We start from the raw sequence: 115,343 nt of genomic DNA on the forward strand, positions 1-115,343 counted from the left end.
ATTTTAATTATTATCCATTTTTTAAAAATTATTCATGGATAATTTAGTGGTTATTCTTTTTTTCTTTTTTTAGGGTCAATTGACCCTAAAAATTGGTTTTCAGAATAGCCTTTTATTAAAATATGACATAAAAAAACTCTTGAAAATTTTTTCAAGAGTTTTGGTGGCTCACCGGGGAATCGAACCCCGGACAACATGATTAAAAGTCATGTGCTCTACCAACTGAGCTAGTGAACCTTATATATTTTAGGAATAAAAAAAACGGAATAACCGTTCTTTTTTGGAGCGGAAGACGAGATTCGAACTCGCGACGTTCACCTTGGCAAGGTGACGCTCTACCACTGAGCCACTCCCGCATTTTTAATGGTGCAGATGACAGGAGTTGAACCTGCACGCCGAAGGCGCTAGATCCTAAGTCTAGTGCGTCTGCCAATTCCGCCACATCTGCATCTTGGTGGCTCACCGGGGAATCGAACCCCGGACAACATGATTAAAAGTCATGTGCTCTACCAACTGAGCTAGTGAACCATATGTTGTACCATTAAAAATATTTAATTGATGCGTCATCAGGGGATCGAACCCAGGACACCCTGATTAAGAGTCAGGTGCTCTACCAACTGAGCTAATGACGCATACTCAAGTGCGTCTTAAGGGAGTCGAACCCCTGGCACACGGCTTAGAAGGCCGTTGCTCTATCCATCTGAGCTAAAGACGCATATATTGGAGCGGGTGAAGGGAATCGAACCCTCGTAACTAGCTTGGAAGGCTAGGGCTCTACCATTGAGCTACACCCGCATATATGGTCGGGGTGACAGGGATTGAACCTGCGACCTCATGGTCCCAAACCACGCGCGCTCCCATCTGCGCTACACCCCGATATCATATGCTTACTTTTCAATATGTAATTTTTTAAAATGATGCGTCATCAGGGATTCGAACCCTGGGCACCCTGATTAAGAGTCAGGTGCTCTACCAACTGAGCTAATAACGCATATTTCAGTGCGTCTTAAGGGAGTCGAACCCCTGGCACACGGCTTAGAAGGCCGTTGCTCTATCCATCTGAGCTAAAGACGCATAATTGGAGCGGGTGAAGGGAATCGAACCCTCGTAACTAGCTTGGAAGGCTAGGGCTCTACCATTGAGCTACACCCGCATTTGGAGCGGAAGACGAGATTCGAACTCGCGACGTTCACCTTGGCAAGGTGACGCTCTACCACTGAGCCACTCCCGCAATTTATGGTGCAGATGACAGGAGTTGAACCTGCACGCCGAGGGCGCTAGATCCTAAGTCTAGTGCGTCTGCCAATTCCGCCACATCTGCATAATAAATAATATGTTAATTAAATTTTGGTGGCTCACCGGGGAATCGAACCCCGGACAACATGATTAAAAGTCATGTGCTCTACCAACTGAGCTAGTGAACCCTTTGGCTGGGATGGCAGGATTCGAACCTACGAATACAGGAGTCAAAGTCCTGTGCCTTACCGCTTGGCGACATCCCAATATGGGGTGAACGATGGGGCTCGAACCCACGACAACCAGAGCCACAATCTGGTGCTCTACCAACTGAACTACGTCCACCATGTTTGATGCGTCATCAGGGATTCGAACCCTGGGCACCCTGATTAAGAGTCAGGTGCTCTACCAACTGAGCTAATAACGCATACTCAAGTGCGTCTTAAGGGAGTCGAACCCCTGGCACACGGCTTAGAAGGCCGTTGCTCTATCCATCTGAGCTAAAGACGCATATATTGGAGCGGGTGAAGGGAATCGAACCCTCGTAACTAGCTTGGAAGGCTAGGGCTCTACCATTGAGCTACACCCGCATATATGGTCGGGGTGACAGGGATTGAACCTGCGACCTCATGGTCCCAAACCACGCGCGCTCCCATCTGCGCTACACCCCGATATATACTGTTCAAGTTACCAGCGCTTGTTTTGTTTTTGCACTCTCGCCTGACGACATAGATTATTCTACACGATATAATTAACTTCGTCAATACTTAATTTTAATTTTTTTTTTGATAAAAATAAAGAAGTAAAATTCTCTATTTTCATACAATTATCAATTCTGGCGTTATGCGAGTATTTTCAAGGCTTAACAGCACATAGCTTTCTGCCCCGTCCCTTCCGCAAGACAAGCTTCCAGGGTTAATAAACCATATTCCGTCATCAAATTTTAAGCTAGATATATGTGTATGGCCATATAAAACTACCTGAATTCCCTCTTTTAAAGCCTTACTTTTTAAGTTTTCTAATCCACCTTTTACTCCATATTTATGTCCATGAGCAATAAGAAACTTAATTCCTCCTAATTCTTCTATTACTTCGGATTTGGCTTTTATTCCATAATCGCAGTTTCCGGCAACATATATCGTTCTTCCTCTAAAATATTGCGACATATATACTGCGTCTTCTACATTATCTCCAAGATGAATTAAGACATCTGCTTTTTCTATATCTTTCAATACTTTTTTTACATTATATAAATTCATATGCGTATCACTTACTATAGCTAAAATCAATTTTTCCACTCCTCAACAATATAAAAACTATAAATTACGGCATTCAACTACCAAAATATAAAATAAACATTTAAAGCAACTTTTATTGATATTACTTTTTTGCATATCCTATTTTTATAAGCTCTACTCTAGCTTTTTCGAGTGCTCTCCCTCTATGGCTGATAGAATTTTTTTCATCAGAATTAAGCTCACCAAAAGTTTTATTAAACTGAGGCACAAAAAATATTGGATCATATCCAAATCCACCTATCCCACATTCTTTTTCTGTTACTATTCCCTCTACCTCTCCATCTACGTAAATAATATCTCCTTCATCTTCAACTAATACTATTGAACATATAAATTTAGCTGTACGCTTTTCATAAGGCACAGATTTCATTAGTGTAAGAAGTTTTTCGTTGTTCTTTTTTGAATTACCATGCTCTCCATCGAACCTTGCTGAAAAAACTCCTGGAGCTCCATTAAGAGCATCTACGGCTATACCTGAATCATCTGACATTACTATATATTGATTTTTTTTATCTTTAAGAAAATCAAATATTCCCTTAGCTTTTAAATAAGCATTTTCTCTAAAAGTAGTTCCTGTCTCATCTATTTCTATATCTATTCCTGCCTCGTTAAGACCAACTATTTCAATATCTATATCCTTTAATATTTCTTTAATTTCTATTAATTTATGTTCATTATTTGTTGCTACTAATAATTTTTTCATTTTATTCATCCGCTCCTTTTTATAAAAGGTTTCTTTCCTAGACGACCAAAGCCTTTATCAACATTCTTTTAAAACCTAGCCTTATAAAATTACTCCACTTATATATTTCAGATAATTGAATTAAATCTAAATTTGAAAAATTAGAACTATTTTGGATAAACCCACATATTATTTATATAAGGATTATTTTATGGTGGTGAAACAATTGAAATATATGGGTCCCTTTTTAAAAATCAGTACATTAACTAAAGAAAGCATACAAAATCAACTTATTCATTTTTCTAAAGAATCCTTGAAACATATAATTTTAAATTCAAAATGCGGAATAACTACACCAATAAATTCTTATAAGCTAAAAAACATACCTAATTTTGATATTAACATATTTAAAAGAAATTCTCCACTTTTATGTGTTTATAAGAAAGCTAATCCAAAACTTATTAAAGAAAAGGATAGCTTCTCTTGGGATGAAAGCACATTTAAGCGAGAAATCCCTATCACAGCTAATGCTTACATGACATTATCAATAATTAAACTTGCTAATTACTACTTATCTTTCAAGGATACCGACACAAATTTATATGCTTTAGGTGAATTATATTCTCAGCTGGCTATAAAGCAATTAGACTTTTATTCTTCAAGTCTTAGAAGCGTAGATGGCCTCTTCGTTGATAAAGCTGATACCTCTGAAAGCAGCTCAAATATAAAAGTTCAGGAAATAACAAAAAAATTCAAATTTTCTGATCAAGCTCTTCTTATGTGTGCTTATTACAATGCTTCAAAGCTTAAAAATAATGAGGATAGCTCTGCCTACGAAGATTTCTCCATAGATATTTTAAAGGTAATTAAGCAATATAAAGATGAAATCTATGAGCTATCTCTTGAGGAAATTAACAGACTTTGCTACGCCTTAAATATTTTTTATATGGATAGCAAAAGTGAAACCTGTAAAGAAATTCTTTTTGATATGTCCGATTTGCTGCTAGATAAATTTAAAGATAAGGAAGATTCTATAGATTCAGAGAAAATTGAGTCTCTAGGTTTAATGTATCTGAATTTTTCTTATGCCTATGATAATTTTTCAATACAGAAATACTTTGACAGCAAAGAATCTATATATACTTATCTAGGCTCATTATATGATGTTGAAAATGGAGTTTTCGTAAGATGTAAGGAGAATAAAAAAGACAAAGATATTGATTTTTCTTGTCAGGATGTTGTAATGTACGTATTATGCTATTTAAAGCACGATTTAGAATTTGATGCTTCTTCTAAAATTTTGGCAGACATATATAAAAATCAATTAGTAAATTCAGGCTTAGTGCTCAGTTGGCCTGCTGCACCAGATCGAAAAAGTGCGGAAAGACATAGCAATAGTGGTATGGCTGAAGAAACTGAACTGGAGGAAGCATATTTTAGATTGCCATCAATAGCTACTCCGGAAAGTACGGAATTAGCTCCAGTATTCACAAAAAGTATAAGTTACAATGTAAAAAAAGAAACTTTTTCTCCAGGAAAAAATACTTTTGACAGCTCTAAGAATATGCAGCTTTTATATTACATTTTAAATTCATTAATGTAGAAATATATTTTATTAATAGGCTATGCTTTAAAAGGATGTTGATAAAGGCGTTTTTCGTAAAGGCATGGTTTCTTTCAGAACCCATGGGAGGAACTCAAACGATAATATCAACATTTTAAAACATAGCCTCCCAAACTGAAGGAAGTTTTAAATCAGTGTAAAAATCAACACTGATTTAAAACGAAACCTATTAATAAATAAGGAAATTGCTCAATACGAACAATTTCCTTATTTGCTTAAATTATCGACCTGAATTTCTCCAAAGTATCCAACGCTTATATCTGACAATTCTGAGCTTTTTAGTATTAGCTCCACATCCTTGAAAAGCGGCACATACATAGCATCCTTATATAATATATCATAGCATTGCTGCTGTGCCTTTTTACTGCTATTATCGTCTCCGTATATGCTGTTTATAACCAATGAATCCATATCCTTATTGCTATATCCCATCACATTTTCTAAATTACCTGTTACGAAATTCCTACATATATCAAATTGGTTATTATAGCTGCTGAAGCTCCTTGCAAGCACAATATCAAAATCCTTCAAATCCTTTTCCTTTTCAAGCTCTTCATTACTTAACGCCGTGACACTCAAATTAATCTTGAGACTCTTTTTTAATTCAGTCCCTATTTCTTGACTTATCTTTTTACTTATATCATCATCACTGCATACAAGCTTCAAATTTATTGATTTGTCATTGTTTGTATTTTCCAAATCATTATAACCTGCGCCTTGCATTTCTTTAAATATACCATAAGTATCACTTTGAAAATCTTTTAATGAATTGTTTTTTATTTGCTTTCTGTCTATAGCATTAGCTATCTTTTTTCGTAAAAGTACATTGCTGCATTGGCTGCTGCCAGCAGTATTAAAAGTTAAATATAGAGTATCTGTGCTGTTAACAATTATGGTGTTGCTATTAGATATAAATCTGTTTACTTCACTAATAGGAGGATTCACCATAACATCTATATCCCCCATTTCAAAATAGGCTAAAGCCTCTTCGTGACTCATATCTTTCATAATAAAAAATCTTTTACATTTAATACTGTCACTATCCCAATAATATGAATTTTTATCTAATTGCAGCTCATTATTATCTATTTTTACGATGGAATATGGACCGCTAAATTTCATAGTCTTATATTCCTTCTGCCAATTTTCCAGATTTTCTTTATCTTTTCTCAAATAAAAATCTTGTTGAGATAATATTTTTATAAAATCAGGACATACTTTGCTTAAATTAATCTCTAACGTTTTTTCATCATTGGCTTTCACACCAACTTTGTCAAAAGAAGAGCTTCCTTTAGCATAATTTTCAGCATTAACTATTGGATAAAGCATATATTTTAAAGAATCTTTTCTATCCTTATCCAAAAGCATTTTAAATAATTCCACAAAGTTTTCAGCTGTTATTTCTTCTCCGTCGCTCCAATATGCATTACTTTTAAGTTTAAATGTATATTTTAATCCATCAGTGCTTACATTCCAGTCTTCAGCAATGCTCGGTACTATCTTTCCACTTTTATCTACAGTAACTAGTCCTGTAAAAAGATATGAAAAAATTCCTTTATAGCTGTTGTCATTCAGTTGAAGTATATCCAAAGAGGATGGCAATTTTCCAAAATAGCAATTAATGCTTGAATTTCCTTGATTCACTTTCTTGTCCTGTATGCACCCTGTAGAAAAAACCATCAATATACAAATACTTATCGCTAATATTTTTTTCATGTATTTCCCTCATTATTAAATAATCTATATCCATTCTAGATTATTAACATAATAAGTGATATTTAAACAGGCATGTATCTATAAACCTTCAAGTTATCAGTCTTAAAAGCTTCACTAGCTTTTTTAAACCACCCTATTTGGTATTTGATAAATCTAACACCATCCTCTAAATATACTCCTTTATGGTATGCATATAGCAGTGTGTCATCAAAATCACCTGTAGTTATATATATGGCCTTAGAAATTTTATAACTTTCCACAGTTTCAATAAACTTTTGGTATTCTATACTATTTACAGTAAAAGCTTTATGAAATTTAACCAAAATAGACTTGGAATTGCCCATAAGTAGGATTTCTAAATTGTATTTATTTTTTATAAGTACTTCATATTGTATTCCTAGTTCCCAGCACTTTTTTGTTATAGCCTCATAAAAACTGTTAACCTTCAGTATATTTAGGTAATATCTAGCATAAAATGTTTCATTTTTTCTGACTTTAATAAATAAATTATCACAAATAAGCAAATCTCATCCCACCACTAATCGCTAATAAACTTAGTATATTTTTATTATATGAGTCTTAATATCTATTAGAATTATTTTATTTTTAAGTTGTTAAACAATTTATTATTATGTTATAATATGCCTGTAGATTGAACTATGCATAATTGTTTATCTATAAATAAATGGAGGTTTTCAAAATGCTTTTATTTATTGAAATATTAGGTGCTCTTTGTATGCTGGTAGTTATGTTTGTAGCTATATGGAGCTTTGTAATCCTAAATCAAATTTTTGGTCAGTTTAGATATAAGAATTATCTTCTTGAAAAGTTAGTTCAAAACGTTTATATGCTTTCCAAAGAAAATGTCAACATTAAACCTAAAAACGAAAAAACTGATGAAGTTAATATTTGCGAAAATGATGATGAAGATGAAAATCAAAATAAAAAAGTTATTCACATGGAATAACTTTTTTATTTTTAATCAATATATTATCTTTTCTGAAGTTCCTCTGACACTAGTTTATTAACTATCTGAGGATTTGCCTTACCCTTTGTCTCCTTCATTATAAGACCTACAAGGAATCCAGCAATTCTTGTCTTTCCGTTCTTGAAAGCTTCTACAGAATCAGGGTTTGCATCAATCACCTTATTTACCACTTCAAGTATTGCACCTTCATCATTATTCTGAATTAATCCCTTTTCTTCAACTATAGCTTCAGGTGACTTACCTGTCTCAAACATATCTTCTATAACTTTTTTACCTATAGCGTTTGATATCTTACCTGAACTTATAAGCTTTATAAGCTCTGACAATTGAGCAGGTGTGAATTTTATTTCTTCTATTCCAATAACTTTTTCATTTAAAAGTCTGGATATATCACCCATAAGCCAGTTAGAAGCAGCCTTTGCATCACCGCTAAGCTTAGCAGCTTCATCAAAATACTGAGCCATAGCTACTGATAAAGTGAGCACTTTAGCATCATATTTAGGTATTCCGTACTCAGAAATAAATCTTTCTGCCATTTGATATGGAAGTTCTGGTATAGAATTTTTTACATTTTCTACCCACTCATCTGGAATGTTTATGGTTACTAAATCTCCTTCTGGGAAGTATCTATAATCATTAGCCATTTCTTTGCTTCTCATAACTATAGTTTCTTCCTTAGCTTCATCCCATCTTCTAGTCTCTACAGTAAGCTTTTCTCCTTTAGTCACAGCCTCTACCTGTCTATTGAATTCATAAGCTATAGCTTTTTCTAAAGCCTTAAAGGAGTTCATGTTCTTTATCTCTGTTCTAGCTCCTAATTTATCGCTACCCTTTGGTCTAACAGATACGTTAGCGTCGCATCTTAGAGATCCTTCCTCCATCTTACAGTCAGAAACTCCTACGCAGGACAAGATGCTTTTCAGCTTTGTAAGATAAGCTGAAGCCTCCTGTGGACTTCTCATATCAGGATGTGAAACTATCTCTATAAGAGGCACTCCAGCTCTATTAAAATCTACCATAGTTCCTGCGCCAGTATGCAGAAGCTTTCCAGCATCCTCTTCCATATGTATTCTCTGTATTCTGATTCTCTTTGCTGACTCATCCTCTAATTCTATATCTATGTATCCATCTTTGCATATTGGAATTTCGTCCTGTGTTATTTGATAATTTTTAGGTGAATCTGGATAGAAATAATTTTTTCTGTCCATTCTACAAACCTGATTTATTCCGCAATTTAAAGCTAACCCTGCTCTCATAGCATATTCAACTACCGCTTTGTTAAGCTGTGGCAGTGAACCTGGAAGTGCCATACATATAGGGCATACGTGGGTATTAGCCTTTCCTCCAAATTCTGTGGTACATCCGCAATATATCTTGGTCTTAGTAGAAAGCTCCACGTGTACTTCTAGACCTATGACTGTTTCAAAATCCATCGTAATCTTCCTTCCCTACTAAATTTCTGGGCTCATCTTATGCCAATCTGTAGATTGCTCATAACTGTAGGCCATATTAAATAAAACATCTTCTCTAAAGTAATTTCCCATTATCTGAAGTCCAACAGGAAGACCATTAGCCGTACCGCAAGGAACTGATATAGCTGGTATACCTGCTATATTTACAGGTACTGTATATATATCGGATAAATACATGGAAAGCACATCTGATACTTTCTCTCCCAGCTTAAAGGCAGTACTTGGAGAAGTTGGTGATACTATTGCATCAAATTCCTTAAATACTCTTTGGAAATCATCTTTAATAAGCTTTCTAACCTTTAATGCTTTTTTGTAATAAGCATCATAATAACCTGCAGATAGCACATATGTACCGAGCATTATTCTTCTTTTAACTTCCTTGCCAAAACCTTCACTTCTGGATTTGAAATATAAATCTGTCAAATCCTCAAAATTTTCAGATCTATATCCATATCTTATACCATCAAATCTAGCTAAATTTGATGATGCTTCAGCGCTGGATATTATGTAATAGGCTGCTAATGAATAATCCGCAAGAGGAAGTGAACATTCCTTTACCTCAGCACCATTATCTTTAAGCACTTTAACCGCATCTTCAACACATTTTCTAATATTAGCCTCCAAGCCTTCAGAGAAAAATTCCTTTGGTATTCCAATTCTCTTTCCTCTCAAATCCTTAGTAAGACTCTTAGTATAATCCTGTACTGGAGTGTCTACTGTAGTAAAATCCTTACTGTCAAGGCCTGCTATAGCTTGAGTTATTAGTGCACAGTCCTCTACATCTCTTCCCATGGTTCCAACCTGATCCAAGGTAGATCCAAAAGCTACTACTCCTGATCTTGAAACTCTTCCATAGGTAGGCTTAAGTCCTACTATTCCACATAGGGATGCCGGTTGTCTTACTGAACCACCAGTCTCAGTCCCAAGGGCAAGAGGTGTTTCAAAAGCTGCTACTGCTGCTGCTGAACCACCAGAAGAACCTCCAGGAACCCTCTCTAAATCCCAAGGATTTTTAGCAGGCTTAACCCCGCTATTTTCGTTAGAAGATCCCATAGCAAATTCATCCATGTTTACTTTACCTAGGATTACTCCGTTTTCCTGCTTTAACTTTTCAGTTACTGTAGCATCATAAGGAGCGGTATAGCCTTTTAATATATTTGAAGCACAGGTGCATTGCATTCCTTTTACATTTATATTATCCTTAACAGCTACGGGTACTCCCCCTAATATTCCTAAATTTTCTCCTGAAGCAAGCTTTGCATCCAATTTTCTAGCTTCATCTAAAGCCTCATCCTTTGCAGTATACAAAAATGCTCCTATTTTTTCATCTACGCCATCTATTCTTCCTAAAAAGCTTTTTGTAACTTCTTCAACCTTTACTTCTTTTTTTGCAATTAACTCCTTAAGTTCATGAGCTTTAAGCTTATTTAGTTCCATATTCTTACCTCCATAACCTTCCTATCAGAGTATTATTCTATTACCTTAGGTACCAATACATATTCTTCTAAGTTCTTAGGAGAATTTACAAGCACGTCTTCAAGAGGCATAGATTCTAGAACTTCATCTTCTCTGAATTTGTTTTCTACATAGTAAGGATTTACTATAATAGGAGTGTTCTCCGTATCCAACTCATTAAGTTTTTCAACATATCCAAGTATGCTATTTAAATCATGAATTAATCCTTCTTTTTCCTCCTCAGAAAAACTTAGTCTAGCAAGCTCTGCCACATATTCTACATCCTTTTTAGAAACGGACATTTTATCACACCTTTCAAAAATTTAGCCTTAAGTTTTCATTCATAGACTAATAAAAATTCTTATAATGAAATAATACCAGTCTATAAATAACCTTTCAATACATTACCATATATCTTTTTGTGAGTAAAATATAAGTGCTCCAATTGCAAAAGCTATACATATGATACCATAAATTAGGTTTCTTTTATCTTTTTCTGATATGAACATCCTTATTCCCCATAAAGTCATGGTAATGAATATGCATAGCTGCATGGGTTTATAGACAACTTCATTGGAATCATTAAACATTTTAAATACTGGCACCGCATATAATACTCCATTTAAATTATAGGCCAAAACCTGAGTTATAATAGAAACTATTATAGTCACACCCACAAACACCCAGGAAAAGCAGTTTATAACTTTTTTCATTTTTCTCCTCCTAAGATTATACATGAATCATAGATTTCATTCATCAAGCATTTCTTTAAATTCTTCTTCGCTTAATATTTTAACTCCTAAATCTAAGGCTTTTTGGTACTTTGAGCCAGGATCTTCGCCTACAATAACATAATCTGTTTTTTTGCTTACACTGCCAGAAACCTTAGCTCCCAAAGCTTCCAGTTTTTCTTTAATCTCTGTTCTGCTGTAATTATTAAGGCTTCCTGTAACTACTACAGTTTTATCCTGAAAAATATTTTCAAAAACTTCCTCCTCTTCATAGTAAGGCTTTACCCCTAAACTAATAAGTTCCTCTATGCTTTTCAATATGCTCTCTTGTGAAAAGAATTTTATCACACTGCCAGCTACGATTTCACCTATATCTGACACAGACACCAATTCTTCAATGCCAGCATGAAGAATACTATCTAAATTTTTAAATTTCATAACTAAATCTCTAGAAGTCTTCTTCCCAACATTAGGTATGCCGAGAGAATATATAAAGGATGCGAGATCGCAGCTTTTACTTTTTTCAATAGAATCTATAAGATTCTGTGCCTTTTTATCTGCAAATTTATCCAAGGTAAGAAGCTGCTCTTTATTAATCCTATATAAGTCAGATATGGATTTAATATCTAATTTTTCGAAAAGCTGCTCAGCAGTTTTTTCGCTGAAGCCTTCTATATTCATAGCTTCTCGGCTTGCAAAATGCACGATGCTTTTTACCATCTGAGGTCTGCAGGATAATGTATTTTCGCAGAAATAGTGTACTCCGTCCTGTATTACCTTACTTCCACAATACGGACAAGTTTCTGGCGGTTTTATCTCTTGGCTTCCCTCCAAGGTAGTATCCACCACTCCCATTATTTCTGGAATAACATCGTTAGATCTCCTTACGAATACGCTAGCCCCTATTCTAACCTTTTTTCTGTTTATATCATCCATATTATTTAAGGTAGCTCGTTTTACAGTTACTCCTCCAAGCTCCACTGGTTCCAATATTGCTGTTGGAGATACTCTTCCGCTTCTTCCCACATTCCATTCTACAGAAATAAGCTTGGTAGTTACTTCTAAAGCTTCATACTTGTAAGCTATTGCCCATTTAGGGAATTTTATAGTATTTCCCATAAGCTCTCTAGTTCTAATATCATCTATAGCGATAACTATACCATCTATATCATAATTAAGCTCTGCCCTGATGCTTCCAATATAATCTATTTCTTTTTCTATTTCTTCTATAGTAGAACAGATCTTAAGATATTCATCTACAGCAAGCCCCATATTCTTTATGAATTCCATCATTTCTACATAGCTTTCAAAGGGCTTACCCTCATTATACCCTACATCATAAAAAAATGCTGATAAATTTCTTCTGGCAGTCTCTTTAACATTCAAATTTCTTAGGGCACCTGCTGCTCCGTTTCTTAAGTTTTTTAAAGGTACCTGAGCTGTCTTATTATAATTTTCAAAGGCTTCCTTTGTCATTATAACTTCACCGTGCACCTCCATAACTCTATCATAATTGATTTGAAGAGGTATGGATTTTATTGTTTTAGCCTGAGCTGTCACATCCTCACCTATCTCGCCAGTACCTCTGGTAGCACCAGTTATCAATAGCCCTCTTTCATCATAAGTACAATTGATTGTAAGTCCATCAAACTTCTTAGTTATCACATATCTTATATCAGGCAGTTTATCCTGATGATCTTCGTTATAATCCTTAATAAATTTCACATTTTTCTCATGCCATTCTCTTAAGGCTTCCACAGACTGAGCTTTATCTAAGCTTAATAGCCTGCCTTTATGAGTATGCTTTTGGAATTCTGGAAGGATTACATCTCCTACTCTTGTGGTAGGAGAGTTAGGCAAAACCTTACCAGTTTCTTTTTCTAATTCCACCAGCTCATAATACTTTTCATCATATTCACTATCTGAAACTTGAGGATTACTTAATACATAATAATTGTAGGCAGATTCATTAAGCTCTTTAACAAGCTTTTCCATCCTAGCTATTTTTTCTTCCATTTTAAATATCACCTCGACTATATTAATTCAAGCGGAGTCATGCTTAAAATAAAATTTTTTATTCCCATGCTGTCAAAAGCTATGGTAAGTTTTACATCTCCATTTTCTTTCTTGGCGCTTATTATTGTTCCCACGCCAAATTTAGCATGCTTAACCTTTTTTCCTAAAGTAGCATCCTGCTCAGTAAGGGCTTGGGGACTGCTCTGACTGCTGCTTTGCTTCATCATATATTCAAGCTTATTTGTTATGGAATCTACACTTTCCTTCTCAGAATAACTATTTCTAAGAGAATGAGGATTATCATTAGCATAATTATTTCCTCTAAAGTTAATATTTCTTGAAGGCTGCCTTCTATTCAAGTTTTCCAGTAAATCAGCGGATATTTCAGAAAGAAAATCGGAAGGCTCATAGGCTGTGGTTCTTCCAAATACTCTTCTTATGCCGGCAGAGGTCATATAAAGCTTTTCTTTAGCTCTCGTTATACCAACATAGCAAAGCCTTCTGGATTCTTCCATTTCATGATTGCTGTTAAAGGAAGCCATACCTGGAAAAATACCATTTTCCATACCTACCATAAATACCACTGGAAACTCTAAGCCCTTAGCACTATGAACAGTCATCAATACCACTGTTTCCGCATTTTCATCGTAATTATCCACATCTGCCACTAGAGAAACCTTCTCCAAGAATGCAGAAAGGGATTTGTCTTCACTGCTATTTTCAAATTCTGCTGCTTCCGAAACTAACTGCTCTATATTTTCAATTCTTGATTTTTCCTCAATATCCGTAGATTTTTTAAGCTGCTCCATATATCCAGTATCCTCTAACAGCGTCTCTATAAGCTGGGAAACAGATACTTGATATTTCATATTCATAAGATTTTCCATGATTTCAGTAAATTTATTTATTGAGTTAATAGTCCTAGCAGCAATATTGGTCATTACCTCGGAATCCAACATTACATTGTAGAGGCTCTCTTCCATATCATTCGCTTGGCCTAAGAGCTTTTCTACTGTGGTATCTCCTATGCTCCTCTTTGGAACATTTACTATTCTCTGCAGACTTACATTATCATCAGGATTATTAAGAACCTTAAGATATGCCATTATATCTTTTATTTCTTTTCTATCATAGAATTTTAATCCGCCTATAAGTCTGTATGGAATGCCCTTTCTTACAAATATTTCTTCAAATATTCTAGACTGGGCATTAGTCCTATATAATATAGCAAAATCGTTAAAGCTTCTGCCATCTTCATCCATAAGTCTCTTTATTTCAGAGGAAACGAATTCTCCTTCTTCTATGTCCGAGGAAGCTCTATATACCTTAATTTTTTCTCCAGCTTCGCTTTCACTTCTAAGAACTTTATCCTTACGTTCAGTATTGTATCTTATCACGCTATTTGCAGCATTTAATATGTTGGATTTAGATCTGTAATTTTGCTCCAGCTTAACTACCTTAGCATTAGGATAGTCCTTCTCAAAATCTAATATATTTCTTATATCAGCGCCTCTAAATTCGTATATACACTGGTCATCGTCTCCAACAACGCATATATTATTATGATTTTGTGAAAGTAAATGAGCGAATTCATATTGGCATTTATTAGTATCCTGATACTCATCAATCATCACGTATTTAAATTTTCTTTGATAGAATTCAAGGACTTCTGGATTATTTTTAAATAACTCTACTGTTTTAAATATGATGTCATCAAAATCCAAGGCATTATTGCTCCTAAGCCTTTTTTGATAAAGCAAATAAAGCTCAGCAATTTTGTTCTCTCTAAAATTATATTGATTTTCAGCTTTAAACTTCTCTGGAGTGATAAGATTATCCTTGGCTTTACCTATCTTTCCTAGAATTTCTGCTTCTGCTATATCCTTATCATTTATCTGCAATTCCTTCATGCACTGCCTGATTAAGGTCTTCTGATCATAGCTATCATATATAGTAAAATCTTTCTTATATCCAATCTTATCTATTTCTCGTCTCAAGATTCTAACGCAGGAAGAGTGAAAAGTTGATATCCACATATTATTTGCCTCATCTCCAACTATTCTTCTAACCCTTTCCTTCATTTCTTGAGCGGCCTTATTGGTGAAGGTTATAGCAAGTATCTGTGAAGGATATATACCTCTGGTGGATACAATCTCCCTAACCTCTTCGGAAAGCTTTTCTTCTTTATTTTTATCAAATAAAGTTAGCCAAGCTTTCATTGCTTCTATATCACTTTCAGAAAAATCTTCTGGAAAAAATTTGCTTTTATAAGCATCTCCAAAGTTTAGCATATTTGAAATTCTGTTCACAAGCACAGTAGTTTTTCCAGAACCTGCTCCAGCCAAAATTAATACTGGCCCTCTAACAGCTAAAACAGCTTCCCTTTGTTCTTTATTTAAACGAGCATATTGCCTTTCTATTATTGAATCCCTCAAGCTGCAAAATTCTTTTTTCATGGCATCAGTTATCATATCATCACCCAATCATAATTTTGTACAAACGTTAAAAGAGGAATAAACATTCCTCTTTTAACTATATTTTTATTCTGTTTTATTATATCATAATTTTCTATTGAATAATATGAGTGTCGTATTCTTTTATAGCTGTTTTGATAATTCATCAAGCTGCCTAGCCATATCAGTTATGTCCTTTACTGCTGTGACTATCTCTTCAAAAGAAGCGGCTTGCTCTTCAAAAACTTCGCTGGATTCTTTAACTTTTTCTGCTATTTTTTCTACAGATGCTTGAATGCTTTCCAATACAGAATCAATTTTTTTAATTGATTCACTGCTGGTCCCTGCAAGTTTTCTAATTTCACCTGCAACTACACTGAAGCCTTTCCCCATTTCTCCTGCTCTAGCGGCTTCAATCGCAGCATTCAGTCCTAACAAATTAGTTTGACTGGATACATTTTGTACTAGCTTCAATACGGAATCTGTGCCCTTTGCATTTTCATTTGCTTGCTCTACTTCGTATAATATGTTTTCATTGGCACTTACTGCTGAATTAATTCCCTGAGTCAGACTTTGTACTGTATCAGATATTTGCTGCAAAGCTGTTGCTATTTTATCTGATAATTCAGTTACCCTTTTTCTACTTCCTAAGCTTTTTGCTGCAAGCAAAAGTCCTACTACTTCTCCATTGTGCTTCAATGGAACTGCATAGGATTTAAATTCAACTCCATACACTGACGCATCCACATTTGTAATTGTATTTTCTCCTGATTTAAGAGCTTTAAAGGCCGCCCCTCCTTCAGGAATTTCTTCACCTTCCTGTATATTTAAAGGTAAAGCGTCACATAATGCTATTTTTACATACTTATGCTTATCTGTTACAGCTAAAGAAATCTCATCTTCAAATAACTTCGGTAAATAGGTAAGCAATTTTGCCATAGATTCTATTATTTCATTTTCCACTGCCATAGTATCGTCCCCCCGACATATTACAATAAATTTATCCTAATATATTATTAAATTTATCGTAAATATATAGAGAAACTACAGCTATTTTATAGCAGCAAACAAAATATTTTTAAATTTTACTTAAAGCAGTTACATTGCTGGTGCCGTCTATTAAGAATTTATAATTATTTTTTATATAATTTAATATAACATTAGCCATAAATTTGTGTCCATTCACATTAGGATGTATGCCATCTACACATATATATTTTTTATAGTCATCGTTATTTACAAAACTATTTCTCACATCAATAAGTAAGGTTTTAGTATCTTTAGCCACATTAGTTATTGCCTCGCTATATTTTTGATGCCAATAATATATTGTATCTATATTATTTCCCATCCATTTTAGCACATTTTTCTCTGCAGCCTCATTACCCTTAGTAACCCACTTAAAATATTTTTCCGAATCCAAAGGAGGCAGTGTCATAAGCATGGGTAATATTTTATTATCTTTTAAAGTTGCTATCATCTCAGTAAGTGTCTTAGAAAATAAATTTATATCGGTCTTAGGTTTATGTTCAGCTTCTGGATTAAGTGCTATTTCAGTCCAATCAAAATCACAGTCATTACCTCCAAATTCCAAAAGCACCAAATCAGGATTTTTTCTTATTATTTCGTTATTCATTCTATTGAAGGCTCTCAAAATAGTATTTCCAAACTTACCAGCGTTCTGTATATTAGCCTTTACATGCTGTTCCACTAAACTTGTGAAATTATCCTTTAGAGTAACATATCTGCTCTTTTCAGGGTCATACACTATTCCTTTAGTTATTGAATCACCATAAACCATAAAATTGTAATTTTTTTCACTCATATACATCACCCTCTATAATATTTTATTTATCACCTGATGAAGTAACATCATCAATTATTTTTTCTGCGATTCTTCTATAAAAATTGCTCATAGTGATAAAGGAGGTTATAAGCAAAAACTTTTCCGTAAAATCACTTTTTAAAGAATCCTTGTCCTTTAATTCTTCTTCTACATCCTTAGCCTTGCTCATAATATCTTCGCTAAATTCCTTAACCTGCTGATTAAATAAGTTTAAATAGGAAGAATACAGCTCTTTTATTGAAAATGATTTATCCTTTTCAAGCATATCGTTTATTGGAGTAAGTAAATTTTTTATATCATTTATTGAAAGTGCTCCTTTTAATTGATAAATAATGCTTATAAGTATTAAATGCTCCAGAGAATATTTTTTATTCTTTATAGGTATCATGAGATTGTTTTTAGCATAATTATTTATCATAGTTTTAGTAAGTATTTTCTCTTCTTCATTCCTTATGGAGTCACTGAATTTTCCTTCAAAAATCTGTATTACCTGATCCATGTATAAATCTATTTTAGGAAGCTCTTCCAAAGTTATGTTTTCACCTATGTTGAGTCCTTTAAGCATATCTTCTAATTTATTCATATCCATATTATCACCAACTTTTAATTATTTTATATATACTGTAAAAATACTTATAAAATAATTCTATCATATTTATACGAATATGTATAACAGTTATCATCATATATATATATTACTACGTAATCATCATAATATCAACACATAGTTTTTAAAACTACATGTTTTATTGTTAATATTTTGTTAAGTAGTTTTCATATAATAAAATATAGCAAAAAATAAAACCTGCCTAATAAAACATATCGCTCTGCTTTATTAGACAGGTTTAATATAAAAATTTTATATCTATTCTTTCCAATTAATTCTATCAAATATAAGATTATATCCATCACTGCCATAATTCAAGCTTCTATTTACTCTGCTTATGGTAGCTGTACTTGCACCAGTTATAGCGGCTATTTCATTATAGGTTTTGTGCTGCTTCAACATTTTTGCAACTTGCAGTCTTTGTTCTAAAGCTTTAATTTCGTTCACGGTGCATATATCTTCAAAAAACTTATAACATTCCTCTTTTGTTTTTAATTCTAATATAGCTTCAAAAAGAAAATCCATATCTTCACTTTTAAGTTTGGAAATATACTCTTCCATTATACTCCTCCATCAAATATTATCCCTTTTGTACTTTAGCTCTTTAAAGTATTATATAACATATTAAATTTGTTCTCAATATATATTTAATTTTAGGGTAACAAAAAACACAACCCTTGGGGCTAGGTTGTGTTAGCATTATAAATAAAAAGGGGGCTATTTCCTCTTATTTATCCTTGCAAAATTAATTATATACAAATAAAACAAAAAACTCAATATTTTTTTGCAGAAAATATTGTATTTTTTAATATATAATGATATAAATATTTCATATTGCAACGATTACATTATATTAATTTCATTTTTGCCGCTCTTTAGCATATCTACTTCTCTGTCTGTAAGTTCTCTATATTCACCTTCTTTAAGGCTTTCATCTAAATTAAGAGGTCCAAAGGATATTCTTCTAAGGAAAGTTACAGTCTTATTTACGCTCTGAAACATTCTCTTTACCTGATGAAATTTTCCTTCTTGGATGGTAACTAAAACCTTTGAAGTTTGCTCGTAAGTTTTTAATATTTTAAGCTTTCCAGGAAGGCACTTGTATCCATCATCCAAGGTTACACCTTTATAGAAATATTTAATATCCTCTTCAGTAACTACTCCATCTATTTCAGCGTAGTATACTTTATCAACATGCCATTTAGGTGAAATCAGCTTATGATTTAGCTCTCCATCATTAGTAAGCAATAAAAGACCTACTGTATCCTTATCCAGTCTCCCCACAGGAAAAGGATTGAAAACAGCATGCTCAATTTTTAATAAATCTATTACTGTCTTATCTCTCGGATCATAGGTTGCAGAAATAACTCCGCTTGGCTTATTCATCATAAGGTAAATATATCTCTTATATTTGACCTCTTCTTCTCCTACATACAAAATACATTTCTCAGGATCAATAGACATGCCGCTGTCTCTAGCTATTTCTCCGTCAACCTTAATCATTTTATTTTTTACCATGGCCTTTATTTCTTTCCTGCTGCCATAACCCAAATTTGAAAGTACTTTATCTAATCTTTCCATTTACACTCCCCTTAATTATGTTAATTTGCATTGAACTCCATTATATCATAATCTTCATAAGCTGTTTTATTATAAGAGCTTTTTACTAGCGCCAATATCTTATAGTTTCCTTTTCTATAAGGTACAAAAGAATAATAATTCATCTTGCTGTAACTCTGAACTAAATTCCATTGTGCCTGCTCCATAAGATAAAATTCATAGCACACATCTTTTCCACCTTCACAAGTAATTGAAAACATAACTGGTTCGTTTAGAGTTATATCTATCTTATCCCACAATATCTTAGTATTAGATATTGGCATTGCCTCTTTAATTTCAAGTTTTACTACCCGCTTATCGTCAAATATAGCACTGCTATTTTTAGCTTTAGCCATTATTTCCAAGGTATAAACCCCGCTGCATTTAGGCTGAAGAAAATATTTCTTGCTTTGAACAAAATCAGTATCTTCTACTAAATGTCCATTTATTTTCAAAATATATCTCATAAGTACATTTTGAGTTTTCCTAGTTATAGTATCAAATTTTATATTATCTCCCACTAAAAAGTTTTCTTTAGAAGGCATAAGTATGTAATCAATATTGGCTGGAATGTACGCTTTTACGTCAATGTGCTGTATTTCGTGGACATCATATTCCTTATTAGAATATTTATCCTTTACTCTTATATCCAGTTCATAGTGTCCCTCTTCTTCAGGTACTATATTAACCCAGTTACATATACCGTATTTTACAGTTTCGATCTCTTTGCCGTTTTTAGAAAGAATAAAAGCATATCTTAGATTTATTCCTCCTGTAGCTATTACTTTAATATTTACTTCTTCTCCTACAAGTATGTCACTTTCCTTGCTCATGAGTACTTCTGAAATCTTCACCATATTAGCACTGTATTGATCGATCACATATTCCACCAAAGCCTGCTGTTCATATTTTCCCTCAAAGCTTTCATCCTTAACCCATAAGGTTATCTTATAATTTCCATGTTTTTTAGGACTCCAGCTGTAATAATTATAACTTATGTACCCTGAATCTTCTGTAGTTTCTCCTTCTATTATATATCTATATAATAAGTTTCTTCCTCCCTTTACTACCGCTTTAAACTGTATATTGCTGTCACATATCTGAGGAGACATTAAATCTGTGGTAAAGCTCTGAATTTCAATGGGGTTGTATAGTTTAACACCATAATCTAAAACAGCTCTGTCATCATACTGATCTTTAGAATACATGTCCTTAACCATGCAAAGAAGCTTATATCTTCCAGGCCTTTTTTCACAGTAGCTAACTATTCTTCTGTTAGAATAATCCTGAAGACACTCTACTCTTCCCTCTTCATTTATCTTTATAAATTTATATAAGACCATTCTTTCTTCATCATATTTGGCATCTACCTGAAATACCAATTCTTCGTCCACCAGCATTTCATTGCTTAAGCATTTAAAGTCCGTTATCGATATTTCTCCTATTGGTGAAACCTCAAAATCTATTTTTCTGTAATCATCAAAATTATTTTTAGAATCAAGCTGTCTGCATTCTACCATAATTTCCTGTTTTCCCGCATTATTTACTGTGAGAGTTAGAGTATTTTCTGCGCTGTAATCTTTAATAAGCAGCCATTTATCTTCTTTTTTCATCCAATACTTATAGACCACAGGAATCTTATTTGTAATAACCTCAAGTTTTATTTTATCTCCAATTTTTAATTCATTTTTATCTATTAAAACATCATCTATTATCTTTTCTTCAATTTTCCCTATGACATAATCTATTCTTACGACATGATCAAAGGGTTTTAAGCTTTCCAATGCTTTAGCCTGAAACATTATTATGTATTTTCCCTCTTGCTCTGGTGTCCATGTGGCTGTATCATCTTCGCTGAAATCTTTTATAGTATCCCAAACACCATCATAACCAACAATAAATTTATACATATATTTTTCGCCATCAAATTTATTAATTTTTATATCTATGCTGCTGCCCTTAGCAGCCGGACTAGGTACACTAAATACAATATCTTCTTCTCTCATTTTACAGCACACCACCTATTTAAGTTTATAAAAATAAATTTCACACTATAATATTATACTATATTTTCCATAATTTTGTCATTTGTTTAAATATAAACTTAATATTTTTTTCTTACTTCGGATTAAGAAATTAATAATATATAAATTTTTATTATTTTTGTAATTATAACCCTTTTATTTTTGTATGATATAATATTATTATGTAATTATTTACTGGGAGGAATAAATATTATGAATTTTGTGAAGTATTCATTACTTAATTTTACCACAATTCATGTTCGTGTTGACAGCATTGAAGCATTTAATTATAAAAATATTATCGTAATGAATGGAGAAACATCAATACCTGTTAAAAAAATAAAAAAAATTAATGCTGACTTTTATATAGAGCTTGAAAATGAAATAAACATAAAATACATAACCTATATGCTTTATGATCAAATGAAAATAAAAGTGAATTATTCGAAATTATATTCCTGTGAAGAATTTAATAAAAAATATTATACTGATACAAAATTAGGTTCCATATATTCTCAGGAGCACAGCATATTCAGACTTTGGGCTCCTGCTGCTACAGCTGTAAATATAATAATATATGAAGAAGATAAAAATAATAATTATAAAGTACTTTGGAAGCTATCTATGCAAGCCCTCTCTAAAGGTGTTTGGGAAGCTAACATATTTGGAAATGTTAAAGGTAATTTTTATAACTATGAGGTTGTGGTTTACGGCGTATCCCATGAAGTTGTAGATCCTTATGCAACAGCCTGCGGAATTAATGGTAAAATAGGAGCTATACTTAAGCTCTCAGAAGCTAATCCTCTTGGGTTTTCTAAGGATTCTTACACTAATCCCACTAACTATACAGATGCTATTATTTATGAAACTAGTATTAGAGATATTTCTTCCCATCCTGACAGCGGCATAAAATACAAAGGCAAATTTTTAGGTTTAACTCAAGAAAACACCCATTCTTCAAAGGGAGTTTCTACTGGTCTTAATCACATTTTAGAATTAGGAGTAACTCACCTGCAGCTTATGCCTGTTTTCGATTTTTCCTTTGAATCCGTCGACGAACTAATGCCATATAAATACAACTGGGGATATGATCCTCAGAATTACAATGTACCTGAAGGAAGCTACGCCTCTAAAGCCTATGTACCTGCCTGCAGAGTACATGACCTAAAAAAATTAGTTTTCACTCTTCATAGGCATGGAATAGGAGTAATAATGGATGTGGTCTTTAATCATATATATAAATATGAAACTAGCAATTTAGAAAAAATCTTTCCCGGTTATTACTTCAGAACTAATGAAGATTATAGTATGTGTAACGGCAGCGGCTGCGGAAATGATATAGCTTCGGAAAGAAGCATGGTAAGAAAATTTATAATTGACTCTTTAAAGTATTGGACCGAAGAATATCATGTAGATGGTTTTAGATTTGACCTTATGGGAATTATAGATACAGACACCTTAAGCCTTATTAAAAAAGAATTTACCTCTTTAAATAAAAATATACTGCTTTATGGTGAAGGCTGGTCTTTAAACACCAATCTTCCGGAGGATAAAAAAGGCAGTATAGCTAATTCTTCAAAATTAGAGGGTATAGGATTTTTTAATGATAAAACAAGAGATTTATTAAAGGGAAGTACCTTTATAAAAAACGAGACAGGCTTTGTAAACGGAAAAGAGAATGTAGAAACTTCAATTAAAAATTGTGTAATGGCATGGAGTACAGATATACCAGAATTTTCACAGCTTTTTTCTTCACCGAATCACAGCATAAATTATGTGAGCTGCCATGATGATTTAACTCTTTGGGATAAGCTGCGCATAAGCTGTCCTAAAAATGATGAAGCTGCTATAAAAGATATGCAAAAGCTTTCTTTAGGCATAATTTTAACCTGCCAAGGCGTACCCTTTTTTAATTCAGGTTCTGAATTTTGCAGAACCAAAAATGGAATAAGCAACAGTTATAATGCTACGGACATAATAAACAGAATTGATTGGAACAGAAAATATGAATTTGCAGATGTTTTTCAATATGTTAAAGGCCTTATTTCTATAAGGAAGAAACATAGAGCTTTCAGACTGCCTACCAGTGATTTAATAAAAAAACATATTGAATTTTTATCTTCTCCTTCTCACTCCATAGGTTTTATGATAAGTGACGTAGAAGGAGAAACCTGGAGAAACATAGTTGTTATATACAATTCCTCCAAAAGTAATATTGACCTTAAAGTTCCTTTGGGCAATTGGAATACTGTAGCTGACAAATTAAATTCTGGATTAGATATATTAAATAGTATAAATTCTGACACCATAAACTGCGAAGCATCATCTCTTAAAATTTTATATAAAAACTAAAGTGATGTTTTAAATCAGTGTAAAAATCAACACTGATTTAAAACAGAAACAAAAATAAAGAAGCGATAATCCGCTTCTTTATTTTTGGGTAGCTTTGCTTATTAATTTTCTTAAATTAAATCTGAGTCTATCATCATCCTCATAAGTTCTCTTCCTAGGATTTGAAGTTTTGCCCCCGCCTCGCCTTATTTTGCTTTTTATATGTCTTTCCATAAGAAGTCTATCTATATTGTCATTATCATATATATATCCGGAAGGACTTAAGCACATGGCTTTTTTAGAAAGAGTCATAGCAGCAACTCCATAGTCTTGAGACACTACTATATCTCCTTCCTTGCAGCTATTAACTACAGCCATATCCACACTTTGAAATCCGCTGTCAATTATCTTAACCTCAGCATAATCGCTGGAAATAAAATGATTTATATCACAATATATTATAAGCCCTATATCTGAGGCCTTAGCTTCTTCTTCAATGATATCTCTTCCTGCGCAGCCATCTCCGTCAACTATAATTTTCATATATTATAGTCTGCTTTCAAGCTCAGCTTTCATAGCTTCGTAGCCTGGCTTTCCAAGTAAAGCAAACATATTTTTCTTGTAAGCTTCAACTCCTGGTTGATCAAATGGATTTATTCCAAGAAGATATCCGCTGATTCCGCAAGCTTTTTCGAAGAAGTAAACCATGTATCCAAAATAATATGGAGTTAATTCTGGAACATTTACAACTATATTAGGAACTTCTCCATCATTATGAGCAAGAAGTGTTCCCTGGAAGGCTTTCTTGTTTACAAAATCCATAGTCTTTCCAGCTAAGAAGTTAAGTCCATCTACATTTTCCTTGCTTTCTTCTATAGTCACAGCTTTAGTTGGATTTTCAACATTTATTACAGTTTCAAATATAGTTCTTCTTCCTTCTTGTATATATTGTCCCATGGAGTGAAGATCTGTAGAGAAGTCTACTGCTGCAGGTAAAAGCCCTTTGTTGTCCTTTCCTTCACTTTCTCCATAAAGCTGCTTCCACCATTCAGCGAAATAATGAAGCTTTGGCTCATAGTTTACAAGTATTTCTGCTACTTTACCCTTGTTATAAAGCACATTTCTTGCTGCAGCATATCTGTAAGCATCATTATTTTCTATATCATTATTGGAATATGCTTCTCTTGCATCTGCTGCACCCTTCATCATTGCATCTATATCTACACCGCTTGCTGCTATTGGTAAAAGACCTACTGCTGTAAGTACAGAATATCTTCCTCCTACATCGTCAGGAATTACAAAGGTTTCATAGCCTTCAGCATCAGCTAAAGTTTTTAAGGCTCCCTTTGACTTATCTGTAGTTGCAAATATTCTTTCCTTTGCACCGTCTTTTCCATATTTCTTTTCTAAGTAATCCTTAAATATTCTGAAAGCTATAGCTGGTTCAGTAGTAGTACCTGATTTTGATATTACATTAACTGATAGATCCATACCTTCTACAGCTTCTAATAATTCAGCCATGTATGTAGAACTGATATTATTTCCAACATAGAATATTAAAGGTGATTTTCTTGCTTCCTTTGAAAGAGTGTTATAGAAGCTGTGATTTAACATTTCTATAGCAGCTCTTGCTCCAAGATAAGAACCACCGATTCCTATTACTATTAAAGCATCGGAGTTGCTTCTTATTTTTTCAGCTGCTTTCTTTATACGAGCAAACTCTCCCTTATCATAGTCAACAGGCAAATCTAACCATCCTAAATAGTCATTACCTGCACCGTTTTTATTAATTAATTGGTTATGAGCGCTTGTAACAAGCTCCTTCATATAAGATACTTCGTGTTCTTTTACATATGGGCTTAATTTAGACAAATCTAAGGTTATTCCTTTTGTCATAAAAATTCCTCCTAAACATTGTTTTATAATGAGTAATTATGCTATATATAAAAACCATGTTAAGCTTTTATCAAAATATTGTAATTTTTAACTTGGCATAAAAACCCTACATACAAATTTTATTTTATTCTGCAATTTAAATCAAGTTTCTTTATATATTTTATATCTATTTCTAACATAATTTTTACCTTTATATATCGCTTTTTAGCTGTATATTGTACAAATCCTCAACCCAATCCTTATACTCTGCTTCTGTTAATCCTTTAACTCTTTCATTCACCACCCAGGCCTCCATACCATTATTTAAAAAAATATAGGGTACTTCCTCCTTTATAATTTTAGCCAACTCTTTATAAATATTTTTTTTCTTATTATCATCTTTTTCTTTAAAGGCTTTTTTAATTAAAATATCACTTTTTTCATTTATCCACCCTACCGCATTATTACCTCCTTTTTCGCTCTCTTCCTTAGAAAATATGATTAACGGATCCTGACTGCAGTTTAGCCTCCAACACATGTTATACATTTCGAAATCCTGATTTTCATATACTTGATTGACTAGATTTTCAAAAGTTTTTTTCTCAACCGTTACATCTATTCCAAGCTTTCCCCAATCCTTTAATACTTGCTTTTTTAATTCTTCTCCATACTGATTTCCTTCATAAGTAGACCACTTAATGGTGAATTTTTCACCTTTTGAATTATGTAAAAAGCCATCTTCTCTTTTTTCAAATCCAGCCTCTTTCATGAGTCTGGCAGCTTTTTCTAAATCATGCTTGTATTCATTTATCCCATCTTCAGTATCAAATTTTAAAAAAGGAATATTATAGCTGCCATATCCTGAGCAATAGTTCTTTATAAATTCTTCTTTGTTTAGTGCATAATTAAGAGCCTGCCTAACTCCTTTGTCTTTAAATTTATCTAATCTTAAATTAAAACCTATATATTGATAGCAATTGGACCCATATGTATACAGTTTTAAATTATCTACAGATTTTAGATAATTTAAAGTATCCGCATTAACACTAGTTTTTATCATGTCTACCTCTCCGCTGCCTATATATTTAAGGGCTTCATTTCCAGAGCATTTCTTAACTGTAACCTTTGCTATTTTAGGACATCCCTTAAAATAATTCTCATTGCTGTCTAAGGATACTTCTTCATTCATAGAAGCTATAAATTTATATGCACCGCTTCCAATAGGTCTCTTATTTATGTAGTTGGAAGCATCTAATTTACCTTTAGAAAAATAATAATGACTCTTAGGCAGTATGAATTTATCAAAACTGTATATCCTTAAAAAATTGGCATCATTAAAACTGAAGCTTATATTATACTTATCTATCACCCTAATACCTACAATATTTTTAGCATTTCCTTGTTTAAAGCTGTGAAAGCCACATAAGTCATAAAATTCATTACTATACATTCCTTTATAGGATGGATCACAAAAAGCTTCATAGGTAAAGGCCACATCTTCTGCAGTAAGTTCACTTCCATCACTAAACTTAATTCCCTTTTTAAGCTTGAAATCAAAGGTATTTCCATAGTCATTGATTTTATAGCTCTCGGCAGCCTCTAAAATTATATCTCCATTTTTGTTCACTGAAATAAGAGAAGAAAACAACAACTTGCAAATTTCCATGTCTCCAACAGAATCAGCATACATAGGATTAAATTTACCCTTAACCTCATTTATTCCTATGATAATCTTGTCTTTTGAATGTAACTGGTTTTTAGGTTTAATAGTTGTCCCTATATAGTATCCTTTCACCTTTTCCTGAAGCTTAATTTTTTTTTCAGTGCAGCTGCTAAATAGCAGAGCAGTGCATAAAGCAATAATGACAGTTTTAAAAAAGCATTTCATAAAATCCCCTCTTGCCAATTAACTAAAATCAAATATTATTATTTACATTAATTAAAGCATTAATTAGCATTTTTCATAGGGAAGTTATGGAATATTTACGCACAAAAGCTCCCAAGCCTCAACTATTTACGCATGTCCAAAATCATAAAGCAACGATTTTTAAACGTATTTAAATTAGGCTATGTTTTAAAAGAATGTTGATAAAGGCGTTTTTCGTCTAGCATGGTTTCTTTCAGAACCCATGTAAGTAACTCTAAGGGTCGCTTTATTATAATTGGCTACCAATTTTAATGCGCCCTTCCATGGCGCTAAAATTGCTTTGCCCGTCCTGGGCAAAATTACGCCAATTATAAGTCACAATCCCTAAGAGTTCCTAGAACTCAAACGATAATATCAACATTTTAAAACATAGCCCCATCGAACTGAATGAAGTTTTAAATCAGTGTAAAAATCAACACTGATTTAAAACAGAACCTTAAATTAAGTTTCAGCCTGAAAGCTTTAAATTTTTATTATAGATAAACATGCCAAACAACTAGCAGTATTAAAATAAAGGATAGAACTCTATGGATTTTAACCCAAGGGCCTCTGATATTTTTATTGATTTTAGTGCCATATATACCCAGTGCAAATATTATCCACATAACTATGGCCGCATATAATCCAGACATTGATAGCCATCTATAGTTATACATAATAAAAAAATGAATAATTATAGCAATGGTAGCTATTACACCAGCTACTCTATGATATTTGACTACATACTTCATAACAAATCTATAGGCATCTACATACTTTTTCTTATCTTTCGAAAGCTTATTAATATATTTCTTATTAATATACTTCATAAAAAAGTTAAGCAGCGCAATCAAATATCCTAAAGCACCAATCCAACCCAAGAATTTTCCAAATTGCTCCATATAAACCCCTCCAAAAATATAATCTGTTTATCTATACTTCTACAAAAATTCATCAAATCCTGCTTATTTTTTCCAATTATCCTAATAATATTAACAGCTACTTTGATAAATAGTAAAACAGATTATTTTCTAAAGGAGTTCCAAGTCCTGTCACTAAATCATAACCTTTTTTTGCAGAGTACATGTATGAGTTACTGCTGCTTCCTGCGGTAATATCTCTAAAATTAGAATTATAACTTGAGCTATTAGCCACGCTATATAGAGGGATTTGTACATTAGTTAATGAAGTTTTTCTTCCCTCATCAATCAATGCTATAAAAGCCGCCCAAGCTGGTGAAGAAAGGCTTGTCCCGCCAAAAACATACCAGGATGAATTGTAATTCACCAAAACTCCAGTATTAGGATCAGCATCAAAAGCTACATCTGGTACAGCTCTTTTTCCGTATATGCTAACGCCAAGGTTATGCTGGTATGCTGGCAATTTTTCATACTTACTTATTCCTCCTCCAGAACCAGACCAAGCACTCTCACTTCCAGTAAGATTACCTTGAGAACTCAAAGGCAAATTTGTTCCGCCTACAGCTAAAACATTTGGAGATACAGATGGCCAGCTTGTACCGGCTCCGTTATCTCCTGAAGCTGAAACATACACTGTACCTGCATGCTGAAAATGAACATCTAAGCTTGCTTCCGCCGCAAATTCTGAAGTTCCCCAGCTCATTGATACTACTTGAGCTCCAAGCTTGGAGGCGTAATCTACAGCTCCCAAAAGATCCTGAGAAGAAGAAGATTTTGCTACAATCAAATCTATAGTTGCACTAGGAGCTAAAGCATGAGACCACTCAACATCCAAAGAAGTTTCCTGAGCCCATCCCTCATCAGTTGATGTGGTTTTTCCCTGTGGATAGAAAGTTTGTAAATCTGCAGCTGGTAACCCAAACTGACTATTAAATGCTTTTAGGTCATTATTAAGAGTTGGACTCCCATATGCCACAATTACAGCAATTTTTTGATTTTTCCCTGTAGCAGATAACTTGTTTATACCATAGGCTGTTTTTATCTGCGACGGCTTATAAGCTACTTGCTGAGCATAATATCTCTTAACATGATTTGTAGCATTAGGATACATCTGCGCCGAATTAATTTTTTTGTCGAATGCTTGTCCAACAAATACAGATGATGAAACAAATAATGAAGCGATTAGTAATGTAAAGAACTTTTTTTTCATAACTGTCCCCCTTTGTCATATGTTTTAATAATTATTATAATTATACTATATTTTTTATTAAGAATAAACGCAGTTTATATTAAGCATATAAATTTATTTTTAAATTCACCGAATATATATAATATATTTTAAATATAGGAGTGATAATTATTATGTCAGAAAATATATTAGATTCTGTAGTGAAAGCTGCTGCTCAGCTAAAAACATTTTTTCAAAGAGATGACCTATCTGTAGCAGTATCTGATAAAGAAAAATTCATAGCTGTCTATGACAGCCCTGAAATTAAAGCAAATTTTCAAGTTGGTACTTATTTAAAAGATTTAGGCTATCTAGAGATGGCGGAGGAAATATTTAAAACAAAGCAAACCATAAGAAAAGTTATGCCTAAAGAAATATTAGGCTTTCCCTTCGAATCAATCATTAGTCCTATTCTAGATGAAAACGGCGAAGTAGCTGGAATGTTTAGCTTATCCATGAAAATAGACAAAAAGCTTCAGGTTGAAGAAATATCTCAAGAATTGACAGTTTCTCTTGAAGAAACTAATATATCCCTGCAAGAAATATCCAACGGAGCAGAAGAACTTAATAATATGTTAAAATCCATTAAGGAAAGTTCTAAAATCTTAGAGGAAAACTTAAAAATCAGCACTAGTTCTATTGCTTTAATTAAAGGGATTTCATCACAATCAAATCTACTAGGTCTAAATGCTGCTATAGAGGCTTCTAGGGCTGGAAGCTACGGAAGCGGATTTTCTGTAGTAGCTGGTGAAATGAGAAAGCTTGCAAAACAAAGCTCTGACATCTCAAAAACCATAGAGCTTTCAATCAATGAAATGACTAAAACCATAGAAAGTGTTTTGGAATCTGTCAACAAGGTAAATGAAGTTTCTGATAATCAAGCTAATTCAACAAAAGAGGCCTCAAAAGCACTTAATATAATCACAGATAAGTCATCAAAGCTAGTTTCAATTTCTAAATTAGATTAGAAATGAATATTGAAAAAATTAAATATTTTATAGATTTAGTTGAATGTAGGAATTTTACAGAAACCGCAAGGAAAAATTTTGTATCACAAACTACTATCAGTCAGCAGATTGCATCCCTTGAAAAAGAATTTGGAACTCAATTGATTGACCGAAAACAAATTCCTGTTGAACCTACAAAGGCAGGTTGGCTTTTTTATGAAGAGGCCATTGTACTTTGGAAGCAATACAATCATATGAAGATTAAGATGGAAAATTATCAAAATGATTATACCCAAATATTAAATATAGAATACGCTGCAGTGACAGATATTCAAAGGTTATTAAAGTTTATTCCTTCTTTCAGGGAAAATTATCCTAATGTCAAGCTTGAATTGAATAAAGTATTATTAGGCAATATATCAGAGTTTCTAAAAAGAGGTATATATGACGCTGCAATTGCTTTTGATTCTGAATTTGAAGAAAAAGATGGCATTGTAACTAACACCTTATATAAAGGACAGTATTGTGCAGTTGTTAGTAATAAGCATCCTCTATCCCCTAAGGATTCCATATCAATAAATGAACTATATGAATATCCACTTGTGATGCTGAATCCAACTACTATTGGAAATTCCTATTACTTGATGCTTCAGCATGCCATAGAAGACGGCTATCAACCTAAAATAATGCGCACAGTGGATGATGTGGAAACCGAATTGTTTTATATAATAACGGAAAATTTAATTGGCTTTTTTCCTGATAACCATCAGCTTCCTTATTTAAATGATCAACTTAAGTTAATACCTTTAAAGGATTCCCATCACACTTTTAAAATAGAAATAGGGTACTTAAAGGACAATCCAAACCCAGCATTACGATTATTTCTTAATCAAATGGTTCTGCTTTAAATCAGTGTTGATTTTTACACTGATTTAAAACATTCCTTTAGTGCGGCAGGCTATGTTTTAAAATGTTAATATTATCTTTGAAGTTATAGAAACTCTTAGGAAGTGCGACTTATAATTGGGGTAATTTTGCCCAGGACGGGCAAAGCCATTTTAGCGCCAGGAAGGCGCAATAAAATGGGTAGCCAATTATAATAAAGCAATCCTTAGAGTCTCAGATCGAACAAAGCCTTTATCAACATTCTTTTAAAACATAGCCAATCAAATACATAATTCGTTTTTCCAATAACTCATAAGCTTTTTATGTTGGACTTCGTTTATTTTTTCACATAACATATAGCTATAGACAATTATAGTAAGGAGTGTTGTAAAGCATGGGAAAATTATTATTGACAGGCGTTGACGGAAATTTAGGAAAGCAGGCCGCAGAATATTTGTTAAAATTAGTTGCTAAAGATCAAGTCATTTTCTGTGGCTATAACCAGGAATCCTTAAAGGAGTATTCAGATCAAGGCATAGAAACTCATGTAACCAATTTTAATAAAATTGAAGGTCTCGCAGAAGCTTTTGCCGGTGCAGATAAAGTTGCTTTGATTTCAATGCCTTTTGTTGGTGAAAAACGTCAAAATGCACACAAAAATGTTGTGGATGCTGCAAAAAAAGCTGGAGTAAAACAAATAATCTATACCTCACTGGTAAATGCAACTGATGAAACAAATCCAAGTGTTGAAAAAATAGATCATGCTTATACTGAAGATTACGTAAAAAGTGTTGGACTAGACTATATTTTCCTTCGCAATTCTCAATATGCTGAAGCTATGGTTACAAACTATTTCACATTTGTAAATATGGGCGGAGTATTAAAAAATAGCCAGGGTAACGGAAAAATGGCATATATTTCACGTAAAGATTGTGCCAAAGCTGTTGCATATGCTCTAGCTGCAAATAATTATCATGAAGCCATCTTAAATATTAACGGAGCTGAATTAATGACAATCTCTGACTTCATAGCCTATGGTAATGAAGCTACAGGCAACCACGTATCCTACAGCGAAATTACTGATGAAGAAAATTATGCTATATTCGATGCTATGGGCGTACCTAGAACCACAGACGGTGCCTTCAAAAAAGGTTCTGAAGCACCATTTTCTTCTGATGGCATGGTTACCTTTGCTCAGGCTATTCGTTTAGGAAAAATGGCTGAATTTACAGATGACTTTAAAAAGCTTACCGGAGATGATCCAATTACAGTAAAATATATGTTTGAGCATACTGATGATTTCCAAATTGGCGAACGTCACTCACTAGATGCTTAAAAAATAAACGGAGCGCTTTTCCTTTATAGGGAATAGCGCTCTATTTTTATCTTTATGAATTCACCCAAAATTTTATGACTGCTCTATAAAACTATATTTCTAAATGTTATAATTATGGAAAATGTGTAATTAAGGATGTGAAAAATTTGAAATCTAGCTTTAGTAAATCTAATAAAATTGAAGGCAGCAATTATACTCCTCAGCTATTTTTAGTTAGATTTTTCCTCCACTCACTCCAAGTAGTATTAAATTTATCTCCATTTGCCTTACAATAATCATAAAAGTATCTCAAAAAATTTAGTTTTTCCTCGCTATTAAAAGACTTGATATTAGAATCATCAAAATATCGGTGTTAATCTTAATATCACTTTAAAACTAACCATTAATTTAGTAGGCTAAGCTTATTTTATACTGAAAAATATTTTTTATGCCTATATGCCTTCCTAGTCACCAAGCATAATTTTTTATGGCAAGCTCTTCTCTTAAAATCTCCAAAAACAATTTTCTCGTAGAAGACAGATATTGATTTTTAGATTTCTGCAAGATTCCAATTGGAATATATGGATTAGCTATATTAAATGGAAGTTGTATAAAATTCTTAGGTAGCTCTACTGATGAAATTATCACCCCTATTCCCGAAAGCTTCTCTGCAAAGTGAGGAATGGCTGATATTTGACTGATAGAATAGCAAAATGGTTTATTTAAAAGCTTTGAGGTTGCCTCTTCTAATCTCAAACTATATAAACAATTTTTCCCGCCGGTAATAAGAGGATACTTTGATAAATCTTCTAAAGAAATACTTTCCTTTTCCGCAAAGGGATGTTCATTATGAGCAATAAAAGATATCTTCTCATTATAAACATATTCAAATTTCAAATCTGGCACAGCTTCCCTACTTGAGCAAATTGCAAAATCCATGGAATCCTTTAATAGCATATATGATAGAGCCTCTGTATTTCCAACAATAAAATTACATTCAATATTGGGTTTATATTCAGCAAATTTTTTAAGCACATTTGGCAGAATACTTACTGCAAGCGTCTCTATTATCCCTATATTTAAAACACCTATCTCTTCCTTTTGTAAAAATTTTGCCTGCTCTGATACAAAATTCCAATGATTTATAAGAGACTCTACTTCCTCTGCAAACACTCTGCCTGCTGGCGTCAGTTCTGCATCCCATCCCCTCTCAAAAAGCTTAATACCTAATTCCTTCTCTAATCGCTGAACTTGGTTTGTTATAGTGGATTGAGCATAATGCAGCTTAATTGCCGCATTAGAAAAAGTTTTTTCTTTTATTATAGTACGAAAAGTAATTAATTCTTTTAAATCCATATATGTCTCCTCATCTTCATCTTTAAAATTGATTAAGTTTATCATTTTATTCAATTATACAAATAAAGATTTGTATTGTAAAATCTATATATAAAGAAAATAGGAGGCGATTATAAAATGCCATTTGTAAGAGTAAATTATAATGAAGAAAAATATAATAAAAATGCTTTGACTTTAATAAGCAAAAATATACTAAATTCGCTGATTGAAGACTTTAATATACCCCCAAAGGATTATTTTCAAGTTTTTCATTCTCATAAAGAAGAAGAAATTTTCTACGACTCAGATTACTTGATCAACGGAACCAGAAGTGATGGTATCTTATACATTCAAATCACATGCGGTTCAGGACGAACTAAAGAGCAAAAAAAATCCTTATATAAAAATATTACAGATAAACTATTCATAAATTGTAAAATTCCAAAAGAGAATGTATTCATAATGCTTATAGAAACTGAACTTGAGGACTGGTCTTTTGGTGAAGGTTTAGCACAGATGATCAAATGAGGCATGTTTTAAATGTTGGCAAAAATTTTGTGACTCTTAGATTGGAAAGATAATATCAACATAAAAAAAACTAAAATATATATGGAAGAAGGCTTAAAAATGAAAAATAAAGAAATAATTTCTACTGCTAAAAGCAATTTTGGAAGCTTAGCACCCGCTTTTGTAAAGTATACTGATCAAGTTCTTTTTGGTGATTGTTGGCGGAGAGAAGACTTGTCCTTAAGGGATAGAAGTCTTATTACTGTAGCTGCTCTAATAGCAGGACAAAATTTAGGTCAATTAGACTATCACCTAAAGCTGGCTAAAGAAAATGGATTAAAGGAAGAGGAATTAATTGAAGCTATAACCCATCTTGCTTTTTATGTTGGATGGCCAAAGGCTGCATCAGCTCTTGAAATTTTAAAAGAAGCTTTTTAAATATAAACCTGATTATCTAAAAGCCCACAAAAATCCAAATAATAGATTTTTGTGGGCTTCAAGTTGAAAGTAAACTATAGGATTAAATAAATACTTATCTCGGTGTAAATGAAGTTTCAGTATTATAGGTATTTCCATTGTAAGTTATTGTTATATCTACATTCACAGTATAGCCTGAGGTAGCTCTGCTTATATCTACTTTTATTGGGGTGCCTACAACTCCACTGATAGGAGTATCTTTGCTTTTATAATGGCATTCTCCTGTAAAATTTCCTCCAGGTCCGCTAACAGTGATAGTTATTCTTTCATTTTTTGATGGAGTTGGATTATTTACACTTGCTGAGAAACTTACATTTTCTTTTGGTGCAGGCGCAGGCGTTGGGTTTGAAGCCTTCGGTGCAGCTTCACTTTTAGCAGTATTACTAGTTTGAGTCTGGGTGTTACTCTTTGATTCAGTTGAGGCAGCAGTTGAATTTGTATTATTAGCTGGAGCTTGTACCACTGTAGTTGCACTTTGAACTGTGCTGTTAGAATTAGTTTGCTGAGTAACAGGCTCTGATTTTTGAGTATTTGTTGAACTTTCCTTATTATCCTTTTGTTCCTTTGAGCTATTCCCGTTCTTATTTGCAGTTTGAGTTGTGCTTACTTGCTTATTAAGCTTTTCATTTGTGCTTATGCTTGAAGCATCTTGCGGTATATTACTTGCAGATATACAGGCAATTAAAAATACAATAATAAAGGGTACAATTTTTATTTTTCGTTTATTCTTATATGTTTTATAAACATCAAATCCGTAAAAAAATACGAAAGGCATGGATAGTGTAAATATAAATCCAAATATTCCTTTAGATAAATACGCTAAGCAAAATAAATAATAAACTGCAGCCACAACTTTTTTCCAAGTAATATTACTTCTAAATCCAGGTACATATTTTAACAATTCTTTCATATTTTATCCCCCCTTTTATTTTATTATAGGAGGATTGACAATTTTATCAACATGAATATTGTCGAATATCTATAAATTTTGAAGAGAGAAATCAGTATGTAGATTTAAAGATATATAATTTGAATAATAAAATGAATGTGGGAATTTATAATGATTTATAAATTGATTTTAACGAGTTATCTTGTAGATATTGCAATTTGCAGATAAATAAATAAATAAATAAACAGGGGTCTAATGTAGGTTAAAACTCTACATAAACCCCTGCAAAATAAGCATTAAAGACATTTATATTGCTATAGCAACTATTCCCACTCAACCATGAGTTTATGTCACCGTTTATTAACCGTTGATATTACACGTTTATATTATATATATTGTTTGTATTGTCTTGGTTGATAGGTGTATGTAAAATATAATAGTACGTTTTTAGTACGTATAAATAAAAGGCTCTCGGTATTAATCTAGAGCCTTTTATTTACCTCTTTTTGTTATTTTTTATTTCAATTTTCGTCTGTTCCAGAAAAATAATTATTTATTGCTTTATCTGTAATCACATATCTTTTACCACATTTCACAGCTTTTAACCTTCCACTATTTATGGCTCTGTATAAAGAGGTTTTACTTATTTCTAGCGGTTTAAAAAATTTTTCATATACTTGGTCTGAATTGTAGTATTCCATGAATTTTCTACGCCTCCTTATTTTATATGCTTTAAAGTTTTATTTATTCCATTTATATGTTTTGGTAGAATAGCGAAGGCAATTTTGGCTTTGCTATTTAAGTTCAGTATTCTCAATAGTTATAGGTTTATTCTTTTAAAAACTTACGTATTTTTAGAATCTATATTTTGGGCAACTGACGTAATATAGTGACGAATGGATTTTAACATTAAACTAAGTTTCCATTAGGATATATTAATATCGTATTTTTTTCTAAGCAGAATAGATCTTTTTTTATGATTAGACATATAAACAGAAGCCATGGTGTAATGCCATGGCTATTTTTTGTTATTTGATTACTATATGTGTTAAATATGCTCTAATTATGATTAAATTAATTCATATATGTATAAATTCGGTACTAGAAGTAATGATATAAATGTGTTCATAAAAAATCCGACTATAGCAATGGCCATGGTATTCACACCATGGCTAAATTTTTACTGTCACATAGCCTTTGAGAATTAAAAATAGCTCTAAGTTGTTATCTTTAAGCTAAATTGAGGAAAGTGATATTAAATAATACTAATAAAAAAATTAATTGCTAAAATTATAATTTTTAAAACAAAACACATACAGCCTAAACCGCCACAAGACCCTGTTATAAGCCTACGTATATTTGTTGATTGCGCTATGTTTAAATACTGGATTACCCAATCTAAAAGCATTATAATGGCTAATCCTATGCACATAGGGAAAGATATATAACTAAATAAAAATATCGATAAAATATATCCGATTAAGACTCCTGTACATCTAGCACATATAGGAAATTGGTATCCTTTAAGAAAGAAACTTCTTTCAGGGATTTGATGGCATCCCCAACGCCTATCTGCAATTTCCATTAATTTAATCCAAGTTTCTGTTTTCATTATAATTTAAACTTATTACCGCAATTTTGGCATACCCAATATTGAACATTTTTAGTTTTGCCAGCGCCACATAGGCCTAGCAATCCACATAGGCATAATTTCAAACCGCTTACTCCTTTAGAATGAACCTCATTAATTATTGTACAATTTTCAGAACCACATTTTGGACATCTCATTTTAACATACCACCTTTGTATTATATTCAACAATTACATTTCTACATTTATATTTAAATTCCTCCTTTGTTTTACAAAAAATAAAAATTACGTCTGATACTACAGTTCTATATTTAAATTATATATTTATCGCTCAAAGTAATATCGCTTAAATATTCTCCGTTTTCTCACTTTTAAATTAGGGATACATTTATCTATTTTATAGTAAAAAAAACGCCAGCATTCTAAGTATAATATCAGAGAATAATCTCCTATGTAGAATTTTTTCTTTCTTAAGTATTTAAAAATTTCTTTTAATTCAGCCTGTCTAGCATTATTATTTATAAAATAATTTTTAATCAAATAATTTATATCTTTAGCTTTACCTTCCAATATCATGTTTCTATCTTCTTCTATAAGACACTTAATTTCCTTAACTTCGCTTTGTTTGACTAAAAGCACACAGCTATTATTCTGTTTAATAAAATAATGTTCTTTATCCGCTCCTATTAAATATCCTGAATATTTTTTGTTTTCCTTTGTTACAATATCATATTTTTTAAACATCTTAATCATTCCATATGCATAAACGTACCCAATAGAAAATATCATACATAAAAATAAAATTACAACATAACTCAACTCGTATGCAATATATAATATATCATTATCATCTAAGGCTTTATTTTTTTTATCATTATTCTTGTCAATAGCATTTGTTTCATCAATTTCTGATTTTAGTTTGTTATTAAAGGTATTAGCATTTATTATAAATTCATCTTGGATATTAGGAGGGATACTCTCGCCTACAATACCAGTAGCACTAATGCTGATAGTATCACTGCATTCTAAAGTATTAAAAAATATCGATGCAATTAAAGCCCCAAATACTAAAGAAAGTATGCATAAAATTACTATAATTATATTTCCAATTTTTTCTGACGGATAATAATTATTTTTAGTATACATCAATTGCTTTCTTCTTCTATTTATTATACTTTTAAAAATACAGCAAACAGCAAATGGTATTAAATATGGCATTACGTATACTACAAATTCATATATATTGTATCCTTTAACACCCAATCTTAAAGGAAAAATAATGTCTCCATATAAATATAATGTATAATATCCAAGTATTATTCCTAAAACTATACTAATGATAATTGATATCGTCATTGGTTTTTCATCGGTTTGTATTAATGTTATTTTAGAGAAATTTATAAATTCCCTAATTCCAATATTGAATAGATAATTGCATGCAATAAAAACAATACCTATTATGCTTAACACAAAAGATATAGTGCTAAGTTCTATTTTCATATATACAGTCACCTCTTTTATATAATAATTTCTATGTTATGGATATTCTGCATAATAATCAAAAATCCTTTTTTATTTTACTATTTATGACAAAAAAACAAAGTGCCTAGCAGGAATAACCCACTAGGCTTTAAATTATTTATGAGCGTTTATATATCCTACAGTAGTTTTTATTATGTTATATATATCATCATCCGTAACTGTTAATCCAACTTTTTTAAGCTCAGTTTCTATAAATTCTAAGGCTTTAGAGTGCTTTGTAACTCCATCCCAAGCAAGCTCCTTTCCCAACTGCTCTGTGCGGTATACTGCATCTACAACTATTTGCTTTGCCTTAGCTTCATTATCTTTTCCAATAAGCTCTATAGCTTTGTTTTCCTGCTTGTCTAGAAAGCCTTTAGCCTTGTTATAAAAGCTGTTAGTCTCTTTCTTAGCCTTTGCTACTTGTGCGCCTATAAATCCTATAACAGATATTCCAATGGCACCTAAAGCAGTACCTATAATAGTGTTAATATTAAGTGTATTCATTTTATTACCTCCAAAATTTTATTATTTAATAGAAAAGGACTATAGTGTTTTCTATAGTCCTAGAAGAGCTCTCCATGTGTTCTGACCGATTATCCCATCTGCAACAAATCCATGAGCTGCCTGGAAGTTCTGTATAGCTAATTTTGTCTGATTGCCAAAGATGCCATCTGCAGCTATTCCTAACTTATTTTGAATCCATTTAACTATGTTTCCGGAAGAGCCAAGTTTGATTAATGGACATTTCCCTAGTGTTATTGGTCCAGGTATGTTGTCCTCTGAAACATTAAGCTCATGCTGCAGGTACTTGTAAGAATTTATGTCTATAACAGATAATGCCACTACAGCACTGTCCAAGGCTGCTAATGTATTAGGTCCTACAATACCATCTACGGTAAGTCCATGCTTATGCTGGAAGTCTTGTACAGCATTAAAAGTATTAGGACCAAACACTCCATCTACAGTAAGGTTATAACCTACTTTATTTAATTTAGTTTGTAGATCATTTACTGCAGCTCCAGAGCTCCAAAGTTTTAATAGGTTATTTACTGCAGCTACGACCGGAGTGGGACTTGGAGTCATTACTGCAGGAGCTGAAGCGCATAGATTTTTTATATCTTCTAAAGGGTAATTAGTCCCTGGACAATCTGTAGAATAAAGCTCCTTATGCCCTTGAATTTTATTAATTTTATATTTATCCTCCAGGTACTTGCACAGCTCTACAATAGCGTTCTTTTGTGCTATAGGCATTGTGTCCTGCATATAGTTACCTTCTGCACATATTCCTAAAGAAGTAGCATTTACACCAGGACAATGTGCTCCTATAGCCTGTTCAGGTCTACCACGATATACACTACCATCCTTTCTAACTAGGAAGTGATAACCGCATCCTGCCCAACCATTATCCAGATGCCACTGGTGGATATCCTGAATAGTGCAAGTAGTAGCTTCTGCATGATGCAGAACTAATAGTTTAGGATTATTGCCATAAGATAATGCCTTGAATTGTAAGTTTGATTCGATAATGTTCATAATACATTCCTCCAATTATTTTTTTATAAAAACCCCTATAACAAAAACAGAGACTGTGACAAATATGCCAAGTCCCCATTTTATAGTTGATATAAGGCTTTCCATCTGACTACATAAATTTTTAATGTGGGTTTTATATTCTCTGCTGTCCTGCTCCAGCCTGTCAATTCTCTCCGAGTGATTATTTATTCTTTTTTCTTGAAGATTGAATTTCTCATCAATTCTTTTGTGCTTTTCCTCACATAGTTTAGCATCGTAGCTCTCGCTCATGTTATCACCTTCCTTGATAAAAATTTATATAATAAAAGCACCTACATTAAGTAAGTGCTTAAGCTATTGCTATCCAACTAACATTAAAATAAAAACTTGTCGCGGATGAATTATTAAGCATTAAATCTGTAAATATATCAAATGTCGCATTTGCATAACTATAACTATCTACAAAGGCTCTAAATGTAGTTATAGCTGTGTACTGATTTACCACACTTGTGCCTCCAACATCACCAAAATCTATGCCTGAAATTGAGGTTATTACTTTAAAATTTTTCCCTTTGAAAGCTGCAGGCAATTGGACAGTTACAGTAGTACCCCCACTGTCATGTTGAACCATTTTTTCTGTTCCAGTTTCTATTAAAAAATGATAGGTATGAGAGCCATCATTATCAACTCTAACCAATTCATCTCCACTCATTGTAGTATAACTGCTAGAGCCTAACCACTTAAACGTACCACTTATGTCCATTTCATCATTGTTTAAGTTTAATTTTATTTTTCCGGAAGGACTAGTAATAGTTCCAGTAGTTATATTAGCTCCATTAATAGTTGTTTGTCCTGGAGTGCTTAAGCTTGTAAATGTAGCATATCCACTAAGATTTATTTTACTTGCACTTATCTGTATGCTCTCCGCTGTTTGGTTTATAGCACTTATAACTCCATTCTTATCTACCTTAGTAGCTATACTATTTGCTGTCTGAGTAATAGAAGAATTGGCGCTATCTATCTGTGTTTGTACATCTTCAGGAGCTGGTGTATAATCAGTAGCTTTTGAACCACTTTCTAGTTTAGGCTTTGCAAACCAAACTTTACCGTTTCTAGTTACATAAAAAAATACATTAACATAAACGGCGTTAGCTGGAGCTGTTGCGGTCATAATGAATTTTTGCCAGGTATTATTTGCTACTGGAGTTACCGATATAAACGGAAGACTGATTCTAGATCCATTAGTGTCATAAAAATCTATTTCATACCTTGCATCATAATCAATACCTGATATATTATCAGATTTAACATATATGGAAGCTGTAAATATATCTCCTTGTTTGCATGATATAGCGTTTGATGCATATGCTGCTCCTCTCCAACTATTAGCAGTTAATCCGACCTGATTGCTTAAAAGAGAATTGCACCCGTCTAAGGTATTAGCAGTATCTAAAATAACGGTAGAATTCACCACCCAATTAGAAGCATTTTTTTTAAATCCGCTGTTAATTAATAGATTCCTTCCTCCTATTTGCAAATTAGAAATGCTTGCATCTATAGCGCTCTGGCTCACAGATGATTGAATTTTATCTTTATTAATACTTATAAAAGACTCTGCTGAGGTAAGTCTTTGGTTAAGTCCGGTCTGAGTGAGTGTCTGTGATGTTAAATCAAACCCTATAGCTGTTGCTGTTTGAGTAATACTTGTAGCAACTGTGTTTATTTGAGTTTGAACATCTTCTGGTGCCTGCTCCCACGGTATTATATTTTTATTTTCTACCACCATAAAGTGGCTAATTAGTATATCCGAATCTTGAGGTAGTGTAAAATCTATAAAATTATATACCGAAGAATAATTATCTATTGTTATATTCTCTATCTTGTAGTATGTCCAGGTATTAGTTACAGATATTTGAGTGCTTGGCTTATCGCATAGGTCAATACTAATGCTATATGGCGGTGTATATATAACCTGAAAGTAATCTATAAGAATTTTATAACCTGTTGCACTTGGATTTTTAGTATTTGTAACTTCTATCTTTATAGTATGCTCTCCAAAAGTTAGTCCTGTTTTAGTATAAATGACCTTATTCCATTGTTGTGTAGATGAGTAGTTATCAACGGTTGTGTCTAAAATACCATCAACATATACATTAGCTATACCTCGATCTGGATAAGTACAAGTTACTAAAGCTATACCCGTTCCCTTAAATTTGAATGTAGCACTATCTCCTACATTTGAACTGTAGAAGCAAGAGCCTCCATATAAATTACTACTTGTATCTGCTATCCAGTTCCCTGAGTACACTGCTGCTTTCTCGTCATAAGCTACTGAATAGCTGGCATTATTACTTTTAGCATAAAATCCAATAGAATAGTTACCATTTTCTTTTATAAGATTTTTATATCTAATAGTATAAGTGTCCTGGTCTATAGTTCCTCCAATTATCTCAAAGTAATCTACCAAGATATAATAATCGGTAGCATTTACATTTTTAGTATTTGACACCTCTATTTTTATTGTATGCAATCCTGAATCTAGGCTAGTAGTCTCAAATACTTTAGCTTTGTAGATTAGAGCTGAAGAGTACATATCTGCATTATATACAGTTCCGTCAATAGTTATTTTAGCAATGCCTCTATTTTGAGATGTTGCGCAAAATAGCCTTATGCCAGTTCCTCTAAATTTAAAAGTTAGATAACTACCTTGAGTCCTAGTATATTTTTCTGTACCTCCATAAAATAAAGAACTGCTCTCGCTGGACCATGTTCCTGAGTATGTTATACCACCATTAGTTTCATCAACTGCGTTAATATTTTGCACACCTGCAGGATGCGTATACAATCTAAAAGCCTTGCAATTAGTATCATATCCGTCAGTATAATCTTTTGAAGCTGCAATATTGCCTATAGGAGTCCAGTTAGAAAATAATGAATTAATATAAAGGTTTCTCACGCTTAAATCAATATTATTTATAGCTGTTGTTATATCTTGCTGCCATACCTTTTGGCTAATTTGTCCCTGGATTGTTGAAATTGAAGTCCCCTGAGAGCTTACGGTATTAGCTGTATTTGTAACTGTTGTCTGTAGATTAGTGAAAGCAACCTGCAGCGTTTGCCCTTGGTCATCTAGCTGTACTTTAGTAGCCTTTAATACACTACTAGAGCCATTCATAGCAGTAAATACACTAGCTATATTTAACTTGGTACCTTGAATATTAGCAGTATCACTTACCATATCATCCCTGATTATCTTATCCTTAATACCATTTGCTTTTAGCCCTGTTGCATCAAACATAAGATTGCCAGAGCTGTCCCACACATAGATAGTGTAATCATTACTAGCATCCTTACCTATCTGCACTCTGACTCTGCTTGCATCTTTTATCTGGAGTGTATTATCAGACATAAGCATATTACCACTGTCCGAAACTAGCCTGAACTTAGTTGTGCTTATATCTCCAGCAAGTATTTTACTAACGCTTAAATTAGCTATCTGCGCATCTGCTATAGCACCATTTGCAATAAGTCCACTGCCAGCAGTTATAAAATTAGCTTGCATATTTTGCGCTGTTAAATTCCCAGCTAGTAAATTATTAATACTAGCAGCATTGGACTCTAAATTAGTTATTCTTCCTGTAGCAGCTGTTAAGTCTTTGATTAATGCATAATTAGCTTGCAAGGTATCTATGGTAGCATAAGTGGAACTCAAATTATCAATCCTGGCATTGGTAGCATTTAAATTAACAATGGTGGCATAGGTAGAACTTAGATTATCTATACGCCCATTAGTGGCCGTTAAATCCTCTATGGTAGCTTTATCCGCCAGTAGTGTCTTAATATTAGCCTGCTCTATTACCATTCTATCTACACTATTTTTAATGCTTCCTGAGCTAGAGAAGTTCTGTCCGGTATCTGTTTTACCGGAAGCACTAGCACTACCGCTAAGACCGCCTTTATAGCTTATTTTATTATCCATAAGAAGCGTACTATAAACATTATTATTAGTATCTGTTATGGTTATTTTATCTCCTGCCTGGAGCGCTGGATTGCCTAGCCAGTTCATACTATAAGGCATATAACTCAAATTCTTAAGCGTATTATAAATGCTATTTAGCTGTGCCTGTGTCATTACAGGGTTTTCAAACTGAATTTCATTTCCATTGGTGCCAGCTGTTAACGTACTATCTCCCGCCTTGCAAGTTAACTTTCCTATAGTGAAATTTTTCTCTGCCAGTGTTAGCGGAGGAAAATAACCAGTCTTATCTATACTAAAATTGCTCTCAGTATAAGTTGTTATTTCTAGTTTTCCATCCCTATTAAACCTAGCAAAACCACCTAAAAAAGAAGCTATAAAACTAATAGCTTCTCTATAGGTGTATCCTTCTATTTTTGCTATGCTTGTACTTGGAAGAGCTGTAGAAAGCATAACGCCTGCCTTATTGCATATCTCTTGTGCTACGCTGTTAATACCTGCCGGATAGCTCAAGTCAGAGAAATAAGCCTGTTCTAGCCTAATCATGTTGTCGTAGCACGTAAGCTTAGTATTGGCTTTATCCTTGCTTATTTCATCAATCATAAAGGTGCCTAGTGGTACATTTTCATAAGCGCCATTCACTAATAAGCTTAATGCAGCTGTTACTGGTGCGCCATCTAAGATTAATGTACCTGGCACATTCATTAAAGTTAATTCTAATTTAGAACTGCCAACTCCACCGATCATAAATGATTCATCAGGATTTACGTTTTCCTCAAGCTCTAAGTCAACTATATCCGCTTCTGTGAAGGTAGTATCTCTTATTTTTACAGTAGCTTTAAAAGTTCTCCCTGTCTGCTTTATCGTGTTAATAAAATTTTGTGTAACATTGTACATAAGTCATTCCTCCTTTTGAGGAGTCTTTTATTCAAGCATAAAATCAAGATTAATGATTTCAGCTGCAGACATATTAAAGCCTTCAAGAACATTTATACTAAACTTGTGAATATCAACTTCATTTTCTATTGCAAGTAGCTCTCTAATATCTTTATTCCAAGCCTCTAGACAATCATTCTTAATTGTTACCTGTCCATTATCATCAGCTTTAATTTTTCCGTCTTTCTCTAATACAGCATATTGTTTAAGCAGCTTTTCACGCTCAGTATTATAAGGTTTAAGCTCACTTTCAATTTTAGAGATATTCTTAGCTATAGCATAAGAAGCTTTAACTGGAAGCTGCTTCTGCGCTATTGCTAAAAGTGCAGGGTGTACTGTTAACATTTTTTCATTACTTAATTTCATAATCTATCATCCTCTCTCTTATCCGAATATTACATATCCAAGCTCTTTAGCTCTTGATTTTACAGCAGTTTCAAAAGCGGAATATTGACTTTGTACATCTGCTGCATTAGCTGTAAGCAAGTCCTTATTCTGCACACTCATATTAATGTTAAATGCCTGGGAATCAGTATTCAAAGTAGCACTCAAATATCCTACTTGCACCGGATTACCATTAGCATCCTTTACTGTTATATTTCCGTTTAATGTTGTTACTTCACTTATATTCATTTACATTACCTCCAAATTTAATTTATTTTTCTATTATGGAAAAGCTTAAGCCTTTCCAAAGATACTGGCCGGTCTTAGGGTCTTTCCAATATACTGCTGCTGATCTGTCACTTACATAACAAGTTTTTGTTATTATCTGCCCTTCTTCAGGATCTGGAAACTTGCATTGAAAAAACACATCTTTAACGGCAGTCAGAACTGTTGATATATCTTCATTTGTTAGAGCCGGCCATTCACACTCTAGCTTTCTTTTTACTGCTACTCTATCCCTTGTAAGATCCCCTGCAGCATTCCTCTGGCTATTATCTCCGTCTATATCATTTACCCCAACTTTTAGCGAGCTAGGATCAGGAATATCTATACCATTTATCTGCAATATAGCCATGCTATTATCACCTTCTATACTTCTATTAATGTTTTACCTGCTTGCCTTTGCGCTTTATTTATGCCATTAATTATATCTTTAAAAACTGTACTGCTACCCAAATTTATGGTGAGCTCTATTGGTCTATCTGAACTGCCTGAAGCTTGGCTATTAGCAATACCCATTCTCTCAAATAATTTATCTGCTAATAAATCCAATCCAGAGGTATTATTCTGTAATGGAACGACTGCTTCTGTTCCTGCTTCGCCTAAAACCGCCATAGTGGCTCTATTCACAATACCGCCTTTAGCTAGATAAGGAATTTTAGGAATACTTATGCCAAAGCTTTCTCCGCCTACTCCAGGAACCCAGTCAGGTATGTCAACACTTATAGAATCCAATCCACTGATTGCAGCATTTATTAACCCTATAATAGCATTAAGCGGTGCCTTAATAATTGCTGCCAAGCCGTCAGCTATTCCAGCGAACACCTCAACCACACCTCTCCATGCACGACCCCAATCTCCAGTAAACACACCAGCTATAAAATCGATTATTCCGCTGAACACTTGAATTATTGGATTAACTATGCTTCTTATTGTTGCAAGGAATCCGTTTAATATATCCCCCAACCATCCAAAGCGTTTACTCCAGTCTGTTGAAAATACTGTATTAATCCAATCTAGAAATCCTTGGAATGTTTCTTTAATTGCATTCCATACTTCGCCGGCTTTAGCTTTTACTGCATCCCAGTGTTGATAAAGTAGAACACCTGCAGCAATTAACAAACCTATAGCAATGACTATCAATCCTATAGGACTAGTTAGTACAGCTATTAGCTGTGTAACTGCTATAAATCCCTTAACAGCGGTTGTAACTATGAGAAAAGATGCAACCATAGATGCTACAACAGTAACTATGATGTCTAGGATTGGTTTCCCACTCCCCATTAACCAATTCAGAAAATCAGTTATTCCTTGAATTATAGGTGTTAATATATTTGATACTGCAGGAGCATTGGATATAAGCCAGTTTATGAGCGGTAAGAAGTAGTTATTGTATATAAATAAAAATAGCTTTCCTATGGTAAGCCCTAGTTCAGCAACAGATTGAACAAACTTTTGTACTGCAGGTGTTTGGAGCATATTTAAAAAATTACTAAAAGTAGCTTTTGTACCTTCTACAGCTTTATTAAACTCTGCTGTTACAGAAGGTCCTACCGCATTCCATGCAGCTCTGAAAGGAGCAAATATATTGCCTAGAATTTTTTTAAATGAATTTACCCATCCAGTAGTCACCTTTTCTATTGGTGACATATTCGCCATTGGTGTTATTGGATCTACTACTCCGCTGCCTGCAGGTGTAGTTGATTTATTTTCACTCAGCTTGTTTAGCTGGTCAAATCCTGCTAGGCCCTTCTTACTTGCAGAAGCCTCTAAGGCATCACCTGCAGCATTAGCAGCTTTCTTTACACCTCCTAAGGAATCTGCTGTCTTTTTAGCTTGTTTTTCTTGTTGGCTATATGCTCCTATAGAACTTTGTAATGCTTTAGCAGCTCCAAAACTTGCATCATAGGTCTTACCAAACAAAGCGCTTACAAAACTAGCAATGTACGCTGTAACAGTACTTAACCCACTCATTAAAGCATTAATTGCTGGAAGAATAGCTGTATATATCGGTGCAAAAGCGGTATATAAATTACTCTTTATCTGGTTAAAACTAGCTGCAAATTGGCTATTAGTCATTAAGGCACTGCCCATAAAAGTTGTAATAGCCTCAAGTGCCTTCATGGCCATTGGCAAGATAACCATCCATGTTAAAAATTGTCGCCCTATATTTGACAAGCTATAACCCATATTTCTAAATTTACCTTCAGATGCTTGAGAAGCAGAGCCAAAGTTTTGTAATTTACTAAGAGCAGCTTTCATTGAGGCTGTTATTGTGTCAAGTTTGGATCTAGCTCTTTGCAGGGCATTTCCTTTTTCATTCACAGCCTTTGTATTTTTATTAGTGGCTTCGGCGCCTTTTCCCATGACTTCGGCTTCTTCCTTAAATTCTGAAGCTTTACTAGCGGCCTTTGATAATGCATTGCCTTTCTCACTAACGGCTCTTGAATTTTTATCTATAGCATTTGTGGCTTCATTCACAGCTGCAGCTTCGGAATTTGCGGCTCCAGTTGTCTTTTTAAGAAGATCCTCCAATTCAAACAACTTTTCAGCAGCCTTATTAGAAGTCTCAGCAAATTTATTTATCCTAGCCTCAGTCTTTAATATTTCTTCCTGAAGCTTTTGAGCCTTAGGATTATCACCGCCACCCATAGCAGCACTCGAGGCCATTGCATATTGTTGTTGAAGCTTCTTTAATCTTTGACTTTGAAAATCTGCTTGTTCGCTGGCATTTTTCATTTTATTATTTAGGACTTCAATAGCAGCATTCATTTTCTCTACAGATCCAGAAAAATTATTGTTAGTGCTTTTGCCAGCATCACTAAAGCTTTTTAAACTGGATGTACTTGCTTTTATTCCCTGCTGCAGACCATCAAGTTTTGCAGTTATAAGTACCTGCAGCTCTTCAAGTATCACTTATTCTCACCTCTTTTCTTATTAAAATGATTTGCATAACTAAGAAGCCTATCTTTCGCTATTCTCCAGTCCTGCTGTTTAGGTTTATTTAGCTCTTCAATATCATCAAATATTTTGGGAAAAGCGGTAGTAAGAGATGGATATTTAACATCTTCATCAAATAACCCTCCAATTGCAACCTTTATTAAATCCCCAAGTTTATAAGCCATTGTTGCCATTAATTTTACTTTGTCATCTATTCTCTTTTGATTAGCTTTTATAACATCTATAGTCTCACCATAAGTCATGTCCCAAAAATCAAGAGGACTAACTCCATTCTCTAAGGCCTTAGGATATACCTCTTTAGTTATATCTGTTAGGCTTCTATATTCTGCATTACTTCCTTCTTCTTGGCTTCCGTTGCTTTCCTCATCCCCTCTATATCTTCCTGTGAGAAAAAACCTGAATCTTTTAAAATGTCCGTTATAAAATCAATTCTTTTCTCAGTTGAGTTTATTATTCCTTCGTCTACCATTTCATCTATTATGTCATTAGCCTTATCAAGCGTAACGTCATGATTAAGTGGGATTAATGCACCCCATACTATAGTTGCCATTACTGTTCCTTCAGTAGCTCTTTCAAGAGCAGAAAGAAGTGGCCCTATTTTCTTTTCTATTTCTATTTGTGATTTGTTGGTTATTCTAAATTTGTACTCCTTATCTCCAACAGTTACTAATTTAAAGTTCATTCTGTATTCCTCCTAAATTTAAATATTAATTAAAAAAGAGATAGATGTTACTCTATCTCTAAGATCCTGCGGTTGGATCTGTTACTTCTATATCTGTGTTTAAAGTTAATTTAGCTGAAAAAGTAAGAGCTTCATTTGTTTTAGCACTTGCAACTTTTACTGACACTGAAGCGCTAAATGCAAATGTCGTATCATCCGGAAATGTCACCATAAAAGGATATATATTTTTAGTAGCAGCTAGTCCTTTCATTACTCTATATCCGGAATTAGCTGAAGAATTATCATACAGAAACTTAAATTCTAAGTCTCCATAATCTGTAACTCCTTGAATATACCTTTTGGCACCATCTGCAAGTGTAGTAACTTCTACCTTTTCAGGATCTCCGCCCATATCAGGTATTTCTTGCAAATCCGGAATATCAGTATAGCTTGTAGCTCCAGAAGTAGCTTTATATCCTAATGTTATTCCCTTACTTAATAGTCCTGTTCCCGACATTAATCATTCCTCCTAACTTTGATATACTAATAAATTTTTATTGTCTACAATTCCATGAAACCTCATAGAATTATGATTTAATCCACTTACCTCTGCAATATCCCCTGATAATTGTCTCTCAAATCCTACAGTTGTCATTTTTTCATCTATTAAGCTTATTGCTTCAGAAGTTGATAAATTATGCCATACATCGATATATAAAATCCATTCAGTCATAATTTCTTCACCATCTGATACTTTATAAGCTTTGTTCTCAGTTTTATATGCTACTGCAGGTAACTGGGAAAAATCCTTAGGATAAATAAAAGATACCGTTATTCCTGGTATCTCACTTAATAAACTTGCTATTAGTGGCTTAATATTTACCATTATTTCTTCGCCACCTTTTCTATTTGTTTTTTAACTGTATCTTGTATAATTTGTGATACATTTTCTTTATTATTTTTTATAGCTGGGTACATATAAGGCTGAGCTGCTTGGCCACTTATCCATCTTATACCTACATCTGGAATGTTTCCTCTCCATTTATCAATCTTATAGGTTATTCCCAGCTTTTCTGCTGCTTCAGGTTTACTTGCCTCACCTACTGGTCCTGTTCCAAATTCAACATAGGCAGCGTATTCAACATCTGTATATACCTTACTTGTGACCTTATTTTCGCTTACAGTGGTTTCCTCAAAAATATGGTTACGCAAATATCCTTCATCTACTGGAGCCAAAAGTTTAGCTTCGGCTTGAACCTTTTTACCAGCATTTTCTACGCCTATTTGAAGAGATTTCATGGTATCCATTCCAAGGCTCTGAAGCTTTTTTAATAGGCTGTCCATACCTTGTATATTCCCCATTATATCGCCTCCAAGTCGATTACTTTAACAGCCCATAGTTTAATAGCTACAATTCTATAATCTGGCATACTATCAGGAGATACATAAACACATATACCATCATTTTCTTTTAGCTCTACATTTCCGTCATATCTCATGGTAAGCATATACTTTAATTTCTCTCCATATATTTCTGCTTCTATTTTTCCACCTGCAGGTTGAATTGTAGCTCTTATTTTCTGAGAAGTAGTTTCATAATCTGTATACTTAACTTTTTCAGCATCCTCTTTTATCACAGCTCTCTTAAGATACAAGTCCTTCTTATCTCTTTCTCTAAGCCGCATAAAATCACCTCTGTAATTTCCTAAAGCTCTTTATTCTCTTTAATATGCTGTCAGGTATGCCTTCAAAAGTTCTATTTATACCGCCTTCATTATGAGCACTTTCTCCTTCTATGCCCAGCTTATTAAAGAATATTATAGCTATTTCAACTTGTGCTGAAAGAAGACCGTCTGGAATAGCATCTTGATGAATTGCACCTAAAATATATTCCTTGGCATCATCCAAATATATTTGCAGCAGATTATCCTGAGAAGTATCTTCTAAGCTATAACCTAATTTTATTTTTACTTTTGATAACTGATCCATAGTAGAAACTATATCTTATGCTTAAATGCAACTATTCTTATTTGCTTAGCATCATATACTCTTTCCCAGTTTGCTGCTGCAGTTAGTTCAGTTCTTGAAGGGCCCTCCGTTTTTGCCACATCTGCATTGGTGAACTTTACTCCTCTTGGATGAATGATGTACTGCTTTCTATTGATAAGATAATCAACTCCTGAACCTTTCTTCTTATCTCTATCAGTTTCAGTAGGTACAAATCCAACAGGATTACCATTACCAAGAGCAAAGGCTCCTTGCCCAAACAAATAAGTTGTATATATTCCGTTAGTTGTATCTACTGGGCATCCATCATCAACGATAACTCTCTTATCCTGGTATACATCAAAGTCAGCACTATCAGAAGGTCTTATTGTTTCTATTAAGTTTTGCTTTTTCAATGCAGATTTAGTTGCACTGTGCATCATAATACCTGTCAATATTTGCTGTGCATCCCCTAGAAGCTGTTGAGCATCTACAAATGCACTTGTGGACCATTTAGCAGCATTTCCAGTCAGGCTAGATATATCTGATAAATTAGTTGACATAGAAGCCGCTGCAAATATTCCACTTAATATTGATACAAGCTCCTTCTGCATATCTCTATTCCAAAATCCAGCGACTAAACCTCCTATTGCTGCCATAGGATCACTTCCTGCCAGAGCTGCAGATAAATCTGTAGCGCTCCACATTTTTGCCCTTCTTAATATTGCTGCTACATCCTTATTTGAAGTTATCTTATCTGCTTCCAAGTCTTCATCTTCAATTATCTGCTCTGACTCTCCAGATAAGTCCTCAAAGAAAGGCATATTTATTAATGGAGCAGCTTGAGAAGCTAATGAGTCAAACTCTGAGTTATTAACAATTATTCCACTCTGAACCAAAGCGGAAAGCTCCATTGTTCTGTTAATTACATAAGGGTTAAATAGTTCTGGTACTATTATGTCTGATAATTTTGTTCCTGCCATTTTTTATACATCTCCTCACATTGTTGTTATTCCAGCTTGGTGCATTAAGCTCTTTGCCAACTCTGGATTTTCTTTAAATATTTTTCCTTGCTGTGTTAAGTTAAAGCTTTCTTTTTTCCATGGATTAAGTGTGGATTGGCTTCCACCAGTATTATTAGGCTCTCTTCCTGATAAAGGCTGTTCAAATAAATCCTTATACCCATCTTTGATAGTACTTAGCTGCTCATCTAATCCCTCTATGGATCCATCATCTTTTACTTTCAGCTTTTCTCTATCAAATTTAGACATAAGCAAATCATCATATTTAGCCTTACTGTCCTTCAATCTCAGTCTTATAGCATTGTCTAAAGTAATATTCTTTAGCTTATCCTCATACTCTGCCTTAGCTTTCTTATTAGTCTCCTGGAGCTCTAATATTTGCTTTGATAAGTCTTCATTACCTTTGGCTTTCTCTCCTAAATCCTTTAGCTGCTTATCCCTATCAGCTATCTGTGTTTTTAAGTCCTTAAGCTGATTATTAACTTCGTCAAAACGTTCCTTAGGAATATAATTAGTGTCCTGAGTATCAGCCATTATAGCAGTCATTAGCTCAGCACCCGCACCATGTTTTTCTAAAAGCTTTTTTAACCATTCCATTCTTATAAATCCCTCCATTTTCATTTTTTTACGTGGGTATGACCACGAATAGAGTTGTAATCTTTATTCTTTAACGCCTACAAGTAATTACCGTAAAAAGGCGAAAATAAAAAGCCTTATTTCTAAGGCTTAAAATATTTGTCTAATCCTTTCTAACATGGTAAAATTTTGTTGAAAGGAGGTGCATTTATGAATATGATTCCTGTTTCATCAAGTAACCTTGTGTCAGTCGGTTACGATCAATCTTCTAGAACTTTAAGAATTCAATTTTATTCTGGATTATATGACTACTATAATGTTCCCGAAAACATATATAACGGTCTTTTATCAGCATCCTCTAAAGGTCAATATCACCATACATTCATTAAGAATTCTTACAGCTATAAAAAGATAGGTTAATCTATAACGACTAAAGCTATAGCAGGACCACATAATGATATATTAGTATCAGTATGTGGTTCCACTATTCTAGCTTCTACTCCTTCTCTTTTCTTTAGTTCCTCAACCAATTCTTTAGTGCCTATTTCTGATAATTTCAATTTTTTCACCCCGCTTTCTTATTTATATTTCAATTTGATTTTTCACTGACCTTTTCTGGACTCTGTTTATCCCCTCTATAATTGCCTTTATTTCTTCATCTGAATATTCTTTTTTATTTTTACCAATGATATTGCTGATTGCTTGAACTATTCCTCTATCAAAACCTAACGGAATCACCATTTCTTCTGATTCTTGCACATACTCTATTTCTGGAAATAATATTCCTAAATCTACACCTACAGAATGTATGCCTTTCTCAAATTTATCTTGGATGTTGAAGCTAACTAGAGAGTTTATTTTAGCGCCATTCACATATATGGCTTCTCCTCCATTTTTTAATCTGACTATTTTTACTTTGTCTTTTTCTATTTTAATCCCTTCTTTCTTAGTTTTAGACATAATAAAAGCACCTACTATTTTTTATTTAGTAAGTGCTAATTAATTATTATGATATTCACAGTCATTACAAATCTTGCGCCATTCAGTAACCTTTTTTATGTCACCAGGAAGAATAGTTTCTTTTATGCAGCCTTCACTGACATCCACAATTACCACGCATTGACCTTCATCAATTTCTTTGTTTAGAATAGGGCACTTAATCATTTACTTAGTCGCCTCCAAAATCTTTTTAAATTTTTCGTCATACTCTTCACTTTTATAAGCAGTACTTATAATTTTATCTTTTAAGTTTACAACGCTGCAGCCTTTCTCAGATACATATACAATTACTTGACCTTTCCATCTACTATAGGCAACAACAGCATTATTTATATAATCCTGTGCCATATCTTTGGTTACATTATGATTTCTTTCTGAATTAATATGCATATCAGCAAATTTATAATTTTTTAAATCAATTCTGTCAATATCTTTTATAACCTCACCCTTAATGTTGAGGTCAGCAGAATCTTTCACAATTTTATTAAATTTGTTAGTCCTCAAATAGCTGCTTTTTAATGCTTTCCACTCTTTACTATTATTATACTTCAATTCCTGGAAAGCTTCTAGTGTTTCAGGAGCTTCTTTCTTTAAAAGCCTTTGATATTCTTTAAATTGACTTTTATCTGAACTTTTATTTAATACCTTCTTTTTCATTATGTCAGCTTGGTCTTGACCATACTTATCTATAACATAGGTTTTATACCATTCATTATAGCTCATATTAGCAGGTACTAAATAAGCTTTGCCAGTCTTAGGATCTTTAGCTCTCCTCTTAAGGTTTTCCAATTCTTTTTCATCCAGGAATACAATGGTTGTACTTCTACACCATGGATGCAGTGGTGGAAGGTTCTTTCCTGCTACTCCATCCTTTACATTATATATCTTTCCATCATGTTCTCTACATATTTCAGAAGTTCTACTATCAAGTGTGGCCACAAATATATATTTTTCTATTTGAGCTGCCTTATAGCTTTCCATCTCTGCTGCATTAGCCATATAAGTGGTTTCTGTTCTAATAAGCCTATTAGCTGCCATTTTGCCCATTTCGCTTAAATCTTCAATTTCAGAAGCCATCCTCTTAGTGGATTTACCACTCATCACACCTGCAGTAATTACTTCCGTTAGCTTATCAGCAAGAACTTGAGTGTTTTTCCATACTCTACTGGAGAACAGTTCACCACTCCATGGATTTTGTAATATGGCTTGTATGGCTTTTGATGGAAGCTGAGCTATATTAAATCCTATACCTAATCCCTTTTGAAGATCATAAGAATGTTGATAATAAGCATTATTTATTGTATCAATATACCCTGAAGTACTTTGTTTTATTTCTGTTTCAGCTAATTCCTTACTTTCTATGAATATACTTTCCTTAAGAGCTTGGAGTCTAGTGATACGAGCCTTATATGCCATAGCATTAATCCTGCTCAATAGATACTTTTTTAAGTCTATATCCTGAATAGCACTAACAGTAAACTTCAATGCCTCTATTTCTTTTTTGTCTATATAGCTATTTAATATCTGCTTTGCCTCAGTAGGCGATAGATTACCATCAATAGAGAACTTATCATATATCTTTTTTATCTCAGTATTTATATAAGAAATAGCTTTATCGTATGCTCTATTAATTGTATTGACCACGGTATCATTATCTTTATGATACGTAGCCATCCTCGCATCTGCCCTTCCTTGCCAATACTTATTATTTTTAGCCATCTACATTCTCTGGAGCATTATTTGAATTTGTATTTGTATCAGTATTCATTGGCATCTGAAAGGCTGCTTGATTCTGTTGAATTTTCTTTTTCTGCTCCTGATCTAGCTGCTTTAATTCCTTGTCAACATCCTTTACCCATGGATGATTTGCAACTATAGTCCTGCTGGATATAATACCTTCTGAGGTACTGCAATTATTTATAGTATCATTTTCATTTATCACTATGTCCCTGCTAAATACGATATCTAAATCAGAATTAGAGTAATTTCCTTGGCTAGTATCGGAAAGATATATGTTCACAAAATACAATAACTGATTCCATGCTCTTTTAAATTCCAGTTCAAGTTTATTACATTTTAAATCAAGTCCTGAATATAAGAATTTTAAAGCAACTCCAGAAGGAGATGATCCTATCTTATCTAAATCCTTAGTCACTGACTGTCCAAACTCATTTATATCTCTTTTAGTCTGCTCTATATGAAGCTTAGCGGCATCAATGTTTATATCAGGAGTTAATGTATCCACTCCTCCATCATCATCAATCTTTATTGCCCTATAGTAATTCAAATCCCTTAAGAACTCTGCTAGATCTTGACCTCCATAATTCTTTAATACTGTTATATAGTTCTTACATTCTTCTAATATGTTAGATATATCTGAACGTCTAAGATCATAATCGTCTATCAAAGTTTTTACATACTTTAGGTCTGGAATTTCTGAAGGATTATTTTTAAATGCTATGAATGGTACCTTCCCCCAGCTTTTACCTTCTTCACCTTGTTTATAATGCGGAACTGGACCACCTTCTGGCTCTGCTGCAATATCATAAATAAGCTCATTTCCATCTAGAACATAGTATGACACTGAATCAGAGGTATAGTATTCTACCTTTGTTACCTCAGTTCTTATTCTGCCTTGGTATACTATTTGAATATAGTATCTTATCATGGCTTGAAGGTCTTTATGACTGTTATCTGTCCATATAGGTACGCATTGCTCTGTAGGTATCTGCATATAAGCAAATTTCCCATCACTATTAATATATACATACCACCAGGAAAGACCTTTATTAGATGCCTCGGTACCTGTATTGGATAAATCGTACTGCAAGTCTTTTCCCAGTGCGGCTTTAACCTTATCAATGTAATTAGTGTCTTCTCCATCCAGTGAAAAAGGCTTTGATAATAGGTATGCTACTTTTTCGTCAACTAGATTTTTCATAAATGCATGAACTAATTTATTGTTTGCCTTGCTTTCATCCACCTCCACGGTATTATCATCTGTGGGTACTAAAATCTGCCTTTGCAATATGTCATTTTCAGCTTCATAGTATTTTTGTCCATCCAGCATCAATTGTCTTTTAGGACTTACATTAAATTCTTCAATATCCAATAGAATTATTTCTTCATCACTGAGCTGATTTATACTACTATTAAAATTAAACAAGTTCTCACCTCCTATTTAAGTACTGATAAGCTATTTGATTTATAAAGTACTGTGTTAATAAAATATCTTAATGCATCCATAGCATGGTCCATTATTTTAATTGGTTTATCTTCTCCACGTTCTAGAGCTTTAGTATCCCAAACATAAGAAAAGAACTCCTTAAAGGTATTAATGCAGCAGTCATTAAATAAAATAAGTGCATCATTCAATGCACTGCCCACATTTCTTATCCCTTCCATAACATCATTCTTAGCTTGCTTTACCTTAAATTTAGCTTTCTTTTTTATTAAAGCTATAAATGAAGCTGCAGAAGGATCTATTATAATTGATTTTATCTTTCTGGATCCAATGAACTTCTCTAAGTCCTCATAGTATTCATTGTCGGTCTTTTGCTTTCCCTTATCTCGGCCAGAATAATAATATTCATTAACTAAATACCACTTGCCTTCGCATAGTCCCCATAATAAAAATACAGTAGCGTTCTGAGTACCATAATCACAGCTTACATAAAACTCTCTATATGCTCTTTGTATTGTCTGCACCTTATGTTTAATCTCGTCAAACATATCGTATATAATGCCTTCTGCCTGTACCCATAAGCCTAAGATGTACCTTTTAAAGAACACCCCTGAAAACATACGTCTAAATCTTTCCTTGACCTTTTCTGCAAGGCTTAAGTTATCATCCATTGTAAAGTGAAGATACAATATTTCTTTTTCTTTGGCTAAGTCTATAAATTCAGTCTTTACAAAGTGATATGGGCCTGCTGGATTGCAATTCATAAATATTTTAGCACCATCAACAGAACATCTACCTATCATCTGGTCAACAAAGTTTTGAGGAAATAAAGCAACCTCATCCGCAAGAGCTCCAGCTGCGGTTAACCCTTGCAGCCTATCCTGTGACTTTTCATTGTTAGCATCATACATATAATATGTATTGTCTCCAATGATGATATAATTCTCTGACCTGTTATATTCATATTTTATATTCCAAGCTGTAAGTATCTGCTGCAATGGGCCAATTAAATTCTTTTTAAGAGAACCTATAGTTTTTCCTGCAAGAATAAAATTTTCCCCATTAAATCTCTTTAGAGACCATCTGATAAAGCTGCATATACAGGCTATTGTTTTACCTGATCTTATAGCACCATCAGCTATTACTATATCTTTATCCGCGAATGGCGAACCTTTTTCATGCCAGAATAAAAGTTTCTTTTGCTTCAAGGAAAATGGCTTAAATCTAAACCCTTTAATCTGTTTCTTTTTCTTCGCCATCTTCATCACCTTCAAACATTGCTTTTACTTCATCCTCGGTCATTGTAGTGGCCTTAATAAACTCATTAATGCCTTCCTTAGAGCTTTCATCATTTGCACCCGAAGAATTATTAATATCAATTTTAAGCTTCTCAATTCTAAGCCTTTGCTCTTCAGTAGCAAGTCCTTTATTTAATAACCCATCATACTGCTTAATCATTCTTTCTAATGTTGCCATAGCTCTTGATTGAGCTTGAAGGAATGTAGCATGTTTGTCCCAAGCTGTTTGAAGTTCATATTCTTTCTCCCAACTGTCAGAAGTATCACCATTAGATTCTTTTTCTCTTTTCAAAATATTAGTTAAATCTTCCTGATCCTTAACATGCATAATTCTCTGAGCTCTTATAATAGCCGCGTATTGGATATTGATATTTTCCCAAAGAATATCTAAAGGATCCTTCTTTTCTATTTCCTGAATAATATTAAAAGTATCTTCCGGAAGGTACTTAGAGAAAAAGCCATGTGTCTCAGCATTTTTATTTCCAGGCTGTGCAGCTCCTCCAGCATTACCTTTTGAATTTGAATTGCCTGGTTGACCTCCTCGTTTTCTTTTGGAACGTTCCGTATTTTCTTCTTGGAGCGTTCCATTCATTTTTATGTCCCACTGGTCTTTATTTTTCCATCCTCTGATAGTTCCCTCAGGTACTCCTAAAGAATCAGCTATAGCTTTTAAAACAATATTTCCATTAGCCTCAATGTACATTTGTTCAGCTTTTTCACGATTAGGACTTCTCACTCTAGCCATTACCTAATACTCACCACCTCATTTAGAGTAAAATAAAAACATGTCGCTAAATCTTGTTTTTGCGACATGTTCAAATATAGAAAAATGGCTCAACAGAGCCATTCCTTAAATCCACTAAATTATTTACTATTATTTATTCATTGAAAATATTATATCTATACACTTTTCAAGCATTTATGCCTAGCTTATTCATTTTTTATTCATCAACTTTATATTGGAGTCCGTTTTGAATTATTGCTTCTTTACTTAATTAGTTCGATAAATTTATTATAGCTGATATTACGCTTTTAGTTCTTTTTGAGGTCAATATGACTTCTAATACTTTAATAAATTCCTCTTCATTATCTATGCTTAAAATCCTCTTTTGACCTAGAAACACCCACCCTGGATTTATTTGCCCTAATTTAATGCTAATTTCCTCAATCATACTTCCATCTAATTCAACATCAAGTGGATACGGCCCTAATTCATGCCTAATCTCTAGCAAAAGATAACTATAGTTTTTTAGATATTTTCCTTTTATGTAGAAATCATAAACAAACTTTATGGATTCCCTATTAAAAGAATTGATATCTTCAAAAGTAGATTTCTTATTAATTACATCTTCTTTTTTTGTATTTCTTTCAACAAATGCATAAACATAATCATCAGTTAAATTGGGAAGATATTCTGCTTGCTTTTCTAATATTTTATTAGGCATCAAAAAATCTTCTTTTTTAAATGATCCCCATAAATTATTCATAAATTCACTCCTATTCTATTGTAAAAAAAATTGGTAAATGGTCACTAATCGTTGGTTTATCGTTTTTTAGAAGATTCATTCCGTTAAATTCAGATACTATATTCAAATTAGTAAAATTATCTATAAGTTGTGGTCTAATTATAACTTGGTCAAACATATGCCAATAATAGTTAATTTGTGAAGAATTGTTATAATAATATGTACCTGGTGGTCTGTATATATCTCCAAATAAATTCCACATTGGGTTATAAAACATTAAATACTCTTTTCCCAAAACTTGTCTTTTTATTTTTTTAGCTATTTCTCTATCTAAAATAGAATGAAGTCCACCTGCACTTATCATTGGTTTTTCGAATGGGTTTATATTAAAATCTCCAACTATAACGCTATTATGGCTATTGAAATCACTTTCGCTTTTTTCAATAGCTATCCTTAAATCAGTTAATTCGTAAAACTTATCAGCATCTTCGTGATTATAAAGATTACTTGGTAAATGAACAAATGCTACAATATGATTTATTAATGAATCATGTGGTATCATTTTTATAGTGTAATAGTTACTCTCATTACTCAATTGAACTTTTTCTGGGTTATACTTAGTTAATACATGCATTCTGCATCCAATGCTAGGACTCTCATATAAGTTAGTCCCAATACTTGAAAGCCCCTTCAATAATTCAGTAATGTCATCTTCGTATTCAGCCAGTCCAACTATATCACACTTTAATTCATTTATAATTCTAATCAATATATCATTTACTTTTTTACTATTTGTATTCCAAAATAAATAATTCATTCTTTGTCTTCCTTGGTTCTATTGATGTATATATTATATCATTTTATTACATTAAATGCCACAAATAACTTTTAAAGTATTAATATAACTTTCTCATTAAATAAGTAAATCACTTATAAAACTTTCAACTACGCTGACAACAATACTATTCCCAGCCATCTTATACATTTGACTATCACTCATATCTTTTCCTTTGTGAAATTTTTCCTCTAAAGATTTCTTTACTTTCGTATAATCTTCACCAAATCCCATAAGCCTCCAGCACTCTAAAGGTGTTAGCTTTCTTATCCTGCAATCGACTATTTTTGTAACTTCCGAACTTGATGTCATTAATGTTGGACTTACTGAGTCTTTGGAAAACACTCTATTATTCATTTTTAATGCTTTAGGATTATTTATATTTCCTAATTTTAATATCATGTTTTTAGTTATTTTATTTTCTTTATTTAACTTTTTTTCAAGCTCTCTTACTAAATCATGAATATAGCTATTAGATATATAATATTTTTCATCAACATCTTTTTCTAATATATCTCTCATTACTGATTCTTTATGATTCCTTTGAGAAAATTCAAAAGGAATCTTGTATATATCTTTTCTTATAGATACTACAAAAACTCTTTCTCTATTCTGCGCGGATCCATAGTCTTTACTGTTTAGAATCTTCCAGGAATTATCATAACCTAATTCACTTAAAGTTTTTAGATATTTATCAAAATTATGCCTATGCTTTTTGCTAGTTACTGCTGCAACATTCTCCCAAATTACATATTTAGGCATCTTATGCTTAATAATATTTACTGAATGCCACATAAGACTTGATTTTGTTCCACTCCCCTCGTCTCCTCCTTCGCCCTTTCCTGCTAAACTAAAAGACTGACATGGACTACCATGAGTTAATAAATCAAAATCATTCAATTTTTCTGCATTAACTTTTGTTATATCACCTAAGTTATATGATTCAGCAACATTGTGAATTATGTTATATGCATAACTTGCAAATTTATCAATTTCACAATAATTTACTAGACTGTATTGAATTTCGAGATTTTCTAGTGCTTTTTCAAAAGCTCCTATACCACTAAACAAACTTAAAACTTTTAACATTTATTTCACTTCCTTTATTTTAATTCGGGTTACACCGCCCATCACACCAAACAAAGGAATAAAAAAAGCACCTGGCTAATACCAAGTGTTTTTCATTTATTGTTATCAAATTATAATTTTTCCTGATACCATATTAATATAGACTAAAAGGTACGTCAATCCCACAAAAAACTAACGCGTTTTTTAAACACTTTGGCTCTATCACTTGCTTTAATACTGTTTGACAAGGACATTTTAAAGCTTAATTCCGTCGATTCCGAAAAATAAAATTGATAAATCTTCTACAGCCAGTCTTACATCTCTACCCACTGTTTTAATGCTAAGGTTGAAATGCTCTGCTACTTGCTCGTATGTCCTATTGACCTCATTTTCACTTGGTTCAAGATACATATAGCTAATTATTTTATATCTTCTCTCTTTAAGGCTATCTTCTGCTTCGCATATATATTTATAATACTTAATAGCTTTATTAATATGTCCAAGTATAGTTACAGTCCTTATCTTAGTTCTGCTTAATGCCTGTACATATTGTTCTTCATCATTTATAGATTCTATATCGTCCAAAATGTCTACAGCATTTTCACCCTTAACTTGATTTACAGTATCATCCGCAAGCTTATTGTGAATTAACAAAGTTCTATAATTTTTTAATAAAAGCCTGGTATTTCTCAATCTCCTATCATATCGTTTTTTAGTTTTATAAAATTCCTGGTCCTTTATATATTTTATTCCTTCTCTTATTCCTATCTTAACTGCTTCATCATAACTTATTAAGTTTCTTTCTTCCATCTAAGTCACCTCACTTTTATATTTTATATTTTTCTATTCTTGCTTTTATCGCGTTCATCAAATTATCTTGCGTTGTACTCTTATTCTCCAACGCTGCCATAACATCTTCATCAACACCGCTCTCAACTATCAAGTGATGAATAATAACTTTTTCTGTTTGTCCTTGTCTATGAAGTCTCTTATTGGCTTGCTGGTATAGTTCCAGTGACCAATTCATGCCGAACCATATAACGTGATTTCCTCCTTGCTGAAGGTTTAATCCGTATGCAGCTGAGGCTGGATGTGCTAGAAGAATATCAATTTTTTTATTGTTCCAATCATCTTCCTCTTGTGGTCCCTTAAGATCTTTGACTACAAGCTTTGTTTTTGATAAGGCTTTTTTAATTCTTACTAGATCATGCTGAAAATTATAAAATACCAATGCCGGTTGGCCATTAAGTCCTTCTACAAGTTCCGTAAAAGCTTCAATTTTGCAATCATGTATCTCTACAATCGCCCTATTTTCATCATATACTGCACCATTGCACAACTGCAGAAGCTTATTCGTAAGTACTGCAGCAGTACCTGCATCTATCGTCGTATCATCAATCTCTAAAAGCATTTCCTTTTCAAGCTTCTCATATGCTGCCTTAGCTTTACTATCCAGTAATACTGGTGTTACCACGGAAATACAATCTGGAAGCTCCAAGTAATCCTCTGCCTTCATGCTAATACATATATCTCCTATGAGATTTTGTATAGCTTCTTCAGCTCTTGGCTTTGGGGCATAGCTGAAAACATGATCTCTATCCCTTTGATCCGGTTCAAAATATCGCTCTCTAAAATGGGTTATTTTATCTCCAAGTCTTTTGCCCTGATCCAATAAATAAACCTGGGCCCACAAATCTAAAAGTCCGTTTGGTGCCGGTGTACCTGTAAGTCCTATAAACCTTGTGATATGTCCCCTAACCCAAGTTAAAGATTTAAACCTCTTAGCCTGGTGATTTTTAAAGCTTGAAAATTCATCAACTACAACCATATCAAATGGCCATGAATTTCTGTAATACTCTACAAGCCAAGGAACATTCTCTCGGTTTATGACATAAATATCTGCAGGTGTATTTAACGCCTTTATCCTTTTACTTGCAGATCCTAAAACAGATATAACCCTAAGTAATTTTAAGTGATCCCATTTTGCAGCTTCTTTTGACCATGTAGCTTCTGCAACTTTCTTAGGTGCTATAACCAAAGCCTTTGATATTGCAAATCTGTTAAATTTCAAATCATTTATTGCTGTTAGAGTTATTATTGTTTTTCCAAGTCCCATATCTAAAAATAGTCCTAACGCTGAATCGACTAGCACTCTATTTATGCAATATTTCTGATATGCATGTGGTTTAAATCGCATTACTTACCACGCCCTTTATTAATTCGTCTACTTGTTCTTTGCTATCCACAACTAAGACCTCAAAGCCTAAGGCTCTAATTTTTTTATGCTGCAATAACTGAATCGCTGTTGGCTTCTTCCCTGGGGATTTCAACTCAACAAATATGATTCTTCCACTGGGAAATAGCACTAATCTATCTGGAACACCAGTATTACCTGGCGATACGAATTTATAAGCTTTACCTCCGGATGATTTTACTCTGTCACGTAGATAAGCCTCAATTACATTTTCTCTCATTCTTGTTCACCTCAATTTCTTAACGTCAACTATGCGACCATTTTTCCTATTATATATACGTGTATAGGCATACACGCTGTAATAATATACCGTATTTATTTATATATATACTTATATATCATTTTATAGTTGACATAGTTGACAAATATATATAAAGCTAGTGTTTTAAAAGGTTCATATTGTCAACTTTTATGTCAACTTTCTCAAAAATTAAGTTGACATAGTTGACATTTACAATATTTGAAAGTTGACAAAACAGCTTTAAAGTTTACAAAGTTGACAACATTTTATACTATAAAGTTGACAGTATTTCATCATGCCTTATAAATCCTTTTTGGGTTCCATAAGGGCCATAACGGCTACTGCTATTATGCCTTTTCCAACCTTTTAGCCCACCTAAAATTGCGTTAATCTCCATAGCTTCTATTCTTTTCATATACCTAAGATCTCCACCAAAGCATTCACACCATATCTCTGCAGCACATACCCTATCACGCTGCATAGTCTGAGTGTTACTATTATCATTTTGAAATTCACCTAACCAATACATACGCCTTTCATTTAAAGAACACTTATGCCAATCTATAGGTATTGGCCTTTCAACAAATTCATGAATAAGACCTTCCTTAACATTACTTTCCTGATGATCCTCTTGCTGTTTTACGGCTTCTTCTGCTGCGCCATCAGTGAGATATAATTTCTCACCTAATTGCCAATAAAGGAACGCCTCGGCCCAAATCTGATTCACTTCTTCAGGTAACTGCTCCCACACACTTTTAATAGGCTGCTGTATTCCTAAATCCACTGGCCAAAAACGCCTATTACCTGTCTTATCCTTAAGATATTCAGTATCATTTGTAGTTCCAGCAAATACACAACGTCTTGGATAAGCTGCTGTACGCCTTCCATAAGGTTCTCTATAAATGTCCTCCGTCTTACTTAAAAATTGCTTTATAGTATTAACCTCTGATTTATTTAACCCTGTAAGTTCTCCTATTTCATTTATCCAACGCCCCTGAATTAATTCGGCTGCTTCTTTACCCTCAAAGGAAGAAAGACTTTCTGAATACCAGCTTCTGCCCAGTATCTTTAAAAAAGTACTTTTACCTATTCCCTGCGGTCCTCCTAAAATGGGCATATAGTCAAATTTACATCCTGGTGTCATTGCTCTAGCTACTGCAGCAACTAAAAATTTTCTAATAACTGCCCTAGTATACACATTATCCATTGCTCCTAAGTAATCTATAAGAAGAGTATCAACTCTTTTAACTCCGTCCCAAGTAAGCCCTGTGATATAGTCCTTTACGTCATTAAAGCTATGCTTATAAGCACATAAACCTAGTGCATCATCAGTCTTTCCAGGACTAGCAAGGCCATAGGTATTTTCTAGATACCATCTTATACCCCTATCGTCATTATCAGTCCATGTGCGTCTTATTTCTCTTCTATCCCATGGTAAAGCCCCAAGCGCTAATCCTCTGTTTGCAAATTCATCAAAAGCTATTTTATCCTTTATTAAAGGGTCATTTTCTAAAATTATAAGTATGTTATTTGTAGTTTTTAAAGGTAATCCTGTACCTGAGCTAATTGCTAATTTACTAATCCAGTTTGCAGTATCATCTGCAGGGGTAGAAAAATCCTGAGTAGCTTTTTCATATCGTTCTTGATTAATTAGTGCTGCTACTTGTGTATCACTTGTAGCTAACTCACACATAGCCTTATAGCTTGGCAGAGAACTAACCGGAGTATTAGGCAGTGATTCATCATCAAGCTCATTAAATTTATGTAGCCTTACTAAGTCAAAAGCATTACATAGTTTTCCACCCGCTGGATCCGTGGCATGATGCGAATATAAGAAGTTACCATTCTCGTAAATAATAGCTCCTCCTACTGTACTGCCGCCTACAAAGGTAAATCTATCTTCAATATCACAGGTCTCATATATGCCTGGAAGGAAAGTATCTATAGCTCTATACACGTCATAAGTTCTACAGAAAGCTCCAACTACTCCTGGTTTTTCAGTTGGATTCCCTTGCTTAGCTGCAAGCCTTACATGACTTGCTTGAGCTCCTGGTACTTCTGACCACTCTGATATATTACGCCAATCAGTGTACATTTTAAGTACGCCATCAACATCTATAAAAGGCTTATCCCAGTATTGGAATACATATATGCTATCAATACAGCAGCTTGGCCAATACATTAAACGTGAAGCTTCAAAAGTTGTAGGGTCGCATAATCCTATCCCTATGAAACTTGCTATTTTCCTAGCTAATGGCTCATATTCATCAGCTGTAACTGTTCTATTTGTTGGTATTAGTACTCTTAACCTTGGCTTACTTTCTTCATGCTTTCTAGTAGAATATACTGCGGTTGAACACCCTAAGCCATCTATTCTAAGTAAAGTGTCTTTTGTTCCTCCTGGAGGAATATTATCTAAATCTAGGGTTATGACATCACGCCCCATAACACTATTGGCTTTTCTTCTATTATTTTCTAAAGTTCCGGCTACAAATCCGCCAACATCTTTTAATTCATCTTGCTTACTTTTAGGTAATTTAAGGTACTCTGCAATGCTTTCAGTTCCTCTAGTAGGAGTATGAAGCTTTTCCACAAGCTCAGACCAATAAATCGTTTGAGTTGGCCAATATGTAGCTTTTCGACTATTAGCTGCTGATATTATTATTTGCCTATCATTTATGAGCACTAAAATCACCTCCTTAATATTAATTAGATAGATTGATTAAAAGCTACTTCCTATTTACACTATTATTTTTACTGATATACAAATTCTTACTGGGATTATATTGCAATTTATTATCATATATTGTAAAATAAAAGTATAAAATGTAAGAAGGAGTGTACATAGTATGGATAATATTACTTTAATCAGTGTAATTGGTTCAGCTGTATCTATCGTTTCTTTTTTTATTTCTTTATTCACTTCAACAAATAAGACTAGCTTATTAAGCAACAACAAAGATAGCTTTAATCAGACACTAAACATAAATTCCCACAATCGTACTACAAATAATTATGATTTCAGTACTAATATGAATAGTCAGCCTACAAAAACCTCAGAAAATTTTGATAGTTTCGGAATATTTGGGTTAATTATTGCAATTGCCGTTATACCATTTTACTTAAAATATCAAGATACAGTTATCCTATATCTCATTATATTTGAACTTGCTTGCGTCTTAATAAATCTGATTTCCTTATTTATCTTAAGCAAACGTGTTTTTATTGATAAGTTTTATTTATGCGTTAATACCTTAAAATGGTTTCCTTTATTTATTGCTCTTTTATTTGTTTATAAGCCTTTATATGGCTCAGAAACTTTAAATTCCACTAAAGAATTACTAAAATCCGGTAAAGGTATTGCTAACATAATTCAATCACACGGTTTTCATGATCCTCTTTTCTTTTTATTACAATTGATTGGCTTGGCTGTCCTTGTTTTGATAGCATCACTAAATATATTTAATAACTTTAAGCAACTATATAAAGCTTTTCGTAAAAATGAATCACCTAAATCTATTAATTATAAAGACATTCTTTGGTATTGTTTCTGTATTTTACTTATACTTATACTTGTAAGTGGAGTTTTAGTAAACCTTGATATCTATTTAACTTCATTTTCAAATCCGAAATAGGGGTATTATCAGTCCCTATTTTTTTAATGCCTTTTTGATAATAAACCTCTTTTTCAGATAAACTTAAAAATCTTGCTTTGGCATTTTTACCTACTCTTTCTTAAAATAGCTTGCTATGAATCCATCTGCTTTCAACGGAAGTCCTTTGGCCCATATTATAGGTTGACCCATTATTTCGCAAACCTTATCTAAATCTGCAATACCTTTTGGTACATCAAGTATTACTTCATCATGTACATGAAATACTACCTGGTATCCCATAGAGCTAAGACGTATTATATTTTCAGCCAAACAATCTCTTGCTATGGCCTGAACTATATTTTCTACGAGCTTTCCACCGTAAGTATTAAGAATGCCCCATTTATTGGATTTATTTATGCCATAATAATAAAGCGCATCTTTTCCTTTTTCATTTTGGGATATGAAGGGCTTTACATAATAAAGCTTTCTTCCACTAGGTAACTTTATAGTTAAAAAATCTTGCTTTGTCTGCAGGTTTCCTTCATGCGCTATTATTAATCCCTTTACTCCTTGAGGCTGTCCTATTCTCATTACTTCAAGTGCTGCATTTTCTATTGAATACCACAAATCCACTATTCTTTTATTAGATGCGCGCCATCGATGCACAATCTCAGGAAGTTCTTCTTCTGCAAGCCCCATGTTTAAAGCCCCCATAGCCATGAGTGCACCGGATCCACCTTGATATCCTAAAGCAAGTTCTGCAACTTTACCTTTTTGCCTTAGAGCGTATTCCGGATTACCTTTTTTAATAAGCTCAATTGGAACACCAAACATTTGATTAGCTGAAGCTTCATATATCTTTCCATGAGAGTTAAACACATCAAGTCTCCATTGCTCTCCAGCAATCCATGCAATTACTCTAGCCTCTATGGCGCTGAAATCAGAATCAACAAAAGTATGTCCTTCAGATGGGATAAAAGCAGTTCTGATAAGCTGTGAAAGCGTATCTGATACGCTCCCATATATTAGCCTTATGGCATCGATCTTTTTATTTTTTATACAATCTCTGGCATGATCCAGCGATTCTATATAGCTACGTGGTAAGTTCTGCACCTGCACTATCCTCCCTGCCCATCTTCCTGTCCTATTAGCTCCATAGAACTGTAAAAGTCCTCTAACTCTACCATCAGAGCATACAGCCTCTTGCATAGCTGTGTACTTTTTAACACTTGTTTTTGAAAGTTCTTGTCTTATTTCAAGCATTCTTTTAGCTTCGTCGTTATCAGTAGTTTTAATAAGATCCTTAACAGTATCTTTCCTTAGGTCCGTAATTTCTTCTCCAGTTTCCTTAGTGAGATATTCTGAAAGCTGCTTAACACTTTTAGGGTTATCTAATCCTGATAACTTTATAGCTTCAGACATAAGCTCTTCAGTTATAATGTCATTGCATTTAAGAGCACCATCTATTAATTCCTGATCTATAGCAACTCCATTTGCATTAATTAATTGATCCAATACCCAAAGATTTTGCTCCTGCTCAGGCACTGGGAAAGCTAATAGCATTGATTCTATTTCCATTTCTGTAATAACGTCTTGTCTGTTATATTCTTTAAATAAATTCCACTTTTCAGGTTCGTGCTGAGGTAAGTTTCTTGTCCTTCTCCCATTTCTAGCTGTAGGCTTACAAGGCGTACAAAATAGTTTTATTAATGCCTTACCAGTAGTAAGCTTTCTTTTATCTTCTGGAAGTCCTAAAGCTTTACCAGTCGCACCTAGTCCTGCAGTATATCCGCAATACAAACCGTGCAGCATTGTGCATTGCCATTGAGGTAATGGAGAATAATAAAACTTGTTTAAGCTATACCATTCAAATGAAGCATTATAAGCGTGCTTTATTATGCTTGAATCCTGCAAAGCTTCTACAATTTCAGAAGGTATTAATTCGCCCTGTGCTAGATCAATAACTTGTACTGGTTCTCCATCAAAGGAATAAGCAAATAATAGTATTTGAAAATCAGTGGACTGCACATATTTGTACAATCCACTCTTCTTAATGTCTACGCTGCTAAAGGTTTCTATATCTATTGATAAATGTCTCATTCTTCCTCCACGATTTCAATTTCGTCTAAAATATCAGCTCTAAGATATTTATCTCTTTTACCTCCGCAAGCAACATAAATACCTTTTCCGGTAATCAAGGTTATAGTTCCGTAGAATTGCCATTCACCTTTTCTATAAACTCTTACTTTATCCCCAATAAAAAACTTAGTTCCATTTTCGTCTTTAACATAATTTTCGCATGAATATGACATTGCAAATCCTCCTCTATGAACTAAAATGGTACACTATCATTCAGACCCATAACTCCACCTATAGGAGCTCCTGTTATAGGGTCATATTGCTGTTGAGGCTGCTGGTACTGTGTTTGTTGATATTGATTTTGCTGGGGATAATTCGGCTGCTGATATACAGGCCGTTGAGCTGGTGGAACATATGGAGCTTGGCCATATGCATTTTGTATAGGCTGCTTATAAGTTGGCATCGGCTGATTATAACCTGTAGGCATAGGAGCATTTCCAAAAGCAGTAGCTGCAGATACACGTCCTCCTAATGGCTCACCATCTTCTAATTTTTGAACTGGTCCTAATCCGCAACCTATCCCCTTATTTCCTGAATTGAAAAACGGGAAGAAGTTTATACTAACTCTGGCATACATTCCTGAGTACACTTCCGTTTGATTTATGATTGGATTCATATTAACATCTATCATTTCCTGCTGCTGATTGGATGAGGCTGTTATCACCCAATGACCTTTGCATTCTTCGCTAAAAGGTTCTCCGTTTTGACGAACTCCATCACCATCCCATACAGGGCTTTTTATCTGTGGTGGTCTAGCCCCATTCCATTTTCCTGAAATTCCTTGTTGAACTGCTGCAGCTATAGCTGCATCTATTCTTTGCTTAGTTGCTATATCTGACTTGGGTATTAGAATTGTAGTGCTGAATTTCGGTTCAGCTCCTTGCTGACTAGCATGAGGTGTAAATAAGTGTACATAACTTAGCCTCACCCTTCCTGTTACTACATATGTTGGACTTATTTGATTACTCATTTATACATTTCCTCCTTGATCACTAAATATTTCTTTTGCACTTAAGTTTTTAATCGCTTCGCGCTTATCGCTTATCTTTGAAAGTGTCGGCTTACCTGGTGGCGCGTTAACAAAACCACTCAATAATTCTTTGAAATTACTTTTTCCAATAAGGCTTTCAACCTCTGTAAGGGCTAACGCCTTTCTTTCGTATAGCATAGATTCGTCCGTGCCATTAGCCTTAAGAACATTAAAGGCTGCATCTATATCAGTAAATTGTCTTGTTGACCGCCCATGAACGGCTTTCCAACCTGGGATATCATTGCCTTTTAAGCATTCTGCAAGAGCATACGCCTCTAACTTTTTAACCCACTTAGCTAAGTTCTGAGCTCTTTCTAGTATTTGGCCAACTTCTTCATTTGAGATAATTGGAGGCTCTGCAAAGTTATATTGCTCAAGTTCCATATTAGAATTTTTCTGTTTTCTGCATATTCCGGCAGCTTTGCAAAATTGGCAATGCTCACCGTCCTTATATTCGCCTTCACCATTAAAAGCTTTTAAAGCTATAGGCTTAATGCTTTCTCCCCAATTAAGAAGATCAGTAGCTGTCAATTCAAATTCTGATATACTATCTAACCTTGGCTGAATTATAGTAAGTTTTATAGATGCTATAGGATATATAAAGCTATATTCTGTATAAGCTCCTAGCGCATACAATTTCATTTGTGGGTTTTCATAAGCTGATACTGGAACACCTTTGCCGTATTTGAAGTCTATAACATGAAGAGTACTTCCACCTATAATAATGCAGTCTCCTGTTCCAAGGCCTTCAGGAGCGCATGAGCTGTAATCCAGTTTCTTTTCTGCAGCTACGTATGGGCTAGAATCGAAAGAGTGTACAACGCTCTTAATATAATCAAGGTAAGTATCTGTGTGTTTAAGCATTTCTTCCTGATATAATTCATTCTTCTGAAGCTTTTTTAAACGACTATTAAAGGTTCTTGGTCCCATAGGCTCTATACAATATTTTCTTAATTTAAGCTCTGCTATCTCGTGGGCCAAACTTCCCTCAGCAGCGTATTCGCTTTCTTCCTCCGGTAAAGTTTCTTCCAGCCTTACTGACGGAGTACAATTAAGCCATCGGTGTGAAGCACTAGCAGAGAGCAGAGCGTGCTTAGCCTCGCTCATATCTTAGCCCCCATAGCTCTAAGTTGTGTTGCAAAAGCTCCGTATTGCTCCTTAGGCAATGATGTTAAGGCTTGCACACCAAAACTACCTAAAAGATTTACTAAGTCATTTCTACGCCCAGAATCAACAATTTGAGTAGCTGCTACAGCTAGCTGATCCATGGTATAAGACTGAGCTGCAGTAGGTAAATTAGGAGTCTGTTGTATTTGCTGCTGCGGTTGCTGTGTTGGAATAGATGTTTGCTGCATTGGTGGCTGCTGAAATTGAGTTGGACTTGGTACTGGAGCAAGTTGCTGATTATACCCATTATTAACTGGAATAGCATTCTGTTGTGGTGTGTTCTGAGCTGCTTGTTGCATTACATTTTGTTCAGGTGAATGAAGCTGTACAGGAGCAGTTATTTGAATATCATTGTTATTTGGTGCTTGTATTCCTTGAATTGACTGAGTTCTAATTACACCTTCAGTACCTCCTCCTATTTCTAAATTCTTAGCACTAAATGTGCTAGCAAAGCTTAATAACTCCTCAATTGAATCAAATTCTGCTGATATTTTCATGATTAAAATTCCTCCTTTAATGTTTTACTTATAATAGCTATAGAATAATCAATATAGCTATCTGCCACATTAGGCGACCCTATCATTCTTAAATTTGATAGTATTTCTTCAAAAGTTGTTCTATACTTTTCTATCTTTTGCTGATATACTATAATTGGTTTTTGATTGACTGCTACGGCAGTCTCTTTTTTATTTATGACGCTTTTATCTATCATTTTATTTAAAAATGCATCAATACCATTGGATATATCTCTATGAATTTCCGTCATTCTATTCTTGCTTATAGATCCATCCAAAAGTAACATTTTTAATCTTGCAAATATGTCTAGCGAATAATCATACTGGTTAAATGTAGTGCTATTAAAAGTTTCAAGGCTGATAGCCATAATTGAAACCGCTATGTCACTATTAGATGCAGTATCTAATATGCTTTTTAATTTTTCCACTTTCATTACATTACCTCCAAATCTTCTAAATCGTATCCTTGTAACCATTTAAGGCATTTTTTTAAATCCATAAATTCTTCTATCCATGCATCTTTAGTTGTATTGTCTATAGCAGTATATCTGCCATTTTTTAAAACTACCAAAAATAATCCTGTAGGAGCTCTAGTTTCAATAATCTTAGAAGCTCTTTCACTACTGACAATTTCAACATCTTCTAAAATTCCTATGGAAACATTCATACAATAAGCTTTATTCATAACTACTATTGTTCTTATTACCAAGTTGTAAATTTCCTCAATACTTGTGGTTTTCCCAAACATAATGTGGTTTACTTTTACATCATCCTGGACTATTTTTATAATCTCCATCTTGTCCTCATTGCTTAAATTAAGAATTTTAAATAGATCCTTTAGCAATATTCTCACCTCCTTTCAAATTAGCCACAGGCTTCAAGATCTAAAACTCTTTCCATTAAGGAGTCATTATCCATTTTTAGATCATCTACCTTATTTTTTAAATTTAAATTCTCTTTCTCAAGTTCATCAATTCTTTGATTTAAAGCTTTAATTAACTCACTTTTATAAGCGTTCCTTGCTTTTCTTGATATCATAATCAACTCCCTTCTATTCTTATAAGTTCTGTTTTTATAACACTAATAAACTCATTTCTCCTTCATCTTAGCAATAATATTTTTCATTAAAATACTTTTTAGGTACTTTCCCAGCGATAGTTATATAGCCTTTACTTTTGAGTTCTTTATTTAAAGCTTGGATTACTTTGTAAGCCTTTGAATCAGAAACATCAAGCAATGTTTTTACATCTTCTACTGTGTAAAAAGCACTTTCCATTATTGATTTCTCCTTTGTCCTTAGGATTATTTACTGAGCTGAAAATTAAGCTGAGTTATAATCCATATTTTTTCATCCTTTCTCAATTTAATTTTTGTTCGCATTCAGCTTCAAAAAGATATTCGAGGCTTAAATCTGGAAAATACCTTTTTTTAATAGCCTTGGCCTCATCTAAACTAAACTTGTATTTCCCATTTAATTTCTGCACGACAGTAGCATATCTGACACTTAAAAGATTTGATATATCCTTCCTCTGAATGCCTGTTCTAACCATTTCAGCCTCCAAATTTCTATACATTTCCTTACCTCCTTTTCGCAATTGCGTACTTGATATTCTTATCATATTCTCAGTATCGAACATTGTCAATAGTTTTTTGGATGTTTTCTTCTCAATATCGTATTTTTTTATTTACAAAGCGAATTTTTAGTAATACAATGTATACATGAATACGAAATATCGTATATGGAGGAAATACATGGAAAGAGAACAGATTTTAAAAAAATTAATTCAAGAAACAGGATTATCTATGAAAGCATTTTCTGAAAAGGCTGGATTACCTAATACAACTTTATATTCCATGCTTGAAAGAGGCATTGGAAAGGCTGCTGTAGATAATGTTATAAAGGTTTGTAGGGCATTAAATATAACAATTGAAGATTTGGAAAATATGGTATCAAACCCTAATGATACTCCTAGCGAAGCAAAGGTTAGAACTGAGATTGATACAATAGCAGCTCACTTAGAAGGTAAAAATGTAACTCCTCAAAAAATGAAATTATTAGAAAAATATATAGATGCACTCTTTGAAGATGAAGATTAATATGCATGTGTAATGATGGGGGTATTTAATGACATATGATGAATTATTAGTCGAATCAGAGTATGAAGGCGTAAAAGTGTTAGAAAAACCTCTTAAATATGGTTTTAAGGGATTATATAAAAATAGAAAAATTATTATAGATAATAAACTTAATCAGTATGAAAAAAATTGCATATTATCTGAAGAACTTGGACACTTTCATACTACCTACGGGAATATTATAGATCAAACTGATGTAAAGAATATAAAACAAGAAAAAATTGCCCGTAATTGGGGATATGAAAAGTTAATAGGGATAGTGGATATTGTAACAGCATTTGAAAAAGGTATTAGAAGTAAACATGAGCTGGCGGAACATCTAAACGTAACCGAGCAATTTATTGATAAAGCAATAAACCATTACCGAGAAAAATATGGCTTATATGCTGAAATAGATAATTACATAGTGTATTTTGAACCTAATCTCATGGTTTTAAAAATGTTTTAAATTGTTTTGTAGGAGGTGGTACTTATGTAGCACTATATATTTTTTGCAATTTATAAGAACATATATTCGTAAAGGAGTGATTTTATGCCTACCTATAAAGATGAAAAGAGGGGCACTTATTACTGTTCATTCTATTATACGGATTGGACTGGTACTAGGAAAAAGAAAAAGAAGGAAGGTTTTAAAAAACAAAGTGAAGCTAATCAATTTGAAAGAGATTTTCTAACGAAGCAAAAAAATAATTGCGATATTCCCTTTAAAACATTGGTTAATTTATATCTTGATGATTGTAAGGTCAGAGTAAGAGAAACAACGTTAGATAATAAAAAATATATAATTGATCTAAAGATACTTCCTTACTTTGAAAAACAGATAGTTTCTGAAATTACACCAAATCACATAAGAAAATGGCAAAATAAGTTGTTGAAAGGAGGTTATTCAGCAACATACTTAAGGTCAATTAATAACCAAATATCAGCAATATTTAATTTTGCTATTAAATATTATAATCTTGTAAGTAGTCCAGCGTTAAAAGCAGGATCTATGGGAAAGAAAAATGCAGATGATATGCAGTTTTGGACAAAAGAAGAGTTTAAAAAATTTATAGAATTTGATGATAAGCCTATTTCTAATCTAGCCTTTAAGGTATTATTTTGGACTGGCATGAGAAGTGGAGAGCTTATGGCGTTAACCTGGAACGATATTGATTTAATAAATAAAAAGATATATATAAATAAATCATATACTAGACTTAATGGTAAGGACATTATTGCTCCGCCTAAGACGCCTAAAAGTAAAAGAGTTATTGCTATTTTTGATTCTCTGTGCAAAGACATAGAGGACTACAAAGAAAAGTTATATGATTATAAAAATGATGAAAGAGTTTTTAACTTCACAAAATTTTTCTTAGTTCATGAAATGCAAAGAATAAGCAAAAAAAGTAGAGTAAAAAAAATTCGTATCCATGACTTAAGGCACTCTCACGCATCCTTATTGATAGAATTAAAATTTACTCCACTTGAAATTGCTGAAAGGTTAGGACATGAGAAAGTACAAACAACACTTGATACTTATTCACATCTCTACCCAGACAAGCAAAATATTTTAGCTAATAAGCTTGATGATTTATATTAGTACGTTTTTAGTACGCTCTACCTTTTTCAACTCTCAATAGCATAGTATTATCAATACTTGTAGTGACGTATTCTCTTTATTCCCACTCAATGGTAGCTGGTGGCTTAGAAGTTACATCATAAACAATTCTGTTTACTCCCTTAACTTCATTAACTATCCTTCTGGATACTATATCTAAAACTTCATATGGAATTCTTGCCCAGTCGGAAGTCATTCCGTCGGAGCTGGTTACTGCTCTTAGCGCTACTGTATGGCAGTAGGTTCTTTCGTCACCCATTACTCCTACGGACTGAATGTTTGGAAGGCAAGCAAAGTACTGCCATATCTTTCCTTCAAGTCCTGCCTTAGCTATTTCTTCTCTGAAGATAGCGTCAGCTTCTCTTGTGATGAATAGTTTTTCTTCTGTTATTTCTCCAAGCACTCTTATTGCAAGTCCTGGTCCTGGGAATGGCTGTCTCCATACTAAATGATGAGGTATTCCTAGCTCTTCTCCTACAGCTCTAACTTCATCCTTGAATAGCTCTCTTAGAGGCTCTATAAGCTTTAGGTTCATGTCTTCAGGAAGTCCTCCCACATTGTGGTGGCTCTTTATGGTTGCTGAAGTATTTGTTCCGCTTTCAACTACGTCTGGATATATAGTTCCCTGTACCAGGAAGTTAATTTCTCCAAGCTTGTTAGCTTCTTCTTCGAAGACTCTTATGAATTCTTCTCCGATGATCTTTCTCTTTCTTTCTGGATCAGCTACTCCTGCAAGTTTTCCTAGGAATCTATCCTTAGCATTCACTCTTATGAGATTCATATCAAACTGCTTTCTGAATATTTCCTCTACCTGATCTCCTTCATCTTTTCTTAAAAGACCGTGATCCACAAATATACAAGTAAGCTGCTTGCCTATAGCTTTGTGCACAAGCACTGCTGCTACAGAAGAATCTACTCCGCCGGAAAGAGCACAGATAACATTTTTGTCTCCAACTATGTCTTTTATAGCCTTTATCTTATTTTCAGCGAAGGATGCCATAGTCCAGTCACCCTTTAGCTTGCATACATTAAATAAGAAATTAGAAAGCATTTTCTTTCCAAATGGAGTGTGTTCAACCTCTGCATGGAATTGAACTCCATATATTTTCTTTTCTTCATTGTACATTGCTGCTACAGGACAATGAGAAGTGTTAGCTGATATGGAATAACCTTTAGGTGGCTCTGCCACATAGCAGGTATGGCTCATCCAGCACTGTTCTTTTTCTTCTATTCCATCAAAAATTTTGCAGCTGTCTTTCAAATAAATTTCTGTCTTTCCATATTCTCTTATGTCAGCACTGTCAACTTTTCCGCCTAGCAAATGTGCTATAAGCTGATGTCCATAACATATTCCAAGTATAGGCACTCCTAAATTGAATATCTCTTCATCTACTGTTGGAGCTCCCTCTTCAAATACGCTGCTTGGTCCGCCAGTAAAGATTATTGCCTTTGGAGCTTTTTCTTTTATCTTATCTATGGAGTAGCTATAAGGTATTATTTCACAATATACGCCGCATTCTCTTACTCTTCTAGCAATAAGCTGGTTATATTGTCCACCAAAGTCTACTACCAATACCAATTCTTTATCCATTTATAGCCTCCTATTGATTAACACTGTAGTTAGGTGCTTCCTTAGTTATTACTATATCATGAGGATGACTTTCTCTAAGTCCAGCTGAACTTTGAATTACAAAATTAGCAGTTTCATATAAGTCTTTAAGAGTTCTTGCTCCTAAATATCCCATACCTGATCTAACTCCGCCCATAAGCTGGAATATGGTGTCAGATACTGGTCCCTTAAATGGAACTCTCCCTTCTACTCCTTCTGGAACTAGCTTCTTATTTCCTTCCTGGAAATATCTATCCTTGCTTCCAGAATTCATAGCTGCTAAAGAACCCATTCCTCTATAAACCTTGTAGCTTCTTCCCTGATACATTTCAATTTCACCAGGCGCTTCCTCACAGCCTGCGAACATGGAACCCATCATTGCAACCCTTGCTCCAGCTGCTAAAGCCTTAACTAAATCTCCTGAATACTTTATTCCTCCATCAGCTATAACTGGTATGCCGTATTTTTCAGCAACTTCAACGCAATCCATAACTGCTGTAAGCTGAGGAACTCCAACTCCTGCAACAACTCTTGTGGTACATATGGAACCAGGTCCTATACCAACCTTTATGCAGTCTGCACCAGATTCAATTAAGAATTTTGCTGCTTCTGCAGTTGCAATATTTCCTGCAATAACTTGTAGCTTGGGATACTTCGCCTTCACTTTTTTAACAGCTTCTCCTACTCCTTGAGAATGTCCATGAGCTGTATCTATAACTACCACATCTACTGCAACCTTAACAAGAGCATCAACTCTATCCATCATATCAGCAGTAACTCCGATAGCTGCACCGCAAAGAAGTCTTCCCTGTGAATCTTTTGCTGCAAATGGGAATTTTATTGCCTTTTCTATATCCTTTATAGTTATAAGACCTATTAGATTATTATCCTCATCTACTAAAGGAAGCTTTTCAATCTTATGCTGCTTAAGTAGCTGCTTTGCTTCTTCTAATGTAGTATTTGCTGGAGCAGTAATAAGATTCTTTCTAGTCATTACCTCTCCTATTTTTCTTGTATAATTTTCTTCAAATACTATATCTCTATTTGTTATTATACCTATAAGCTTCTTGTTTTCAGTTATTGGAACACCGGATATTCTGAACTTGCCCATAAGTGCTAAAGCATCTTGTATTGTATTATCCTCAGATAAAAAGAAAGGATCAGTTATAACTCCATTTTCTTGTCTCTTAACTCTGTCCACTTCTGAAGCCTGTGCTTCTATGCTCATGTTCTTATGTATGATTCCTATACCGCCTTCTCTTGCAATAGCTATTGCCATTTTAGATTCAGTAACAGTATCCATACCAGAACTCATTATTGGAATATTTAGCTTTATCTTCTTAGTTAAATATGTGGATAAATTTACTTCTCTTGGAAGCACCTCAGATTTGTTAGGCATTAATAGAACGTCGTCAAAGGTATAACCCTTCTTTAAAATAGTAGCCAAAAATATCATCCTCTCCTATATAAATTTTATTTCAAAATTGATATTATTATTATTTTACAGTATAACAAAAAACATATTAATTTTTTTCTATAATACTTTTCAAAATTAATTGAAAATATAGTTATAGCGAAAATTAATATGCTTTAATACACATTACTTTTCGCTCATAGTCAGAAATTTACGGCTTCCGGTAGATACTCCCATCCATATCATGGGGATATATGAGCTGTATTTTAAAACTTTGCCTTCATTTTTTAAGTCACTTTGAATTGGTTTATTTCATTTTAGTGTATATGTCATGCTTTGTCAATTATAATAATCGAATTAAAACGTTAACATTTTAATTTTTTTTATTTTTCTTAAATTGTTAATTTCATTAACATCTGCTATTAAAAAATTACTACCTATTGCAAGTAAAAGCTTACGATTTTACTGCCCCAAATCATAGCTATAAATGCACCCATAGCAATGTAGGGACCAAAAGCTATATAATCCTTTCTGCTCTTCTTTTTTGTAGCTATAAGTACAACCCCGCACACTGCACCTAAAATAAAGGAGAAGAATAACATCACCAAGCTATTAGTAATACCTAAAAATAAACCTGCTAAGGCACATATTTCTATATCCCCTGTGCCCATAGCCCCTGTGGTAAGCACTATGATTCCTATTATTATTGAAGGTATAAGGAATCCTAAAACAAGAGGTTTTACATCATTTCCTAGGAAATATGCTATTATTACAAATAATATGCCGCAAATTATTCCGCTATAGGATATAACTGAATAAACATCCGTTGTATCATAATCAATTAATCCTATTATTATAAGGAAGCTGGCTAAAATTATGTATTTTATAAAATCAAAGCTTAATCCGTATCTCATATATAAGCTTATGAATACCATTCCTGTAAGCAGCTCCACAAAGGCATACCTAGGAGATATTTTTTCCCTGCAGTATCTGCATTTCCCTCCTAAAAAAATATAGCTAAATACAGGTACTAAATCTATGGGCTTCAACCTGTTACCACAGCTTGGGCAGTGGGATGGAGGATTGGCTATGGATTCACCTGCTGGAATTCTATATATACATACATTATAAAAGCTCCCTAGAATCAACCCAAAAACAAAAACGTATATTCCAATAAAATATTCCAAAACTTATTTCCCTCTTTCAAAATATAATTATAAATTTTACAAAAGGCAGCCTTCACAGCTGCCTTTTAAATGATTTTATTGCATTAATTTAGAATAAATCAGGTATTCCAGAAGATAAGCTAAAACTTAAATTTTGGCTGCTGCTACCTATAGATGCGGTATTTACGAAGCTTGTAGTACCATCCGGTGCATCCATCTTAAAGGTATAGGTAATCAGATAGCTACCCTTATCCTGCAAATTAACCGTAATTGTGGCGGTATTATCACTATTAGCGGTTTTAGTAATATTTGGCGTTATAATGCTGCTATCTGTATAATTGCCATTATTATCAAGTTTTATAACTTGAACTACTATATTGTTTGTATCATATGCATTTTTTGCTTTTCCTAAGTTTATTGTAAGAGGCGATGAAGGTCCCGTTATCTCAGCAACCACCCCTCCCTTATAAATAGTTCCGTTAACTGCGTTTATAGGAGAGACAGTACTAAAGGTGAAATTGCTATCCTTTATGCTGCTATCTATATTATTGTATAACCCGTGCTCCTTAACTCTAGATTGATATATGCTGAAGCTTATATCGTTGCTGGAGTTAAGCGTAGTGGTTTGAGCTCCTATGTCTGTATAGGTTAAATAGGTGGAATCTTTAGTTATCGTATAGCTGCCTACAGCATTTCCTTTAAGCACCAGTGTAAAGTTTATTGGGGAAGCTTGAAAATAAGTTTTCGCTGCATTCAAGGTGTAATTTATTCCGCCCATGTCATCGATGCTAAAACTTACAACAGAGTTTCCATTGCCATCTGTGCTGACAGTATATTTATTTGTAGGGAATGTAGTTCCATCACTTTTTACGATAGACTGCACCGTTAATCCCTTAGGGATGGTAGTGGTAAATTGGGTATTTTTTATTGGTAAATCATTTGATATTTGCCCTGCGATCTGATTATAAACACCTTGAAGATCGGATGCACTTTGAGCTTCCTTATAGGTTCCTTTAGCAGAATTAGCTATAGAGGTTAACTTATCATGATTTATTCCATTACTGAATCCTATTATATAGGAACCAATAGAATTTGAATTTGCTATGGTAGAAGCCATTTGAGTACCATAGTTCAATGAATTATTTCCATTATCACTCTCTCCACCATTTACATAATAATTTGAAGCAATTCCATCATCAAAATTATATTGTAATGGATTCATTGAATTGTAACTAAATGCAGTTGGATATCCATCGGTCATAAGCACTATATATTTTTGTGCATTAGAATCCACCTTGCTAAGCAGCCAATAAGCCCTTCTTAATCCATCACCTAAATTAGTTCCCCCACTTGCACTTAGGTTGCTTACTTGACTTGTCAGCTGGCTTACTTGAGTTGATTGTCCCATATTAGCAAAATCCTGTGATGTTCCATTACTATCTTTTATATCGTCACTGCTGGATGGGTTAATCTCATTTCCTAGTTTAGCTTGGGAAGCATAATCAACTAATCCTATATTAACATTGCCGTTTCCAATAAATTCATTAATAAAACCATTGCTGGAAACTAAAGTACTTTTTAAAATATCCAATCTTGAGTTACCTGCAGCTGGATTCTGATTTCCATTCAAATCCCATGCCATACTTCCAGAAGTATCAGTAACAATTACTATATATTTATTTTTAAAATAATCATCTGGTGCTACAGAATAAAAGTCTATATTCTGAGGTATAATTGAGTGCTGAACATTTATATTGTCAGTAGTACCATTTGTAAGGCTATATTCAGTAGCTGCTACACTTCTTGAAAAACTTATAGGCGCTTGGGTTATTTTAGCAATGGCAGGAGATAAATTCAATGTGACTGAATTAAATTGCTTGCTTCCCTGCTTATTATTATAATCGGTATAGCTCAATGCAGCATTGCTTAATATTTTGCTTCCAGAGGTATTGTCAGGAAATTTTATATCAATCTCAAAACTTGGAACGCTTGACAGCTTATAAACATTATTATTTAAGGTATAAATCATATTAGATAAAGTTCCTGTAACCACATGATTAGTATTATCTATAGTAAAGCCGCTTGGTACAGATACTATGGTTGCATCACTAGGAAATTGCTCCCTAAAATTAACATTTGTTATGTTAAAGGAATTAAGTATTTGATTAGAAATACTGTTGTATACACTATTGAGTCCAGTAGTATCTCTTGCAAAGGAAATCTGAGCTTTAGCATGAGATGCCATAGTATTCATTTTATCGGTACTTGTATCTGCTGTAAAACCTATCATAAAAGTATTTATTTTTGTAGCTCCTACCATATCACCAATGGTATCAGCATATTTAAGGCCATTTCCTGTACTATCGTTATTGTCATAAGCGTTATAATTATAATCGTACCAATAGTTTCCATTTCCTGTATAAAAACTGTTTGTGCCATTTTTTATGCTCCATTCGTTTGGTTGTCCATCAGTTAAAAGCACAATATACTTTTTATAGGTATTGTCATCTAAGCCATTAAGCATATAATAGGCTTTCCTCAAGCCATCACCTATATTAGTTCCTCCATTAGCACTTATATTATTTATAGCATTGTCTAAAGTAGTTGTACTATGTGAAAAGTCCGTTATATTGTTATAGGAGCCTGCATAATCTGAATAGGTTACAATAGCTACATCTACAGTACTTGACACAATATTATTCACAAAATTAGTAGCTGCGCTTTTAGCCGTATAAATTCTGCTTTTTCCATTATCCATATCGTTAGTATTCATACTTCCTGATGTATCGATAACTAGCACTATTTTCTTATTTCCGCTTTGGGTGTTTACATTAGAAGAAGGTATGTCTTGAGAAGTTATGTTATAATTTAATGCTATTTGCTCCCCTCCTTTTGCAGAAATATTAGTACCTGATTCACCTTTAGTGTTTGCAGCAGATTTACTTAAAGCTAAATAGTTGTCCACTACAGTAGTATCTGCTTTTACATCTTTTACGGTTATAAACTGAGCACATATGAATATTATAAATACTAGTATTGCCATTTTAGGTAGTCTTTTTTTCATTGAATTCACCCCTTTTAACTTCAATTCTTATTTCTAAAATAAATATCGTTATTCACATCGTATTTAATTTTTCCATCACTAGTTATAAGTTCCAATTTAATGCTTACCCCTGAACACTCTCCAATAGATTTATCAATAGGCGTTATCTTTATGTAGTTTACATCTTCCGCTAAAACTGCATTTGATACTTTGGAGTCAGTATACTTTAATTTTTGTCCCTCCATAGCGTATTGGTAGGTATATTGACTATTTCCTGCGGTATCATCCACCGAAAAGGTAAGCTCACTTACATTTTGCTCTCCAGTTTTGCTATTTAATAGAGCTGTATCAGTAATTGAATTTAAAGAGCTTATCCTGGATGCTTCCAGAGCACTTTTAGAAAAATACTGCATTATAGTTTGAGCATCCATTTGAAGCTGAGATTTACTTGCTGTATCATTAAGAGCCTTCTGATGTGGTATATAAAAAGAAAATATTATAGCTAATATGGTGGACATAAGAGCTAATGCCAAGAATAATTCAATAAGAGTAAAGCCCTTTTTTACTTTTTTTAACTCTTTCAAATATACCACCTCTATTGCTCCAATCTCCAATTATTTAGTTTTACTATTCCGCTCTGCATTGCATAGCCTGTATCGCTTTCTGCTTCCCCTATTGCAAAACTATTATTTACTAACTGCTGATTAGTGCCATTAACAAAGATATCTTTTAATAGTGAATAATTATTTTTTACAAAGGCTAGCATTTTATTATCATCATGTCTAAACTTTTTAGTCTGATTATCCAATGTGTCAAAATTGCCTCCGCCTATTATGGAACCAGTAAAGTCTATAGTCCCTAGAACATGGATATTTCCCTTTACTATTATTATACCAGAAGAACTATCAGGTGAAGACATATTTTTATCAAGATCTATAATTTTTGCATTATTAGGTATTAATGACCTATCTGCATTTCTTCCAACAATATAAACGTCGCTGTCCACATTATTAATGTACAGTGCAGTATTATTATTTCTATTTAAATTGCTAGTTTGATAGGTTTTATCTCCAAAGTATACTTGATCTACAGTATTTATTTGATGTCCATCTTCAATTTGCTTATCCTTTTGCTGGCTGCTCATCACATCTCGGTTTTGGTGTCCATCTGAGTATAAAGAATCCGAGGATGTACCATAATAGTTAGAATCTACTCCCATCTCATATACTTTTCCTGCAAAGGTCTGCTGCTTAGCCAATATTTTACTCTGGTCATCTGCAGAATAATGGGTATCCACCAACTGTCCATTAGATACCGCTGCTCCAAAATTGATAATATCATTAGGAAGAGATATACCTGTTTCTTTAAGGCTTTGGCCTCCTACACTTAATCCAAGCTTAGCACAGAGTTTAAAATACTCCATCTTCTGCTGAGAGGTTAACTCCGCAGTAGGATTAGATTTTAAACTATTAAAAAGTACAAGGGGATTAATATATGCAAAATTAACCTTATTTTGATTGTAAGTTTCAATCAAAGATTGAATATCGCTGCTGCTGCCTGTGGAATAAGGTATAGGTGTATTATAAGCCATATAATTTCCTTTAATAGCTACTGCCTCACCTGTCTGATAGGCCGGATTGGTATTTATATAGGCAGTTCCCAGTATCATAGCCTGATTTGATATATTTATGCTAGATCCATTTCCTATATCACTGCTATTTACTATTATACTGCTGGAGGAACTGTAACTTGCAGAGTCTACTCCCCTTGGCTTAGTTATATCATTAATGCCATAAAATTGCGATATGTTTAGAGTTGTCTTAGTGGCATTTAAAGCCAAATCATTGCTGGTATAAATAGCTTGTGCATTTATATAATCATTAGACGAATCATTGATTCCTGCTGAGTTTGAGCTTTTACCCACATACACATTTCCCGCATAAAGGCTTCCTGTAAGATTTACACTTTTATTAGACCCATTGATGTTAAAGCTGCTGGGAGTTGTGACTTCATTTGCCCCGTTAAAATTTACAGTTATTCCATTGCTGTCATCATTCCCTATGATAATTCCACCGTTATACTTTGTATAGACCACATTTTTTAAAATGTCCTCAGCACTGGCTGGAGAACCTTTCACAAATACATCTCCATCAAATTCTGTATCACAGTTTAATCTCATATTTCCATCTATAGATATAGCATTCTGCCAAACAGGGTTATTAGAGATATTTATTACATTTCCTGACACATAATAGGCTTTTGAATAATCTGGAGTGGTTATCATTATATTGGCACTTACAGTTTTTTTGTTTGAAGTCTGTCCATTTTTAGGCGTAACATTAAAGGTTGAGGTCACTTTAAAGTTTATTTTATTATTGCTGTCAAAATGCAAAGAAGACGGAATAGTTAGTGTAGGTATATCTGCTAACCCGTCATATAAGGATTTATTAACGTCCGCGTCTCCATCGCGGTTTATATATTTCCCCTCCGGAAGATTTTCTGTATCCGTTCTAGAATTCAAATAGGCTTCCACTACGGTCTTATAGCTGTTTTTAAATATATTATCTGCATTATTATAAAGCTGCTGATTGTTTATGGAACCATCTGCCGCAAATATGGAGGAATCTGATTCTGCATTGTTTTTTAAATAGGCAGACACTGCCTCATTACCTTGCTTTACAGCATATTCTACCACTTTGTTAACTATTCCTTCAGTTACATTTATGCCAGAATCCGTATAATAAGTATTTTTTACCTTCTGACTTGCCACAAGCCTCATAGAATAATCAGATCCAGTAAGGGCCAGTACTGCCGTTCCAAAAGTAACAATTACAGCAAAAACTATTAGAACCATTAACATTGAAGAACCTTTTTTCTTTTTCTTATACATTCCCGCCCCTCCTTAATCATAAATATTTATTGACGAAATCAGATCATAATAAGCTGCTCCCTTAGTTCCGTTAATCCATGAATATATATTCACATGAACATCGTACACACCTTTTATATTGCTACCATCAGTAATCTGCTGCAAATTGCTGTAGACCCTTACATTGCTGCTTTCTGGAGAACAATTTATGCTTCCGTTGCTAGAGTCGTTTTTAAAAGTGTACATTGAAAGTATCGTATCACTGCCAGTTGAATTGTTGTCTGCAGATATGGTGACAGCATTTGATGCAGAATTAATAATTTTCACTTTCTTAACCGCATTTGTTATACTGTTTAATGTAACTATATTGCTGCTGTCACTGGCATTGTTTATTTTTATGGTACTATCATCGGAAACTATTTCTATATTACCCTTGCTTGAATAAGTGTTGCTTATAGATGCGCTGCTTAGGGTAAAGGTGTTAGTACCAGTGATATTAATTGTAGCATCATAGGTAGTAGAGGTAACCTCATTAGGCTGGTAGCTTATATCACTTTTTCGCTGATAGGTTATATCTGCCTTTACATTATCTCCCATACCAATATCTGCACCAGTTATAGAATAGCCAAGATTATATTTTGAGGTATCCGTAGTGGTTCCCATTTGAGTCATATACTGTGGAGTATCGGTTATATTTAATTCAATATTACCACTTCCGTCCGCATCATGCTGAGCCTTTATGGATTCAATTATTTTTTGTGCAGCCAAAGAATATTTCTGCAAATTTTCGGATTTTTTATTAGTTCTAACAGAGGTTGTAACCAAAATTCCTAAAGGTACAACTATCATGGCGAAAATAGCCAGGCTAACTAATACCTCTATTAGAGTCATGGCTTTTTTCTTTTTAACAAAAAACTTATTCATAAGACCATCTCCTATTGATTCTTGGTCTGTACAACATTGCCTTGTCCTTTAACAGATATTCGTGGCTGATTTCCATCATCATTAACTATGGTAACATTAACAACTCTAGAGGTTTTATTGTTAACACTTAAATTGATTCCTGTATTATCTGTATTTGAACTTCTTTTGCTGGAGTAGATTATTATTGAAATATCATTGCCTACAGGGGTAAATTCCTCCCCATTTCCACTTGCTTGTTTTGGATAGGAATCACTTCCTGCTGTATATTTATAATAGAATTTCCCGTTAGTTTCTGTTACTGTTATATTAACATTTTCAACATTATTTTTATCATCATAAACATAGGTAGTTCTCTGCTCGTCACCATATTTTCCAAGCATTATAGCTGGCAAATCTGAATTTACGGATCTTACTGCCATGGCAAAATCCTTATCATCCTTTTGCGCAACTGCTGCCTGCTGTATAGTAGCATTGCTTGCCACTGTACCTGCAAAAGGATTTTGTTTACCGTATTGCCCATTGGAATTCCATTTTAAATAATCCTGATCCATATCTGCAAATTTAGGAATTGAATAGAATTCTAAGGTGGCTGTTCCATTAATTAAACTGCCTCCACCGCTTAAAGTAAGCCCTGATATAGCTATAAGCTTTTCATTTCCTTCTATATTCTTAAGGAAAGTCATAACGCCGTCATAGCTGCCTGAGAAAGTAATATTTGCCTTCATAGAATTTACGGTGCTTGCAGAAACCTGAGCACTGCTCTTTCCAGTTAATATCTGGCTGTCATATTTGTCTACCAATTTCTGAAGCTCAGCTATCTGCTTTGTATTATCTTGTTTGCTTTGTGAATTAGTACTGCTTGAAGAATTGGAGCTGCTGCTGCCAGAACTGCTGTTGTTTGTGCTATTGCTATTTGTGGTATCTTGAAAGGTTATGTTTCCCTCAACATTTGATGATTTATATATGCTATCTAATTCTAGTATAAGCTTATCCTGATTCAAAACAGGATAAATTCTGCCCACTCTGCTCTGAACCTTTTCATTAAGTTCCTTAGTGGTTTTTGATAGAGTACCTGCTCTGGCTATCTGGCTTTTTATATTGTCAAGCCTGCTGGATTGAGTATCTCTCTCAGCTTTAAGTTCAGATATTTTGCTTGTTTCCATTTTAAATATTATATCATAGTATCCTATTCCTACCAGTACGCATATCAATAAGGTAAGCAGTAACTTTTCTGATTTACTTATTTTCATTTTTATCAACACCCTTTATAGTACATTTAGCTGTAAAAGTGTAAGTCTTTTGGCTCACGCCAGCGTTAATATCAGTTATATTAACATAGCTTACATTTTCTAAGGATAATAGATTATGCTCAAATTGTGCTATGCCAGCTCTGCTGGAAGCTGTGCAGCTTAAGTCTAAACTATTGGCGCTTATAGATATGTTAGTTAAAAAAACATCCTGAGGAAGCTGAGCATTTATATTGTTTAAAAATTCAGTGCTTACAGTATTAGCATTGTCTACAGCTGCTCTGATAACTGCTGCTCCCTTATCATACTGATTTAAAATAGTATTTTTATTTTGTATTTTTTCTGAGTTTATGTATTGTGTTTGAAGATTTGTATCACTTATCTGAGTTTTTAAATTAGAAATTTTTCCATTTAATAATAAGCTGTCTATGCCGTACCAAATACTGGACCCTATTATAAAAACACCTAATAGTGCCACAATTCCTATAATTGTGTAATTAGTAGTTTTAGACTCCTGCTTAGAATCATTATAGGGCAGAAAAAAATTTAAATCTCTCATGGTTTCACCTACCTATATCTTATAACAGCACCTATGGCATTTATGTACAAATCCATATCGCTATCATCAGCTTCATACTGTGCATTGCTCAGCATATTTATATGACGAGCTGGAATATCAAATCTAGACTGAAAATATTCTCTCAAGCCTTTAAGCTTTGAAACACCTCCATATATAAATAGCTTATCTATCTTATTGCCGACCTTTTTATTTCTAAAAAACTGAAATATCTTTGAAAGCTCCTCCGCCCATTCTTCTACTTCCGGTCTTAAAGCCTTAGATATTTCATTTTCAGCATAATTTATTATGTCTGCTTCTTTTATCTTTCTCGTTTCTGCATCATTTAAGCTTATGCCAAGCTTTTCTGCTAATGCCTGATCCAGATGTCTTCCTCCAGATTTTATTATTCTGGCAAATTCTAGATTTTCTCCTGTATATATATTAACCTCGATACTTTCTGCACCCATATCTAGTACAGCTATAGTATCTTCAGGGTTATATTCTGTTTCATTAATAATGTGTCTTCCTATTATAAGCTTTCTTACTGCATTATAATTTATATCTAATGCGTTTGGTTTTAATTTTGCATTTTTCAAAAGTGTCATGTATTCTTTAGACAATTTAGTTGGGTATATTATTGCTAATAATCTAAGCTTGTCCGCTTCATCTTCTCTGATTTTCTCTAATACATTATATTGAACAATGTAATTATCCATGTTAAGCGGCAAATATCTCTGAAGTTCAAAGTTTACCAAGGTACTTAGCTCTTCTCCTTCAGCATAGGGTACAACTATTTCCCTATTTATTATTGTGGTGCTGTTGTTTGTGCAATTAGCATCTTTCACATTGATTCCATTTTCCTTAAGTCTTTTTTCTATCTCAATAGAAAACACTGTAGAATTCTGCATCACAGTATCATACACAGAATTTAATAAAGTTTTTATGGTAAAGGCCTTTTCTATAGTTATCCCATTAGAAGTGCATTTTCCAACTACTATTTTGGTGTTTTGAGATCCAATATCCAATGAAACAACTTTCTTGTTAATAAGAGGCTTCAGTGGTTTCTCTTTTTTTTCTTCTTTATTTTTCTTTTTTAAACTTAATTGTGATATATCTGTGTTAAGAATCTTTTTCAGATTTAGCTGTTTAAGTTTTTCCAATGCAATCACCTCTTATTTTGTAAATTGATTTAAAAGTATTTTTTAGGATATACACTCAATAACAGTAAAAAATACTATCTTGAGTGTATATAATTATATTTTTTATTATTATGGTGTTGTTGATACAGTTACGTTACCGCTTGCAACAGTTATCTGATATCCTGTTTTATTCTTAGCTTGAGGAGACTTAATTCCAGATAACTGACTTTCTAAATCTGTTTGCTCAGTTCCAGCAGCATTTTTTACAGTTACTGTTGAACCTGAAATGCTAACTGCATAATTATCATCTGTAACCGTACCATCTGCAACTAAAGCCATTGTTGTTCTCTTTATAGACTCACAGCTTGCATTATCAGATTTAACTTTTGAATGTTCCTCCACAGCTATAAAATTAGGTATTGCTATAGCAGCGATTATTGCAAGGACTGCTAAAACTATGATAAGTTCGATAAGTGTAAAGCCCTTCTTTTTCTTTTTGTTATTGATTGATTTAATCATTAATTTTTCCTCCCTTTATTTATGTATATTTAACTGGATATCCAGCTAATAACTTGATAATATATTTTTCAATTAACTTAGTCCGCTGTACATTGTAAACATAGGCTGCAGCAGTGATATTACCATAAAGCCTATCACTAAGCCCATCACCACTATCATCAGCGGCTCTAACAGCGCTGTAAACATCTGAATTTGAGTTTCCAGCTCTTCATCGTAGAAGTCTGCGGTTTTGTTTAAAATAGAATCCATGGATCCTGACTCTTCCCCTATGCTTATCATGGATAAAAGCATGGGTGGAAAAAGACTAGTTTCACTCATGGAGGCTGCAAGGCTCTCGCCCTTCATCACCATATCTCTGGTTCTAGTGATTTCTACTTCCACTACCTTGTTGCTTACTACCTGGGAAACTATATTTAAGCCATCAATCAAGGTTATACCGCTGGATATTACCGTAGCTAAGGTTCTGGTGAACCTAGAAACCACTATCATCTGACTTAACTTTTTTACAATAGGTATTTTAAGCTTCATTTTATCTAGAAATAAAACTCCGCTGCTGCTCTTAAAATAGTATCTAATTCCTACAGCTATTCCTATAAGAATAAATATTATTAAAATCCAATGAGCTCTTATGGTATCACTTATGGCTAACAGAATTTTAGTACTTGTAGGCAGCTGTATATTGTTGCTTTTAAACATTCCTACAAAGGTTGGCATTACAAATACCAAAAGCACACTAACTACAATTATAGCTACACAGGCAAGAACTATAGGATATATCATTGCCGATCTGATTTTATTATTTAGTTTATTGTCTTTTTCATAGTGATTTGACATCCTGAGCATTATGGTATCCAAATTACCGGTCATTTCACCTGCCGCTACCATGCTTATAAAAAGCTGTGGAAATACATCCGAGTGCTGAGCCATAGCCTCTGAAAGTGTGCCGCCTTTTCTCACTTCTTCATGTATGTCCTTTATAGCATCACTAAGCTTTGGATTAGTTATCTGCTCCGACAACACTTCAAGGCAGGTATTTATAGGTGCTCCTGCATCCAGCATGGTGTAAAACTGTCTAGCAAATATTGATATATCTTTAACCTTAACCTTCTGCAAGAATTTAAGATCAAATTCTGTGCCTTTTTTTATCTCCTCCACCATCAAAGGATAGTAATTGTTTATGCTTATCATTTCCATTACTGCATCCTTGGAGGGAGCTTCATATATTCCTTCTATTCTTTCTCCTCGGTCATTTGTGGCCTTATATCTATAATTGCCCATTAGGTATTCTCACCCCATTTTTGTAATTTATTCCTGCATATAAGCAATTTTAACAAGTTCTTCCACAGTGGTTATTCCATTGTTAACTAGCTCTTTGCAGGCTTGTCCCAAAGTTTTCATACCATTTTTGATAGATAAATCCTTTAAAAGCTCGCTGCTGTTGCTATTCACTATAGCATCTCTATGCTCTCTAGTGATTTCCATAATTTCATAAACCCCTGTTCTTCCAGAGTAACCCGTGTTGTTGCAATAAGCACAGCCTTTCCCTCTATACAAGGTTTTAGCTTCATTCTTAGTAATTCCTAAGATAGCTTTTTCATAGTCGCTGGCTTCATATTCTTCCTTGCAGCGAGGACATATTTTCTTCACCAATCTTTGAGCTATTACTCCGCTTAGGGAAGTAGCCACCAAATAGGATTGGACTCCCATATCTATGAGTCTCATTACGCTAGATGGAGCATCATTTGTATGAAGGGTACTCAATACTAGATGTCCGGTTATAGCCGCTCTTATAGCTATTTCAGCAGTTTCCCCGTCTCTTATCTCACCGATCATCACTATGTCAGGGTCCTGCCTAAGTATGGATCTTAAGCCGCTGGCAAAGGTTAATCCCGCTTTAACATTAACATTTACCTGATTAACTCCCTCCAAAGTGTACTCTACAGGGTCTTCAACAGTTATAATATTTTTATCTAAATTGTTTAATTGGTTCAAAATAGTATACAAGGTTGTAGACTTACCGCTTCCTGTAGGCCCTGTAACCAGCATTATTCCGTGAGGACTTTTTATTATGTTATTCAGCTGCTTTAATTCATATTCATTCATGCCTAAATTTTCTATGCCTATTTTATAGTTATCACGGCTTAAAATTCTTATTACTATCTTTTCCCCAAACACTGTAGGCAATATGGATACTCTGAGATCTACATCCGCATTTTCCTGCCTCATCAATATTCTTCCGTCCTGAGGCGCACGTTTTTCTGCTATATTAAGATTAGCTAATATTTTTATTCTAGTAACCAATGCCGCTAAGGAATCCACTGATAAACTGGATATCTGCTGAAGCTGACCGTCGATTCTGTATCTTATTCTTACGGATTTTTCAAAAGGTTCTATATGTATATCACTGGCCCTAGCTTCTATGGCATTTTTTATTAAATAATCCACCATTTTTACCACCGGTGCATTTTTAATATCATCAAAGGTTACTTCTTCCTGAGCTTGGGACTTGTTATCCTCCTGGCTTTCCTTTGAAAGTTCAGCTGCTGCCTTAAGAACTTGTTCATTGGAATACTGCCTTTCTATATTTTTTCTGATATCTTCTTTCTTGGCTATGAAGGTTTCAACCTCAAAGCCTGTGGATATGGAAACATCATCTATAGCAAATATATTTAATGGATCCCACATGGCTATCTGTATGGTATTTTCATTAAAACCAAAAGGAATTAAGTCATGTTTTGTACATATACTCTGAGGAAGAGATTTTATCGCCATTTTATCTATGCTTGTAGAATTCAAATCCACTCTTTTTATTCCTGTTTGCGTTTCAATAGTACTGATTATATCCTCTTCTGTGACAAGTCCATCATCTATTAGGAGCTCTCCAAGCTTCTTACCTAAGGTCTTTTGCCTCGATAAAGCATCTTGGAGCTGTTTCATATTAATTTTGCCTGATTGTACAAGTAAATCCCCTAACCTTCTTTTCACTATTCTCTCCATTAAAATTCCCCTTAAAAGAAATTTGACAAAAAATATATATAATTTTTAATAAAATTCACTATTTTTTCATTTATGCTTCCTTGCTACTATAAGTATATTAAGTTAAATTTAAATTATCAAGTAATAAATTAAGCCTTTTTTTTACAATAAATTTACAATCGAATTTTTAATGTTTTTTTATTTATTTTTGTATAATGGTACTCAATTTCTAATTTAACCCCATTTTTCATTAGTTTTTATTAATTATTCAGCAGAGAACTTTTTTTAATTTTAATAAATTTCATATAAAGTATAGTTTAAGTTACCGTTTACCAAAGACCTTTGCAGCCTTTTTTATGCTTTATATATTCGACATGATTTTTATTTATTAATTTTTTGTAAACATAGCCTTCCTAACTGAAGCTCCCTTGAAACCAGTGCAAAAATCAATATTGATTTAAAACAAAGCAAAAAGCGTCAGCGAATAATTCGCTGACGCTTTATTTTTGATTTATTTTAGTACATTCCGTCCATTCCCATTCCGCCTGCACCTGGCATTGGAGCTGGGTTCTTTTCTGGAATATCTGCAACTACTGCTTCAGTTGTAAGGAATGTAGAAGCAACTGATGCTGCATTTTGAAGAGCACTTCTTGTAACCTTAGTTGGGTCAACAATTCCTGTCTTTATCATGTTTACATACTTTTCATTTAAAGCATCGAAGCCTATTCCAGCTTCGCTGTTCTTAACTTTTTCTATAACTACTGAGCCTTCAAGTCCTGCATTATCAACTATCTGTCTCAATGGTTCCTCTAAAGCTCTTGTAATTATGTTTACACCAAGCTGAGCATCTGATGTATTAGCAGTAACCTTAGCAACTTCATTGATTACTGTTACATAAGCAGTACCACCACCAGGTACTATACCTTCTTCTACAGCTGCTTTTGTAGCTGCTAGAGCATCTTCTATTCTAAGCTTTCTTTCCTTTAGCTCAGTTTCAGTAGCAGCACCAACTTTTATAACTGCAACTCCACCAGCAAGCTTAGCAAGTCTCTCCTGAAGCTTTTCTCTATCAAAATCTGAAGTAGTTTCTTCTATCTGTCTTCTTATCTGACCTACTCTATCCTTAATAGCAGCTGAATCGCCTTTTCCGTTTACTACTGTAGTATTTTCTTTAGTAACCTTTACGCTTTCAGCAGTACCAAGCATATCTAAAGTAGCTTCCTTAAGATCTCTTCCAAGTTCCTCTGATATAACTTCTCCGCCTGTAAGGATTGCTATATCCTGAAGCATTTCTTTTCTTCTATCACCGAAGCCAGGAGCTTTAACAGCAACACATGTGAAGGTTCCTCTTAGCTTATTAACAACTAGAGTTGCCATTGCTTCCCCTTCAACATCTTCAGCTATGATAAGTAATTTCTTACCCTGCTGAACTACCTGCTCAAGTACTGGCAATATTTCCTGAATATTGGAAATTTTCTTATCTGTTATAAGTATATATGGATTATCTAAGGATGCTTCCATCTTTTCAGTATCTGTAGCCATGTATGGGCTTACATATCCTCTATCGAACTGCATACCTTCAACTACATCAAGTTCAGTTCCTATGGATTTTGATTCTTCAACAGTTATAACACCTTCGTTGCCAACCTTCTCCATAGCATCTGCTATAAGCTTACCGATTTCTTCATCAGCAGCTGATATTGCTGCAACTCTAGCGATATCTTCTTTTCCATCAACTGGCTTTGATATCTTCTTTATTTCTTCAACAGCCTTTTCTACTGCTAATTTTATACCTGTTCTTATTAGCATTGGATTTGCTCCAGCTGTTACATTCTTTAATCCTTCTCTTATTATTGCCTGCGCAAGAAGTGTTGCTGTAGTTGTTCCATCTCCTGCTACATCATTAGTCTTTGTAGCAACTTCTTTAACAAGCTGAGCTCCCATATTTTCATATGGATCTTCTAGCTCTATTTCTCTTGCTATAGAAACACCATCGTTTGTTATTAGTGGTGCACCGAATTTCTTATCGAGAACTACATTTCTTCCCTTAGGTCCTAAAGTAACCTTTACAGTGTCAGCAAGTACGTCAACACCTTTTTGCATCTTTCTTCTAGCTTCTTCACCTAATAAAATGCTTTTAGCCATTATAAATCCCTCCTACTTATCATCTAAATATTACTCAACTATCGCTAATATATCTTCTTGTTTTACTATAGTGTATTCATCAGCACCAAGCTTAACCTCAGTTCCAGAATACTTGGAGATTATAACCTTGTCTCCAACCTTAACTTCCATTTTAACTTCTTCAGTTCCAGGACCTACTGCTACTACTTCAGCTTCCTGTGGTTTCTCCTTAGCAGCTCCAGGAAGAACGATACCGCTCTTTGTAGTTTCCTCTGCCTCTAATTTCTTTAGTACTACCCTGTCACCAAGTGGTCTAATACTCATATAAACCCCTCCTGTTAAAATTATAATAAAATATATTTAAACTCATTTTGTTAGCACTCATTAATCTTGAGTGCTAATACAATATTATAATAATTAAACTCACATTTTTAATCAAACTTAATAAACAGAATATTTCTCATGATAAACAGGCAATTTCTCTATTTATCTGAAATAAGCTTTCATTTATACATTATTTCTATTATTTTCTTTTTTTATTAGCAATTCATGTTAATCTTGTGTTTACAAGCCTTATGCTATAAAATTAAATTATTGAACTGTAAAATTAATTAACACCGAGGTGATAAAATGTACGAACTTACTCAAGGATACACCAAGAGCTCTCCTGTGAACATTTTTTTTAAATTTGCCACTCCCATATTCTTGGTCATATTATTTATATCTCTAGCTGCCAAAATAACTCTAAACGCAAAGTTCTTGTATTATTATGATATCGATCATCTAAATATAGCCCAATCTGTTCAGATGGATAAAGCTACAATAATAAAAAATTATGATCTTCTCATTAAATATACGGATGTTTCTTCCATAAAAGAACTTAAGCTTCCTGATTTTACCTTTTCAAAGTCAGGCTTAGATCATTTCAAAGATGTCAAAAACATATTTGAAAAATTAGATTACGCCATAATAGTTTCCCTTATACTAAGCATAATAGGTGCAGCTGTGTGTATTAAAAATAATTATGTGAAATTCTTAAAGCACGGATCCTTGGTGCTTATATTGCTTCCTATATTATTAGCAATTCCTTTTATGTTAAATTTTAATTCCAGCTTTATAATTTTTCATAAGCTGCTTTTCACTAATGATGAATGGGAATTTAATCCTGACACCGATCCTATAATTAATATTTTACCAGAGAACTTTTTTATGCACTGTGCATTTTTATTGCTTGGAATTCTTGTTATATTTAGCATTCTTCAATTCATTTTATATAAAATCTTAAGTAAAAAAGCAGCTGACTACTAATACTCTCTGTCAGCAGACTTTTTATTTTTAAACAGATATATTACAGAAATACATATTGTTACTATAAGTGCCAGCAATATGTATTTCTTTAATGCTACTATGCTCTCTCCCAAATATGCAGATATTATTATTCCCGGAGTTCTTCCCAGGGTAGAGAATATTATGTAATCCCTAAAATTAATTTTGGCTGAGCCCAATATATAGGTTACAACCTCTTTGGGTATCACAGGGATAAAATAAATCAAAAATATCCATGCCCATTGGTTTTTAATTTCTAATTCATTTATCTTATCTATTTTTTCAAGAAAGCTTTTATCCACCTTTTTCTCCAAAGGCCTCATAATCCATTTTAAATCAAATCTCCTAGCCGCAAAGAATATAATCCCTCCTCCTGCACTTATTCCTATAAGAGATATCACTGTGCCCCAGAAGGCACCATATATATAGCCTGCGCCTATCTGCAAAAGCTCACCGGGGATAATAAACACTATGGATTGAAGCAATTGAAGGCTTATGAATAGCAGCACTCCCCATCCCCCTAAGTCTCCAAGACTTAGGATATACTTCATGGGATCTTTTATTATGTAATAATAGCTGTGAAACATTTGGCTTATGCACCAAATGCTTGCTAGGGACACTGTAAGTAAAATCAATGTTATTTTATTAAGCAGCAAAACCTTGATATATCTGTTCATAAAATCAACCTCTCTTTTACCACTTTGAAAGCTGGTGTTTTACAATATTATTATTTGTTTTAATTTGCAAAATATGTTGAAATTGCAAAAAATAATTACTGCCGCCTTAAATTTAAGGCGGCAGTAATCGTCCATGTTTATTATTATATATATTTATTTTGATAAACTTGCTATAGAAACTAATATTGTAAATTTACAAGTTAAATAATACAGACTTATAAATCACCAATCGAAGCTCTATATACATTATAACAGATTATAATATAAAATGAAACAGTTTAGTCAACTTTTATATTATTTTCTCTTGCATAGTAGAAAAGATATTGCTGGGCGAAGCCTGCATCTTTCCCAAATTTGTTTCTAGCAAAGTCTCTTATCTTTTTCAAAGAAACATCTGGTGCTACGTAAAAATGCATCATAGCCCTTTTAACCCACACATCTACAGGGAATGCTGAGTATTTCTGCATAGAAAAAAGCATTATGCAGTCTGCTACCTTAGGCCCTATGCCTGAAAATTTTTGAAGTGCTTCATGGCATCCATCATCCTCTAGAGCTTTTATCTTATTCACATCATATTCTTCAAAGTCCACAATTTTTTTACTGTTATATATCTTTTCTACTGTATCTTTAATATATTTTGCTCTAAAGCCAACTCCGCAATTTTCAAATTCATTTACTTCTCTAGAAGCTAAATCTTCAACCTTAGGAAAGGCATAGTATTCTTTACCTTTATATTCTAGCTTTTTTCCCCAATTTCTACTTATATTTTCTATTTCTTTTTTTATCATTGGTATTCTATTATTAGCAGATATTATAAAGGATATTACAAGCTCAAAAGGATCTTGCTTCAAAAGCCTAATTCCGTGTCCAAATTCAACAGATTGATGCAGGATTTCGTCTTTTTTTAATCTTTCCTTTATGGCAGTATAGTCAGTCTTTAAATCAAAATATTCTTCCCATATGTTGTAGAAATCTTTCTTGGTTGAATTATGTATTATTATATCATTACCGCTTTTTTCTACCTCTATGACTCTTTCAAAGGCAACTCCTATATATGTATTTTCATCTACTTTATTCCATCTAAAACATTGACCACAATCAAATACATGAGGCAGTTCAAAGTTTTTTACTTCCTTGACTATTACGCAGGAGTCCTTCTCCTCTATACCTTTGTAATCCATATTAACACTTCCTTATTTTTATATTGTAAGTATATCTTTTATACTGAATTTTATTATAACTTTTTAATCAAAAAATAAAAAGACCTTAGATATAATTATATCTAAGATCCTATTTCATTATTTATTATTAGCTCTTGAAAGCATCCCTTTTACTATAGTTATATATGTTTCTGAAACTTCAGGACAAACTGACAAAATATTATCTACTATATAATCTATATTGCTATCCGTAATCTTTTTAAAATTTTTATCCTCATAAACAATTTTTCCATCATCGCCTAATGAATTATAGATATCCTCTACCTTAGGAGCTGTCATACAGTTTTCATCTTCCATGCAGCTGCCTGAAAAATAAAATTCTTCTTCGATTATTGCAAATTCTCCGTACATGTACTCTTTTTTATCAGATTCAGAGGATGAAGAATCATACTTTAAGTGTTCTACATGCTTTAAGTCAAATATATTATCTGACTGCTTTCTTACCAGCACGCACCTTATTTCTAATTCCATAAGTCTTTCCTTTATATGCTCAGAAAGTTTGTCGCCATTATCCGATATAAACATCTTAACTGATATAGTTGTCTTTCTACTGCGATTAATTTTCAATATAAAATTCTCCTTTTCTATAATTTGAGATATTATTATGAAAATTAAACCTGTTAGAAAACCACCCAAAAAGGAGTGGTTTGATTAACCGTTCAATAAAATATCAAAAGCTTACAATCTCAGAAGCATCCTAGGATTTAACTTTTCAATACCCTAAATCATGATATATTCAACAGATATAATTTTTTAATAGTATTTACTCATATATATTATATCACAAATATTGAATTCTAGTATCAACTTTTGTAATCATCTTCAATTAGTAATTTACAAATTATAAGTAATAGGTAAAAGTGAAGAGTTAAGTTTATAAATTCGATGTAGGCGAATTTTAACCATAATTTTTTAATTATTACTTTTTAATTATTAACTTTTCTTATCTATTATCTATAAAAATTTTATATTACGAATTACAGTCACTAAAAATAAAGCTTGTATTTAATATTATGCTATGTTATACTATCTAAGTGGTAAATGAACTTTCATTTGCTGTTAAGATTTAATATGATGAACAAACATATCCTCTTTTTAGAATATAATTGTTAATCTATTATGAATATCTTAATTATTTGAAAAGGAGGAATGTTGAAATGGCAGATAAGACTTTAGTTTGCAAAGATTGCGGAAAAGAATTCGTTTTTACAGAAGGCGAGCAGGCTTTCTACAAGGAAAAAGGATTCGATAACGAACCTCAGAGATGTCCTGAGTGCAGAAAAGCTAGAAAGCAGCAGAACAACAGAGGTTTCAGAGGTTAATTCTTTGAAATTGAACCAATAGGTTTTCCTATTGGTTTTTTATTTTTATATGACTATAACTATATAACTAGTTATATAGAAACATAGGTTTATAGATTTCTTAATAGCTGTTTTCTATATAAAAAAAGAATTCCATCAGGAATTCTCTTTTCATATTAATCTATAATTATCTTATTTGCTGTAATCGAAGAATCCTTTTCCTGACTTTCTTCCTAAATATCCTGCTCTTACATATTTCTTAAGAAGTGGACATGGTCTGTACTTAGGATCTCCTGTCTCTTTGTATAGTACTTCCATGATTGCAAGAACTATATCGTTACCTATGAAGTCTGAAAGTGTAAGAGGTCCCATTGGATGGTTAGCACCAAGCATCATAGCTTTATCTATATCTGCAGCTGATGCAGTTCCTTCTGCAAGAACTGTTATACCTTCATTGATCATTGGTATAAGTATTCTATTTACAACGAATCCAGGAGCTTCTGCAACTTCTACTGGTTCCTTTCCTATAACCTCAGAAACAGCTTTAACCTTATCAAAAGTTTCCTGAGATGTAGCTATTCCTCTTATTACTTCAACAAGCTTCATAACTGGAGCTGGATTAAAGAAATGCATTCCTATAACCTTGTCAGGTCTGTTTGTTGCAGTAGCAACTTCAGTTATAGAAAGTGAAGAAGTATTAGAAGAAAGTATTGCCTCTGGCTTACATATCTTATCTAATTCAGCAAATATGCTCTTCTTTATTTCCATGTTTTCTACTGCTGCTTCAACTACTAAATCACAGTCTTCAGCAAGATTCATATCTATAGTTCCGCTAATTCTAGAAAGTATATCCTCTTTAGCTTCTTCAGTAAGCTTACCCTTTGCTACCAATTTTGAAAGATTTTTATTGATTCCCGCAAGTCCTCTGTCTACGAACTCCTGCTTTATATCTCTAAGAACAACTTCTAATCCCTTTGCTGCAAATGCCTGAGCAATTCCTGCTCCCATAGTACCAGCTCCAAGAACAAATACCTTTTCCATGTTAAATCCTCCTAAAATATACTATGCTTATTTGTGAGAATACAAAGAAGCATAGTAATAGTATAATAAATTTTTTAAATTCTATAATTTATTTTGTGCCTTTAAGCTGAGCAATCATTTCAGGTACAACTTTGTTTAAATCTCCAACTACAGCATAATCTGCTATCTTCATTATTGGAGCATTTTCATCCTTATTTATAGCAATTATAAAATCGGAATCCTGCATACCAGCTAAATGCTGTATTGCACCAGATATACCACAAGCTATATATATCTTAGGTTTAACAGTTTTACCAGTCTGACCAACCTGTACGTTCTTATCTACCCATTCTTTATCAACAGCAGCTCTTGAACCAGCAACTGTTCCTCCAAGAACGTCAGCAAGTTCCTGTAAAAGCTTGAAGCCTTCAACGCTTCCAACTCCTCTACCACCGGATACTATGAATTCAGCTTCTCCGATATCTACAAGATCTTTAGCAGTCTTAACAACTTCAACTACCTTTGTTCTTACATCAGCAGCTGTAAGCTTTAAAGCAACCTCTTCTACTTTTGCTTCTCTTACTTCATCTTTTTCAAGTTTAGCGAAAACTCCTGGTCTTACTGTAGCCATCTGTGGTCTGTGATCAGCACAAGCTATAGTAGCCATAAGATTTCCGCCGAAAGCTGGTCTTGTAGCTAATAAGTATTTTCCTTCTGCATCTATGTCTAATGATGTACAGTCTGCAGTAAGTCCTGTCTTAAGTCTAGCTGCTATTCTAGGACCTAAATCTCTTCCTATGAAAGTAGCTCCTATGAATAATATTTCAGGCTTTCTATCCTCTATAAGGTCACATATAACCTTTGTATATCCATCAGTTGTATAATGCTTAAGTAAGCTGTTATCTGCAACTAAAACTTCATCTGCTCCGAATGCTACTAAGTCCTTTGCTAAAGGTTTAATATTTTCTCCTATAAGCAATGCAGTAAGCTTAACTCCTAATTTATCTGCAATCTTCTTGCCTTCACCTAAGAGTTCAAGAGAAACCTTTTGAAGTACACCTTCTCTTTGTTCTGCGAAAACCCATACGCCTTTATAATCTGCTATATTCATTTTCTATACCTCCTACTTTTCTTCTACTGGAATCCAAAATCTACTATATTAGATGTAGTGTTTTTCCTTTAATTTTCCGATTACATATTCAACTGCTTCTTCAACAGGTTTCTTTACAAGTTCTCCTTGACCCTTAAGCTCTTTAGTCATGGACTTTTTAACCTTTGTTGGGGAACCAGCAAGACCTAATTTGCTCTTATCTACATCTATATCGTTAGCAGACCATATCTTGATCTCCTTGCTTGCAGATGCAAATATGTCCCTTGCATTCATGTATCTTGGAGTGTTTAATTCCTTTATAGCTGTAAGAAGAACTGGAGCTTTAACTTCAATTATTTCATAGCCATCTTCCAAAGCTCTGTTTATCTTAAGTATATCGCCTTCAACCTTAACATCCTGTACATAAGTAACCTGTGGAATATTAAGATGCTCTGCTATTTCTGGTCCAACCTGTGCAGTATCTCCGTCTATAGCTTGTCTTCCAGCGAATATTATATCATATTCAAGCTTTCTAAGAGCTCCTGCTATCGCTTCTGAAGTAGCTAATGTATCTGCTCCAGCGAAAGCTCTGTCTGTGATAAGTATAGCTTCATCAGCTCCCATAGAAAGTGCTTCTCTTAAAGCATTTTGAGCCTGTGGAGGTCCCATGCTTACAAGTGTTATCTTTCCGCCGAACTGATCCTTTAGTGTTAAAGCAGCTTCTAAAGCATGCTTATCCTCTGGATTTATTATAGAAGGCACTCCTTCTCTTATAAGTGTTCCTGTCTTTGGATCTATTTTAACTACAGTAGTATCAGGTACTTGCTTTAAACATACAACTATATTCATTTAATCTTCCTCCTGTTCAATTACTTTAATAGGTTTCCTGCTATAACCATCTTCTGAACCTGTGAAGTTCCTTCATAGATTTCAGTTATCTTAGCGTCTCTCATCATTCTTTCTACTGGATATTCCTTAGTGTATCCATATCCACCGAAGATCTGAACAGCCTTAGTAGTTACTTCCATAGCTACATCTGCAGCTACAAGCTTAGCTGTTGCAGCTTCTACTGTGTAAGGAAGTCCTTGATCCTTGCACCAAGCTGCTTTATATACTAAATATCTTGCTGATTCTATTTTTGCAGACATCTCTGCAACCATCCACTGTAAACCCTGGAATGCAGATAATGCTCTTCCGAACTGCTTTCTTTCCTTCATGTAAGCTACTGCTTCATCAAGAGCTCCTTCAGCTATTCCTAGAGCCTGAGCTGCTATACCTATTCTTCCTCCATCAAGAGTCTTCATAGCTATACCGAAGCCTTTTCCTTCTTGTCCAATTAAGTTTTCCTTTGGTACTATACAGTTTTCCATTACTAATTCAGTAGTAGAAGATGCTCTAATACCCATCTTGTTTTCAAGCTTTCCTATTGAGAAGCCTGGGAAGCTCTTTTCAACTATGAAAGCTGATATTCCTCTTGTTCCTTTTGATCTATCTGTCATAGCAAATATTATGAAAGTCTCAGCAACTCCACCATTAGTTATGAAGATTTTTGATCCGTTTAATACATAATGATCTCCATCAAGCACTGCAGTTGTCTGCTGTCCAGCAGCATCTGTTCCAGCGTTAGGCTCAGTTAAACCAAATGCTCCAAGCTTTTCTCCCTTAGCAAGTTCTGGCAAATATTTTTCCTTCTGTGCTGGTGTTCCAAAAGAATCTATTACTGATGCACATAGAGAAACGTGAGCTGAAAGTATAACTCCAGTAGTTCCACAAACCTTTGATAATTCTTCTACAGCTAATATATAGGAAAGAACATCTCCGCCAGCTCCACCTAATTCTGTTTTGAATGGTATACCAAACATACCATACTTAGCCATTTTCTTAGCATTTTCCATTGGGAATTCTTCTGTCTCGTCTATTTCAGCAGCTATTGGCTTTACTTCATTCTGAGCGAAATCTCTTACCATCTGTCTAACTAATTCTTGTTCTTTTGATAATGCAAAATTCATATAACTTTGACCTCCTTATTATTTAAGGAAAATGTGCAATTAGTATATGTATAAAACTTCAATTTAAATTGCACCTTTTCCTATTACATAACCATATATAATACAAAGTTTCTGCAACACATATAAATGTATTATCTATTTTTAAAATTCTTTTCTCTCTTTTCTACAAAAGCAGTCATGCCTTCTTTTTGATCCTCTGTTGAGAAGCATTCCCCAAAGGCTTCAGCTTCATACATAAGAGCTGTATCTATGTCTGTCTGTATTCCTCTATTTATAGCAACCTTACTGAACTTAACAGCTAGGGGTGCATTTGCTGCTATAGTCTGTGCCATAGCTTTTGCTTCTTCCATAAGCTTTTCAGGCTCTACTACTTTATTTACAAGTCCTATTCTAAGAGCTTCATCTGCTTTTATAACCTTTGCAGTATATATAAGCTCTTTAGCTACGCCTGTTCCAACTAATCTAGCAAGTCTTTGAGTTCCTCCAAATCCAGGTGTAATTCCAAGACCCACTTCTGGCTGACCAAACTTAGCCTTTTCTGAAGCTATTCTAATATCACAAGCAAGTGAAAGTTCACAACCACCGCCTAGAGCAAATCCGCCTACTGCAGCTATTACAGGTTTCTCAAGATTTTCTAATCTTCTAAATACTCTGTTTCCTAGTATTGAGAATTTTCTTCCTGCTACAGTGTTAAGATCTTTCATTTCAGTGATGTCTGCACCTGCTACAAATGCCTTTTCACCAGCACCAGTTAATATAACTGCGTATATTTCGTCATCATTTTCTAGTTCAGTTATTACTACATCTAAATCCTTTAAAGTTTCTGAATTTAAGGCATTTAAAGCTTTAGGTCTGTTTATTGTAACAACTGCTACTTTACCGTCTTTTTCAAGGATAACATTATTCAGTTCCATTAGGATGCTCCTCCTCATTTTTTGTGGTATATTGTTAATTATATAACAATCACATTTAAAAATATAGAAGCTTTAAGCTTCTGTATTTTATTATATACTTTCGCAGACAATATTTCAATATTATTAACAAAAATATCATGTAAACCTATTATTATTTTTTTTCGTTAAGCATATATGACAAAGTCATAAGACTCTCGCTGAGATGAACATTTTCAATGACAACATCCTCTGGTGCATTAAGATCCACAGGAGCAAAATTCCATATGCCCTTTATGCCGTTATTGACAAGTACATCACAAACCTTTTGGCCATTTATTCTTGGAACGCATATTATTCCAATTTCCACTTCATTTTCTTTAAGAAAACCTTCTAGATTATCTATATCCTGTATAGCTATATCTCTTATTTTCATACCTATTATTTTAGGGTTAACATCAAAAATTGCATATAGCTTAAAGCCCATTTTATCAAAATTATAATTTGCTATGGCCTGCCCTATATTACCAGCACCTATAATAATAGTTTTATATTCTCTTGAAAGTCCTAGTATATTATTTATTTCTGCATGCAGATCCCTAACATTATAACCATATCCCTGCTGTCCAAAATCTCCGAAGCAATTTAAGTCCTGTCTTATTTGGGAAGCTGTAAATCCTATTTTTTCGCTTAAGTCCTTGGATGATATTCTATCTACGTCATTCTTTAACATTTCATTTAGATATCTATAATATTTAGGCAGACGTTTGATTACTGCCATAGATATATTTTTTTTCTTATCCATTATCCACCTCTCGACTAAAGTATACTATATAATCTATCAACTTGTTTTCATCATAAATTAGCATAGTCACTATTGTTCTCCACCTTTAAATGATAGTAAACAATAAAAACAATGTCAATGTTTTCTTTAAAAAACATGATTTGAAAACGGTATTTTTAAAATTTATATGATAATTTCTATTATTTCACCTAATAAATATATTAATGTAGCTTCTGTTAAAAATATAATTCTTCTTAAAGATAAATTTTATTAGGATGATGTTTATTGTAATTTAAATAGTAAATATGTTAGTATATTATAGGGTTTTATGACAAGCTACCATGGAGAAGGTGATAATTAATGATAGTAATGAGTTGTAAAAATGTGCAAAAAAGTTATGGAATCGATGTTATTTTAGAAGATATAAGCTTCAATATAAATGAAGGTGACAAAGTAGGTTTAATAGGTCCTAACGGGGCGGGAAAATCTACATTATTTAAGATATTAACAGGTAGTCTTTCTCAGGATGCAGGAAATGTATTTATAGATAGGGACAAAACCCTAGGGTACTTATCACAGCATCTTTCCTTAGAATCAGGAAACACTATGTATGAGGAAGCCCTTAAGGTTTTTTCAGATTTAATAAATTTAGAAAATAAAATGAATGACTTAGAACAAAAAATGAATGAACCTTATGATGCTGCTAAAGAAGATTATCATAATAAGCTTATAAGAGACTATACCACCGCCTGCGAGCTTTTCGAAAAAAGGGGCGGCTATACTTATAAGGGTGAAATCAATCGAATTCTTCAAGGCTTAGGCTTTACAGAAAAAGATTTTGATAAAAATATAAATATACTTAGCGGCGGTCAAAAGACAAGAGTAGCCCTGGCGAAATTACTCCTAAAAAAGCCAGAAATAATTCTCTTGGATGAACCTACTAACCATTTGGATTTGAATGCTATTGAATGGCTTGAAGATTATTTAAAAAATTATAAAGGTACTCTTATTGTTATATCTCATGACAGATTTTTCTTAGATTCTGTTACAAATTCCACCTTTGAGGTTATGAGCGGAAAAATAAAGTGTTTTAATGCCAGCTATACAAAATTTATCGAACTTAAGAAGAAGGATTATGAAGTTCAGCTCAAGGCTTATAATCTTCAGCAGGCTGAAATAAAAAGGCAGGAAGAAATCATAGAAAGATTCCGTTCTTTTAATAGAGAAAAAAGTATAAGAGCTGCAGAAAGCAGAGAAAAGGCTCTTGAAAGAATGGATAAAATCGATGCTCCAGAGAAAGAAGGAAAAGCTGCAAGAATAAGCTTCGATGCTCTTATAAAAAGCGGAAATGATGTTATGCATGTAGAAAATCTTTCAAAGCATTATGGAGAAAAGATTCTATTTGAAAGCTTGAATTTAGATATAAAGCGCAGTGATAAAACTGCTCTTATCGGAGAGAATGGAAGAGGAAAAACTACTTTATTTAAAATAATACTGGAAAAAATAAAAAGTGATTTAGGCTTTGTGAGCCTCGGCAAAAATGTTTTTATAGGATATTATGATCAGGAGCAATCGAATCTTAATGAGGAAAAGACCGTAATTGATGAAGTATGGGATGACTTTCCTGAGATGACAACCAAGGAGCTTAGAAATGTTTTGGCAGCCTTCCTATTTATCGGTGATGATGTTTTTAAAAAGATTTCAAATCTTAGCGGAGGAGAAAAATGCAGAATTAATCTTCTCAAGCTTATGCTTGAGAAAAATAATTTTCTTCTGCTGGATGAACCTACAAATCATCTGGATATTCCCTCTAGGGAAGCTTTAGAGGATGCCCTGATGGATTATGATGGCACCTTGCTAGTTATTTCACATGATAGATACTTCCTTAACAAGGTGGTAAACAAGATTTACGAGCTTAATATAGACGGTGCTAAAGAATATCTAGGCAATTATAGCTATTATATGGATAAAAAAAATAATCCTAACCGATTTGAAGGTATTGGAGAAAATACTTCTGGAATAACAAAAACCAAGCAGCAGGAAGAGAAGAAAAAGAAGAAGCAGCAAGAAAAAGCTGAAAGAGAAATGGCTCAAAAATTAAAGAATATAGAAGCTTCAATAGCTAAAAAGGAAGAGGAATTATCAGATTGCAATAATTTACTGTGCCTTGAAGAAATTTACTCTAATCCGGAAAAAAGCTTAGAGGTAAATGCAAAAATAGCTTCTATTCAAAAAGATATAGAAAGCTTATATGAAGAATGGGAAAATATGCTCTAAAAAAAGCAATATACTATTTTAATAGAATAGTATATTGCTTCCTATTTTTTCTTTGCACTTTTTCTTTAACAGACCAAGTTTTTGACTAAGCTCATAGGTGCTTCCAAATTTAAAATCAGTCAAATTCAAAGCAGCGATGGAGATTGATACTAAGGGGAACACGTCCTCTTCACCTTTTCTGTTGTGGGATATAAAATACCCTCTTTCAACATCTTCTTTAGAAAAATAATTCTTTATCTTGCTGTCAAAATTGTATATTACATTTTCAAGTATTTCCTCCGCACTATCCTGATTAATGATGGCAACAAAATCATCTCCACCCACATGCCCTAAAAAGCCTTGCTCATTGCAGCAGGAAATATTATTTAAAAGTATCTCCGCTGTCATCATTATTACCCTATCTCCATTTTCAAAGCCGTATAAATCATTATAGCCTTTAAAATTATCTAAATCAAAATAAACTGCACACAATTTTTCCCTATCCTGTATAGCCTCTTCAAGCTTTGAGTCTATGATTCTATTTCCGGGAAGCCCTGTGAGCGGATTGCAGCTTCTAGCCATCTGAACATTTATATCAGTAGTATATTCCAAAAGTTCCTTTATGGTTATGATTCCATAGTATTCATCATTTTTACATACGATAATTGAATCATAAATGCTTTTATTATTTCTTTTCAAAGCCTCATTGGAAACCTTTGTTACAGAATCGCTATAATCTACAATCATAGGATTAGTCTCCATAAGTAGACTTACATTCCTGTTCATATATATGGCATTACCATAAGTAGTAGATAGTCTTGCATAAAAATTATTTCTCATGACGAGACCTTTTACTTTATTTTCATTTACCACGGGAATTCCATGTATCTCCTCATCGTCTCTAAAAAGTGCATCTATAATTTTATTTGATACATCCTGAGGAACAAAAAAATTATTTTTTACCAGCTTCCCTATGCTGAGCTTAGAAAAATTATCTATAGATCTGCTGTATATTTCATTATTTATTTCTCTTATGCTATTTACTACTTCTTCATTGATTTCGCTTATTTTATCCTTGGGCCTCTGCAGAAAATACCCCTGCCCGTACTTGACTCCTAACGCTATTACAGTTTTTAATTCCTCATAGGTTTCTATTCCCTCTGCAATTATATGCATATTTTCAAGCTTAGCAAATTCAACTAATCCAGTTACTAAGGATCTGTTTATTTTCTTATCATTTATATTTTTAATAAGTTCTTTATCAATTTTTATGTATTTGGGACAAGTTTCTGCCAGCATTCTTAGCCCTGAATATCCCTCTCCTGTGTCATCCAAAGCTATTTTATACCCTTGCATTTTATAGTTTTCAATTATATTTTTAAAAACCTCATAGTCTTCTATGCAGGTTTTCTCTGTTATTTCAAATATTATATTCTCTGGATTAAGGTTAAATAGATTTATATACTCCTTTGTAAATCCCTGTCTAAATTTATCATTGTGTATGATCTTAGGATCCACGTTAATAAATAAAAGCTTTGATATATTTTCAACTGCTGCCTTTTCCAAGGCCTTTTTTCTGCACAAATACTCTATTTCCCATAACTTATCATATTCATCCGCTGCTTTAAATAAGTTATCAGGCATTTCTAATAAAGTGTCTTTAGGGCCTCTGCTTAATGCTTCATATCCTATTACCGAGCAATCTTCAAGGCATACTATGGGCTGATATAGGGTTGTAATAGCTTCTTTCAGTATTATTTCTTCTAATAACTCATAACAAGTTTGTTCCTTTACACACATATAGCATCCTCCGTCTGCAAACTTACGTGCATCCATTATAAATTGCATTGTTACTGACTTCATATTTTATGCATAAACTATTTAACTATATATTACTAAAATTTTATAAATTGAATGTTATATTTTCGTTTAGAAATGTTAAATTTCTTGTAATTGCAGGCGCACAATAAAAAAATCTGCAATTACCTGCAGATTTTCTTATCTTATATTTAGGTTCTATTTTAAATCAGTGTTGATTTTTACACTGATTTAAAACATTCCTTTAGTAGGTTAGGCTATATTTAATTTGTAGTAAGTTTCACGCTTACTGTCTGTGTCTGTCCATCTCTATATATTTCAACCTTTATTACATCATTTGCCTTATGCTTATCCTTTAATGTGTTGATCTCTGCAACAGTTTTTACAGCTTTGCCATCAAATTTTGTTATTACATCATTCTTTTGAATACCTGCATTATCTGCTGCACCAAATCTTGTTACTGAATCAACCAATACTCCTTGAGGTAAACTGTAGCTTTGGAAGGTTGTTTGATCATAATCTTCAGCAGTTATTCCAAGCATAAGTCTCTGCTTAGATAAGGTTGGAAGCTTATCTTTTGCAATATTGATTGGTATAGCAAATCCCATTCCTTCGATAGTTGCATCAGTAGAAGTTCCCTGCTGGCTATTGTTAGAAAGCTTTGCTGAGTTTATTCCTATTACCTGTCCTTTTGAGTTTAATAGAGGTCCGCCGCTGTTACCGCTATTTATGGCTGCATCTGTCTGTATATATTTAGTTCCATTTTCCTCAAGCTGTCTGTTAAGTCCGCTTACTATTCCTGTAGTAACTGAATTTGAGAATTCTTTTCCTAAAGGATTTCCTATAGCTACTACTGATTCTCCTACTTGAAGAGAGCTTGAATCTCCTAATTCAACAACTCCTGGCATTGTAACTTTATCAGTAACCTGTATAACTGCTATATCATTTTGATCATCATAGTTAACCACTTTTGCATTAACTTCTTTTCCGCTGCTGAATTGTACCTTAACAGAAGTTGCACCTGAAACAACATGATAATTAGTTAATATATAACCATCTTGGCTAATTATCATTCCAGTACCAACACCTTCCATAGCTTGCTGTCCATAAATAGTATTAGTAAAACCCTTTATGGAAACTGTAACTACTGCTGGACTTACCTTCTTTACGATATCTGTAACTGTTAATCCGCTGTTTTCACTAGCAACAGTTGTTGCATGATATGAATAAGAACTGCTGCTTGAAGTTGTACTTGCAGTGCTCTGATTTCCTGCTACAGTTTTATATAATGGGGTGCTAGAAAAGAAATTTGTATTAGGAAGTACATATAAAGCTGCTCCTAAGGAAGCTCCACCTCCTATACCTGCACACAATACTCCTACTAATACATAGGACATTACTCTCTTTAATTTCCCTGGTTTTTTATGTTTTTTGGTATTTACATCTGTCACATAATAATTTGTAGAATTTGGATTCGTATAGTTTGTATTTTCATAGCCATTAGAATTAAATTCATAACTTGATAAAGTACTATCGTTATTATTGCTTTCATTGCTGCTGTTATCTTGGGATGATTGATCTTCGCTCATATAAAATCCGTTTCCTTCTACATAGTTATTATTTATATTATCATTCTGATTTTTATTTAAGTTATCCTTATTAGAATTATTGTTTTCCATATTTTCTACCTCCTAATGGATTGGTTTTATTTATCTTACAAGTATATAATAAAACCTCTTTGTGTCAATTTAGTGTCACCGCTGTAACAAAATTTTTAAAAGGATTAGTATTTTAATATGGAAAAAGGTATTTTACCAGCATTTTTTTATTTTAATTTTGTTTTAAATTAGTTTTTCTCCAGTATGCATCTCTTTTTTATTACCAATTTTTAAGCTTCTTTTGCTAAGCTCTGACTGTATTTCCTGCAAACTGACGTCTTTTTCTGCCATCAGCACTATCATGTGATAGCAAAGATCGCAGATCTCTCCAATAAGATCGCTCTTACTATCATTTTTTGATGCTATGATAACCTCAGAGCTCTCCTCTCCAACCTTTTTTAATATTTTGTCCAAGCCTTTTTCAAATAAGTAATTTGTATAGGAACCCTCCATAGGATTCGCCTTTCTATCTATTATGACTTCATATAAATCTTCTAAAACTTTATCCATAAAATTCACCTCATTTATTAACATCAGTAAAAAAACAGGTCTTATTTCCTGTATGACAGGCAGCTCCAATCTGGTCTACCATAATAAGCAGAGTATCCTTATCACAGTCTATTTTAATGTTCTTAACATATTGATAGTGCCCTGAAGTTGCTCCTTTATTCCAAAATTCTTTTCTTGATCTGCTCCAAAACCAAGTTGTGCCAGTGTCAATAGTCCTTCTTAAGGATTCCTCATTCATGTACGCAAGCATTAATACTTCTTTAGTTTCATTATCTTGTATTATTGCTGGTATAAGTCCTTTGTCATCATATTTTATATTTTTTAATTCATACATATTCATAACCTCACAGGAATATTTTCATTTTTAAGATATTTTTTAACTTGTTCTATAGTTAATTCTCTGTAATGAAACAGAGATGCTGCCAAAGCTGCATCAGCACCGCTTTCTTTAAATACCTGTGAAAAATGTTCTATTTTACCACAGCCTCCAGAGGCTATTACTGGAATTTTTATTTCCGATGCTACAGCATCCGTAAGCTCTATATCAAATCCTTTTTTAGTGCCATCCGCATCCATACTAGTCAAAAGTATTTCTCCTGCACCTAGAGCTTCAACCTCTTTTACCCAGGTAATAAGATCCATACCTGTATCTATTCTTCCTCCATTGATAACCACATTCCAGCCAGTTCCATCAGCACGCTTTCTACCATCTACAGCCACTACCACACATTGGCTGCCAAATCTTTCGGCTGCTCTATTTATGAGATTTTTATCTCTTACCGCCGCAGAATTAATTGATATTTTATCAGCACCAGCTCTAAGAAGATTTTTAAAATCTTCAAGCTCTCTTATCCCTCCCCCAACCGTAAGCGGAATAAACACTTTTTCGGCTGTTCGTCTTACCACATCTATCATGGTATTTCTTCCTTCATGGGTGGCAGTTATATCTAAAAATACAATTTCATCTGCGCCTTGACGGTTATAGTATTCAGCTATTTCTACAGGATCTCCAACATCCTTTAAATTTATAAAATTGACGCCTTTCACAACTCTCCCATTGTTTACATCCAGACAAGGTATTATTCTTTTAGTAAGCATATTAAATTCCTCCTTACTTAGAGATCATATCTATGAAATTTTTCAGCATTAGCATTCCTACATCCCCGCTCTTTTCAGGATGGAACTGTGCTCCAAAAACATTACCATTCTGAACTACTGCCGGTACATCTATTCCATAATCGGCTGTAGCTGCTAGATTAGCTTCATTCTCCACTTCCGCATAATAGGAATGTACAAAGTACACATAGCTTCCATTTTCAACTCCTTGAATTAGCTTACATTCTCTTTTTATATCCAAGCTGTTCCACCCCATATGAGGTATTTTATAATCAATTTCTAATTTTTTTATTTTCCCTCTTATGAGTCCAAGTCCTTCTGTAGGTTCTACTTCATATCCAATATCGAATAAAAGCTGCATGCCAAGACATATACCCAAAAATGGTTTTCCCGAAAATGAATAATCTTTAATGAATTGATCAAGCTCATTATTTTTTATATTCTTCATAGCATCTGGAAAAGCTCCTACACCCGGAAGTATAAGTCCATGGCATTTTTCTAATTCTTCTTTATCAGCAGTTATAATGGTACTAGCCTTCAAGCTCTCCAGGGCTTTCTGAACACTGCTTAGATTTCCCATGCCATAATCTATAATACCTATCATCAAATCACCCTCCTTTTAACACAGTTTTTTTATAATATACCCTTTGTTGACATTACCCCTTTAATGCTGCTATCTATAGTTACTGCCTCTCTTAAGGCTCTGCCAAAAGCCTTGAATATCGCCTCTATCATATGATGATTATTTTTGCCATGGAGGATTTTTATATGAAGAGTTATTC

At 33.5% G+C, this 115,343-nt stretch carries 115 protein-coding genes, 20 tRNA genes and 1 riboswitch (1 of these 136 running past the window's edge); of the genes, 16 read left to right on the top strand and 119 right to left on the bottom strand.

Annotation, left to right across the window (positions count from 1 at the left end; genetic code table 11):
* Positions 1–161: 161 nt before the first annotated feature.
* The 22 genes from IAI10_RS01720 to rdgB form a co-directional block, all read right to left on the bottom strand.
* Positions 162–237 (bottom strand) — tRNA-Lys (locus tag IAI10_RS01720).
* Between the two features lie 44 nt (positions 238–281).
* Positions 282–356 (bottom strand) — tRNA-Gly (locus IAI10_RS01725).
* An 8-nt stretch (positions 357–364) separates the two neighbouring features.
* A tRNA-Leu gene (locus IAI10_RS01730) sits at positions 365–448 on the bottom strand.
* 4 nt (positions 449–452) lie between these two features.
* A tRNA-Lys gene (locus IAI10_RS01735) sits at positions 453–528 on the bottom strand.
* Between the two features lie 31 nt (positions 529–559).
* Positions 560–632: transfer RNA gene (locus IAI10_RS01740), tRNA-Lys, on the bottom strand.
* A 9-nt stretch (positions 633–641) separates the two neighbouring features.
* Positions 642–715, bottom strand: a tRNA-Arg gene (locus IAI10_RS01745).
* Positions 716–721: 6 nt separating this feature from the next.
* Positions 722–795: transfer RNA gene (locus IAI10_RS01750), tRNA-Gly, on the bottom strand.
* Between the two features lie 5 nt (positions 796–800).
* Positions 801–876, bottom strand: a tRNA-Pro gene (locus IAI10_RS01755).
* 42 nt (positions 877–918) lie between these two features.
* A tRNA-Lys gene (locus IAI10_RS01760) sits at positions 919–991 on the bottom strand.
* 9 nt (positions 992–1,000) lie between these two features.
* Positions 1,001–1,074 (bottom strand) — tRNA-Arg (locus tag IAI10_RS01765).
* Between the two features lie 5 nt (positions 1,075–1,079).
* Positions 1,080–1,153 (bottom strand) — tRNA-Gly (locus IAI10_RS01770).
* Positions 1,154–1,156: 3 nt separating this feature from the next.
* A tRNA-Gly gene (locus tag IAI10_RS01775) sits at positions 1,157–1,231 on the bottom strand.
* A gap of 6 nt (positions 1,232–1,237) precedes the next feature.
* Positions 1,238–1,321 (bottom strand) — tRNA-Leu (locus IAI10_RS01780).
* A gap of 27 nt (positions 1,322–1,348) precedes the next feature.
* Positions 1,349–1,424: transfer RNA gene (locus tag IAI10_RS01785), tRNA-Lys, on the bottom strand.
* Between the two features lie 3 nt (positions 1,425–1,427).
* Positions 1,428–1,502, bottom strand: a tRNA-Gln gene (locus tag IAI10_RS01790).
* A gap of 3 nt (positions 1,503–1,505) precedes the next feature.
* Positions 1,506–1,581: transfer RNA gene (locus IAI10_RS01795), tRNA-His, on the bottom strand.
* A 9-nt stretch (positions 1,582–1,590) separates the two neighbouring features.
* Positions 1,591–1,663: transfer RNA gene (locus IAI10_RS01800), tRNA-Lys, on the bottom strand.
* Between the two features lie 9 nt (positions 1,664–1,672).
* Positions 1,673–1,746: transfer RNA gene (locus tag IAI10_RS01805), tRNA-Arg, on the bottom strand.
* Between the two features lie 6 nt (positions 1,747–1,752).
* Positions 1,753–1,826 (bottom strand) — tRNA-Gly (locus tag IAI10_RS01810).
* A gap of 5 nt (positions 1,827–1,831) precedes the next feature.
* Positions 1,832–1,907 (bottom strand) — tRNA-Pro (locus tag IAI10_RS01815).
* Between the two features lie 147 nt (positions 1,908–2,054).
* Positions 2,055–2,525, bottom strand: coding sequence for a metallophosphoesterase (locus IAI10_RS01820; RefSeq protein ID WP_315671581.1), 471 nt, complete (start codon positions 2,523–2,525; stop codon positions 2,055–2,057).
* A 91-nt stretch (positions 2,526–2,616) separates the two neighbouring features.
* Positions 2,617–3,237: an RdgB/HAM1 family non-canonical purine NTP pyrophosphatase gene (rdgB, locus tag IAI10_RS01825; RefSeq protein WP_315671582.1), complete on the bottom strand. Its 621-nt coding sequence runs from the start codon at positions 3,235–3,237 to the stop codon at positions 2,617–2,619.
* A 205-nt stretch (positions 3,238–3,442) separates the two neighbouring features.
* Here rdgB and IAI10_RS01830 point away from each other — a divergent pair, with 205 nt between their 5' ends.
* Complete coding sequence (locus IAI10_RS01830) at positions 3,443–4,819, top strand: hypothetical protein (RefSeq protein WP_315671583.1); 1,377 nt, start codon at positions 3,443–3,445, stop codon at positions 4,817–4,819.
* Positions 4,820–5,047: 228 nt separating this feature from the next.
* Here IAI10_RS01830 and IAI10_RS01835 read toward each other — a convergent pair whose 3' ends face one another.
* Both IAI10_RS01835 and IAI10_RS01840 read right to left on the bottom strand, forming a co-directional pair.
* On the bottom strand, positions 5,048–6,556 hold the full coding sequence (locus IAI10_RS01835; protein ID WP_315671584.1) for a peptide ABC transporter substrate-binding protein: 1,509 nt from the start codon (positions 6,554–6,556) through the stop codon (positions 5,048–5,050).
* Between the two features lie 62 nt (positions 6,557–6,618).
* On the bottom strand, positions 6,619–7,080 hold the full coding sequence (locus tag IAI10_RS01840) for a hypothetical protein (protein WP_315671585.1): 462 nt from the start codon (positions 7,078–7,080) through the stop codon (positions 6,619–6,621).
* Between the two features lie 176 nt (positions 7,081–7,256).
* On the opposite strand from IAI10_RS01840, the gene IAI10_RS01845 reads away from it, so the two are divergent.
* Positions 7,257–7,523, top strand: a complete 267-nt coding sequence (locus IAI10_RS01845) for a hypothetical protein (RefSeq protein ID WP_315671586.1) — start codon at positions 7,257–7,259, stop codon at positions 7,521–7,523.
* 23 nt (positions 7,524–7,546) lie between these two features.
* On the opposite strand, the gene gatB is transcribed toward IAI10_RS01845, so the two are convergent.
* The 12 genes from gatB to IAI10_RS01905 form a co-directional block, all read right to left on the bottom strand.
* A complete protein-coding gene (gene gatB, locus IAI10_RS01850; protein WP_315671587.1) occupies positions 7,547–8,977 on the bottom strand; it encodes an Asp-tRNA(Asn)/Glu-tRNA(Gln) amidotransferase subunit GatB in 1,431 nt (476 codons plus the stop codon).
* An 18-nt stretch (positions 8,978–8,995) separates the two neighbouring features.
* Positions 8,996–10,453: an Asp-tRNA(Asn)/Glu-tRNA(Gln) amidotransferase subunit GatA gene (gene gatA, locus IAI10_RS01855; protein WP_315671588.1), complete on the bottom strand. Its 1,458-nt coding sequence runs from the start codon at positions 10,451–10,453 to the stop codon at positions 8,996–8,998.
* 32 nt (positions 10,454–10,485) lie between these two features.
* Positions 10,486–10,773 (bottom strand): Asp-tRNA(Asn)/Glu-tRNA(Gln) amidotransferase subunit GatC, encoded by a 288-nt coding sequence (gene gatC, locus IAI10_RS01860; protein ID WP_315671589.1) that lies wholly within the window; start codon positions 10,771–10,773, stop codon positions 10,486–10,488.
* 102 nt (positions 10,774–10,875) lie between these two features.
* Positions 10,876–11,184 carry a hypothetical protein gene (locus tag IAI10_RS01865; protein WP_315671590.1) on the bottom strand — a complete coding sequence of 103 codons (309 nt, stop codon included), beginning with the start codon at positions 11,182–11,184 and terminating at the stop codon, positions 10,876–10,878.
* 36 nt (positions 11,185–11,220) lie between these two features.
* Positions 11,221–13,218, bottom strand: coding sequence for an NAD-dependent DNA ligase LigA (ligA, locus tag IAI10_RS01870; protein ID WP_315671591.1), 1,998 nt, complete (start codon positions 13,216–13,218; stop codon positions 11,221–11,223).
* A gap of 17 nt (positions 13,219–13,235) precedes the next feature.
* On the bottom strand, positions 13,236–15,674 hold the full coding sequence (locus tag IAI10_RS01875) for an ATP-dependent helicase (protein ID WP_396334336.1): 2,439 nt from the start codon (positions 15,672–15,674) through the stop codon (positions 13,236–13,238).
* 141 nt (positions 15,675–15,815) lie between these two features.
* Positions 15,816–16,640 carry a methyl-accepting chemotaxis protein gene (locus tag IAI10_RS01880; RefSeq protein ID WP_315671593.1) on the bottom strand — a complete coding sequence of 275 codons (825 nt, stop codon included), beginning with the start codon at positions 16,638–16,640 and terminating at the stop codon, positions 15,816–15,818.
* A gap of 109 nt (positions 16,641–16,749) precedes the next feature.
* Entirely contained in the window at positions 16,750–17,496 is a 747-nt protein-coding gene (locus IAI10_RS01885) for an SGNH/GDSL hydrolase family protein (protein ID WP_315671594.1), read from the bottom strand.
* 22 nt (positions 17,497–17,518) lie between these two features.
* On the bottom strand, positions 17,519–18,100 hold the full coding sequence (locus IAI10_RS01890) for a DUF1836 domain-containing protein (RefSeq protein WP_315671595.1): 582 nt from the start codon (positions 18,098–18,100) through the stop codon (positions 17,519–17,521).
* Positions 18,101–18,382: 282 nt separating this feature from the next.
* Complete coding sequence (locus tag IAI10_RS01895) at positions 18,383–18,685, bottom strand: YerC/YecD family TrpR-related protein (protein ID WP_315671596.1); 303 nt, start codon at positions 18,683–18,685, stop codon at positions 18,383–18,385.
* Positions 18,686–18,967: 282 nt separating this feature from the next.
* Positions 18,968–19,705, bottom strand: coding sequence for a pseudouridine synthase (locus IAI10_RS01900; RefSeq protein WP_315671597.1), 738 nt, complete (start codon positions 19,703–19,705; stop codon positions 18,968–18,970).
* Positions 19,706–19,725: 20 nt separating this feature from the next.
* A complete protein-coding gene (locus IAI10_RS01905; RefSeq protein WP_315671598.1) occupies positions 19,726–21,729 on the bottom strand; it encodes a triple tyrosine motif-containing protein in 2,004 nt (667 codons plus the stop codon).
* Between the two features lie 231 nt (positions 21,730–21,960).
* Here IAI10_RS01905 and pulA point away from each other — a divergent pair, with 231 nt between their 5' ends.
* Complete coding sequence (gene pulA, locus IAI10_RS01910; RefSeq protein WP_315671599.1) at positions 21,961–24,099, top strand: type I pullulanase; 2,139 nt, start codon at positions 21,961–21,963, stop codon at positions 24,097–24,099.
* A 78-nt stretch (positions 24,100–24,177) separates the two neighbouring features.
* On the opposite strand, the gene IAI10_RS01915 is transcribed toward pulA, so the two are convergent.
* From IAI10_RS01915 to IAI10_RS01935, 5 genes are all read right to left on the bottom strand, one after another.
* On the bottom strand, positions 24,178–24,621 hold the full coding sequence (locus IAI10_RS01915) for a YaiI/YqxD family protein (protein WP_315671600.1): 444 nt from the start codon (positions 24,619–24,621) through the stop codon (positions 24,178–24,180).
* Between the two features lie 3 nt (positions 24,622–24,624).
* A complete protein-coding gene (locus IAI10_RS01920; RefSeq protein WP_315671601.1) occupies positions 24,625–25,974 on the bottom strand; it encodes a glucose-6-phosphate isomerase in 1,350 nt (449 codons plus the stop codon).
* Positions 25,975–26,164: 190 nt separating this feature from the next.
* On the bottom strand, positions 26,165–27,841 hold the full coding sequence (locus IAI10_RS01925; RefSeq protein WP_315671602.1) for an ABC transporter substrate-binding protein: 1,677 nt from the start codon (positions 27,839–27,841) through the stop codon (positions 26,165–26,167).
* Positions 27,842–28,353: 512 nt separating this feature from the next.
* On the bottom strand, positions 28,354–28,761 hold the full coding sequence (locus IAI10_RS01930) for a hypothetical protein (RefSeq protein WP_315671603.1): 408 nt from the start codon (positions 28,759–28,761) through the stop codon (positions 28,354–28,356).
* A gap of 97 nt (positions 28,762–28,858) precedes the next feature.
* Positions 28,859–29,989, bottom strand: coding sequence for a S53 family peptidase (locus tag IAI10_RS01935; protein ID WP_315671604.1), 1,131 nt, complete (start codon positions 29,987–29,989; stop codon positions 28,859–28,861).
* A 152-nt stretch (positions 29,990–30,141) separates the two neighbouring features.
* On the opposite strand from IAI10_RS01935, the gene IAI10_RS01940 reads away from it, so the two are divergent.
* The 3 genes from IAI10_RS01940 (at position 30,142) to IAI10_RS01950 (ending at position 33,175) form a co-directional block, all read left to right on the top strand.
* Positions 30,142–30,975 carry a methyl-accepting chemotaxis protein gene (locus IAI10_RS01940; RefSeq protein ID WP_315671605.1) on the top strand — a complete coding sequence of 278 codons (834 nt, stop codon included), beginning with the start codon at positions 30,142–30,144 and terminating at the stop codon, positions 30,973–30,975.
* A gap of 2 nt (positions 30,976–30,977) precedes the next feature.
* A complete protein-coding gene (locus IAI10_RS01945) occupies positions 30,978–31,862 on the top strand; it encodes a LysR family transcriptional regulator (protein ID WP_315671606.1) in 885 nt (294 codons plus the stop codon).
* A 386-nt stretch (positions 31,863–32,248) separates the two neighbouring features.
* Positions 32,249–33,175: an NAD(P)H-binding protein gene (locus IAI10_RS01950; RefSeq protein WP_315671607.1), complete on the top strand. Its 927-nt coding sequence runs from the start codon at positions 32,249–32,251 to the stop codon at positions 33,173–33,175.
* Between the two features lie 447 nt (positions 33,176–33,622).
* On the opposite strand, the gene IAI10_RS01955 is transcribed toward IAI10_RS01950, so the two are convergent.
* Complete coding sequence (locus tag IAI10_RS01955) at positions 33,623–34,510, bottom strand: LysR family transcriptional regulator (RefSeq protein WP_315671608.1); 888 nt, start codon at positions 34,508–34,510, stop codon at positions 33,623–33,625.
* A gap of 117 nt (positions 34,511–34,627) precedes the next feature.
* Between IAI10_RS01955 and IAI10_RS01960 the strand changes: the two genes are divergently transcribed.
* Complete coding sequence (locus IAI10_RS01960; RefSeq protein WP_315671609.1) at positions 34,628–35,017, top strand: tautomerase family protein; 390 nt, start codon at positions 34,628–34,630, stop codon at positions 35,015–35,017.
* A 99-nt stretch (positions 35,018–35,116) separates the two neighbouring features.
* Positions 35,117–35,434: a carboxymuconolactone decarboxylase family protein gene (locus IAI10_RS01965; protein ID WP_315671610.1), complete on the top strand. Its 318-nt coding sequence runs from the start codon at positions 35,117–35,119 to the stop codon at positions 35,432–35,434.
* A 94-nt stretch (positions 35,435–35,528) separates the two neighbouring features.
* On the opposite strand, the gene IAI10_RS01970 is transcribed toward IAI10_RS01965, so the two are convergent.
* The 22 genes from IAI10_RS01970 to IAI10_RS02075 form a co-directional block, all read right to left on the bottom strand.
* Complete coding sequence (locus IAI10_RS01970; RefSeq protein WP_315671611.1) at positions 35,529–36,383, bottom strand: hypothetical protein; 855 nt, start codon at positions 36,381–36,383, stop codon at positions 35,529–35,531.
* Between the two features lie 500 nt (positions 36,384–36,883).
* A complete protein-coding gene (locus IAI10_RS01975) occupies positions 36,884–37,063 on the bottom strand; it encodes a helix-turn-helix domain-containing protein (protein ID WP_315671612.1) in 180 nt (59 codons plus the stop codon).
* Positions 37,064–37,617: 554 nt separating this feature from the next.
* Complete coding sequence (locus IAI10_RS01980; protein WP_315671613.1) at positions 37,618–37,974, bottom strand: DUF2085 domain-containing protein; 357 nt, start codon at positions 37,972–37,974, stop codon at positions 37,618–37,620.
* Entirely contained in the window at positions 37,974–38,150 is a 177-nt protein-coding gene (locus IAI10_RS01985) for a hypothetical protein (protein ID WP_315671614.1), read from the bottom strand. Before IAI10_RS01985 ends, IAI10_RS01980 begins: the two co-directional genes overlap by 1 nt.
* 126 nt (positions 38,151–38,276) lie before the next feature.
* Positions 38,277–39,452, bottom strand: a complete 1,176-nt coding sequence (locus IAI10_RS01990; protein WP_315671615.1) for a hypothetical protein — start codon at positions 39,450–39,452, stop codon at positions 38,277–38,279.
* A 135-nt stretch (positions 39,453–39,587) separates the two neighbouring features.
* Positions 39,588–39,980 (bottom strand): hypothetical protein, encoded by a 393-nt coding sequence (locus tag IAI10_RS01995; protein ID WP_315671616.1) that lies wholly within the window; start codon positions 39,978–39,980, stop codon positions 39,588–39,590.
* Positions 39,981–40,031: 51 nt separating this feature from the next.
* Positions 40,032–41,009 (bottom strand): N-acetylmuramoyl-L-alanine amidase, encoded by a 978-nt coding sequence (locus tag IAI10_RS02000; protein ID WP_315671617.1) that lies wholly within the window; start codon positions 41,007–41,009, stop codon positions 40,032–40,034.
* 15 nt (positions 41,010–41,024) lie between these two features.
* A complete protein-coding gene (locus IAI10_RS02005) occupies positions 41,025–41,279 on the bottom strand; it encodes a hemolysin XhlA family protein (protein WP_315671618.1) in 255 nt (84 codons plus the stop codon).
* A 58-nt stretch (positions 41,280–41,337) separates the two neighbouring features.
* Positions 41,338–45,861 (bottom strand): hypothetical protein, encoded by a 4,524-nt coding sequence (locus IAI10_RS02010; protein WP_315671619.1) that lies wholly within the window; start codon positions 45,859–45,861, stop codon positions 41,338–41,340.
* A 27-nt stretch (positions 45,862–45,888) separates the two neighbouring features.
* Entirely contained in the window at positions 45,889–46,266 is a 378-nt protein-coding gene (locus tag IAI10_RS02015; RefSeq protein ID WP_315671620.1) for a hypothetical protein, read from the bottom strand.
* A gap of 18 nt (positions 46,267–46,284) precedes the next feature.
* On the bottom strand, positions 46,285–46,533 hold the full coding sequence (locus IAI10_RS02020; RefSeq protein WP_315671621.1) for a hypothetical protein: 249 nt from the start codon (positions 46,531–46,533) through the stop codon (positions 46,285–46,287).
* Positions 46,534–46,555: 22 nt separating this feature from the next.
* Entirely contained in the window at positions 46,556–46,918 is a 363-nt protein-coding gene (locus IAI10_RS02025; RefSeq protein ID WP_315671622.1) for a DUF6711 family protein, read from the bottom strand.
* Between the two features lie 14 nt (positions 46,919–46,932).
* Positions 46,933–49,479, bottom strand: coding sequence for a hypothetical protein (locus IAI10_RS02030; RefSeq protein ID WP_315671623.1), 2,547 nt, complete (start codon positions 49,477–49,479; stop codon positions 46,933–46,935).
* Positions 49,476–49,766, bottom strand: coding sequence for a hypothetical protein (locus tag IAI10_RS02035; protein ID WP_315671624.1), 291 nt, complete (start codon positions 49,764–49,766; stop codon positions 49,476–49,478). The genes IAI10_RS02030 and IAI10_RS02035 overlap by 4 nt, the downstream gene beginning before the upstream one ends.
* A 68-nt stretch (positions 49,767–49,834) precedes the next feature.
* Complete coding sequence (locus tag IAI10_RS02040) at positions 49,835–50,206, bottom strand: hypothetical protein (protein WP_315671625.1); 372 nt, start codon at positions 50,204–50,206, stop codon at positions 49,835–49,837.
* Positions 50,207–50,264: 58 nt separating this feature from the next.
* Positions 50,265–50,702: a phage tail tube protein gene (locus tag IAI10_RS02045; RefSeq protein ID WP_315671626.1), complete on the bottom strand. Its 438-nt coding sequence runs from the start codon at positions 50,700–50,702 to the stop codon at positions 50,265–50,267.
* Positions 50,703–50,714: 12 nt separating this feature from the next.
* Complete coding sequence (locus IAI10_RS02050; protein ID WP_315671627.1) at positions 50,715–51,071, bottom strand: hypothetical protein; 357 nt, start codon at positions 51,069–51,071, stop codon at positions 50,715–50,717.
* Positions 51,071–51,547 (bottom strand): HK97-gp10 family putative phage morphogenesis protein, encoded by a 477-nt coding sequence (locus tag IAI10_RS02055; protein WP_315671628.1) that lies wholly within the window; start codon positions 51,545–51,547, stop codon positions 51,071–51,073. Before IAI10_RS02055 ends, IAI10_RS02050 begins: the two co-directional genes overlap by 1 nt.
* Positions 51,547–51,870, bottom strand: coding sequence for a hypothetical protein (locus IAI10_RS02060; RefSeq protein WP_315671629.1), 324 nt, complete (start codon positions 51,868–51,870; stop codon positions 51,547–51,549). The genes IAI10_RS02055 and IAI10_RS02060 overlap by 1 nt, the downstream gene beginning before the upstream one ends.
* 4 nt (positions 51,871–51,874) lie before the next feature.
* On the bottom strand, positions 51,875–52,174 hold the full coding sequence (locus IAI10_RS02065; protein WP_315671630.1) for a phage head-tail connector protein: 300 nt from the start codon (positions 52,172–52,174) through the stop codon (positions 51,875–51,877).
* An 8-nt stretch (positions 52,175–52,182) separates the two neighbouring features.
* Complete coding sequence (locus IAI10_RS02070; RefSeq protein ID WP_315671631.1) at positions 52,183–53,154, bottom strand: major capsid protein; 972 nt, start codon at positions 53,152–53,154, stop codon at positions 52,183–52,185.
* A gap of 15 nt (positions 53,155–53,169) precedes the next feature.
* Positions 53,170–53,790 carry a phage scaffolding protein gene (locus tag IAI10_RS02075; protein ID WP_315671632.1) on the bottom strand — a complete coding sequence of 207 codons (621 nt, stop codon included), beginning with the start codon at positions 53,788–53,790 and terminating at the stop codon, positions 53,170–53,172.
* A gap of 189 nt (positions 53,791–53,979) precedes the next feature.
* Between IAI10_RS02075 and IAI10_RS02080 the strand changes: the two genes are divergently transcribed.
* The gene (locus IAI10_RS02080) at positions 53,980–54,189 is read left to right on the top strand and encodes a KTSC domain-containing protein (protein WP_315671633.1); all 210 of its coding nucleotides are present in this window, start codon (positions 53,980–53,982) and stop codon (positions 54,187–54,189) included.
* Here the strand turns inward: IAI10_RS02080 and IAI10_RS02085 are convergent.
* The 14 genes from IAI10_RS02085 to IAI10_RS02150 form a co-directional block, all read right to left on the bottom strand.
* A complete protein-coding gene (locus IAI10_RS02085) occupies positions 54,186–54,329 on the bottom strand; it encodes a BC1881 family protein (RefSeq protein WP_396334331.1) in 144 nt (47 codons plus the stop codon). The genes IAI10_RS02080 and IAI10_RS02085 overlap by 4 nt on opposite strands.
* 22 nt (positions 54,330–54,351) lie before the next feature.
* A complete protein-coding gene (locus IAI10_RS02090; RefSeq protein WP_315671635.1) occupies positions 54,352–54,729 on the bottom strand; it encodes a hypothetical protein in 378 nt (125 codons plus the stop codon).
* Between the two features lie 39 nt (positions 54,730–54,768).
* Positions 54,769–54,933 carry a hypothetical protein gene (locus IAI10_RS02095; RefSeq protein ID WP_315671636.1) on the bottom strand — a complete coding sequence of 55 codons (165 nt, stop codon included), beginning with the start codon at positions 54,931–54,933 and terminating at the stop codon, positions 54,769–54,771.
* A complete protein-coding gene (locus IAI10_RS02100) occupies positions 54,934–56,487 on the bottom strand; it encodes a minor capsid protein (protein ID WP_315671637.1) in 1,554 nt (517 codons plus the stop codon).
* Complete coding sequence (locus tag IAI10_RS02105; protein ID WP_315671638.1) at positions 56,480–57,934, bottom strand: phage portal protein; 1,455 nt, start codon at positions 57,932–57,934, stop codon at positions 56,480–56,482. The genes IAI10_RS02100 and IAI10_RS02105 overlap by 8 nt, the downstream gene beginning before the upstream one ends.
* A gap of 11 nt (positions 57,935–57,945) precedes the next feature.
* Complete coding sequence (locus IAI10_RS02110; RefSeq protein WP_315671639.1) at positions 57,946–59,211, bottom strand: PBSX family phage terminase large subunit; 1,266 nt, start codon at positions 59,209–59,211, stop codon at positions 57,946–57,948.
* On the bottom strand, positions 59,186–59,995 hold the full coding sequence (terS, locus tag IAI10_RS02115; RefSeq protein ID WP_315671640.1) for a phage terminase small subunit: 810 nt from the start codon (positions 59,993–59,995) through the stop codon (positions 59,186–59,188). The genes IAI10_RS02110 and terS overlap by 26 nt, the downstream gene beginning before the upstream one ends.
* Positions 59,996–60,245: 250 nt before the next feature.
* A complete protein-coding gene (locus IAI10_RS02120) occupies positions 60,246–60,737 on the bottom strand; it encodes a hypothetical protein (RefSeq protein WP_315671641.1) in 492 nt (163 codons plus the stop codon).
* Between the two features lie 10 nt (positions 60,738–60,747).
* A complete protein-coding gene (locus IAI10_RS02125) occupies positions 60,748–61,533 on the bottom strand; it encodes an endonuclease/exonuclease/phosphatase family protein (protein WP_315671642.1) in 786 nt (261 codons plus the stop codon).
* Positions 61,534–61,629: 96 nt separating this feature from the next.
* Positions 61,630–62,640, bottom strand: a complete 1,011-nt coding sequence (locus tag IAI10_RS02130; RefSeq protein WP_315671643.1) for a DNA cytosine methyltransferase — start codon at positions 62,638–62,640, stop codon at positions 61,630–61,632.
* 234 nt (positions 62,641–62,874) lie between these two features.
* A complete protein-coding gene (locus IAI10_RS02135; protein WP_315671644.1) occupies positions 62,875–63,429 on the bottom strand; it encodes a hypothetical protein in 555 nt (184 codons plus the stop codon).
* Positions 63,430–63,445: 16 nt separating this feature from the next.
* On the bottom strand, positions 63,446–64,816 hold the full coding sequence (locus IAI10_RS02140) for a DEAD/DEAH box helicase (RefSeq protein WP_315671645.1): 1,371 nt from the start codon (positions 64,814–64,816) through the stop codon (positions 63,446–63,448).
* Complete coding sequence (locus IAI10_RS02145; protein ID WP_315671646.1) at positions 64,806–65,093, bottom strand: VRR-NUC domain-containing protein; 288 nt, start codon at positions 65,091–65,093, stop codon at positions 64,806–64,808. The genes IAI10_RS02140 and IAI10_RS02145 overlap by 11 nt, the downstream gene beginning before the upstream one ends.
* A 292-nt stretch (positions 65,094–65,385) precedes the next feature.
* The gene (locus IAI10_RS02150) at positions 65,386–67,800 is read right to left on the bottom strand and encodes a virulence-associated E family protein (RefSeq protein WP_315671647.1); all 2,415 of its coding nucleotides are present in this window, start codon (positions 67,798–67,800) and stop codon (positions 65,386–65,388) included.
* Between the two features lie 163 nt (positions 67,801–67,963).
* Between IAI10_RS02150 and IAI10_RS02155 the strand changes: the two genes are divergently transcribed.
* A complete protein-coding gene (locus IAI10_RS02155; protein ID WP_315671648.1) occupies positions 67,964–68,749 on the top strand; it encodes a hypothetical protein in 786 nt (261 codons plus the stop codon).
* 90 nt (positions 68,750–68,839) lie between these two features.
* Here the strand turns inward: IAI10_RS02155 and IAI10_RS02160 are convergent, their stop codons facing one another.
* The 10 genes from IAI10_RS02160 to IAI10_RS02205 form a co-directional block, all read right to left on the bottom strand.
* Positions 68,840–70,810 (bottom strand): DNA polymerase, encoded by a 1,971-nt coding sequence (locus tag IAI10_RS02160; RefSeq protein WP_315671649.1) that lies wholly within the window; start codon positions 70,808–70,810, stop codon positions 68,840–68,842.
* Positions 70,807–71,022, bottom strand: a complete 216-nt coding sequence (locus IAI10_RS02165) for a hypothetical protein (protein WP_315671650.1) — start codon at positions 71,020–71,022, stop codon at positions 70,807–70,809. The genes IAI10_RS02160 and IAI10_RS02165 overlap by 4 nt, the downstream gene beginning before the upstream one ends.
* Before the next feature lie 20 nt (positions 71,023–71,042).
* Positions 71,043–71,819, bottom strand: a complete 777-nt coding sequence (locus IAI10_RS02170; protein ID WP_315671651.1) for a DUF2815 family protein — start codon at positions 71,817–71,819, stop codon at positions 71,043–71,045.
* Complete coding sequence (locus IAI10_RS02175) at positions 71,820–72,986, bottom strand: DUF2800 domain-containing protein (protein ID WP_315671652.1); 1,167 nt, start codon at positions 72,984–72,986, stop codon at positions 71,820–71,822.
* Positions 72,983–73,543, bottom strand: coding sequence for a hypothetical protein (locus tag IAI10_RS02180; protein ID WP_315671653.1), 561 nt, complete (start codon positions 73,541–73,543; stop codon positions 72,983–72,985). Before IAI10_RS02180 ends, IAI10_RS02175 begins: the two co-directional genes overlap by 4 nt.
* A gap of 2 nt (positions 73,544–73,545) precedes the next feature.
* On the bottom strand, positions 73,546–73,995 hold the full coding sequence (locus IAI10_RS02185) for a hypothetical protein (RefSeq protein ID WP_315671654.1): 450 nt from the start codon (positions 73,993–73,995) through the stop codon (positions 73,546–73,548).
* Positions 73,995–74,405, bottom strand: coding sequence for a hypothetical protein (locus tag IAI10_RS02190; protein ID WP_315671655.1), 411 nt, complete (start codon positions 74,403–74,405; stop codon positions 73,995–73,997). The genes IAI10_RS02185 and IAI10_RS02190 overlap by 1 nt, the downstream gene beginning before the upstream one ends.
* 20 nt (positions 74,406–74,425) lie before the next feature.
* A complete protein-coding gene (locus IAI10_RS02195) occupies positions 74,426–74,599 on the bottom strand; it encodes a hypothetical protein (protein WP_315671656.1) in 174 nt (57 codons plus the stop codon).
* A 67-nt stretch (positions 74,600–74,666) separates the two neighbouring features.
* Positions 74,667–74,837: a transcriptional regulator gene (locus tag IAI10_RS02200; protein ID WP_315671657.1), complete on the bottom strand. Its 171-nt coding sequence runs from the start codon at positions 74,835–74,837 to the stop codon at positions 74,667–74,669.
* An 82-nt stretch (positions 74,838–74,919) separates the two neighbouring features.
* A complete protein-coding gene (locus tag IAI10_RS02205; RefSeq protein WP_315671658.1) occupies positions 74,920–75,135 on the bottom strand; it encodes an XRE family transcriptional regulator in 216 nt (71 codons plus the stop codon).
* A 178-nt stretch (positions 75,136–75,313) separates the two neighbouring features.
* Here IAI10_RS02205 and IAI10_RS02210 point away from each other — a divergent pair, with 178 nt between their 5' ends.
* The 3 genes from IAI10_RS02210 (at position 75,314) to IAI10_RS02220 (ending at position 77,279) form a co-directional block, all read left to right on the top strand.
* Positions 75,314–75,658 carry a helix-turn-helix transcriptional regulator gene (locus tag IAI10_RS02210; RefSeq protein WP_315671659.1) on the top strand — a complete coding sequence of 115 codons (345 nt, stop codon included), beginning with the start codon at positions 75,314–75,316 and terminating at the stop codon, positions 75,656–75,658.
* 28 nt (positions 75,659–75,686) lie between these two features.
* Complete coding sequence (locus IAI10_RS02215; RefSeq protein WP_315671660.1) at positions 75,687–76,145, top strand: ImmA/IrrE family metallo-endopeptidase; 459 nt, start codon at positions 75,687–75,689, stop codon at positions 76,143–76,145.
* A gap of 84 nt (positions 76,146–76,229) precedes the next feature.
* Positions 76,230–77,279 (top strand): site-specific integrase, encoded by a 1,050-nt coding sequence (locus IAI10_RS02220; RefSeq protein ID WP_315671661.1) that lies wholly within the window; start codon positions 76,230–76,232, stop codon positions 77,277–77,279.
* A gap of 76 nt (positions 77,280–77,355) precedes the next feature.
* Here IAI10_RS02220 and guaA read toward each other — a convergent pair whose 3' ends face one another.
* From guaA to groES, 15 genes are all read right to left on the bottom strand, one after another.
* The gene (gene guaA, locus IAI10_RS02225) at positions 77,356–78,888 is read right to left on the bottom strand and encodes a glutamine-hydrolyzing GMP synthase (RefSeq protein ID WP_315671662.1); all 1,533 of its coding nucleotides are present in this window, start codon (positions 78,886–78,888) and stop codon (positions 77,356–77,358) included.
* Between the two features lie 10 nt (positions 78,889–78,898).
* A complete protein-coding gene (guaB, locus tag IAI10_RS02230) occupies positions 78,899–80,353 on the bottom strand; it encodes an IMP dehydrogenase (RefSeq protein WP_315671663.1) in 1,455 nt (484 codons plus the stop codon).
* A 147-nt stretch (positions 80,354–80,500) separates the two neighbouring features.
* Positions 80,501–80,598: riboswitch (purine riboswitch) on the bottom strand.
* Between the two features lie 159 nt (positions 80,599–80,757).
* Positions 80,758–81,507 (bottom strand): prepilin peptidase, encoded by a 750-nt coding sequence (locus IAI10_RS02235; RefSeq protein WP_315671664.1) that lies wholly within the window; start codon positions 81,505–81,507, stop codon positions 80,758–80,760.
* A gap of 88 nt (positions 81,508–81,595) precedes the next feature.
* The gene (locus tag IAI10_RS02240) at positions 81,596–84,550 is read right to left on the bottom strand and encodes a VWA domain-containing protein (protein ID WP_315671665.1); all 2,955 of its coding nucleotides are present in this window, start codon (positions 84,548–84,550) and stop codon (positions 81,596–81,598) included.
* A gap of 20 nt (positions 84,551–84,570) precedes the next feature.
* Positions 84,571–85,113 carry a prepilin-type N-terminal cleavage/methylation domain-containing protein gene (locus tag IAI10_RS02245; protein ID WP_315671666.1) on the bottom strand — a complete coding sequence of 181 codons (543 nt, stop codon included), beginning with the start codon at positions 85,111–85,113 and terminating at the stop codon, positions 84,571–84,573.
* Positions 85,114–85,124: 11 nt separating this feature from the next.
* A complete protein-coding gene (locus tag IAI10_RS02250) occupies positions 85,125–87,419 on the bottom strand; it encodes a hypothetical protein (protein WP_315671667.1) in 2,295 nt (764 codons plus the stop codon).
* Positions 87,420–87,431: 12 nt separating this feature from the next.
* Positions 87,432–88,322 carry a prepilin-type N-terminal cleavage/methylation domain-containing protein gene (locus tag IAI10_RS02255; protein ID WP_315671668.1) on the bottom strand — a complete coding sequence of 297 codons (891 nt, stop codon included), beginning with the start codon at positions 88,320–88,322 and terminating at the stop codon, positions 87,432–87,434.
* 11 nt (positions 88,323–88,333) lie between these two features.
* Entirely contained in the window at positions 88,334–89,572 is a 1,239-nt protein-coding gene (locus IAI10_RS02260) for a hypothetical protein (RefSeq protein WP_315671669.1), read from the bottom strand.
* A complete protein-coding gene (locus tag IAI10_RS02265) occupies positions 89,559–90,128 on the bottom strand; it encodes a PilN domain-containing protein (RefSeq protein WP_315671670.1) in 570 nt (189 codons plus the stop codon). The genes IAI10_RS02260 and IAI10_RS02265 overlap by 14 nt, the downstream gene beginning before the upstream one ends.
* An 8-nt stretch (positions 90,129–90,136) precedes the next feature.
* Positions 90,137–91,288 carry a pilus assembly protein PilM gene (gene pilM / locus IAI10_RS02270; RefSeq protein ID WP_315671671.1) on the bottom strand — a complete coding sequence of 384 codons (1,152 nt, stop codon included), beginning with the start codon at positions 91,286–91,288 and terminating at the stop codon, positions 90,137–90,139.
* Between the two features lie 108 nt (positions 91,289–91,396).
* Complete coding sequence (locus IAI10_RS02275) at positions 91,397–91,786, bottom strand: prepilin-type N-terminal cleavage/methylation domain-containing protein (RefSeq protein WP_315671672.1); 390 nt, start codon at positions 91,784–91,786, stop codon at positions 91,397–91,399.
* Positions 91,787–91,858: 72 nt separating this feature from the next.
* Entirely contained in the window at positions 91,859–93,064 is a 1,206-nt protein-coding gene (locus IAI10_RS02280; protein ID WP_315671673.1) for a type II secretion system F family protein, read from the bottom strand.
* A gap of 27 nt (positions 93,065–93,091) precedes the next feature.
* Positions 93,092–94,783, bottom strand: coding sequence for an ATPase, T2SS/T4P/T4SS family (locus IAI10_RS02285; RefSeq protein WP_315671674.1), 1,692 nt, complete (start codon positions 94,781–94,783; stop codon positions 93,092–93,094).
* 495 nt (positions 94,784–95,278) lie between these two features.
* The gene (groL, locus tag IAI10_RS02290) at positions 95,279–96,907 is read right to left on the bottom strand and encodes a chaperonin GroEL (RefSeq protein WP_315671675.1); all 1,629 of its coding nucleotides are present in this window, start codon (positions 96,905–96,907) and stop codon (positions 95,279–95,281) included.
* Positions 96,908–96,937: 30 nt separating this feature from the next.
* Positions 96,938–97,210, bottom strand: coding sequence for a co-chaperone GroES (gene groES, locus IAI10_RS02295; RefSeq protein WP_315671676.1), 273 nt, complete (start codon positions 97,208–97,210; stop codon positions 96,938–96,940).
* 306 nt (positions 97,211–97,516) lie between these two features.
* On the opposite strand from groES, the gene IAI10_RS02300 reads away from it, so the two are divergent.
* A complete protein-coding gene (locus tag IAI10_RS02300; RefSeq protein WP_315671677.1) occupies positions 97,517–98,194 on the top strand; it encodes a TIGR01906 family membrane protein in 678 nt (225 codons plus the stop codon).
* On the opposite strand, the gene IAI10_RS02305 is transcribed toward IAI10_RS02300, so the two are convergent.
* The 3 genes from IAI10_RS02305 to IAI10_RS02315 form a co-directional block, all read right to left on the bottom strand.
* Entirely contained in the window at positions 98,191–98,889 is a 699-nt protein-coding gene (locus tag IAI10_RS02305) for a VTT domain-containing protein (protein WP_315671678.1), read from the bottom strand. The two genes, IAI10_RS02300 and IAI10_RS02305, sit on opposite strands and share 4 nt — an antisense overlap.
* Positions 98,890–99,167: 278 nt before the next feature.
* The gene (locus IAI10_RS02310; RefSeq protein ID WP_315671679.1) at positions 99,168–100,070 is read right to left on the bottom strand and encodes a DNA glycosylase; all 903 of its coding nucleotides are present in this window, start codon (positions 100,068–100,070) and stop codon (positions 99,168–99,170) included.
* Between the two features lie 117 nt (positions 100,071–100,187).
* The gene (locus IAI10_RS02315) at positions 100,188–100,676 is read right to left on the bottom strand and encodes a hypothetical protein (RefSeq protein ID WP_315671680.1); all 489 of its coding nucleotides are present in this window, start codon (positions 100,674–100,676) and stop codon (positions 100,188–100,190) included.
* 590 nt (positions 100,677–101,266) lie between these two features.
* On the opposite strand from IAI10_RS02315, the gene IAI10_RS02320 reads away from it, so the two are divergent.
* Positions 101,267–101,431 carry a zinc-ribbon domain-containing protein gene (locus tag IAI10_RS02320; RefSeq protein WP_315671681.1) on the top strand — a complete coding sequence of 55 codons (165 nt, stop codon included), beginning with the start codon at positions 101,267–101,269 and terminating at the stop codon, positions 101,429–101,431.
* A gap of 171 nt (positions 101,432–101,602) precedes the next feature.
* Here IAI10_RS02320 and IAI10_RS02325 read toward each other — a convergent pair whose 3' ends face one another.
* From IAI10_RS02325 to IAI10_RS02350, 6 genes are all read right to left on the bottom strand, one after another.
* The gene (locus tag IAI10_RS02325; RefSeq protein WP_315671682.1) at positions 101,603–102,451 is read right to left on the bottom strand and encodes a 3-hydroxybutyryl-CoA dehydrogenase; all 849 of its coding nucleotides are present in this window, start codon (positions 102,449–102,451) and stop codon (positions 101,603–101,605) included.
* A gap of 88 nt (positions 102,452–102,539) precedes the next feature.
* Positions 102,540–103,541, bottom strand: a complete 1,002-nt coding sequence (locus IAI10_RS02330; RefSeq protein WP_315671683.1) for an electron transfer flavoprotein subunit alpha/FixB family protein — start codon at positions 103,539–103,541, stop codon at positions 102,540–102,542.
* Between the two features lie 48 nt (positions 103,542–103,589).
* Positions 103,590–104,369: an electron transfer flavoprotein subunit beta/FixA family protein gene (locus IAI10_RS02335; protein WP_315671684.1), complete on the bottom strand. Its 780-nt coding sequence runs from the start codon at positions 104,367–104,369 to the stop codon at positions 103,590–103,592.
* A gap of 20 nt (positions 104,370–104,389) precedes the next feature.
* Positions 104,390–105,529: an acyl-CoA dehydrogenase gene (locus tag IAI10_RS02340; RefSeq protein ID WP_315671685.1), complete on the bottom strand. Its 1,140-nt coding sequence runs from the start codon at positions 105,527–105,529 to the stop codon at positions 104,390–104,392.
* Between the two features lie 131 nt (positions 105,530–105,660).
* Entirely contained in the window at positions 105,661–106,443 is a 783-nt protein-coding gene (locus IAI10_RS02345; protein WP_315671686.1) for a short-chain-enoyl-CoA hydratase, read from the bottom strand.
* Positions 106,444–106,594: 151 nt separating this feature from the next.
* On the bottom strand, positions 106,595–107,224 hold the full coding sequence (locus tag IAI10_RS02350; protein WP_315671687.1) for a redox-sensing transcriptional repressor Rex: 630 nt from the start codon (positions 107,222–107,224) through the stop codon (positions 106,595–106,597).
* 339 nt (positions 107,225–107,563) lie between these two features.
* On the opposite strand from IAI10_RS02350, the gene IAI10_RS02355 reads away from it, so the two are divergent.
* Positions 107,564–109,480, top strand: coding sequence for an ABC-F family ATP-binding cassette domain-containing protein (locus IAI10_RS02355; RefSeq protein WP_315671688.1), 1,917 nt, complete (start codon positions 107,564–107,566; stop codon positions 109,478–109,480).
* 18 nt (positions 109,481–109,498) lie between these two features.
* Here IAI10_RS02355 and IAI10_RS02360 read toward each other — a convergent pair whose 3' ends face one another.
* The 7 genes from IAI10_RS02360 to hisB all read right to left on the bottom strand — a co-directional run.
* Positions 109,499–111,259, bottom strand: a complete 1,761-nt coding sequence (locus IAI10_RS02360) for an EAL domain-containing protein (protein WP_315671689.1) — start codon at positions 111,257–111,259, stop codon at positions 109,499–109,501.
* Positions 111,260–111,540: 281 nt separating this feature from the next.
* Complete coding sequence (locus IAI10_RS02365; protein WP_315671690.1) at positions 111,541–112,956, bottom strand: trypsin-like peptidase domain-containing protein; 1,416 nt, start codon at positions 112,954–112,956, stop codon at positions 111,541–111,543.
* Positions 112,957–113,118: 162 nt separating this feature from the next.
* Positions 113,119–113,445, bottom strand: coding sequence for a phosphoribosyl-ATP diphosphatase (gene hisE / locus IAI10_RS02370; RefSeq protein ID WP_315671691.1), 327 nt, complete (start codon positions 113,443–113,445; stop codon positions 113,119–113,121).
* 10 nt (positions 113,446–113,455) lie between these two features.
* Positions 113,456–113,785, bottom strand: a complete 330-nt coding sequence (hisI, locus tag IAI10_RS02375) for a phosphoribosyl-AMP cyclohydrolase (RefSeq protein ID WP_315671692.1) — start codon at positions 113,783–113,785, stop codon at positions 113,456–113,458.
* Positions 113,782–114,543 carry an imidazole glycerol phosphate synthase subunit HisF gene (hisF, locus tag IAI10_RS02380; RefSeq protein ID WP_315671693.1) on the bottom strand — a complete coding sequence of 254 codons (762 nt, stop codon included), beginning with the start codon at positions 114,541–114,543 and terminating at the stop codon, positions 113,782–113,784. The genes hisI and hisF overlap by 4 nt, the downstream gene beginning before the upstream one ends.
* A 13-nt stretch (positions 114,544–114,556) precedes the next feature.
* Entirely contained in the window at positions 114,557–115,165 is a 609-nt protein-coding gene (gene hisH / locus IAI10_RS02385) for an imidazole glycerol phosphate synthase subunit HisH (protein ID WP_315671694.1), read from the bottom strand.
* 29 nt (positions 115,166–115,194) lie between these two features.
* Positions 115,195–115,343, bottom strand: the final stretch of a protein-coding gene (gene hisB / locus IAI10_RS02390) for an imidazoleglycerol-phosphate dehydratase HisB (protein ID WP_315671695.1). The gene runs 439 nt beyond the window's last position; the window shows 149 of its 588 coding nt (coding positions 440–588); the start codon falls outside the window, past its right edge — the gene reads right to left on this strand; it ends in the stop codon at positions 115,195–115,197.

Origin of the sequence: Clostridium sp. 19966, from assembly GCF_032335695.1 — a bacterium.
In the GTDB taxonomy this organism is placed as follows: domain Bacteria; phylum Bacillota; class Clostridia; order Clostridiales; family Clostridiaceae; genus JACTOJ01.

Bases quoted from the DNA above. Each gene is read 5' to 3' on its own strand.
- IAI10_RS02255 (WP_315671668.1), bottom strand. From the start codon at position 88,322: ATGAATAAGTTTTTTGTTAAAAAGAAAAAAGCCATGACTCTAATAGAG.
- IAI10_RS02345 (WP_315671686.1), bottom strand. From the start codon at position 106,443: ATGGAACTGAATAATGTTATCCTTGAAAAAGACGGTAAAGTAGCAGTT.
- IAI10_RS01865 (WP_315671590.1), bottom strand. From the start codon at position 11,184: ATGAAAAAAGTTATAAACTGCTTTTCCTGGGTGTTTGTGGGTGTGACT.
- IAI10_RS01890 (WP_315671595.1), bottom strand. From the start codon at position 18,100: ATGAATAAATTAGAAGATATGCTTAAAGGACTCAACATAGGTGAAAAC.
- IAI10_RS02130 (WP_315671643.1), bottom strand. From the start codon at position 62,640: ATGTTAAAAGTTTTAAGTTTGTTTAGTGGTATAGGAGCTTTTGAAAAA.
- IAI10_RS02335 (WP_315671684.1), bottom strand. From the start codon at position 104,369: ATGAATATAGTTGTATGTTTAAAGCAAGTACCTGATACTACTGTAGTT.
- IAI10_RS02260 (WP_315671669.1), bottom strand. From the start codon at position 89,572: ATGAAAATAAGTAAATCAGAAAAGTTACTGCTTACCTTATTGATATGC.
- IAI10_RS02180 (WP_315671653.1), bottom strand. From the start codon at position 73,543: ATGAAAATATCAGCAGAATTTGATTCAATTGAGGAGTTATTAAGCTTT.
- IAI10_RS01960 (WP_315671609.1), top strand. From the start codon at position 34,628: ATGCCATTTGTAAGAGTAAATTATAATGAAGAAAAATATAATAAAAAT.
- IAI10_RS01900 (WP_315671597.1), bottom strand. From the start codon at position 19,705: ATGGAAAGATTAGATAAAGTACTTTCAAATTTGGGTTATGGCAGCAGG.
- IAI10_RS01835 (WP_315671584.1), bottom strand. From the start codon at position 6,556: ATGAAAAAAATATTAGCGATAAGTATTTGTATATTGATGGTTTTTTCT.
- IAI10_RS02350 (WP_315671687.1), bottom strand. From the start codon at position 107,224: ATGGATAAGAAAAAAAATATATCTATGGCAGTAATCAAACGTCTGCCT.
- IAI10_RS02110 (WP_315671639.1), bottom strand. From the start codon at position 59,211: ATGGCGAAGAAAAAGAAACAGATTAAAGGGTTTAGATTTAAGCCATTT.
- IAI10_RS02210 (WP_315671659.1), top strand. From the start codon at position 75,314: ATGGAAAGAGAACAGATTTTAAAAAAATTAATTCAAGAAACAGGATTA.
- IAI10_RS01955 (WP_315671608.1), bottom strand. From the start codon at position 34,510: ATGGATTTAAAAGAATTAATTACTTTTCGTACTATAATAAAAGAAAAA.
- IAI10_RS01880 (WP_315671593.1), bottom strand. From the start codon at position 16,640: ATGGCAGTGGAAAATGAAATAATAGAATCTATGGCAAAATTGCTTACC.
- guaA (WP_315671662.1), bottom strand. From the start codon at position 78,888: ATGGATAAAGAATTGGTATTGGTAGTAGACTTTGGTGGACAATATAAC.
- IAI10_RS02185 (WP_315671654.1), bottom strand. From the start codon at position 73,995: ATGAAAGTGGAAAAATTAAAAAGCATATTAGATACTGCATCTAATAGT.
- IAI10_RS02125 (WP_315671642.1), bottom strand. From the start codon at position 61,533: ATGAATTATTTATTTTGGAATACAAATAGTAAAAAAGTAAATGATATA.
- rdgB (WP_315671582.1), bottom strand. From the start codon at position 3,237: ATGAAAAAATTATTAGTAGCAACAAATAATGAACATAAATTAATAGAA.
- pulA (WP_315671599.1), top strand. From the start codon at position 21,961: ATGAATTTTGTGAAGTATTCATTACTTAATTTTACCACAATTCATGTT.
- IAI10_RS02280 (WP_315671673.1), bottom strand. From the start codon at position 93,064: ATGGGCAATTATAGATATAAGGCCACAAATGACCGAGGAGAAAGAATA.
- IAI10_RS02205 (WP_315671658.1), bottom strand. From the start codon at position 75,135: ATGTATAGAAATTTGGAGGCTGAAATGGTTAGAACAGGCATTCAGAGG.
- IAI10_RS01970 (WP_315671611.1), bottom strand. From the start codon at position 36,383: ATGAAAGAATTGTTAAAATATGTACCTGGATTTAGAAGTAATATTACT.
- IAI10_RS02100 (WP_315671637.1), bottom strand. From the start codon at position 56,487: ATGGCTAAAAATAATAAGTATTGGCAAGGAAGGGCAGATGCGAGGATG.
- IAI10_RS01995 (WP_315671616.1), bottom strand. From the start codon at position 39,980: ATGAATACACTTAATATTAACACTATTATAGGTACTGCTTTAGGTGCC.
- IAI10_RS02365 (WP_315671690.1), bottom strand. From the start codon at position 112,956: ATGGAAAACAATAATTCTAATAAGGATAACTTAAATAAAAATCAGAAT.
- gatB (WP_315671587.1), bottom strand. From the start codon at position 8,977: ATGGATTTTGAAACAGTCATAGGTCTAGAAGTACACGTGGAGCTTTCT.
- IAI10_RS02175 (WP_315671652.1), bottom strand. From the start codon at position 72,986: ATGAGCGAGGCTAAGCACGCTCTGCTCTCTGCTAGTGCTTCACACCGA.
- IAI10_RS02060 (WP_315671629.1), bottom strand. From the start codon at position 51,870: ATGCGGCTTAGAGAAAGAGATAAGAAGGACTTGTATCTTAAGAGAGCT.
- IAI10_RS02320 (WP_315671681.1), top strand. From the start codon at position 101,267: ATGGCAGATAAGACTTTAGTTTGCAAAGATTGCGGAAAAGAATTCGTT.
- IAI10_RS01925 (WP_315671602.1), bottom strand. From the start codon at position 27,841: ATGAAATGCTTTTTTAAAACTGTCATTATTGCTTTATGCACTGCTCTG.
- IAI10_RS02330 (WP_315671683.1), bottom strand. From the start codon at position 103,541: ATGAATATAGCAGATTATAAAGGCGTATGGGTTTTCGCAGAACAAAGA.
- IAI10_RS02215 (WP_315671660.1), top strand. From the start codon at position 75,687: ATGACATATGATGAATTATTAGTCGAATCAGAGTATGAAGGCGTAAAA.
- IAI10_RS02055 (WP_315671628.1), bottom strand. From the start codon at position 51,547: ATGGGGAATATACAAGGTATGGACAGCCTATTAAAAAAGCTTCAGAGC.
- IAI10_RS02275 (WP_315671672.1), bottom strand. From the start codon at position 91,786: ATGATTAAATCAATCAATAACAAAAAGAAAAAGAAGGGCTTTACACTT.
- IAI10_RS01945 (WP_315671606.1), top strand. From the start codon at position 30,978: ATGAATATTGAAAAAATTAAATATTTTATAGATTTAGTTGAATGTAGG.
- IAI10_RS02005 (WP_315671618.1), bottom strand. From the start codon at position 41,279: ATGAGCGAGAGCTACGATGCTAAACTATGTGAGGAAAAGCACAAAAGA.
- IAI10_RS01895 (WP_315671596.1), bottom strand. From the start codon at position 18,685: ATGGAAGAGTATATTTCCAAACTTAAAAGTGAAGATATGGATTTTCTT.
- IAI10_RS02285 (WP_315671674.1), bottom strand. From the start codon at position 94,783: ATGGAGAGAATAGTGAAAAGAAGGTTAGGGGATTTACTTGTACAATCA.
- hisH (WP_315671694.1), bottom strand. From the start codon at position 115,165: ATGATAGGTATTATAGATTATGGCATGGGAAATCTAAGCAGTGTTCAG.
- IAI10_RS01905 (WP_315671598.1), bottom strand. From the start codon at position 21,729: ATGAGAGAAGAAGATATTGTATTTAGTGTACCTAGTCCGGCTGCTAAG.
- IAI10_RS02065 (WP_315671630.1), bottom strand. From the start codon at position 52,174: ATGGATCAGTTATCAAAAGTAAAAATAAAATTAGGTTATAGCTTAGAA.
- IAI10_RS02025 (WP_315671622.1), bottom strand. From the start codon at position 46,918: ATGGCTATATTGCAGATAAATGGTATAGATATTCCTGATCCTAGCTCG.
- IAI10_RS02145 (WP_315671646.1), bottom strand. From the start codon at position 65,093: ATGAGAGAAAATGTAATTGAGGCTTATCTACGTGACAGAGTAAAATCA.
- IAI10_RS02360 (WP_315671689.1), bottom strand. From the start codon at position 111,259: ATGTGTGTAAAGGAACAAACTTGTTATGAGTTATTAGAAGAAATAATA.
- IAI10_RS02035 (WP_315671624.1), bottom strand. From the start codon at position 49,766: ATGACTTATGGTGAGACTATAGATGTTATAAAAGCTAATCAAAAGAGA.
- IAI10_RS02165 (WP_315671650.1), bottom strand. From the start codon at position 71,022: ATGTCATATTCATGCGAAAATTATGTTAAAGACGAAAATGGAACTAAG.
- IAI10_RS02080 (WP_315671633.1), top strand. From the start codon at position 53,980: ATGAATATGATTCCTGTTTCATCAAGTAACCTTGTGTCAGTCGGTTAC.
- IAI10_RS01965 (WP_315671610.1), top strand. From the start codon at position 35,117: ATGAAAAATAAAGAAATAATTTCTACTGCTAAAAGCAATTTTGGAAGC.
- IAI10_RS02135 (WP_315671644.1), bottom strand. From the start codon at position 63,429: ATGGAAGAAAGAAACTTAATAAGTTATGATGAAGCAGTTAAGATAGGA.
- IAI10_RS02340 (WP_315671685.1), bottom strand. From the start codon at position 105,529: ATGAATTTTGCATTATCAAAAGAACAAGAATTAGTTAGACAGATGGTA.
- groES (WP_315671676.1), bottom strand. From the start codon at position 97,210: ATGAGTATTAGACCACTTGGTGACAGGGTAGTACTAAAGAAATTAGAG.
- IAI10_RS02170 (WP_315671651.1), bottom strand. From the start codon at position 71,819: ATGAGTAATCAAATAAGTCCAACATATGTAGTAACAGGAAGGGTGAGG.
- IAI10_RS01930 (WP_315671603.1), bottom strand. From the start codon at position 28,761: ATGGAGCAATTTGGAAAATTCTTGGGTTGGATTGGTGCTTTAGGATAT.
- IAI10_RS01975 (WP_315671612.1), bottom strand. From the start codon at position 37,063: ATGGAATACTACAATTCAGACCAAGTATATGAAAAATTTTTTAAACCG.
- ligA (WP_315671591.1), bottom strand. From the start codon at position 13,218: ATGGAAGAAAAAATAGCTAGGATGGAAAAGCTTGTTAAAGAGCTTAAT.
- IAI10_RS02095 (WP_315671636.1), bottom strand. From the start codon at position 54,933: ATGATTAAGTGCCCTATTCTAAACAAAGAAATTGATGAAGGTCAATGC.
- IAI10_RS02075 (WP_315671632.1), bottom strand. From the start codon at position 53,790: ATGGAATGGTTAAAAAAGCTTTTAGAAAAACATGGTGCGGGTGCTGAG.
- IAI10_RS02325 (WP_315671682.1), bottom strand. From the start codon at position 102,451: ATGGAAAAGGTATTTGTTCTTGGAGCTGGTACTATGGGAGCAGGAATT.
- IAI10_RS02355 (WP_315671688.1), top strand. From the start codon at position 107,564: ATGATAGTAATGAGTTGTAAAAATGTGCAAAAAAGTTATGGAATCGAT.
- IAI10_RS01990 (WP_315671615.1), bottom strand. From the start codon at position 39,452: ATGAAAATAGAACTTAGCACTATATCTTTTGTGTTAAGCATAATAGGT.
- IAI10_RS01940 (WP_315671605.1), top strand. From the start codon at position 30,142: ATGTCAGAAAATATATTAGATTCTGTAGTGAAAGCTGCTGCTCAGCTA.
- groL (WP_315671675.1), bottom strand. From the start codon at position 96,907: ATGGCTAAAAGCATTTTATTAGGTGAAGAAGCTAGAAGAAAGATGCAA.
- IAI10_RS02310 (WP_315671679.1), bottom strand. From the start codon at position 100,070: ATGGATTACAAAGGTATAGAGGAGAAGGACTCCTGCGTAATAGTCAAG.
- IAI10_RS01920 (WP_315671601.1), bottom strand. From the start codon at position 25,974: ATGACAAAAGGAATAACCTTAGATTTGTCTAAATTAAGCCCATATGTA.
- IAI10_RS02240 (WP_315671665.1), bottom strand. From the start codon at position 84,550: ATGAAAAAAAGACTACCTAAAATGGCAATACTAGTATTTATAATATTC.
- gatA (WP_315671588.1), bottom strand. From the start codon at position 10,453: ATGGAACTAAATAAGCTTAAAGCTCATGAACTTAAGGAGTTAATTGCA.
- IAI10_RS02300 (WP_315671677.1), top strand. From the start codon at position 97,517: ATGTACGAACTTACTCAAGGATACACCAAGAGCTCTCCTGTGAACATT.
- IAI10_RS02045 (WP_315671626.1), bottom strand. From the start codon at position 50,702: ATGTCGGGAACAGGACTATTAAGTAAGGGAATAACATTAGGATATAAA.
- IAI10_RS02015 (WP_315671620.1), bottom strand. From the start codon at position 46,266: ATGAAATTAAGTAATGAAAAAATGTTAACAGTACACCCTGCACTTTTA.
- IAI10_RS01935 (WP_315671604.1), bottom strand. From the start codon at position 29,989: ATGAAAAAAAAGTTCTTTACATTACTAATCGCTTCATTATTTGTTTCA.
- IAI10_RS02120 (WP_315671641.1), bottom strand. From the start codon at position 60,737: ATGAATAATTTATGGGGATCATTTAAAAAAGAAGATTTTTTGATGCCT.
- IAI10_RS02010 (WP_315671619.1), bottom strand. From the start codon at position 45,861: ATGTACAATGTTACACAAAATTTTATTAACACGATAAAGCAGACAGGG.
- hisF (WP_315671693.1), bottom strand. From the start codon at position 114,543: ATGCTTACTAAAAGAATAATACCTTGTCTGGATGTAAACAATGGGAGA.
- gatC (WP_315671589.1), bottom strand. From the start codon at position 10,773: ATGTCCGTTTCTAAAAAGGATGTAGAATATGTGGCAGAGCTTGCTAGA.
- hisE (WP_315671691.1), bottom strand. From the start codon at position 113,445: ATGGATAAAGTTTTAGAAGATTTATATGAAGTCATAATAGATAGAAAG.
- IAI10_RS02090 (WP_315671635.1), bottom strand. From the start codon at position 54,729: ATGTCTAAAACTAAGAAAGAAGGGATTAAAATAGAAAAAGACAAAGTA.
- IAI10_RS01875 (WP_396334336.1), bottom strand. From the start codon at position 15,674: ATGAAAAAAGAATTTTGCAGCTTGAGGGATTCAATAATAGAAAGGCAA.
- IAI10_RS02265 (WP_315671670.1), bottom strand. From the start codon at position 90,128: ATGAGAGATTTAAATTTTTTTCTGCCCTATAATGATTCTAAGCAGGAG.
- IAI10_RS02040 (WP_315671625.1), bottom strand. From the start codon at position 50,206: ATGAACTTTAAATTAGTAACTGTTGGAGATAAGGAGTACAAATTTAGA.
- IAI10_RS01980 (WP_315671613.1), bottom strand. From the start codon at position 37,974: ATGAAAACAGAAACTTGGATTAAATTAATGGAAATTGCAGATAGGCGT.
- IAI10_RS02155 (WP_315671648.1), top strand. From the start codon at position 67,964: ATGGATAATATTACTTTAATCAGTGTAATTGGTTCAGCTGTATCTATC.
- IAI10_RS01915 (WP_315671600.1), bottom strand. From the start codon at position 24,621: ATGAAAATTATAGTTGACGGAGATGGCTGCGCAGGAAGAGATATCATT.
- IAI10_RS01985 (WP_315671614.1), bottom strand. From the start codon at position 38,150: ATGAGATGTCCAAAATGTGGTTCTGAAAATTGTACAATAATTAATGAG.
- hisI (WP_315671692.1), bottom strand. From the start codon at position 113,785: ATGAATATGTATGAATTAAAAAATATAAAATATGATGACAAAGGACTT.
- IAI10_RS02160 (WP_315671649.1), bottom strand. From the start codon at position 70,810: ATGAGACATTTATCAATAGATATAGAAACCTTTAGCAGCGTAGACATT.
- IAI10_RS02195 (WP_315671656.1), bottom strand. From the start codon at position 74,599: ATGATATCAAGAAAAGCAAGGAACGCTTATAAAAGTGAGTTAATTAAA.
- IAI10_RS02020 (WP_315671621.1), bottom strand. From the start codon at position 46,533: ATGAATATAAGTGAAGTAACAACATTAAACGGAAATATAACAGTAAAG.
- IAI10_RS02305 (WP_315671678.1), bottom strand. From the start codon at position 98,889: ATGAACAGATATATCAAGGTTTTGCTGCTTAATAAAATAACATTGATT.
- IAI10_RS02050 (WP_315671627.1), bottom strand. From the start codon at position 51,071: ATGGTAAATATTAAGCCACTAATAGCAAGTTTATTAAGTGAGATACCA.
- IAI10_RS01885 (WP_315671594.1), bottom strand. From the start codon at position 17,496: ATGAGTGAAAAAAATTACAATTTTATGGTTTATGGTGATTCAATAACT.
- IAI10_RS02250 (WP_315671667.1), bottom strand. From the start codon at position 87,419: ATGTATAAGAAAAAGAAAAAAGGTTCTTCAATGTTAATGGTTCTAATA.
- IAI10_RS02140 (WP_315671645.1), bottom strand. From the start codon at position 64,816: ATGCGATTTAAACCACATGCATATCAGAAATATTGCATAAATAGAGTG.
- terS (WP_315671640.1), bottom strand. From the start codon at position 59,995: ATGGCTAGAGTGAGAAGTCCTAATCGTGAAAAAGCTGAACAAATGTAC.
- IAI10_RS02000 (WP_315671617.1), bottom strand. From the start codon at position 41,009: ATGAACATTATCGAATCAAACTTACAATTCAAGGCATTATCTTATGGC.
- IAI10_RS02220 (WP_315671661.1), top strand. From the start codon at position 76,230: ATGCCTACCTATAAAGATGAAAAGAGGGGCACTTATTACTGTTCATTC.
- IAI10_RS02200 (WP_315671657.1), bottom strand. From the start codon at position 74,837: ATGGAAAGTGCTTTTTACACAGTAGAAGATGTAAAAACATTGCTTGAT.
- IAI10_RS01845 (WP_315671586.1), top strand. From the start codon at position 7,257: ATGCTTTTATTTATTGAAATATTAGGTGCTCTTTGTATGCTGGTAGTT.
- IAI10_RS02070 (WP_315671631.1), bottom strand. From the start codon at position 53,154: ATGGCAGGAACAAAATTATCAGACATAATAGTACCAGAACTATTTAAC.